We start from the raw sequence: 115,343 nt of genomic DNA on the forward strand, positions 1-115,343 counted from the left end.
GGTCAACCCGGAGATCATCAGCCGTTCTGGCCTGGCGGTGATGCGGGAAGGCTGCATGAGCGTGCCGGATTATACCGGCGATGTTGAGCGTGCCACGGAGATAACGGTCCGTTTTCTGGATAGCCGGAGCGGCCAGCAGCGGGAGGTGGCTGCCTCCGGGTTTGAGGCGGTGGCGATCCAGCATGAGATGGACCATCTGGATGGTCTGCTTTTTCTGGATCGGATCATCAGTGTTTCCACCGGTCTTTTCCGGCGGAAACAGTACCGCTAGGGGGAGAGATGAAAAAGACAGAACAGAAGGTGTTGCTGCAGCTCGCCAGGGCGACCATCGTTGCGCAGGTTCATGGTCAGCCCCTGCCTGTGCTTGAAAAACCGTCGGAGACCCTGCTGTCCCATTCGGGCTGCTTTGTGACCATCAAACAGCAGGGACAGCTGCGGGGCTGTATCGGCAGTTTTGTGGCCCAGCAGCCGCTCTGGCAGACCGTGCGGGAGATGGCGGTCTCGGCTGCCACCCGTGATCCTCGTTTTTACCCGATGCGACCGGCTGACCTGGCTGAGTTTCAGCTGGAGATTTCGGTACTCTCGCCGTTACAGCTGGTTCAGTCCATTGAAGAGATTCAGGTCGGCAGACATGGCCTCTACCTGATCAAAGGACATGCCCATGGTGTGTTGCTGCCCCAGGTGGCCACCGAATATGGCTGGGATCGGGAGACCTTCCTGCGCCATACCTGCCTGAAGGCCGGCCTGCCGGAGACGGCCTGGAAGAAGGATTGTGAGATCTATATCTTCTCTGCCGAGGTGTTCGGCGAATAGCCTGGCGACACACTTGACATTTCTTGTTGCCCAGTCTATTGTTGACCGAACGTTCGTTCTTATTGAGAGAGAGCCCCCTGCGTGACTCCACGTAAACCGCCTAAGGCTGAACATGCCAGAGAACTGATTCTCACCACGGCACTGCATTTGTTTGTGGCTCATGGCTATTTTGCCACATCGGTCCACGACATCCGGCGTGCCGCTGACCTGAGCATCGGCTCGATATACCATCACTTTAGCAGCAAGGAAGCCATTGCACGGGCCCTGTACGATGAGCTGATGGCCCGTATGACCGAACTTGTCGCCTCTGCCAGTAGCGAGCACAAATCATCCCGCCTGCGTGGCTGGTCAGTGGCTGAACAGCTTTGTCAGGCCGCACAGCAAGAACCGGAAAAGGTTAAATTCATTCTCCACGCCCGTCATCACGAGTTTTTACCCGAAGCGCCCCCGATCTGTTCCTCCCGCCCATTCGAGCTGATGCAGGAGATCGTACGGGACGGCATCGCCAGCGGAGAAATCCGGCCTATGGATCCTATTGCGGCAAGCCTGGCGCTGTTCGGTGGTGTTATCCGCCTGATTCAGATGTGTCTTGATGACGTACTGCAGCAGCCGGCAACCAGTTATCTTGAAGAAGTCTGGGAGGCGAGCTGGAGGGGGATCAGCAGCTAAAAAAATTTCACCCAAAAGCGAACGAGCGTTCGTTTTTGGTAAAAAGGAGGGTATTGTCAATGCGTAAGTATCTAGCCATTCCGTTGTTACTGTTTCTGATTTCTGTAACGCTTCCTGCCCATGCCGCGCAACCGGTTCCGCAGGATAGCGCTGCCTTGAGCGGGTTAAAACGAGGTAAGGCGTTTTTTGACATCAGCCTGAACGATCCTCTCAAATTGCCGTTGTACCTGGGGGTAATCAAGGAGACCTTTGACAGCCTCAAGGCCCAGAAGGTTAAGCCGGACTTTGTGGTGGCCTTCCGCGGCACGGCAGTCATGCTGGTTTCAACTGAACGCGCCAACTTCACTGTTGAACAGAAGCAGGCCTTGCACACTGCCGATGCACTCATCAAAGAGCTTACAAAGAACGGTGTCAGGTTTGAGGCCTGCGCGGTGGCAACACGCCTGTTTGACGTTGACAACGCCCAGATCGAATCAGGCGTCAAGCTGGTGGGAAACACCTTTATTTCATCAATCGGCTATCAAGCAAAAGGGTATGCCCTGATCCCGATCCAGTAGCCGTAGAGGCACGCAAAGAGAGCAGCAGAAACGGCTGACGGACCTTTCTTTTATGGCGTGGTTCGGCCTGTCGCCTCTTCGATAATCCTGCTTGCTCTACTGTTGTTGTCAAGTTATACTCATTAAAAACTTGGCTGTTTGTATCGGCTTTTTAAGAAATGAGAAGACTGTAGAGGAGCTACAACATGCGATGTGCTCTTGTTTTTCTGCTTTTGATGCTCAACCTGCTAACACTTTCTGCAACTCCTTGTCAGGCCGTAAAACTCAACACCCCGGCTCCTGACTTTACCCTCAAAGACCTGCAGGGGGGCAGACAAGCCCTTTCAGGCTACCGGGGCAAGCTTGTACTGCTTAACTTCTGGTCCACCACCTGCCCCCCCTGCGTACAGGAACTGCCATCACTGAACGATCTGTACAAAGATCAGAGACAGGCGGGGTTGCAGGTGCTGGGCATTGCCCTTGATCCTGCTGAAAAGCCGGTTCGTGAACTGGCCGGCAAGCTCAGGCTGGAGTTTCCGGTCGTGCTTGACAGCAACAAGGATGTCTACTTTGACAGTTATGGCCTGTTTGGACAGCCGGTCAGTGTTATTATTGACCGTACCGGACTGGTGCGTGAAAAGATGCTCGGTGCCGTGGACTGGAGCTCACCCCAGATCAGGGCAAAAATAACCAGCTATCTGAAAGGACGGTGACCCGTATGCATTCCTGGCTGAAGTTTGGCGTAGTGGCAGTGGCAGCTTTTGGCCTGGCCGGTTGCAGCTCCGGTAACTTTTTGGTTTACAAGGACTCCAAGCACTTTTATGTGACCAGCACCGGGCCCGAACTGCGCAGGATCCTGTGCGATTCCGGTGATATGGCAAAAATAGCGAAAGACTCGCAACTGCCGGACGCGCTCCAGAAGGATCTGAAGGATGGCATCTGCAACAGCAACAAGGTGAAGGAGCGCCTGTTGGCAACCCTCGAAGGGATGACCAAGGAACAACGCACCGCATTGAAGACCGCGTTTCAGCAAAACGGCTACGATATCAATGTCGTGGCCAACTGTTGAGGCAGCGCCTACTAGCGTCCGGGTGACGCTGACAATAACAATGAATGAGTTCCGGAGCCTCTGCTCCGGGTGCCGCGTCAGGGGCAGGGTCAGGAAGCGTTCTGAAAGAAGGGCGTCGTGTTGATTTTTCTGCTGATGCGTATTGGATGGATGTCTGAAACAACAATGGCCGGGTATTTACCCGGCCATTGTTGTTTCAAAAGCAGATGGTTCAGGCTGTGCGGAGCTGATGTGTGCCGTTTCATTGACAGGCTTGGCTTTTACGGTAAGCTTCTCAGACGACAGACAAAGGGCTGGAGGTAGGGTATGTCCCTGTTTCGCATAGTTGTAGGTTTCTGCTGTCTCCTCGGCCTGCTGGCCGCCTGTACGTCCAAGGAACCGGTCAGGATCGGTTTTATTGGCGGCATGTCAGGCCGGGTCGCCGATCTGGGGGTGGCCGGCCGCAATGGTGCCATGCTGGCCATTGAGCAGAGAAACGCTGCCGGTGGCATTCATGGGCGGACAGTGGAGCTGGTGGTAAAGGATGACGGGCAAAATCCTGAAATTGCCCAAAAAGCCGTTGCCGAGCTGTTGAACAACAGGCTGGAGCTGATCATCGGCCCCATGACCAGCAGCATTGCCATGGCGGTGCTGGAGCAGATCAATGCCTCCAGGTGTGTCCTGCTTTCCCCCACCGTGACCACCACGGCCTTGACCGGTAAGGACGATAACTTTCTGCGGGTGATCGGCGATACCCGTTCCTACGCAAGCAAGGCAGCCGTCTACCAGGCCGTGAAGCTTGGCCGGCGCAACGTGGCGGTTATCTATGACCTGAATAACCGTTCCTACACCGAAAGCTGGTTGAATGATTTCAAGGCTGAGTTTGAGCGGCATGGCGGTTCAGTCATGACCGTACAAACCTACCAATCCTCTCCCGCAACCTCATTCAATCAGCTGGCAACCGTACTGCTGAAAAGCAAACCGCAACTGGTGATGATTATCGGTAATGCCATTGATGCCGCCCTGATCTGCCAGCAGATTCGCAAACTGGATCCGGTCGTTGCAATAGGATTAGCCGAGTGGGCCTCAACCGAGCGGTTTGTCGAGCTGGCAGGGGGCGCTGCCGAGGGGGTGGTTGTTTCCCAGTTTCTTGATCGCAATGATCGCTCAGAGCGTTATCAGGCCTTTCTGAAACAGTACCATGAACGCTTTGGCGGACAGGAACCGGGTTTTGCCGGGCTTGCCGGGTATGATGCCGCTCTGGCGGCCATGGAGGCTTATGGCGCACGTCGGGAGGGTGAAATGCTCAAGCAGACGCTGATCCGGCTGAACAGTTATCAGGGCGTACAGCAGAAGTACCAGATTGATCGTTTTGGTGATGCAAACCGGGCAACCTTGATGACGGTCATCCGTAACGGAAGCTACCAAACCCTGGAGTAGGCATTTACTATGGTTGCACGTCCGCTGCGTCATATGCTGGTCCGCTTCGCGGCACTGATCACCCTGCTGCCCCTGGGATTGACAGCGCTGCTGGGCAGTCTGTGGCTGCTGCCCGAGGCAGAGCAGGAGATCGCTTCCTACCATCGTCAACTGGCGTTAACAATCGCCGGCCAGGTTGATTCCTACTTCAAGGCGTCACGGGTTTCAGCTGTTTCCGTAGCAGCCGTCACCGGCCAGACCGATCTTGCCGTTGTCCAGAAGGCGATTGCAACCAACCTGCAGTTGCTCAAGCGGCTACGTGCCATGTACCTGGTTGATGCAACAGGCCGGGTACGGGCCGTTGGAGTCAGTAATATGTCCAAGGCCTTGCAGGGCGACCTGCTCGGGCTGGATCTTTCCCGTAACGAACTGTTCCAGAAGGCGCGCGCCAGCGGCACGGAACAGTGGTCCGACAGCTTTCTTTCCGTGGTGGGCGGCGGCCTGTCGGTTGCCGTGGCAATGCCTGCAGGCAGTAACGTGGTGATTGAGGAGTTTGATCTTGCCCATCTGAGTGAGTTTCTGCATCAGACAACCCCCGGCTCCGAGCAGCTGATCATGCTGATTGACCGGCACGGACAGGTCGTTGCCGACCAGGCAGGGACTTGGACCGCCCAGCAGTTGAATCTGAATAATATCCCGCTGATCCATGAACGTCTTACGTCAACCAAAGAGGTGCGTGGCAGTCTGGTGCTGAACGGGATCGAGATGGTGGGCAGCCTGCATAAAATCAACACGGTTGACTGGTGGATTCTGGTGGCCCGTCCCAGGCATGCTGCCTATCGTCAGCTCTGGACGTCGCTGGGGATCATGGCCGTAACACTTGCCGCCACCACCCTGGCCGCCTTTGGTGTGGCCATGGTCCTGACCCGCCGGATGTCGCAACGTTTTGAATCACTGGCTGAACATGCGCAGCTGGTCACCCGTGGCGGAGAGGCAACCGACTGGCCGCACTCGACCATTGTCGAATTCAATGCCCTGGCAGACAGCCTGCAGCAGATGTCTGAAAGCCTGCATGAACGGGCCCGTCTGCTTGAAGATGAGATCGCAGAGCGCCAGCATGCGCAGGAAGAGCTGCATGAAAAGGCGCTACTGCTGGAACAGGAGATCGGCGAACGGGTACTGGCAGAGCATAACCTGCAGGTCAAACAGACCCAGCTTGAGGCACTTAACCTGACACTGGAGGCACGGGTACTAGAAGAGCTGGCCAAGAACCGCGAGAAGGATGCCCTCATGATCCAGCAGGGGCGCCTTGCCGCCATGGGAGAGATGCTGTCGAACATTGCCCATCAGTGGCGGCAACCCCTGAATGAACTGGGTATCATGATTCAGACGCTCAGACTTGAATATGACGACAAGCTGCTGGACGGCAGTCGGATTGACGAGTTTAGCGATGACTGCATGCGGACCATCCTGCATATGTCAAAAACCATTGATACATTCCGTGATTTTTTTAAAAAGGACCGGTCGTTGCAGCAGTTTGACCCATCTGTCTGCATTGTCGCAACAGTGGAGCTGCTCAAGGCCTCTCTGCAGGCAGCCGGAATCAGTCTGAGGCTCGATCTTCAGCCGGAGTGCCTGCTGCAGGGGCAGCCAAACGACTTTTCCCAGGTCATTCTGAACATCCTGAATAATGCCCGGGATATACTGCTGGCACGGGCGGTGGCTACGCCGGTCATCACGGTGACGTCGCAGCAGGCTCAGGGGGTGCTTGTAATCGTCGTGGAAGATAATGGCGGCGGCATTGCAGCCGATATTGTCGACAAGGTCTTTGATCCGTATTTTACCACCAAGCACAAGGCACAGGGAACAGGGTTGGGGTTGTATATTTCCAAAAAGATCATCGAGGGTAATTTTAACGGTACGATTACGGTGGAACACTGTCCTGGCGGCACCCGTTTCAGGATTGCCGTGCCGGTGAGAATAGCGGAAACGGTTCATGGTGAATCAGATTAGCGCTGATCTTCCGCCGTATCAGTATGTATCCCCTCTCCCTGAGGGAGAGGGCCAGGGTGAGGGGGAAACTGATGGATAGTGTTTGACCTCATCCCCCTCATCCGGCCTTTGGTCCCCTTCTCCCTCAAGGGAGAAGGGTAAAGCGGAAGCTTTGACGCTAATCAGGATGGTGAATGACGTGTCAGCCCCTGTCTCCTGATGGTGATTAGTCCCCCCGCAACGTCCTTGGCAGATTGTCCAGACCTCCAAGCGGATCAGCCCGCTTGAAAAAAGCCGGCCCTGTTTTCAGGGCCGGTCTGGTTGCCGCAAGGAGTGTCAGCACTGTTTTGCTGCAATCAGTGTCTTAACACCGCCATAGAAGGTTCTATCGCCATGGAACCCCAGCAGGCGGTGGTTCCCTTTGGCCCGGTATACCGGTTTAAGCTCAATTGCATTTGCTCCTTGCCCGACTATCACCTCATGCTCCAGCACAACACCGTCAACCGGCAGCGCAAAGGTAACCTGATGGGGCCCTATCGGCAGCCGCAGGGTGGTTGCAAAACGGTAGCGCGTTCCGTTGCCGGCTTCAGGATCCATGCTGCCACGGTACTCGCCAACTTCCTGTTTCATGGCGCCGGTTACCCGTTGCGTTTGTCCATTGACGCCAATCAGCAGTTGATATTTTTCCGTACCGTAACCGGTCGTATCGATGAGGACACTACCGGGGTTTCTTGTCTTCAGGTTGAGGGTAACCTGTAGGTCACCGAACCCGGCTGGTGATTGCGAGCGACGCTGCTCAACGACGTGAAACACTCCCTGCCCATTTTGGGTTTCGAGGCGATTGATGGTTGCTGTTGAGGCACACCCGGAAAGCAGGGCGGCCGTGGCAAATAGCATATATATTTTTTTCATGAGTGTTCTCCCTTTTATACGCTTGAAGAATGTTAAATTGCGGCGATGCCTCTTTCGTTGGTTCGAATCTTCACAACGTCATCAATGGTCGATACGAATATCTTGCCGTCACCGGTATTGCCGGTGTGAGCATATTTCTGAATGATGGTGACGACACGCTCGACCATTGCGTCGTCCACCACAACTTCCAGTTGTATGCGCGGCATGAACTCCACCATTTCATAACTGACTTTGTCCTTGGCATTCTTTGCTCTGCCCTTGCCAAAGCCCTTGATTTCGAAGACTGTTACGCCGGGAAGTCCCTCGATTTGGTGGAGTTCCGTTGTGACGTCCAATAGTTTTGCCGGTCGAATAATAGCTTTTATCTCTTTCATGATATTTCCTTTGCTTCGCAGGGTTGTGAACCTACATCTCCTCGTCAGCTTTACGCTTCTCAAACCAGCTGTATACTGACGGAATGATCAGAAGTGTTAAGACCGTTGAGGTCACAAGCCCGCCGACGACAACGGTTGCCAAAGGTTTTTGGATCTCCGAACCGGTGCCGCTTGCCAGCAGCATCGGGATCAGGCTGAAGATCGCAATGGAGGCGGTCATCAGGACCGGCCGCAGACGGTCAGTGGCCCCTTGTCTGATCGCTTCCTCCAGCCCGAGCCCCTCATCACGCAGCTGAGCGATGCGCGATACCAGCACCAGGCCGTTCAAGACCGCCACCCCGAACAGGACCACAAAACCGACTGAGGCTGGCACTGAGAGATATTGCCCGGAGATGAAAAGCGAAAACACCCCGCCAATCAGGGCAAATGGCAGGTTGGAGATGACCAGTAGTGCCAGCCGAAGCGATCTGAAGGTTACATACAGCAGCAAGAGGATCATGCCGACCGCCACCGGTCCAATGATCATAAGCCGTTGCATGGCTCGCTGTTGATTTTCAAACTGGCCGCCCCAGGTCAGGTAGTAGCCGGGTGGCAGCTTGACCTTCTGCCTGATCTGCTGCTTGGCCTCGGCTACAAAACTGCCGATATCCCGGCCGGTGACGTTCATCTCAATACCGATCCTGCGGACGCCGTCCTGACGGCTGATCTGGACCGGTCCTTCACGCATCGCCACATCGGCCAACTGTTCCAGCGGCACGTTCACCCCGCTTTTGGTGGTGATCAGCAGGTTCTTGACGGCATCAAGGGAATTCCTTTTTTCTTCCGGCAAACGTACGGTGATCGGGAAACTGCGGTTCTCTTCGTACAGCTGTGACGCCGCCTTGCCGGCCACCGCGATTTCGATGACCTTCTGCACATCGTTGATATTCAGGCCGTAGCGTGCGATCTTCGCGCGGTCGATCGTAACGGTCAGATAGGGTTGGCCGGATACTTTCTCGGCGTTCAGGTCAGTCCCGCCCTTCACGCTTGCAAGCACCCTGGCGATCTCCTGCGATTTTTCACTGAGCACAGCGATATCTTCACCGAACAGCTTGACGATCAACTGTGCCCTGGTACCGGCCACCAGCTCGTCGATCCGGCACTGGATCGGCTGACTGAACCCCACTGTAATACCGGCGATCGATTCCAGCGCCTGACGCATCCGGTTGGTGAGTTCATCCTTGTTCAGATCACGCTTCCACTGATCCTTTGGTTTAAAGATTCCGACATAGCCGGTCTTGTCGGCACCGCGTGTGTCAAGGGCCACACCGGTCTGGCCGGTACGGGATATGACGGTATCCAGTTCAGGGAACTGTTTGAGTTTCTCTGCGACACGCTGGTTAACCTCCATGGCCTTGGTCAGCGAGACACCCGGCAGCATGGCTACATCCATGTCAAACGAGCCTTCATCCATAATCGGAATGAACTCGGTTCCCAGCCGCGTCACCAACACCAGCGAAATAACCAGCAGTGCCCCAGCCACCCCCAGTACCACCCGTTTCTGGTTCATGGCATAGTTGAGCAGCGGCAGGTAGAGCCGGTTGGCATGCCTCATGATGAAGCTTTCCTGTTCCGGCTGCGGCTTCAGAATCAGATTGCAGAGTACGGGGATGATGAAGATGGAAAGCAGCAGCGAGGCCAGGAGCGCTACGGTCACGGTGATGGCCAACGGACCGAACATCTTCCCCTCAATCCCTTCCAGCGCCAGGATCGGGATAAAGGTGATGGCAATGATCAGCTCACCAAAGATACTCGGTTTGCGCACTTCCATGACCGCTTTCAACACGGTTGTCAGCTTGGGGTGATGTTCTCCGGCTTCACTTAGATGCCGTTGCACGTTCTCCACCTGGATAATGGTGGTGTCAATGATCATGCCGATGGAGATGGCAAGGCCACCGAGTGACATCAGGTTGGCAGTAATACCGGTCAGCCTCATGATGATGAAGGTGGCCAACAGCGACAGCGGCAGGGCGATGAGCACGACAATGCTCCCGCGGATGCTGTTTAGGAGCAGATAGAGCACAATCAGAACCAGGATGGACCCTTCGATCAGCGCTTTGTTGACCGTACCGACACTGGCCTTGACGATATCGCTGCGGTCATAGTACGGCACGATCTTGATACCCTCGGGCAGGATGTTGTTTTTGTTGATCTCCTTAACCTTGTCTGCGACCCGGCGGACCACCTCGCGGCTGTTCTCGCCCCGCAGCATCATGACAATGCCGCCGACGCATTCATCCTTGCCGTTTTTCATGGCAGCCCCCATCCGGACCGCCTCACCGACTTTTACCTCGGCCACGTCGCGAATGTATGTCGGGGTACCGCCAACCGATTTCAGCACGATATTGCCAATGTCGCTTACATCCTTAATCAATCCGACTCCACGGACAATGTACTGGTCGCTGCCACGCTCCAGCAGATTGCCGCCTACATTTTCGTTGTTGTTGCCGATGGCGGTGTAGACGTCGTCAACGGTCAAGCCGTATTTCACCAGTTTTTCCGGCGACACCAGCACCTGATACTGCTTGAAGTAACCACCAAAAGAGTTGATCTCGTTAACCCCTGCCACGCTTTTTAACTGCGGGGTAACAATCCACTCCTGGATGGTGCGCAGATTGGTCAGGTAGGCGATCTTCTGCTGCGGGTCCGTGGGGATGGTGCCTTCCAGGGTGTACTGGTAGATCTCCCCCATGGCGGTGCCGATGGGACCCATGGCGACCTCGACCCCTTTCGGCAGCTTTTCTCGTGCCTCGGCCAGCCGTTCAAACACCAGCTGACGGGCAAAGTAGATGTCCACATTGTCCTTGAAAACGATGGTGACGATGGAGAGACCGAACTTGGTAACCGAGCGCATCTGCTCGATACCCGGCAAACCGCGCATGGCCATCTCAATCGGATACGTCACATTTCTTTCAATCTCGGCGGCTGAAAGGCCGTCGGCCTGGCTGACCACCTCTACTTGGATGTTGGTCACATCCGGAAAGGCGTCGATCGGCAGCCTGCTATAGGAGTACAAACCAAAAGTGATAATCAGCAGCGCCAGGAAGATAACCATGCCCTTCTGACGTAAGGTATACGCAATTAATTTTTCCAGCATCGGAACCTCGCTTCCATTGTCGAGTGTCTAGCCACGTTAGTGCTCATCCTTCATTTCAGCTTTTTTCAGTTCTGACTTCAGGATAAAGGCACCCTTGACCGCGTACAGCTCGCCTTCCTGCAAGCCGGACAATATCTCAATCTTGCCGTTTGCCATCCGGCCAGCCTGCACCGGCCTCGGGACAAAGGTGTCTTTACCTTCCACAACAAAGACCACTTTTTTGCCGTCCAGATCCTGCAGGGACTCTTCCGGTACCGCCAGTACCGGTGGTGCATCTGCGGCAAGTTTCAACTCAACGCTGGCGAACATCTCCGGTTTCAATTTACGCTGCAGGTTGGCCACCTCGATACGCGCCTTGACCGTGCGGGTGTTCTGATCCACCAGATCGGCAATATAGGTGATACGTCCCTGCAGCTTCAGGTCCGGGAAGGCACTCACGCTAACCGAGGCGATCTGGCCGCGATGGATCTTTGCCAGATCCTTTTCGTTGATATCCACCATGATCCAAACCGAGGAAAGATCTGCAATGGTGAAGAGGTTTTTGGAAGGATCAGCCAATTCTCCAACAATGGCGTGCTTCTCTGTAATGATGCCGCTGATTGGTGAACGTACCGGCAACAAGGGGCTTCTATGCCGGGTATTGGTCAGGTCAGCAAGAGAGACGCCGTAGAGGGCAAGCCGTTCCTCATCGGTATGGAGTTCTGTCTGGGCGGTTTTGAATTCGGTTTCAGCCAGAAGGATGTCCTTGCGTGCCGCAATCTTCTTGTCCACCAGGAGCTTGATCCGGTCCATGCTGGATTGCGCCAGAGCCAGTTTGGTCTTTGATTGATGGTAGCGGTTCAAGGCCTCACCAAGCTCCACACTGTCCAGGGTCACCAGGACCTGGCCAGCGGAGACCTGATCCCCGAGCGAGGATCTGACGGATACGATCTTGCCGGAGATCCGGGGGGATACATGGGCGATCCTGTCGCTATTGACATCAACCTTGCCGGTAGCGCTGATAACACCGGCAAGACGCTGTGTTGCGGCTGTTCCGACCGCGACGCCGTTCTGTTGCTGGAGCTCAGCGGTCATTTTGACCTTGCCGTCTTCCTCGTGCTTTTCAGCCTTTGTATCTTTGCTGCCGGCTTCTTTTGGTTCAGCCTTTTCTGCATCACCTTGGGTGGTGATGCGGTAATACAGTCCGCTGCCAATGGCTGCCAACAGCAACAAGCTGACGAGTAATGTCCTTTTCTTCACTTTTCACCTCCGGTGAGTTCTGTTGCAGTGGCTGACTCAAGCCTCACCAACGCTACCTGCCGGTCGCGCAGGGCCGTCAGGTGGCCTTCACTCACTTCAAAGAATTTTTTCTGTTCCTGGATAACTGCAATGATGCCGGTTTCGCCCAGACGGTAAGCTTCCTGGGTCAGCTTCAGGTTTTCCTCAAGTTGCGGGATTATGTCGATTCTGTAGAGAGAAAGCACCGATACGGCATGCTCAAACGTTGCATATGCGGTAGCAACTTCACGTTCCACAGCCATGAAAGTACCGTTTAAGCGGCTTTCAGTGCTGTTCTTCCTGGCAGTTGCCTCTTGAACGCCTGCCCGGTTTCTGTCAAAGAGCGGAATCGGTATCGAGAGCCGTATCCCAACGGTATAGGCGGTATCCTTGCCTTCTTGGCCTGCGATTTCCATGGAGGTCGTGTCACGCCGCAGCACCAGACCTGCTGTCAGGTTGGGAATCTTTTCGGCTTGGGCAAGCGTAATATCAGCCTCTCCCCGCTTTTTTTCCGCTTTAAGCGCCCTGAGGTCAGGACGGTTGGCATTGGCACGCTGTTGCAGGTCTGCCAGAGTCCCCGCCACCAGCGTGCCGATGTCCAGCGTGCCGGTGATTTCTGGCCGACTGCCGCTGGCAAGTCCCATCAGCGTCCAGAGTCGCGCCTGATTTTGGAGCATCGTTTTCGCACTTTCGATCCTGGCCCCTTCACTCCGCGCCAGTTCAACCTTGACGAGATTCATCTCCAGTTCCGGGATGTCTCCGGCGGACAGGCGTTCTTTGGTTACGTCAAGGAGTTGCCGGTTGAGCGCAATGGAACGGTCAGCCAGCGCAACGCGCTCTTTTGCCAGCAGGGCATCATAGAAGGCGGTCTTCACCTCTTCTCGTAACCGACGCTCCTTATCCAGCAACTGCCAGCGGTAGAGATCCCGTTCCTGTTCGGCAACTGAAAGGCGTTTTCCGCGCTTGCCGACAAGCGGGATCTCTTGTGACAGGCCAAGTGCCAGGCTGTTTTCATTTTTGCTGCCGGTCAGTGCGCCGGTGCCGGCTTCAAGGTCAAGGGTTGGATTCGGCAGCAGACCGGCTCTGGTCACACCGGCGTCGCGGACACCCAGCTCCTCGCGCAACGCCCGCAGCTCGGCATTGTGCTGCATCGAAAGTGCAATGACATGGGACAACGAGAGTGTTGACTCTACCGCCCAGGCCGTGCTGGACAGGGCCATGACGAAAATGACTGTCAACAGGGATAATGCTCCCTGTGCGCGTAGTGTTCTGCTCAAGAGATGTTCTCCTTTTATTCAGTTGTATGATCGGCTGAACAGCGGTTGTAGGCGTACTACGACGGGAAATGGACGCAGGTGTCCCTGTGGATCAGGGCGAACTGCTCCCTCCGTAGCGTGCTAGGCTTGGTTTTGCGGAGGAATAAACTTGGAGAGGAAAACTTCAGGAAGAAACTGATAGGGCTCGGAAAAGATCAAGTCACGTACAACAGGGCTGTAGTGTAATGCCAGCTGTTGCATGGGAAGAGGGGCGTGGCAGATGCAGTTGACACAGCTATCGCAGCCGTCAGAATCCTTGTGCTCGGACGACGGCGTGCTGCAGGGACAGTGATCGTTTGCACAGGGAGGATGGTGAATGTATGCCGAGGCGTTCGGTACGGCTGAACATCCCTGAAGGGCATGGGCACTTTCTGCCACGCCATGCAGGGTAATGGCCAGCATGACCAGAAGCATGAGCTGCGTTAAAAATTTTATGAAAGGTAGTTTGCGCATTTAGTCTTAAAAATATAAATTACTACGCTATCTGTCAAGAATTATAAAATTAATGTTTAAAGCTGGATGATTACAGTAGATGGAAAGACAATTAAAAACGTTAAAATGGTCTTACCCTTTTGTTGGCAATTTTGAGGCAGCGCTTGACCGGCACTTTAATCGCCGCTTGCATCATGAGATAAACTTTCTCAGTTAAACCCGTTAGTTAGGTAGTATTCCTGGATTCTGGTGCTTTTCGGCAGTATTGCCTCGGGATCGGTAAACTTGATGATACTGCGTGGTGAGTCATACTGCTCGGTAAAGAGTTTTTTGAAACGTTGTGGCGCATAGGTTGTCCGTGCGGTTCCGTATTCAAGCACTGGCCTGTCGTTGCTTAGAAGAGGGGCGTCTGTCGAGATATTTGCCAGAGTTTTCGGCCCCATCAGGAAGCTTGCAGCCAGCACTTCCGGCAGATTCAAAAAATGCTCCTCGGTGCCGGGGTAGCCGAAGAACAGTTCGGCACGTACCCTGCTGTTCTGCTTCAATACCCTGACCCCTTCCGCCCGAATCGCTAAATCTCTGTCGGGGGAACCGATCAGCAACAGTTCGGCATGTTGATTGTACCAGAGGGTGCTGTGGGGGAACACTGCCAGAAAGGTTCTGATCACCGACTTGAGCTGGTCTTGGTTGAAGAAGCCGACCGGCAGAAATTGGGCGATGATGCCGTCCTGAGCCAGTTTTTCCCTGGCGTTGCGATAAAATTCAAGGGTATAGAAGGCCGATGCCTGCGGCCTGAAGATCTGCCCCACCTCAACCGAGATCAGGTCATACCGCCGCTTGCCGTACCGTGCCACGGTGCGACCGTCTTCGGCAATGAATGAGACCCGTGGATCGTTGAGCCAGCTTCCCTGAAAATGCTTCTTGAGCACCTGCGGAAGGCTGCTTTCAATATCCACGCAATCCAGGCGGGTGATGTCGTAGTAGAGGAACCTGCTTGGCGCCTGTCCGGCGCCGATCCCAACCACCAGGATCTCCTGTGCAGCCGGGTGGAGCAGCATCGGAAGGTGGGCCGCCATGATCTGGTGCCCGGTGCCTTTCTTGCCCTGCCACAGACGATCCAACTCCATGGTCAGATCGCCGTTTTTTTGAACCACAGAGATAAAACTGTTCTTGCCCTCCACGTAATCGACCAGCTTTTTCCCCTTGGCCAGATAACTCTGCGGCAGATGTACGGTTGTTGTGCTGATCAGGCACAGCCACGCCGCCAGGCTGACGCACGCAATCAGCCCCCTGACCCGCCAGGGTCTGCCCCGCTCAAAAAAGAGCATGACTAGAATTCCCAACAGCAGACACAGGCCGGTGGTAACCAGCAGGGTGGCGTGCATGCCCAGCAACGGCAGCAGGATAAAGCCGGTCAACAGCGAACCGGCAACACAGCCCGCTGTGTTGACAGCAAGCAGCCTCCCCACACGTTTGCCGCTGCTGTAACGTGCCTGCCTGATCAGATCAAACAGCAAAGGAAAGGTGAGACCGGAGCAGAGCGCCGGAATAAACATCAGCGCCAGACAGATCAGCAGTACCATCACCGGTGATTCGCTTGATCCGGCCCAGTCCCAGGCCGCTGTCGGCAGTAGTAGCGATAGCAGAACAAACAGCGAGTTCAGGATGTAGGCCGCAGCCAATGCAGTCGGGTGGCGCAGGGCGGGCCGGTGCAGGCGGGCCAGTATGCTGCCTGCACTTATCCCCAGCAGGGTTACCAGCAGACTGATGGTATAGGTATAGACCGTGTTGTGGGTGATCAGCGACAGAAAGCGGGTCCAGATGATCTCGTAAGAAAGTGCACAGAAGCCGGTGCCGAAGATAACGGGATACAGCAGCGCCTGTCCGGTTGAATTAAAGCTCCGGTCAGGAAAGGCTGTAACTGCTGCAGGGATAGCTACGGAATGCGGATCATATTTCAGCAGGTACAGCAGAAGCAGCCCCGTCCCCTGGGCCATCAGGCCGATCAGCAGCAGCGTGCTGCTGATGCCGAGCATCGGCAGCAAGATAAAGCCGCAGAGCAGGCAACCGGCTGCTGCACCGAGGCTGTTCAGGGCATAGAGAAATCCCAGCTCCTTGCCTGCTGTATCGTAAAACTGGGTAAAGAGCGGTAGTGTTCCCCCCATTAGAAAGGTCGGCGGAATGATGATCAGACCGATCAGCAGCAGACGAGTCAGTGCCAGGGTGCTATCGTTCTGAAAACCGGCTTGGTAGAGCAGCTGGTACGGCTGTTCAAGCAGGGTCAGCAGGGGCAAGCTGAGCATGGCTCCGGTGCCGATGCCGATCTCAAGCAGTGCGTAGACCCGTAACGGTTGTTTCCACCGTTGCACACAGTTGCCGAAATAGTGCGCACCCAGCGCCATTCCGGCAAAGAACAGCGCAACCACGGAACTGACGGCAAAGGCTGTGGCTCCGAATATCCTGCCGGCTGCCCTGATCCAGCAGATTTCGTAGCAAAGTCCGGTGAACCCGGAGAGGAACAAGAGGCTCAGCAGGAGTAAGCGGAACTGTCGTGTCATGCAATGGTTCAATGGCTGTGACGGTGATGAATATCCGGCCAGTGCACGTGGGTGTGGGTCAGCGGTTCGTGGCAGTGGTGATGCTCATGGGGCCCGCTGATATCCCGCTCATCATGGGCATGCCGGTGATGCTTGTCATGGGTGTGTTGGTGGTTGTGCTCCAGAGGATTATGGGTGTGGGGATGACGGTGCCTTTCACCGTAGAGGAACAGGATCCCTGAAAGCATGATCAGCGCTGCCAACCAGTATGCTTCAGGGGGACGCTCGCCCAGCAGGAGAACCGAAAGCAGGGTGCCGATGAACGGTCCGGTGGCAAACCAGGTGCTGGTGCGGGCCGCTCCGATCTCGCGCAGCGCATGAATGAACAGCACCAGGCTTACGCCGTAGCTGAGGGCCCCGATACCCAAAGCCGCTGTCACCTGCAGTGCAGAGCCTGACTCACTGGAGAGCAGACGGGCAAGCAGGATGTTGAACAGCCCGGCGCTCAGACCTTTCAGGCAGGCAAGCAGTGTGGCTGGCAAGGACTCCAACTCGCGGGTCAGATTGTTGTCAATTCCCCACAGGCAGCAGGCTGCCAGCACCGCAAGGCCGGGGAGGGAAAGCGTTGTCCCGCCACTGCCGCTCAGTACAATCAGAACAGAGGCTCCGACGATCAGTAACTTGCCCGCCCAGACCCGCATGCCGACATATTCATGGAACACCAGCCAGGCCAACAGCGTTGTTGCCACCGCCTCGAAATTAAGCAGCAACGACACCTCTGTTGCTGAACCGAAACGAATGCCGTACGCCAGAAAGAGAGGAGCCAGCACTCCCCCGGAGACAATAGCGCCGCCAAGGTGCAGCCACTGGCGGCCGGACAGGGAGTGTAGTGCCGTGAAGACAGGTGTTCTTTGCCGGAGCACTACGCCGGCCAGTCCCAGGCCTGAACCCAGATAAAGCAGACCGGCCAGCAGCGCGGGCGGCATTTCCCCCGTCATTGCCTTGCAGGCCACCGGTGATATGCCGAATAGAATTGCCGAGAGCAATGCGGTATGGATGCCCTGTTTACCCATGCATGAGTTTTATCACGGCAGTTTGCAAGATAATAGTTTTCCCTGCCCACGGAACTACTTTTGTCCCGGCGTCACCAATCTTGAGCTCTACCTTAAAGGGATAGCGTTAGTCGGCGTAAGTTTAAGTGACGATGGTGAATCACAAAACGATTGCCGGGTAGAATTAAACTGGGGCTGCTATTATTTTTGATCGCAGCGTGGGGGGGGACAGCACGGTTTCGGATGATATTTGGGTTACTGCACTTGAGTGCATTCTGTAAAATCCTCCGGGAAAGGAAAACCCAAAGAACGTCCAATCATTGGCAGATCTTGTCAAGCCTGGAATACGCTGTTGCGGTCACACGGATGAGTGCCAATAGGGAAGCAGCGTTGCAGTTAATTAAATATCTCCAGACTGATGAAGCCCACAGGGCCTTGCAGGTTTGGGGTTGAGAATAGAGCCGTCTTCAATATAGGGCCTTGCTGACATTTACGTTTTTTTACCCAGACCTGTTTGTCAAGCTGTTTCCAATAGCTCATCGGTTTCCGGTTTGCGCAAAAGCAACGAGGCACCACTGCGATCGCCAGGGTCACCACAATCACTGCCGCCTCGGCAGATAAGGGCGGCTCCGCCCCCGGGGCAAGGCCGGGGATGGCGCAGATGCATGCAAACAGGCAGAACGCCGGCGCGTATCTGGCAATGCGCATGGACGTACTCCTCGTAATGTGATGAAACTACGGCTAGGATGCTGCTACGGAGTCAGGCGACGGATCGGGGCGGCTTGAACGGGATGCGGGAAAAATCCTTTGGCACCAGGTGGGGGACCACAGCGGTGAACTGTTTGGTCTGGGACGGAACCAGGACTGCAGGCAGCTGTGTGGTAACTGCCTGCAGCTGTGTATGGGTGTCGCAACAGTGGTCGCCATCCGGGTTGTGTGTGTCATCATGACAGGGGCTCGTGCTTGAGCCGCATCCTGACGATATCAGGCAACCGCCGGTCTCATGGGCATCTGCCACCGCCTGGTCGTGCCCGGCGTGCAGGCTGCCGGCCAGCAGGCAGATGATCATGCATATGACACCACAATAACGAAGCATGGCTGAGACCTTAGTATTTCTTGAAGTTGGATGTAGCGACAAAACAGGGCTGGCCGGTCAGAGCAGCAGCCCATCCTTCAGGCGGATGGTGCGCTGAGCGTAGCGGCCGTTATCCGGGTTGTGGGTCACCATCACGATGGTCTGGCCCGCCTGATGCAGCTCTGCAAAGAGCCCCATGACCTGGTCGCTGGTGGCACTGTCCAGATTGCCGGTCGGCTCATCGGCAAACAGGATCGACGGCCGGTTGACCACGGCCCGCGCGATTGCCACTCGTTCCTGTTCCCCACCGGACAGCCGGCCGGGCAGGCGCCCGGCGCAGCCGGCCAGCCCCATCCGTGCCAGCGCGTCATGTGCCAGACGCCGTTTTTCCGTAGCGGCCATGGCCAGCGGGGCCAACGACAGCATGACGTTTTCCAGTGCGGTCAGGTAGGGCACCAGATGAAAGGACTGGAAGACGAAACCGAAATGCCTAGCGCGGAAATCTGCCAGGCCGTTGTCATCAAGCCTGTAGATGGCCGTGCCGTCCACTTCGACGCTGCCGCTGCCGGGGTGGCACATCCCCCCCAGAATAGTCAGCAGGGTGCTCTTGCCGGAACCGGACTGCCCCATGATACAGACAAACTCGCCGGTCTCCACGGTCAGATCGATTCCCTTCAGGGCAGCGACGTTGCCCTCACCGGAGGGGTAGTTTTTTTTCAAATCAGTTGTAGATATCATGTGGTTCCTCGTTTTTCGGGAAATGTGGATTTTTTCGTCATGGCGTTGACGAGCAAGGAACGGCGCGGAGGCGTATAGATCGGTACGCCGCACAAGCCGTTCCGCAGCAAGGCTATGCCAGGGCGGAAAAAAATCATTTCCTAAAGACTCCTTAAGGCATCGGCCGGGTCCATCCTGCCTGCCCGCCGTGCCGGGTAGACAGCTGCCAGCAGGCTGACCAGCCCTACGGCACCAATGGCGGCAAGGGCCACCTGCCACTGCAACAGCAGGTGCGGGTGGCCGGATTGCGCCAGCAGAGGCAACGCCACGGCGGCGGCTCCGACCCCCAACAGGTAGCCTGTCAGGCCCGCCACCAGTCCCACCAGCCCGGCCTCAAGCAGGATGATCCCCATCACATGGCCGGTGCGGTAGCCGATGGCCCGGAAGATGCCGATTTCCACCTTGCGTTCGTTGACACTGCCCATCATGGTGATGAACACCACCAGCAGGCCGATCAGGGCGATCACACCCCCCATACCCAGCGAGAACCGTTTGAGCTGGGCAATGGTCTGCAGACGTCCCTCCACCACCTGCTTGATGGCACTGACCTTGGCATCCGGCAGCACCCCGGCAATCTGTTCCACCATCTCGCCGATCGGACAGCCGGAACAGAGTGCCGCCACCTCGATCAGGGTGATTTTGCCCTGTTTGGCGGTAATGGCCTGGGCTGCTGCCAGTGGTACAAACAGCAGGCCGTCATCCTGGGAGCCGGTCTCCTGCAGCAGGGCTGCCACGGTAAAGCTGCGGCCGGTGATGGTCAAGCGGTCACCGGGCTTGAGCCCCAGCACCAGTGCGGTACTGCTGCCCAGCAGGGCGTGATCCGGAGCAGACGGCTCCGTGCCGGTCAGGCGCCACCAGGGCTTCATCCGCAACTCAGCCGCAAAATCGACCCCCACCAGCAGCAGCTCCCTGCCCTGCAGCGTCACCGTCCCCAGGACCTTGGGGGCAACGGCGGCGATGTTCTGGCGGTTTTTGATGGTCCTGATCCGCTGCAGTACCGAGGGGTCAAGCTCACGCTGATCAAAGGAGACCCGCCCCAGGCTGATACCGCCGTAGGAAAGGGCCAGATCGTTGCTCTTGGGGGTGATCAGAATGTTGGCCCCGAACTGGTCCATGGTGTGCTCAATGTCGGCGGTCATGGAGTTTGAGAGGGTGACCAGCGCCACCACTGCCGCGAGCCCCACTGCCAGCGCCACCGTCAGGAAGAACATCCTGGCCGGTCGGCGCATCAGGTTTTTTAAGGCAATCTGGTAAGGTCTCATGGGAAGAACCGTGCCCCCTGTTTCAGCTCGGCAACCGGCAGCAGCAGCTGGTCGCCTGCCACCTGTGACGACAGGAAGTGGGGGTTGCAGCCCCCCACGGAAGACGGTCCGATCCGGTCAACCGGGAAGGTCAGGTTGCAGTTGCGGCAGAGCATCACATCGCCCTGCTGCTGATAGCCTTTGCGTTCCTTGTAGCAGACGTCGCAGGCGTCCAGTGCGGTCCTGATCCGGTCGTCACTGCCTTTGACCGCAAAGAAACGGATCTCCTTGCCGTCCAGTTCGATCCGGTAAAAAGAGGCCTGCATCGCTTGCAGCTCCGCCAGCGGGATCTTCACCACGCTGCCGTCTGCCTGTACCGTCTTGTGGGAAGCGCTGCTGCAGGCTGTCACAACAAGCATACACAGCACCATCAAAATGCGTTTCATGGCGAAACTCCTGATGTTTTATGTAGGTATGGCGTCGCAATACCGTTGTCGCCGGCAGCGTACGATGCCGATGACTCAGTATCGGGTCACTACCGCAGTATCTATTGCAGTATCTATTGGTGTTGAGAGGTACTTAGGGGTTCAGCAACGGTTTTGCGGGGGAACAAAGATGGATAGATAGACTTGTGGCGGTGCTTGCGGGATTGGGCTGTGAAAGCTGCTGGCAGTGGCCAGCGGCAAAGGAACGTCAATGGCTTTCAGGGTCAGTGGAGCGTGGCAGGCACAGGCGCAGGCAGAGGTGGTGCAGCAATCGTCCTGCTGGCTATCCGCCGCACCATGGTGACAGCCGTCGCAGTCGGCATCTGCAGCCGCAGAACTGACAACGTCGGTCATCCCCTGATGGCTCAGTGCAGCCACCGGAGCCATCAGGATACTGACCAGTGCCAGTATGCTCAGCAGCGTTGTGGCGACTATGCGGATACGTGTTTGTATCATACTGTTACAGTAGGGAATTGGCGTGTTGTTTGTCAAGCTGTTTCCGGCAGCTCAACGGTTTCAGGTTTCCGTAAAAGCAGTGAGGCAACCACTGCAAGCGCCAGGGTTACCACAATCACTGCCAGCGACAGGCTGATCGGAATGTGGAAACCCAGCATCATCAGGATCATCTTGGCCCCCACAAAGGCCAGGATCAGGGCGATGCCGAATTTCAGGTAGGCAAACATCCCCATCAGGTTTGAGAGCAGGAAGAAGAGCGATCTGAGTCCCATGATGGCAAATACGTTGGAGGTCAGTACGATAAACGGATCCAGGGTAATGGCAAAGATGGCCGGAATTGAGTCCATCGCAAAGACCAGGTCGCTGCTCTCCACCACCAGCAGCACCATGAAGAGCGGGCTGGCGATCCAGAGCTGCATGCGGCGGGTGATAAACCAGTCGCCCCGGATCCGCTTGGTCATCGGCAGAAAGCGGCGGGCCAGTTTGACCAGCGGGTTTTTGTCCGGCTCGATCTCGTCATCGCCGCTGAAGGCCATTTTCCAGGCGGTATAAACCAGCAGCGCGCCGAAGAAGTAGAACAGCCACTGGAACTCTTTCAGCAAGGCTGCGCCGATGAAGATGAAGGCCAGCCGCATCACGATCGCACCTAGGATGCCCCACTTCAGTACCTTGGCCTGCAGTTCTCCCCGCACCCCGAAGACCGTGAAGATCATGATGAAGACGAACAGGTTGTCCACCGAGAGCGACTGTTCAATCAGGTAGCCGGTCAGAAACTCCAGTGCCTTCTGTTGTCCCATGGTGAACCAGATCCCGCCGCCGAACAACAGTGCCAGGAGCATCCAGACCACAATCCAGGTGGCTGCCTTTTTGAAGCTGACATGACCGCTCTTGCGATTCTGACTCAGGTCGATCAGCAACATGAAGCTGATCAGTACGGCAAATACGAGCCACATGAGGGTGGTAGGTGACATGGTGATTCCTTTTCAGAGGGTGAACAGGCGCCAGCCCATGGCAACGCCGAATACCAGGAACATGAAACCGGCAGTCCGGTGAATCCAGCAGATCGGGATATATTTGACCAGCTGTTTGCCGGCAAAGATGCCGATCAACGAGACCAGCCAGAGTGCCAGGGTTGAGGCAACAAAAACGGTCGCGATGCCGCTCAGGCTGCCGGAATGCTGGGCAGCCTGACTGGCGGTCACCAGTTGGGTCTTGTCACCCAGCTCGGCCATGAAGATCATCAGAAAGGCGGTCCGAACCGCATCAGCCGCAGTGGGGGGCGGAGTGTCGTCATCTTCGGCGTCGCAGGCATGGCGCAGGGTACTGTAACCAAAGTAGAGAAACAGCAGTGCCGAAACCAGGGTGACCCAGAAGATCGGCAGCACCAGAAACAGGATCTTGCCCACCAGTACCGCTGCCAGATTCAGCACGGTAAAGGCGGCGGCAATACCGATGAAGATCCGTTTCCAGGGGTAGCGCAGTGCCAGGGCCATGGCAGTGAGCTGGGTCTTGTCACCCAGCTCCGCCAGAAAGATCAGACCAAAGCTGCTGATAAAGGTGGACAGTTCCACCTAGAACTTCACTTTCGGTGCCGCCTTGGCCCCTTCTTCGGCCTTGAACGGCTCCTTGCGCTGCAGGTGCAGCAGCATGGAGTTGGTCATTGAGTTGGGGAAGGTGCGGATGCTGGTATTGAAGGCCTGTACCTGCTTGTTATAACGCTCACGGGCCACATTGATCCGGTTTTCGGTCCCTTCCAGCTGTTTCTGCAGATCAAGGAAGTTCTGGTTGGCCTTCAGGTCCGGGTACTTCTCTGCCACCACCATCAGCCGGGACAGGGCGCCGGTCATCTGGCCCTGCATCTGTTGGAATTTGGCAAGGGCGGCCGGATCATTGATGATCTCCTTGCCCACCTTCATGCCGCCCACGCTGGCGCGGGCCTCGGTGACCGCCTTGAGGGTGTCGGCTTCATGCTTGGCGTACCCTTTAACCACCTCAACCAGATTGGGGATCAGATCGTTACGGCGCTGGTAGGCGGATTCCACATCGCCCCAGGCAGCAATCACCGCCTCTTCATTGGCCTGCATGGTGTTGTAGCCGCAGCCGGACAGCATGCCCATCAGCAGGGTGCCCATGATCAACAGCATGATTCGCTTCATTGTTTTTCCTCCGTTTTGGTGTTCTTTCTGGTTTTTGTTTCAATGTAGGTCCTGACCTTGTGCAACAAGTCCCTGGCCCAGACAAACTCCGTGGCCAGGATCCCGAGCCCCAGCGGTATCACCACAATTGCCGGACCGGGGGTGAAGATCATGATGATGCCGATCAGCACCACCGTGACTCCAACCACGCCAACCACCAGTTGACGGGCCTTGCGCAGGCTCCAGCGCAGCATCAGCGTTGGGCCATGGCCTGCAGACGGGCGATCCGCTCTTCCATGGGCGGATGGGTGGAGAACAGGCTCATCATACCGCCGCCGGTCAGCGGATTGACGATGAACATGTGAGCCGTGGCCGGTGTGGCATCATGCAGCGGAATCTGCTGTGATGCGTTCTGCAGACGTGCCAGGGCACTTGCCAGGGCGCGGGGCTTGCCGCAGATCTCGGCGCCGGTGGCATCGGCCAGGTACTCACGTGAGCGGGAGACCGCCATCTGGATCAGCATCGCCATGAAGGGAGCCAGAATGGCCATGGCCAGTGATCCCACCAGCCCGCCGAGGCCGCCACCCTCCTCGTCATCACGCCCGGCCCCCAGTATGGCACCCCACTGCAGCATGCTGCCGATCATGGAGATGGCGCCGGCAAAGGTGGCGGCAATGGTGGAGATCAGGATGTCGCGGTTCTTGACGTGGCCCAGCTCATGGGCCATTACCCCTTCCAGCTCCTCGGGGGAGAGAATCCGCAGGATCCCTTCCGTGGCTGCCACCGCAGCATGGCTGGGGTTGCGGCCGGTGGCAAAGGCATTGGGTGACTGGTCCGGGATGATGTAGACCTTGGGCATCGGCAGATTTGCCCGGCCGGCCAGCCGTTCCACCATGTCATAAAAGGCCGGGTTGTCGCTGCGCTCAATTTCCTGGGCGCCGTACATCCGCAGCACGATCTTGTCCGAGAACCAATAGCTGCCGAAGTTCATGACTGCCGCCATGACAAAGGCGATCAGCATGCCTCCCGATCCGCCAACTGCGCCGCCCATGGCTACCAGCAGCACGGTTAACAGTGACAGTAACAGGGTCGTCTTAAACTGGTTCAACATTTTGGGTTCCTCCGTCAGGGTGCTTTGATAAAGCCGGGGAGGCCAAATAAAAAAGACCTTTACCCACGGCAGATACAACGAAAAGCCTGGGTAAAGGTCTTGCTGGCGATCTCTCGTCCCACGTCCGAGTCCTTTTTACAGGACTGTCTTGACGAATCGTGGGCCGACCATGTCTCCGGTCGGTAGCTACTCCCCTTTACGTAGTGAAATCATAATCAGCCTTGCTATGCTTGTCAAGGGGATTCGATAGGTCTTGTTGTTACGTTATTTCAACAGCTTTACAGGGGATGAGGATGAGTTCATGCGCGATTGAGTCCACGGCAACTCTGTCTGTCTGTCTGGTTATTTGAAGCCGTTACTGATGTAGTGGTGCTGAATTTTGGTTATTTTCTGCAGGACGGCAGCTGAGTTGCCGGCAAATGCAATAATCTGCTGTGGTGATTCGTGCTGCTCTTCAAACAGCCTTTTGAAACGCTGCGGGTCATACGTCGTGCGTGCCGTGCCATACTCCAAAACTGGCTTGTCATCACTCAATATCGGGGCATGTGCAGCTATGTTGCCAAGCCCTTTCTCAGCCATCATGAAACTGGCTGCCAGCACCTCAGGATTATTCAAAAAATGCTCTTCGGTACCCGGCAGCCCGAAAAACAGTTCTGCAAATACCTTTGGATTGCCCCGCAAAACGGCAACGCCGTCCGTATCAATTGACAGATTTCTATCCGGCGATCCGATGAGCAGTAATTCGGCATAGTGATTGTACCAAAGCGTACTGTTCGGAAATTCGGAAATAAATGTTTTAATGACTGCCTTCAGCTGCTCCTCCGTGAAAAAACCGACCGGCAGGAATTGTGAGATAATCCCGTTCTTTGCCAGTCTCTGTCTGGCATGCCGATAGAATTCAACCGTGTAAAAAGCGGAGGCCTGCGGCCTGAACACCTGTCCTACTTCAACGGAGATCAGGTCGTATTTTTTATCGATATTCCTGAGATAGTTGTTTCCGTCTTCTGCAATAACATGTGTCCTTGGATCGCTTAGCCATGCGGCCTCAAAATGTTTTTTGAGTACGTCAGGGATGCTGCTTTCAAGATCAACGCAATCCAATCTGGTGATGTCATAATACAGAAACCTGCTCGGTGTCTGACCAGCGCCAATCCCAACCACCAAAACCTCTTTTGCTGATGGATGCAGCAGCATCGGCAGATGGGCTGCCATGATCTGATGCCCCGTATTTTTCTGCCCTTGCCACATGCGGTCCAGTTCCATTTTAGTGTCGCCGTTTCGCTTGATGACAGAGATAAAAGCACTCTTCCCCTCAACAAAGTCGATGAGATCCCGCTCCTTGGCAAGATAGTCTGCCGGCAGTCGTACCTTTGTTGTGGTCGCCAACAGCCCCCATATCAGCAGGCTGACAAGCGTTACTAGTGCTTTGGCCCGGTACGATACCCCCTTTGAAAGGAATGCGATTACCATAATCCCCAAAGCAAGACACACAAACGTAATGACCAGCAAGGTGGCATGCATGCCCAGCAGCGGCAACAGGATAAAGCCGGTTATCATGGAACCGGCAACACAGCCGACCGTGTTGGTCGCAAGCACCCGCCCGACATGTTTGCCGGCACTGAAATCAGTGTGCCTGATACAATCGACCAGCAGCGGAAATGAAAGTCCTGAAAACAGTGTGGGGATAAACATAAGCGCCAGACAGATCACGACGATAACACCAGCTGACTCGCTGGATGCAGCCCAGTGCCAGGCAGTAGTTGGCAAGAGCAGCGAAACCAGAACAAAAAAAGCACTCAGAATCTGCACCGCGCCCAGCAGAACAGTCGCATTGCCGGATGGCCTCCGGCAGTGCACCAGATAGCTGCCGACAGCGATGCCGGTCAGGGCGGTCAAAAGACTAATGGTGTAGGTATAGACGGTATTATGGGTGATCAGCGCCAGAAAGCGGGTCCAGAGTATTTCATACGAAAGCACGCAGAACCCTGTGCCGAAGATGGTGGCGTACAGGAGCCCCCGCTCTGCCGGATCGGTGAATTGCCTCTGATAGCCCTGTGCCGCACTGCCGGATCTCATTACAGCACCCGTGAAAAAAGCCCCTCGTGATATGAGCAGCAGGGTTAATACCCCGCCCCCTTGTGCCAACAGGCCAATCAGAAGCAGGGTTGTGCTGAGCCCCAGCTCTGGCAGCAGAACAAAACCGCAAATCAGGCATCCGGCTGCCGCTCCGATTGTGTTCAAGGCATAGAGAAAGGCAAGATCGCCTGATGATGCAGTAGCGGATTCATTATAAAACTGGGTAAAGAGTGGCAGCGTCCCCCCCATTAGAAATGTTGGAGGGATAATGACCAGCGCAATCAGGACTACTCGAATAACCGAGATGATGATGCTGTGCTGAAAACAGGAAGGGTACAGCAGTTGATAAGGGATCTCACATACGGTCAGAAGTTGCCGGCTGAACAGGGCAAAGGTGCCAACGCCGATTTCAAGAAAGGCATAGACCTTTAATGGTTGTGAGTACCGCGTGGATCTGCTGCCAAAATACTGTGCCCCCATTGCCATGCCGGTAAAAAACAGGGCCACCACGGAACTGACGGCAAAGGTTGTGGCGCCAAATATCAGGCCGGCTGACCTGATCCAGCAGATTTCATAACAGAGTCCAACAAAGCCGGACAGGAAGAAAAGCGCGCAAAGCACCGTATGGGAGCGTTGACGCACTCTCTTACTCGGTGACGGCGTCAATAAACGGACCAGAGGCAAACCACGTACCGGCGCGTGCCGTCCCTATTTTGCAAAGCGTATGAATGGACAGCGCAAGACGTTCCCCGTAGCTAAGGGCTCCAATGACAAGAGCCCCTGAAATCCATAGATTCTGGATACCGCTATTAAACAAGCAGGGTAAATTTGCCACTGGCCGGGTGGTAGCTGTACAGGTTGCCGGACTCGATGTCAAAGTACCAGCCATGCAGGTCCAGCTTCCCGGCATCAACGCGATCCTTGATCCAGGGGAAGGTCAGCAGATTTTCTAAAGATACCAGGATCGAGGCATGTTCGCAGGCCTTGGCCTGACGCTCCGGCGAGGCGCCGGAAAACGTTTCCAACACCTGCTGCTTGGCCCGTTCAGCAATACTGACCCACTTGCTGATATACTCCCCGTTCTTGTCAGACGGGATCCCTTCCATCAGGGACCGGATACCGCCACAGTTTGAGTGTCCCAGCACAATGACATGCTCCACCTCAAGGTGGCAGACCGCGTATTCAAGGGCGGCACTGACCCCGTGATAGGCCTGGTCATGTTCACAGGGGGGGACCAGATTGGCCACGTTGCGGACAATAAACAGATCACCCGGCTCGGAACGGACCATCATGGAGGGGTCAACCCGTGAATCACTGCAGCCGATCAGGACCACCTTGGGACGTTGCCCCTTTTTGAGACAATCAAACAGTTCACGGTCTTCGTGGAAATACTCCTCCTGGAAGTTGCGGAAGCCGTGGATAAATTTCTGGATCTCCTGCATTACAGCTTCTCCCTCAAGCCTGCTTCAGACGTGTTTGCAGCTCGCTGGACTTTGCTTGCAGTTCCTGTCGGGTGGCGGCACGGAACTGCTCCAGCCGGTCTGCCAGCTCAGGCCGTTTGATGGAAAGGATTGAGGCAGCCAGGTAGCCGGCATTCTTGCCGCCGTCAACGGCCACCGTGGCTACCGGAATGCCGGGAGGCATCTGGACTGTGGCATAGAGCGCGTCCACACCGGCCAGGGCCCCCGATTTCAGTGGTACGCCGATCACCGGCAGGGTGGTGTGGGAGGCCACAACACCAGCCAGATGGGCTGCCATGCCTGCCCCGCAGATCAGGACTTCAATGCCCCGTTCACGGGCGGTACGGGCGTAGGTGGCGGTCTTGTCCGGTAGACGGTGGGCCGAACTGATATCCATTTCCCAGGTAACTCCCAGTTGCGTCAGCACCTCGGCTGCCTTCTCCATTACCGGCAGGTCGCTGTCGCTGCCCATTAGTATGCCGACCAGAGGTTTGTTCATATGCTCTCAGCTCCTTGTCTGTTTTCAAACCCAGTGGGCAGACCTAGCTGAAACCGGTTGCTTCTGTCAATAGCTTTTCAGGTACCAGGGGAAATGATACACAGACTCCCAGCGCAAGACTTTGACAGAATATCGTGCAGTGGTATGCTTGCACAAAATGAAATTTACGGAACGAAAAGTATGCTGAATTCCCACAGGAGACTACTTGAGCTGCTGGCATCATTGCCTGCGCAGCGATGCAGCCGACGTGCGGCGCTGGGAATTCTGGCGGCTACCGGTCTGCTTCCGCTGCTGGGGGGATGCAGCAGCAGCCCTCTGAAGATCGCCGCCCACCCCTGGCCGGGTTACGAACTTTTGTTTCTGGCCCAGCGGGAGGGGTGGCTGACGGAAAAACTGGTGAAACTGCAGACCACCGCTTCTGCCTCCGAATCTTTACAGGCTCTGGCCAATGGCAGTGCTGACGCAGCAGCGTTGACTCTGGATGAAATGTTGAAGGCCAGGGGGAACGGCATCCCGCTAACCGCAGTGCTGGTCTTTGACCTGTCAGCCGGGGCTGATGTGGTCATGGTCAGACCAGGCATTACATCACTCAGGCAGCTGGCAGGCAAGCGGATCGGAGTAGAACAGTCTGCCTTGGGGGCACTGGTGCTGCAATTGACCCTTCAGGCCGCGGGGCTGGATCAAACCCGGATCAGTGTTGTCCCGGTCACTCCGGACCACCACCTTGAGGTCTGGCAGGCCCAGCAGCTGGATGCGGTGATTACCTATGAACCGGTTGCCTCCAGGCTGGGGAGTCTAGGGGCACGGATCATCCATGACAGCCGCAGCATGCCTGGTATGATCTTTGACCTGCTGGCCGTCAGGACCGATCTGCTCCACTCGCGGGCCGAGGGGCTGAGAGCTGCAGTTGCAGGCCATTTCAAGGCGCTTGAGCACCTGCAGCACAATCCGCAGGATGCCGCCTACAGGATGGCAGGCCGCTTGAAGCTTGACCCCCGGCAGGTGCTGGATACCTTCCGGGGCCTTGAGTTGCCTGCGCTGTATGCCAACCAGGGCTATCTTGGAGGTGCGGTCCCGGGTATGTTTGCGGCAGCCCGTATGCTGAATGATCTGATGGTTGCCAAAGGAATGTTGAAACGTCCTGATAATCTGGCCGAGCTGGTCAGCGCCGCCTTCCTGCCGAAGTTGGAGGGGCCATAGCATGAGCCTGAACATGGTTCGACTTTTGATCCTCCTTTTAGCGGTCTTTCTGGCGCTTCCCGGCGTATCCTCCGCTTCCAGCGCCGCTCGGACTCTCACCTTGGGGGTGCTGGCCGTCCGCCCCAAACCGGAGACACAGCAACGCTGGCAGCCGCTGGCCGACTATCTCTCCCGTTCCCTGAAAGGGTATCAGGTCAGGCTGCTGCCTCTGGATCAGCAGGAGCTGCAACAGGCGCTGGATAAACGGCAGATTGACCTGCTCTTCACCAATGCATCCGACTATATCTCGCTGCGCCAGACAAATGCCCTGACCGGGGCGCTTGCCACGTTGATCGACCTGCAGGGGGGGCAGCCGGTTTCAAGTCTGGGCGGTGTCATCTTTACCCGCAGTCATCATGCAGCGATCAAAACCCTGGCTGATCTGAAGGGGAAAACGCTGGCCTGTTTCAGTGTTACCGGCAGCCTGGGGTCGTATCCGGCCCCGGCCCATGAGCTGCTGAAGGCAGGGATCCGTTTGCCGCAGGATGCACGGGTGATGGTCACCGGCACCCCGCAGGACCGGGTGGTTGAGGCGGTGCTGGGCGGCACGGCCGATGCCGGTTTTGTCCGGACCGGGATTCTGGAACAGATGGTTGCAGAAGGCAGGCTTAACCTGCAGCAGCTGAGGATTATCAACCGTCAGGACCTTCCCCATTACCCCTTTGTCGTCTCGACCCGCCTTTATCCAGAGTGGCCGCTGGTTGCGCTTTCCCACCTGCCGGAGGAGGTGGGGCGCAGAGTCGCCGCTGCCTTGTTGCAGCTTGAGCCTGACGGTCTTGTCGCCCGGCAGACACACATCTATGGTTTCAGTGTCCCGGCGGATTACCAGCCGGTGGAAGACTTACTGCGGGAACTGAGACTCCCTCCGTTTGAGGCTGCCCCGGCCTTTACCCTGCGTGATGTCTGGCAGCGTTACTATTGGCAACTGCTCCTGCTGGTCGGTAGTGCCGGCGGCATTGTTTTCCTGGCCCTGCGTCTAAGTCTGGCCAACCGGAATCTCACAGCGGCCCGGCTTGAGGCCGAGCATGCTGCAGGTCAGTTACAGACCCTGGTGCACACCATCCCTGATCTGATCTGGCTGAAGGATCAGGAGGGGGTCTACCTTTCCTGTAATCCTCGTTTTGAACAGTTTTTCGGAGCATCTGAGGCAGAGATTGTCGGCAAGACCGATTACGATTTTATGGACAGGGAACTGGCTGATTTTTTCCGGGGGTATGACCGTAAGGCCATGGCCGCAGGCTGCCCCAGCGTGAACCTGGAATGGGTCACGTTTGCTGACGATGGTCACCGGGAGCATCTGGAGACGATCAAGTGTCCGATGTTCGACAAGACGGGCCGTCTGATCGGGGTGCTGGGGGTCGGCCGCAATATCACTGCCCTTACACAGGCCATGGAAGACCTGCGTGCCAGTGAGGCCCGCTGGCAATTTGCCCTGGACGGTGCCGGTGACGGGGTCTGGGACTGGAATATGCAGACCGATACGGTTTTCTTTTCCCGTCAGTGGAAGGCTATGCTGGGGTATGCCGAGCAGGAGATCGGTTCCAGCCTTGATGAGTGGGACAGCCGGCTGCACCCTGATGACCGGGAGCGGGTTTACGCTGATCTGCAGGCCTACCTTGAGGGGACGACTTCCAACTACCGTAACGAACACCGGGTGCGATGCAAGAACGGTAGATACCTCTGGGTTCTCGACCGGGGGATGGTGGTCGAGTGGTCCGATGATAACAAACCGCTGCGGATGATCGGCACCCACACCGACATGACCGAACGCAAACAACATGAGGAAGAGCTCGAACAGGCCCGTTACGCCGCCGATGCCGCCAACCGGGCCAAAAGCGAATTTCTTGCCAATATGAGTCACGAGATCCGTACACCGATGAACGGTGTAATCGGTATGGCGCAACTGCTGCGCTATACCCAGCCAACCGGCGAACAGCAAGAATATCTGGATAACCTTGAACTGTCCTGCAATAACCTGCTGGCGCTGATCAGTGATATTCTGGATCTGTCCAAGATTGAAGCCGGGAAGATAGAGCTTGAATATACCGATTTTTCACTGCGGCACAGTGTCCAGGAGGTGGTCACTACCCAGATTTCACGTATCCAGCAGAAGCAGCTCGAGCTGAAAACGCAGATTCAGCAAGAGGTGCCGGAGCTGCTGCGTGGTGATGCCCTGCGCTTCAAGCAGATCCTGCTGAACCTGCTGGGCAATGCGATCAAGTTTACCGAGTCCGGGCAGATTGAGATTTCGGTTGTGCTCTCCTCCTGCCAGGATGACTCCTGCCTGATCAGGCTTGCTGTCAGTGACAGCGGGATCGGGATGAGCGAAGAAACATTGCAGAAGATCTTTAACCCCTTTGAGCAGGCGGATAATTCAACTACGCGCAAATACGGCGGATCAGGTCTGGGGCTGTCCATTTGCCGCCGTCTTGCTGAGCTGATGGGGGGCCGGATCTGGGCTGAATCGGTTTTGGGGCAGGGCTCCACCTTTATTGTGGAGCTGCCGTTCCTGATGCATCGCCGGAGGGTCGACCAGCAGCCGAAACAGATTTTCGATCCGTTATCCCTGTTTAACGGCAGACGCCTGAAGGTCCTGGTTGCTGAGGACAACAGGCTGAATGCCGCCACCACCGCTGCCATGCTCGTCCAGATGGGCCATCAGGCAGAGATAACGGTTGATGGTCAGCAGGCCCTGGAGGCATGGCGAAGTGCTAGATTTGACTGTATCCTGATGGATATTCAAATGCCGGTCATGGATGGCAGGCTGGCTGTTGCAAGCATCCGTGAACAGGAGGTCAGGACCGGCAGACATACGCCGATCATAGCCCTGACGGCCCATGCCCTGCGGGGAGACCGGGAGCAGTTTCTGACGGAGGGCTTTGACGGCTATATCTCCAAGCCGGTAGATATCGAGGCCCTGGCCACAGAGCTGCGGCGTGTGGTGCCGTTGCCGTGACATTGTCCGGGGGCTGACGGTACGATGCGAGCTGGCAACGGTTTTGCGTCTGAATGTGTTCAGATTTTCAAACAGGAGGGATGCTATGTCATTATTAGCCCGCCTCAAGGTAACCCAACGGCTCTACCTGCTCTACACGGTGGTCATTATCTGCAGCCTGGGGATGTATGCCATGGTGCAGTACTTCGTGACCTTTTCCGACAAGCAAAAACTGCTTACGATCCTGAATATTGCCATGCCGATCTATCTGGTCTTTCTGACGCTGGTCATCCTGCTGATTGTCCGCTCCATTGCGCAGCCGTTGCGCAACCTGACCAACATGCTGGAAAACATCAGCCAGGGAGAGGGAGACCTGACCCGTCGGCTTGAGGTCTCCGGCACCTGTGAGTTAAGCCGGATTGCCGGAATGTTCAACACCTTCATGGATACCCTGCAAGGGTTGATCGGGGGCATCAGCCAGAAGACCGCTGATATGGTGGCGACCGCTACTGAGCTTGACGCAACATCAGATAAAATGCTGGCCCAGTCTGATCTGGCGGCTGGTCAGACTGTCGCGGTAGCTACCGCCAGCGAGGAGATGTCTGCCACTGCTGCAGATATCGCCCGGAGCTGTATGCATGCGGCAGAACGTGCTGATGAAGCAGGCAACACGGCTCAAAACGGTGCCGGTGTCGTGCAGGAAACCTTGCATTCCATGCAGGTTATCGCCAGTAATGTGCGTGAGACCGCCGAGACGATCAAGGGGCTGGGAGCCCGTTCTGATCAGATCGGGGCGATTGTGGGCACCATTGAGGATATTGCCGACCAGACCAACCTGCTGGCCTTGAATGCCGCCATTGAGGCTGCCCGGGCCGGTGAACAGGGGCGCGGTTTTGCCGTCGTGGCCGATGAGGTGCGGGCGCTGGCCGAGCGGACGACCCGTGCCACCCGCGAGATTGCCGAGATGATCCGTGCCATTCAGCAGGAGACCGCCATTGCTGTGCGTGTGATGGAAGAAGGGGTTGAGAGGGTGGAGAAGGGGACCGCTGAGGCTGCCCGTTCCGGAGACGCGCTGGATGAAATTCTGTCGAAGATTTCCGATGTAACTCAGGAAATCAACCAGATCGCCACGGCTGCGGAGGAGCTGACCGCCACCAACAATGAGGTTACCGGCAGCATCCACCAGATCAGCAGCCTGGTTCAGCAGAGTAATCTTCAGACAACGGATTCGGTGGGCCAGATCAGCAGTATGATTGCCATGTTTGAAGACCTGCAAGGTTCCCTGAACCGGTTCAAGTGTAATGACGGACTGAACACGGTCCTGCAGAAGGCCAAGTCGGCCCATCTGCTGTTTACCCGCCGGATCAGGCTGCATTTGAAAGGAGAATTGCGGCTTGAGGCCGGCAAGCTGCCGGATCATCATCATTGTGCCTTTGGTACGTGGTATGATACGCAGGGCCAGCAGATGTGCGGCAGCCATCCAAGCTTTAAAAGTATCGTAGAACCTCATCAGAACGTGCATGCGCTGGGCAAGTCGGCTGTGCAGGCTGCAGACAGCGGTGACCGGCAGCGTGCCCAGCAACTGTGTGATGAGATGGTGGCTGAGTCCGGCAAGCTGCTTGCCATACTGGATCAGATGAAATAATGACCACCCGTTCGTGACAGTGCATACCTCCGCTAAACCTCTGCAATGCCGGTCATTGCATTACGGCTGGGTCATCGTGGCGGTCGGTGTCCTGGTGCTGTTTTCCTGCCTGGGGCTGGCCCGTTACGCCTACACCATGCTGCTGCCTGCCATGCAGGCCGGATTGCAGTTGAGCTATGACCGGATGGGCCTGATCGGCACGGCCAACTTCAGCGGGTATCTGGTCGCCGTGGTGCTGTCTCCCTGGCTGATCCGCCGTTTTCGCCCCCGGGCGGTGATCAGTGCCGGGCTGCTGTTGATCGCACTCTGCATGGCCGGTATCAGTCAATCCCGCGGTTTTCTGACGGTTGCGCTGCTCTATGCGGTTACCGGCCTGGGTGGTGGTCTTGCAAACATTCCCCTCATGGCGCTGGTCCCCTGCTGGTTCCGCAGCCGGACCCGCGGCAGGGCTGCCGGTCTGATCATTGGCGGCAACGGTCTGGCGATTATCTGTGCCGGGTATCTGATTCCGCTGCTTAACCGCCAGTATGCCGCTGACGGCTGGCGTCTGGCCTGGCTGCTGCTGGCAGCCATCTCACTGCTGACCGCCCTGGTTGCTGCCCTGTGGCTGCGTAATGCCCCGGCGGAAAAGGGGCTGGAACCGCTGGGGCCGTTGCAGCCGGAACAGCACGGCAGCATGCCCATTCCCCACGAGCAGCAGGGGGACGGCGCACTGCTGCTCAGGCTGGGGCTTTTGTATCTGGCCTTTGGCGCAACCTTTATGGTCTTCGGCACCTTTATCGTCACCAGTATGGTGCGGGAGTCCGGTTTGAGTGAAGCGCAAGCCGGCCACTACTGGTCGTGGGTGGGCTTCTTCAGCGTCTTTTCCGGGGTCGGTTTTGGCAGCCTGTCTGACCGGATCGGCCGCAAGCAAGGGCTGGCGCTGGTCTTTCTGGTGCAGAGTGCAGCCTACCTGCTGGCCGGACTCAAACTGGGGGCCATTGGCCTGCTGCTTGCCATTGTCCTGTACGGCTCAGCCGTTTTTGCCATACCAGCCATCATGGCTGCTGCTGTGGGTGACTATCTGGGTACAGCCCGGGCTGCCGCTTCATTTGCCACCATTACCATCTTCTTTGCCGTGGGACAGACCATCGGTCCAGCCGTTGCCGGCTTGCTGGCACGTAGCTACGGCAGCTTTGCTCCGGCCTATCTCAGCGCTGCCGCCATCACCTGTTCTGCCGCCCTGTTTTCCCTCGTTTTGCCCGCGCCGCACAGGCGCGATCCCGCTTGACATTTCCTAGTTTAATGGCAGACTTTATATGCCTTAGACCGCTTGTTGACTGGTCTGTTTAAGGTAGTCCGGCAGCGTTTGGAGCTACCATGAAAAAGTATCGTACCATCTGGATGGCGTTGTTGCAGTGGGGGCTGCTCTGGAGCCTGATTGTCGGTTGTTCGCTGCTCTGGAATGAACGCCTGATCCGGCAGCAGGTCTATGATTACTCCCGCCATGAAGCAACCACCATTATCAATAAAGATCTTGCCTTCCGACGCTGGGCCACCATGCATGGCGGCGTCTATGTGCATCCCACCGCGCAGACCCCGCCCAACCCCTGGTTAACCGTGCCGAAGCGCGATGTTGTGACGACTGACGGCGACAAACTGACCCTGATGAATCCGGCCTATATGACCCGCCAGGTCATGGGGCTGTTTGGCGAACAGTTCGGCGTCAAGGGACATATCACCAGCCTGCACGCCAAAAACCCTGTCAATGCCCCTGATGCCTGGGAAAGGGAGGCCCTGCTCCGTTTTGAGAAAGGGAGCTCTTCAGTCAGTGAGCTGACCACCATCAATGGTGCCCCCTACTACCGTCTGATCCTGCCGATGAAGATGGAACAGGGCTGTCTGAAGTGCCATGCCGACACCAGGATTCCGGTGGGAGGGATCAGAGGCGGCATCAGTGCCGCCGTGCCGTTGGCACCGCATCTGCGGGCCGGCGAGAACGGGTTGCGGGGTGTCCGTCTGGCCCACGGCAGCATCTGGCTGGTGGGGATGATCGGTATCACGATTGCCAGCGCCATTTATCTGCGTCAACAACGCCTCAGTCAGCAGGCCGAAGACGAGCTGCGGGCCCAGGAGGCGTTGTATGCGTCATTGACCACTGCCTCTCCCACCGGTGTCTTCCAGACCGACCCGCACGGAGCCTGCTGTTATGTCAATGAACGCTGGTCAGCCATTGCCGGGTTACCGCTTGAACAGGCGCTGGGTGATGGCTGGGCGCAGGCGTTGCATCCTGAAGACCGGGCAAAGGTCTTTGAAGAATGGCAACGCTCGGTTGCCGGGCAGCGCCCCTTTAGCCTGGAATATCGCTTTATGCGGCCCGATGGCAGTGTTGCCTGGGTGTATGGCCAGTCAGCCGAGATCTTTGACAGCAAGGGGGGGATTGTCGGCTATGTCGGCACCATTACCGACATAACCAAACGCAAACAGACAGAGGCGGCCCTGGCGGATCAGGCCCTGTTCCTGCGGGAAAGCCAAACCATTGCCCAGCTTGGTGGCTGGAAGTTAAATGCCGATACCAGCATGCTCTACTGGACTGATGAGCTGTACCGGATGCTGGAACATCCCGTTGAAGAGGCAATCAGCCAGGAAGCCAGCTTGAACTATTTTGATGCCGAGGACCGGCCTCTGGTGCTGCAGTCCCTGCAGGAGGCATTTGCCCACGGCACACCTTTCAAGCTGACCTGCCGGATGATCAGTGCCAACGGCCGGCGTTTCTGGGGTGAACTGCGCAGTATCGGCCGGTTGGAAGGGGCGGACGGCGACTGTATTGCCGGCACCCTGCAGGATATTACTGAACACAAGCAGATTGAGGAACTGCTGACCAGTGCCAAGGAAACGGCCGAGGCCACCAGTCGCACCAAGACAGAGCTGCTGGCTACCCTGAGCCATGAACTGCGCACACCGCTGAACGGCGTGATGGGTGGTGTGCAGTTACTTGAACTGACCGAGCTTACTGCTGAACAGGGTGAGTTCCTGCAGATGATCAGGACATCGGCAGTCAATGAACTGGCACTGGTGAACGATCTGCTTGATCTGGCCGGACTTGAATCTTCAGGCCTGAAGGTCGAGTCAGGGCCGTTCAATCTGCTGGAAAGCATTAAACTGGCCATCACCCTGCACCGTAGCGCACTGGAGACGCGGGGGTTGCCGCTTACAACCAGTCTGCCGGAGAGTCTGGCGCAGCAGGTGATTGGCGATGGACGCCGTCTGACCCAGATCATCTCCAACCTGCTGGGCAACGCGATCAAGTTTACCGAGCAGGGCGGGGTCTCCCTTGCGGCGGATTGTATTGCGTGTGGTGAGCGTGAGCTGCGGCTGCAGCTGCGGGTCAGCGATACCGGCATCGGTATTGCTGAAAAAGATCTGCAGCGGATCTTTGAACCCTTTGTGCAGGCCGATATGTCCAGCACTCGCAGGTTTGGCGGCACCGGCCTCGGATTGGCGATCTGTCACCGCCTGGCAGAGCGGATGGGGGGCCGTATCCATGTTGACAGCATCCCCGGCGAGGGGAGCTGTTTTACCCTTGAGCTGCCGTTGTATACCGCCGTCGACCCGGCTGAGGCGGTCAGGGGTGAAGCCGTTCCGCCGGCGCTCTGGCAGGGTTCCTCCATGACCGCGGTGATTGCCGAAGATAATCCCGTCAACCTGATGGCCGCCGCAGGACTGGCAGGCAAACTGGGGCTCAAGGTGCTTCGCGCTGAAGACGGTAAACAGGCCCTGGCACACTGGATGTCAGGCCATGTTGATCTGATCCTGATGGATATCCAGATGCCGGTCATGGACGGCAGTGAAGCAACCCGTTTTATCCGCCAGCGTGAGCAGGGCAGCGCTGCCCACATCCCGATCATCGCCCTGACCGCCCATGCCATGGCCGGCGACCGTGAAAGGTTGCTGGCCGAGGGTTTTGACGGTTATATTGCCAAACCGTTCCAGCTCAATGAACTGGCAGCGGAACTGAAGCGGGTGACGTCGCGCTGATCGTGGTGGGCCTGCTTTGATGATGCTTGAGAGGGGGAGCCTATGCGAAACCGGATTGCAACCCATCTTCTGCTGTTTGTGTTGTCGGCCTGTTCAGTGTCAACCGCCAACGCTGCTGACAGGCAGTTGAGTTTTGGCGTCGTACCGCAGCGTAGTGTTATCCTGACCGCCCAGTACTGGAATCCTATTCTGAAGTATCTGGAAAAGAAGAGCGGTGTGCCGCTGGTTCTGAAGGTTGAAAAGACCGCGCCGGAACACTCCCGTCAGGTCGGCCTCGGCCGTTATGATCTGGTCTATACCAACCATTTTTTTACCAAGGCCAATGCCAGGGCAGGCTATCGGGTCGTGGCCCGTCCGGCAGGCCCGGCCATTACCGGTGAGATCGTTGTGCCGGAAGGGTCACCGATTGCCCGGCTTGAAGATCTGGCAGGCCGGGAAGTGGGCTTTCCGTCACCAGCCGCTTTTGTGGCATACGCGGTACCGCTTGATGTCCTGACCCGCAAGGGGATCAGGGTCAAGCCGGTTTTTGCCGGCAATCAGGAGGGGATTATGGCGCAGCTCAAGGCTGGCCGGGTGGCTGCAGCCGGTGTTAATTCACAGGTGATGCAGTCCTACGCCAACCGGGAGGGCTGGCGTTACCGGAGTGTCTGGCAATCGCCGGAGTACCTGAATCTGCCGATTGCAGTCCACCCCCGTGTAGCTGCCGGAACGGCGGCAGCGATCGTTGATGCCCTGGTTAACATGTCCCATGATCCGGAAGGTGTGCAGATACTGGAAAAGGCCGGTGCGTTGATCGGTCAGCAGCCCCCCTATGGTTTTGTCCCTGCAAGCAACAGAGAGTATCGTAATCAATGGGAGTTTTTTAAGCAGACCGTCGTACCGGAGTCACGGTAATGCTCAAAAAAATAATCCTGTTACGTTTAAGTCTCTTTAGCCGTCTGCTGCTGGTCAGCGGTTTTGTGATGCTGATCACCACCTCGTTGCTGATCTGGGGCCAGATGCTCCATGAGATAGATAGTCTGCGAACCAGGATCGATGAAGAGCTCCGTGATCAGCTGCGGGAACTTACCCAGATGGTCAGCGAGAACGCCATTCTGGGGGACTATGCCTCTATTCAGGCCTCCTTTCGTACCAATGTCAAACGTCAGCATATCTATCTGATCCGCTGGACTGATCCGGTGGGCAAGGTGGTTGAGGCCGTTGATGAACAGCCAAAGCCGGCCGTTCCGGACTGGTTTGTCGCGCTGGTCGGGATACGGGAGCACAAGGAGTCTGCCGCGCTGGAGGTTGGAGGGCATCCCTACGGCACCCTGACCCTGGCCCACTCACCGCAGACTGAAGTGGCCGTGTTGTGGCGTTCGCTGCAGGTGCAGATCCTGTGTCTGCTGGGCGGCCTGGCGGTCTTTATCGCCCTGATGGCACCGACCATCAGGCGGGCATTAAGGCCGTTACGCAGATTGGGCGCTGCTGCAGAACAGTTCGGCAGCGGTATCTATACGACACGTGTCCAGCTGTGCCAGATTCCGGAGATTGATACCTGCATCATGGCCTTCAACGAAATGGCCACCACCACGGAGGTGTTGATCCACCAGCGGGATGAGCGAGAGCGTGATTTAAGTGAACAGCGAAATTTCTTGCACACCCTGATGGATACGATACCGGATCTGATTTTTTACAAGGACAGAGCCGGTGTGTATTTGGGCTGTAATGAGCAGTATGCCAACAACTTTATCGCCCGTCCGCGGGAACAGATCATCGGGCATACTGACCGGGAGCTGCTTGCCAATCAGGAACTGGCGCAATTTGTGGCTCAGAGAGATCAAGAGGCCATGGCAGCGGAGCAGCCGATTTCCTATGAGATCCCGGTCGTGCTGCCGAACGGGGCCCATGTCCTGTTTGAAAGTACCAAGGTGGCATTCCGTAATGCTGAAGGTGCTGTCATCGGCATGATTGGTGTGTCTCGAGACATCACCTCGCGCAAACAGATTGAAAACGAGTTGCGCCGCAGCCGAGACGAGTGGGAGCGGACCTTTGATGCCATGCCGGACCTGATCTTCATCCTGGATCGCAACTATCAGATCACCCATGTCAATCAAGCCGCCCTGCAGCGGTTGGGTACGACCAGAGAGCAGACCGTGGGCAATGCATGCTATGCCTGTATGCATGGCAAGGATGAACCGCCGGAGTTTTGTCCTCAGAGGCAGACCCTGCAGGATTACGGGGAACATGTTGTGGAGGCGCTGGTGGAGCGGCTGGATAGCCAGTTTCAGATCACGACCACCCCCCTCTTTGATGAGGATGGCAGTTATGCTGCCACGGTGCATGTTGCCCATGACATTACCGAACGCAAACACCATGAGGAGGAGTTGGAGCTGGCCCGGGAGGCCGCTGATGGCGCCAACCGGGCCAAGAGTGAATTTCTTGCCAATATGAGCCATGAGATCCGCACCCCCATGAACGGGATCATCGGTATGGCCCAGCTGCTTAATTTTACCGAGCTGAGTCCTGAACAGCAGGAATATCTGTCCTATATCGAGAGCTCTGCCGACAACCTGCTCTCACTGATTAACGACATTCTGGACCTCTCTAAGATTGAGGCCGGCAAGATAGAGCTGGAATATGCCGATTTTTCACTTAAAAAGGCGATTGGTGATGTGCTTGCCACCCAGATCTCCACGATTCACCGCAAACACCTTCAGATTGACAGCTGCCTGGCTGATGAGCTGCCTGAGATCGTCTGCGGCGACCAGTTGCGTTTCAAACAGATTCTTCTGAACCTGCTGGGCAATGCCATCAAGTTCACTGAGCAGGGGAGCATTAGTATCAATGCTGCTGTTATCGAACTGCAAAGTTACCAGGTCACGTTTGCTATCAAGGTGGTCGACACCGGTATCGGCATGTCTCAAGAGGTGATGGAAAAGATTTTTTCACCCTTTGAGCAGGCAGACACCAGTACCACGAGACGCTTTGGCGGCACCGGCCTGGGGCTGACGATCTGCCGGAAATTGGCAGACCTGATGGGAGGGGCTATTACGGTTGAAAGCAGGTTGGGTGAGGGCAGCACCTTCTGTCTGGAGATCCCCTTTGGTCTCCCGGTGGCAAGCAAAAGCCACTCGCAACAGGGACAGGCCGGTCAGATTATGTGGGAGGGCCCGGTTCTGACGGTCCTGGTGGCAGAAGATAATGAGTTGAATATGGCGTTTACCGTAGGCGTTTTGAAAAAAATGGGACATAACGTCAAGACAGCCCGGGACGGACAGCAGGCTGTAGAGATCTGGCGGGCCGGTGGTATTGACCTGATACTGATGGATGTCCAGATGCCGGTTGTGGGGGGCCAGGAGGCGATGCTGCAGATCCGCCAGGAAGAGCCGCAGACAGGGCATACACCGATTGTTGCCCTGACCGCCCACGCCCTGCGGGGGGATCGGGAGCGGCTGCTGGCAGCCGGCTTTGATCATTACCTCTCCAAGCCGTTCCGGCTGCAACAGATTTTTGATGTTCTGATGAAAATTACGACAAGCCTCTAAAGGTTTAGCCGATGATCTATCTTGCACTGATACAAAATATCGCCCTGCTGGTGGCGCTGACCTTTGCCCATGGTCTGCTGATCCGGCATATCCGGCAACGGGGGCATGCCTATGCCTTGTTGTCCGGCCTGCTGTTCGGCAGTGTGGCCCTGGTGGGGATGATGACCCCGATGGTCTTGCAACCGGGGCTGATCTTTGACGGACGCAGTATTGTCATCGCTGTGGCAGGCCTGTTTGGCGGTCCGGTTACCGCAGCTGTTGCCGCTGCCATGGCTGCCGGCTACCGCTACTGGCTGGGCGGGGTTGGCGCACCGATGGGGGTGGCGGTCATTATCGGCTCCGGTGCCATTGGTGTGGCCGGCCACTATCTGCGGCGCAGTTGGCCCCGGACTGTCAGTCCGGTCGGTTTCTACCTGTTCGGTCTGCTGGTGCATCTCTGGATGATCGGTTGTATGTCCTTTTTGCCTGCAGCAGTTGCGCTGGTGGTGCTGGCCAACATCACGCTGCCGGTGCTGCTGGTCTACCCTGTTGCCACGCTGCTGGTTTGCCAGCTCTTTCTGCAGATGGAGCGCCATATTGCCATTGAGCAGGAACTGGAACAGGAACGTAACAGCCTGAGCAGTCTGATTCAGGCCGTGCCGGATCTGCTGTTTGAACTGGGGCTGGATGGACGCTACTACAGCTGTTATGCCCGCCACCAGGAACAACTGGCAGCACCAACTGATGCATTGCTGGGCCGGACCGTGCGTGAGGTGCTGCCGTCCCAGGCGGCAGAGGTCTGTCTTGAGGCGCTGCAGGAGGCAGAGAGAACCGGCCATTCCCATGGTCGCCAGTTTTTTCTGCAACTGCCAACCGGTGAACTCTGGTTTGAGCTGTCGGTTGCCCGTAAAACTGGACCGGTAACGGATCAGCCCCGCTTTGTGGTGTTGTCGCGGGATATCACCGACCGCAAGCTGCATGAGAAGGAACTGCTTGCGGCCCGCTATGCCGCCGAGTCTGCCAGCCGGGCCAAGTCTGAATTCCTGGCCAACATGAGCCATGAGATCCGCACCCCGATGAACGGGCTGCTGGGGATGGTGCAACTGATGCACTATACCCGGCTGAGCCAGGAGCAGAAGGAGTATCTGGAGAATATGGAGCTTTGCTCCAGTACCCTGCTGGCGCTGATCAATGACATCCTGGATCTCTCCAGAATTGAGGCCGGCCGGATTGATCTGGAGCATGAGGCCTTTCCGCTGGGGTTGACGATCCGGGAGGTGATGGCGCTGCAGAACGCACCGGCCCGGCAGAAGTCGTTGGAAATGGTGCTTGAACTGGCGGATGATTTGCCTGAGCAGATGCTGGGGGATCAGATCCGCTTCAGGCAGATCCTGCTGAACCTGGTCGGCAATGCGATCAAGTTTACCGAGCAGGGGAGTGTTACCGTGAAGGCGCTGCGCATGACAGGGCCGGACAATGTGCCGTGGTTGCATCTGGAAGTACAGGATACCGGCATCGGTATTCCTGCTGAACAGCTGGAACTGGTTTTTGCCCCCTTCACCCAGGCCGATGGCTCGATCACCCGCAGATTTGGCGGCTCCGGGCTGGGGCTTTCCATCTGTCAGCGTCTGACCGAGCTGATGGGGGGGCGGATCGGGGTCCGTTCCGAGCCGGGCAAAGGGAGCTGTTTTACGGTTGAACTGCCCTTGTCAAAGGATTGCCCATGACTGAAGGTTTTGTCCTGCTCTGCGGCTTCGCTGGTCTGGTGGTCCTGTTTTACGGGCGGAACGGGCACCTGCGCCGCAACGAGAGCAACAATGGGGCTGGCCGCAGTATCACGCAGGCTGTCATAAAGAACCTGGCCCGCAGCCTGACGGCACTGTTACTGGCAGGCTTGCTGGTGGAGTGCGCGCTTCTGCCGGTCTCCGCAGCGCAGAATCAGGCTGGTGCCGTTCCGGCAGGGATCGCCCTGAGTGATGCCGAGAAGGACTGGCTGGCCAGACACCCGATCATCCATGTCGGGGTAATGCAGGACTGGCCACCCATGAACTATCTTGATCGCAACGGCACGGTGCAGGGGATCGGTGCAGACTACCTCAAGGCGATCAACCGCATACTGGGGGGGATGCTGGTCCCGGTTCCCGGTCCGTTCAGGGAAAACTACGAATGGGTGCAGAACGGGCAGATTGATGCCCTGATGGATATAACCCGTTCCCCTGAACGGGATGCGCTGTTTGACTTTACCCGGCCCTATATCTCTATTCCCCATGTGCTGGTGGGGCGCAGGTCAGGGACTTTTTTCAGACAGGAAGCCGACCTGGCCGGCAAGAGCATCGCCCTTGAAAAGGGGTTTAACAATGTCACCTATTTCAGGAACAATTTCCCGTCGGTCACGGTCCGCGAGTACGGCAGTACCGCCGAGGCGCTCAAGGCGGTTGCCCGGGGAGAGGCCGACGCCTATGCCGGCAACCGTGCCGTGGTGCAGCATCTGCTTGACAAGCTGGAACTGAACGGACTTACCCCGATGGGCACCCTGATCGCACCCCGCTCCGTGCTGCAGTTCGGGGTGGCAAAGGGACAGACAGAGCTGCAGGGCATTCTGGATAAGGCACTGGCTGCAATTCCGGCTGCGGAGCGGGCGGCGATTGCCGATCGCTGGATTCCGAATCCCTACGAGACGCGGATTGATTATCGCAAGCTGCTGCTGGCTGCCTTGCTGGTGATTACGCTGCTGGCAGGCCTGGTGCTGGTCACCCGGCGCCTGAACAAACGACTGCAGCAGCAGGCAGAATTCTGGTATGCCTTTCGAGAACGAACTACTGCCGGTATCCTGATTGTGTCGTCAGAGCGGATAATTGTGGAGGTAAACCGCCGCCTGTGCGAGATGTTCGGCTACACCAGGGACGAGCTGGTGGGGCAAAGCGCGGAGGTTTTGCACCTTGACCGGGAACAGTATGAACGGTTTGGACAATGGTTTGCCAACGCTCGTTCAAATGAGCCGATGGTGCAGGTTGAATGGCAGTACCGCCGCAAGGATGGCAGTGCCTTCTGGGCGATGATTTCCGGTGGTGCCCTTACGTTGACCGATGGCGACAACGGAGTGGTCTGGAACCTGACCGATATCAGCGATCGTAAGCAGGCGGAAGATGCATTGGCGGCTGAGCGCAGCCACCTGCAGACCCTGTTTGAGGTGAACGGTTCCGGCATGCTGGTGGTCTCTTCCACCCGCCAGATACTGCAGGTCAATAGCCAGTTTTGCAGCCTGTTCGGGTATGACCGGCAAGAGTTAGTGGGGCAGAGCGCCCGTATCCTGCACCTTGACCAGCAGCATTATCAGGATTGGGCTCCCTGCTTCCAGGAGGCCAAGGCAGGTCACCCGCTGGCCAGTGCCGAGTATCCTTGGCGTCGTAAGGACGGTACAACATTCTGGTGTTTTTTTGCCGGAGTAAAGATGCAGCTTCCCAATGGTGAGCCGGGTGTGCTTTGGAACGTGATCGACATTACGGAGCGTAAACAGGCCGAGCAGACCATGACCCTGCTCAATTTTGCCCTGGATACGATCCATGAAGCAGCCTACCTGGTGGATAAGACCACCCGCTTTATTTACGTCAATCAGGAGGCCTGCCGCTCCACCGGCTACAGCCGTGAAGAGTTGCTGCAGATGAAGATCGGCGATGTTGATGCAGCATTTCCCGAGGATCAGTGGCCAGTCTTCTGGCAGGAGCTGATCCGTCAGCGGGCCATCACCTTTGAGGGAACTCACAGAAGCCGTTCCGGCCAGGTCTATCCGGTGGAGATTACCGCCAACTATTTTGAATTTGACGGCCAGGGCTACAACCTGGGGTTGGCCCGGGATATCAGCGAACGGAAAAAGACAGAGGCTGCGCTGCAGGAAGCCAAGGAGCGCGCAGAGGCCGCCAGCCGGGCCAAGACGGAATTTCTGGCCAACATGAGCCACGAGATCCGCACCCCGATGAACGGTATCATCAGTATGGCCCATCTGCTGCGAATGACGGACCTGACTCCCGAACAACAGGAGTTTCTGGCCAGCCTGCAGATCTCATCCCAAAACCTGTTGGCGCTGATCAGCGACATTCTGGATATCTCCAAGATCGAGGCCGGCAAACTTGAACTGGAATGTGCCGATTTTTCAGTACGGGCCACCATTGAGGAGGTCGTGGCCTCTCAGATGCCACGTATCACCCAGAAAAAGCTGGGTATCTGCACCGAGCTGTCTGACGAACTCCCTGAGATCCTGCTGGGGGACTCGCTGCGGTTCAAGCAGATCCTGCTGAACCTGCTGGGCAATGCCATCAAGTTTACGGAGCAGGGCCGCATCAGCATTGTGGCCGGGCCGTCTTCCCGCAATGACAACGGGCTGGTCATGCGTATCATGGTTGCCGATACCGGTATCGGCATGTCTCCAGAGGTGCTGGAGCGGGTCTTTGCACCCTTTGAACAGGCGGACAGCTCCACAACCCGTAAATATGGCGGCACCGGCCTGGGACTTTCCATCTGCCGCCGCCTGGTCGAGTTGATGGGGGGGCGGATCTGGGCTGTCAGTACACCCGGCAGCGGCAGTAGCTTCTTTGTTGAGCTGCCGTTTGTGGTGCGTGAGGCCTCTGGCGGTAGTGCTTTGCCTCTGGAAGACCGGCCGGAGCCGGTGCCGGAGGGCCGCCCGCTGACCGTGCTGCTGGCAGAGGATAATCAGATCAATGCACGCAGTATGAGTGCCATTCTGACGCACTTCGGGCATCGGGTGGTAACCGTGGAGGATGGGCAAAAGGCCTTTGAACAGTGGCACAGCAACCGCTGGGACTGTATCCTGATGGATGTCCAGATGCCGGTCATGGACGGTGTTGAGGCCACCCGCCTGATCCGCCAGGCAGAACAGGCTTCCGGTCGTCATACACCGATTGTTGCCCTGACGGCCCATGCCATGCAGGGGGACCGGGAGTGGCTGATGGCAGAGGGCTTTGACGGCTATGTGGCCAAGCCGGTGGATATCAAGCTGCTCTGCGCCGAGCTGGCGCAGGCCACCGCAAAGGATCGAGGATGACCGGCACCGGCTTCACTGACCATTTTGCACAGGTGGCTGCCCACTATGCCAGCCACCGTCCCAGCTACCCGCCCGCGCTGTTCAGCTGGCTGGCTGAAAAGGCCCCGGCACGCAGGCTGGCCTGGGATTGTGCCACCGGGACCGGCCAGGCAGCGTTGGGACTGGCAGAGCAGTTTGAGCAGGTCTGGGCCACCGACGCCAGCCGCTCCCAGATTGAGGCCGCTGCACCCTGCCCGAATGTTCAGTATCATACCACTCCGTCTGATTGCTCCGGGCTGCCTGAGCACTCTGCCGATCTGGTGACCGTGGCCCAGGCCCTGCACTGGTTTGATCTTGATCGCTTCTATGCCGAGGTGCGCCGGGTGTTGCGGCCGGGCGGTCTGTTGGCGGTCTGGACCTACGGTGTCTTTCGGGTTGAGGGGACGGACACCGCCGGAATACAGCGCCTGCTGGACCGGTTTTATTACGAGACCGTCGGAGACTGTTGGCCGCCTGAACGGCGTCATGTCGAGAACGGTTACGCCGACCTGGCCTTCCCCTTTCATGAATTGACTCCCCCCACATGCGCCATGGCCGTTGACTGGAGTCTGGATGACCTGGCCGGCTACCTGCGCAGCTGGTCAGCCACCAGCCGCTACCGTGAACGGCATGGCAGCGATCCTGTGCCGCTACTGACCGTGCCGCTTGCCCCGCTCTGGGGTGAAAACCGGCGCCGGGTAATCTGGCCGCTGTCAATCAAGGTGGGCCACCTGTAGGCGTCTGACAGTTGCGCATCAGCCGCCTGGTGATACACTGTCATAGAGTGACCATTCCCGATCAAGGACCTGTCCCATGACGCTGCGGACCCGGCTGACAATCAGTTATAGTGTGTTGGCGTTACTGCTGATTGCAGCCGAGCTGGTCTGCTCCTCCATGACTGCCCTGCCGTTGCTGCTGAAACTGTTGCTGATACTGGGATTGCTGGCGATCGGAACGGCCGTTGCCTACTACCTGACCGGGCGATTCAGCCGACAGCTTGAGTCCCTTGCCCATGCCGTCCAGCTGTTTGGTGACGGTCAGGCCGAAGCGTTGGCCCGCTTGCCGCTGCGCGGTGATGAACTTGCGCTGTTGCAGGGTACCCTGCTGCAGATGTCCTCCAAGCTGCAGGACAGCATGCAGCGCCTGAGCAGCAGCGAAGAACGATTTCATGCCCTGTTTGACGCCATGGTGGAAGGCGCTGCCCTGCATCGCATCCGGTACAACCATGACGGCACTCCGGTGGATTACGTGATTGAGGAGGCCAACCGGGTCTTTGAACAGCTGCTGGGCCTGAAGCGGGAACAGGTCGTCGGCCAGCCTGCCAGCGAGGTGTATCAGACGGATGCCCCGCCCTATCTGCAGGAGTATGCCACGGTGGTGGCAACCGGCCAGCCCAACCGTTTTGAGAGCTATTACGCCCCCCGTGACCGGCATTTTCGCATCTCTGCCTGCCGGATCGGGCCGGAACAGTTTGCAGCGCTCTTTGAGGATATCACCGACCAGAAATCCCATGTGGAAAGCCTGAACAGCGCCATGCAGCAACTGAAGTCTGCCAACGAGGCCAAGAGCCGCTTTCTGGCCGTGATGAGCCATGAGATCCGCACCCCGCTCAACGGCATTACCGGCATGGTGCAGCTGTTGCGGGATATGGAGATGCCGCCGTCCCAGCGCGAGTATCTCAATTTTATCGACAGCTCTGCCGACAGCCTGTTGAATGTGATCAACGATATCCTGGACTTCTCAAAGATCGAGGCAGAAAAACTGGAGCTGGAGCTGGTCCCGTTTCAGCCTTCCAGGCTGCTGCATGATACCCTGCGGGTGATGCGGCTGCGGACTCAGGCCAAGGGGTTGCTGCTCAGCCTGATCTGCCCTCCTGATCTGGCTGAGGTCCTGGTGGGAGATCCGTACCGGCTGACCCAGATCCTGAACAACCTGGTGGGGAACGCCATCAAGTTTACCGCCGGCGGCGAGATTGTGGTGCGGGCAGCCACCCGCTGCCATGATGACGGAACCGTGCTGTTTGCGGTTGAGGTACAGGACTCCGGGATCGGCATGGATCAGGCCACCCAGCAGACCATCTTTGAACCGTTCATCCAGGCTGACAGCTCCACCAGCCGCAAGTTTGGCGGGACCGGGCTGGGGCTGGCAATCTGCAAACAGCTGGTTGAGTTGATGCATGGCACCATCACGGTCTCCAGCAGTCCGGGAAACGGCAGCACCTTCAGCTTTGCCGTGCCGCTCAAACCGGGTGTGCTGCCGGCGGCAACGCCGGAACCGGTGGCGGTGACCGGCCTTGATCAGCCGCTGCGTATCCTGGTGGCAGAAGATCAACCGATTAACCAGCGCTTTGTTGCCGAGATCCTGCGCAAAAAGGGACATCAGCCGCTGCTGGCCAACAACGGCAAGGAGGCGGTGGATATCTGGAACAGCGACCCTGTTGATCTGGTACTGATGGATATCCAGATGCCGGTTCTGGATGGCCTGAAGGCGCTGGCTGCCATTCGTGCTGCAGAAGACGGGACCAAACGCCACACCCCGATTGTGGCCTTGACGGCCCATGCCATTGTCGGCGATCAGGAGCGGTTGCTGAATGCCGGTTTTGACGGCTATCTGGCCAAACCGTTGCAGGTCGCCAACCTGTTTGAGGAGATGGCCAGGGTCCTGGAGCAGATCAGCAAGGAGAGGCGCGTATGACAACAGCTGCGGATCAGCATGCCGTTGATGAACTGCTGCGTATCGGTCCCCTGCTGGAAGAGGTGCTTGAAGGTACCGCCACAACGGTTGGTGATGCCTTTCTGGCAGCCCTGGTTACCACGCTGGTCAGGGTGTTCAACGTCCGTTACGCCGTTGTTGGCCGTCTGCTGCCGCAGCGTGCCGCGGTGCAGACCCTGAAGGTCTGTGCTGATGGTGAGCTGGTGGAAAACATCGTGTATCCCCTGCCCGGAACCCCCTGCGAACATGTGGTAGGGCTGGTCCCACGCTACTTTGCCGTCGGCGCTGCCGATCTCTTCCCGAACGACGAACTGCTGCGTCAGCTGCAGGTCGAGTGTTATCTGGGGGTGCCGCTGTACTCATCCCGCCATGAGCCCTTGGGCAATCTGTTGCTGATGGACAGCAAGCCGTTAGCGGAAGAGCTGGTGCCGCTGGCCCTGAAACTGATGGAGCTGTTCGCATTGCGCACCGCCGGAGAGATCGAGCGGGCAGAACGGGAACACCAGCTGGCGCTTCAGGATATCCACCTCGGCATCATCCTGGACAACAGCCGCGACGGCCTGCTGACCACCGCGGCTGATACCCGCATTCTGTCGGTCAACCGGGCGTACTGTGCGCTGCTGGGCTATGAGGAACAGGAGCTGCTCGGCAGATACATCCATGAGATTGAGGCAAATGAGACAACGACAGAGGTAGATGCCCACACCCGCAAAATCGTTGAGCAGGGGTTTGACCGCTTTGTCAGCCGTCATCGCTGCAAGGACGGCACAACACGGGATCTGGAACTTTCCATCAGTTATATCGCCGAAACCGACCAGTTTCTGACCATTGCCCGGGATGTCACGGAACGCCTGGCGCTTGAGCGGCAGCTGCTCGATTCTGAGCAGCGCTATCAGGCCTTTACCGAGTTAAGTTCTGATTTCTGCCATGTCTGTATCCGTACAGTCGGTGGGCCCTACCGGGTACAGTGGATTGGCGGACAGTTTGAGCGGATCACCGGTTATTACAGCGATGAACTGCTGGCCCTGGGGTGTTGGCTGCCGTTGGTACACCCCGATGATCGTGAACGGGTAGCGGCAGGCCTGTCACGGCTGGCTGCCGGTGATGAAGTCCGCTCCGAATTCCGGCTGGTGCGCAAGGATCAGGCCGTCCGCTGGATCCGTGAGCATAGCCGCTGTGTGCGGGATCCGGTCAACCCGGATCTGTTGCGTCTGTACGGCTCAGCCCGTGATATTACCACCGAACACGACAACACGCTTGCCCTGCAGACGGCGGAGAATGCCTACCGGACCATCTTCAACGCCACCAATGACGTGATCTTCATCATGGATACCCAACAGGGGATGATCATCGATTGCAACAAACAGGCAGTACAGCTTTTCGGGCGTCCACGGGTGGAACTGATCGGTTCCAACCCGGTGCAGCTCTCGCCGCCGGATCAGCACGATTTTGGTCTTGAACAGGCCGTCTCGTACATCCAGGCTGCCATCGGTGGGGTGCCGCAGCTGTTTGAGTGGCCCTGTGCACGTCCGGACGGCAGCACCTTCTGGGCAGAGGTCAGCCTGCGGGCCGCTGAGATCAATGGCCGCCAGCGGCTGCTGGCGGTGGTACGGGACATCTCGGAACGGAAACAGAGTATGCGGGAACTGCAGCAGGCCCGGGATGCGGCGCTGCAGGCCACCATCGCAAAGAATGAATTTCTGGCCAACATGAGCCATGAGGTGCGTACCCCCCTGAATGGCATCATGGGGTTGAGCCAGCTGCTGCGTACCACCAGCCTGACTGAAGAACAGGCCGGCTATATGGATATGCTGGACAGCTCAGCCCGTAATCTGCTGGTGTTGATGAACGATATCCTTGATATCTCGCGGATTGAGGCCGGCAGCCTTGCCATCCGGCAAACCGCCTTCAGTCCGGCCAAGCTGCTGCGGGAAGTGGGGGATATGTACGAAAAAGCGGCCGCCGAGAAGGGGATCGGGCTGGATATCCAGCCGTGCGATGAGCTGCCTGCTGCCCTGGTCGGTGATCCGTTGCGGCTGAAGCAGGTGCTGATCAACCTGGTGGGGAATGCGGTCAAATTCACCGGCCACGGCGGTGTCACCCTGAAGGTGGATTGTCTGGAGGAGTCTGCCACGGGGATCAGGCTTGGCTTTGAGGTGTCTGACAGCGGCATCGGCATGTCTGTGGAAACCCTGCAGAAGATCTTCCATCCCTTTACCCAGGCCGATGCCTCCACCTCCCGGGTGCATGGCGGCAGCGGTCTGGGGCTGGCTATCTGTCGTCGCCTGTCGGAGCTGATGGGAGGGGATATCCGTGCTGAAAGCAGTCTGGGGCAGGGCAGCCGGTTTGTTGTCGAGTTGCCCTTTGGCCGCTACCTGGGGGCTCAGGATCCTGAAGAGTCCGAGGCTGCCGCCGCCTCGTTGCAGCTTGCACCGTTGCAGATTCTCTTGGTTGAGGATCAGGAGGTGAACCGTACCTTTGTACAGCGCCTGCTGGAGCGGCAGGGGCATCGGATTGCCGCTGCAGCAGATGGCCTGATGGCACTGGACCTGCTGGAACGGGAACCGTATGATCTGATGCTGCTGGATATCCAGATGCCCGGCATGGGGGGTGAAGAGGTGCTGCTTCAGCTGCGCCGGAAAGAACAGGCAACCGGTAGCCACCTGCCGGTGGTTGCCCTGACGGCCCATGCCCTGGCAGGCGACCGGGAGACGTTGCTGGCAAGCGGCTTTGACGGCTATGTCGGCAAGCCGGTCCAGATGGGTCAGTTGCTGGCTGAAATGGGACGTGTACTTGCCATGAAAGGATAATCTCAGGAATGAGTGAACAGGATACCTCACTGCTGCCGGACGAAGAACTGACGGAGTCCGCAGCTGAAGATACGAACAACACCGATTGGCAGCCGATTACCGATCTGCTGCACCGCGGGCTGGGGGTTGACTTCGGCAGTTACCGGGTCGCTACCGTGGGGCGCAGGATCTCGCGCCGGATGGAGTTGCTGCAGCTTGCTGATGTTGCTGACTACGCTACCCTGCTGGCTGCCAGTCAGGAAGAACTGGAGGCACTGGGCCGGGATCTGCTGATTGGGGTGACGGAGTTCTTTCGCGATCCTGAGGTGTTTCGCCGGCTGGCCGATCTGCTGCGTGAACTGTTGCGGGGCCGTTCGGCCACCGAAGGATTCCGGATCTGGTCCGCCGGTTGCGCCAGTGGGGAAGAGGCCTATTCCCTGGCGCTGCTGCTTTATGATGTGGCACAGGAGGTCGGGTTTAGCGGCGATCTGAAGGTCTTTGCCACGGATCTGCATAAAGGCGCCCTTGAGATTGCATCACGGGGGACCTACTGTGAAGCGGCCCTTGCAGGGCTGCCCAGTCATTATCTTGAACACTATTTTCGTCGCGAGGGCGATGACTGCTTCCGGATTGACCCGGTCATCCGCCGTCTGCTGGTTTTTGCCCATCATAACCTGCTTTCTGATCCGCCCTTTACCCGGATTGACCTTGCCGTCTGCCGCAACCTGCTGATCTACCTGCAGCCGGAGGCGCAACAGCGGGTGCTGTCTGCCCTGAAGTTTGCGCTGGTGCCGGGCGGGCATCTGCTGTTGGGGCCCAGTGAAGGGGTCAGCCATCTGGCCAACGCCTTTGGCGTGCTGGATTCAGGCTGCAAGCTGTTTCAGAAAAAGAGCAGCCCCCGCGATAGCATCACGGTTCCCGGTATCCCCTGGATTGCCCGCAATCCGCTGGTGGCCTCACTCCATCAGCCCTCCCGGAACGCGGTTGCTCTGGATCGTCATCTGTTGCAGGACTATGACAGGATTCTGGACCGCTATGCCCCGCCAGGTATGTTGCTGAATAGCCAGCGCCAGGTGCTGCATATTTTCGGAGATCTGTCTGACTATCTGCAGCCGTTGACCGGACGGCTGACCGGTGATCTTTTGGGAAATCTGCGGGAAGAACTGCGTCCGGCCCTTTCCACTGCCCTGTTACGGGCTGAACAGAGCCGGGAAGCCATGGTGATGGACCGGGTGCCGCTGATGCAGGACGAAACAACCCGCTACATCGATATTTCAGTGGCCTGTATGGCCGACGATCGCAGTGATGATCTGCACTTTCATGTCACCTTGCGACCTTCTGACTGGCAGCCGGTGCAACAGGATGAGCCGGGCAGCCCCCACCATGATATCGATTCGTCGTTGCATCGGCGCATATCCGATCTTGAGCAGGAGCTGCATTCAACCCGCCACTCGTTACAGTTAACCATTGAAGAGTTGCAGACCAGTAACGAGAAGCTTGATCTGGCCAATGAAGAGCTGATCTCTTCCAACGAGGAGTTGCAAAGCACCAACGAAGAACTGAAATCGGTCAATGAAGACCTGTATGCCGTCAATAGCGAGCTTGAAAGCCGTAACCAGGAACTGCTGCGGTTGAACCGTGATCATGATAATCTGCTGAGCAGCACCGAGGTAGGCACGATCTTTCTGGATAACCAGCTGCGGATTCGCAGATTTTCCAGCGCGATCAGTGCCTTCATGAAGCTGATGCCCCAGGATCTGGGACGGCCGATTGATCATATTGCCTATGAGCTGGGTTCACCGCAGGAGTTTCGCGAACGGTTGCTGCAGGTGCTGAAAGAGGGGGTCCGCCACGAGCAGGAGTTGCAGTTGGGGGCGGAACACTGGGTGTTACAGCGTATTCTGCCCTTTCGAGGGGGGAACGACAGCACCGATGGGGTGGTGCTGACCTTTACCGACATCAGTGTGGTCAAACAGGCGCAGGCAGCTGTGGCCGAGATGAACATCCAGCTGGAGCAGAAGGTGATCGAGCGGACCTGTGAGCTGTCTGCCAGTGAGGCCAGGATTCGTGCCTTCATTGAAAACTCGGGCCAGGGGTTCTGGCAGCTGGGGCCGAACCGGTTGACCATTGATCTGAATCCTGCCCTCTGCTCGATGCTGGGCTACCGCCGGGAAGAGATGCTGGGCCGTTCTCCGCTTGAGTTTGTGGATGCCGAAAACCGGGCGATCTTCCTGTACCAGATGGGGCGTATCGATGGGACCGAACATCGCAACTATGAAATAACGCTGCTGCATAAGAGCGGTCATCCGGTGCCGGTCATGTTTTCTGCCACGACCCATCGTACGGTCGAGGGTAAGGTGGATAGCGCCTTTGCCTTTATTACCGACCTGAGTGAACAGAAACGGGTTGAACAGGAGATGCGGAGCGCCAAGGAGGTTGCCGAATCGGCCAACCGTGCCAAGACCCAGTTCCTGGCCAACATCAGCCATGAAGTACGCACCCCGTTGAACGGGATCATGGGGATGAGCCATCTGTTGCACATGACCCCGCTGGCTGATGAACAGCAGGACTACCTGCGTCATCTGGATGACTCGGCCCAAAGCCTGCTGGCCGTGATTAACGACCTGCTGGACCTGACCAGGATTGAATCCGGCGGTTTTGGGACAGAACAGGCCGATTTTCAGCTGGACCAGCTGGCGCGGGATATCCTGCGGATTCATCAGCCGGTGGCCCAGCGCAAGGGGGTGCTGCTGCAGCTAGAACTGGCGGACGGCATGCCCGGCCTGCTGCGCGGGGTGCCGTTACGTCTGAAGCAGGTGCTACATAACCTGGTGGGCAATGCGGTCAAGTTTACCGACCAGGGACGGGTCGTCCTGTCGATCTCCCCCATCATTGTGCCGGGGCAGTCGCTGCGGGTCCGTTTTGCGGTCTGTGACAGCGGTATCGGTATGGATCCGGAGACCATCAAACGGATCTTTGATCCCTTCAGCCAGGCAGATGAGTCCATCAGCCGGCGCTATGGCGGCACCGGTCTGGGGCTGACCATCTGCCGGCGCCTGACGGAGCTGATGGGCGGTACGATTGAGGTGGAAAGCACGCCGGGGTTGGGGAGCTGTTTTACGGTGATTCTGCCGATGAAGACGCCGTTGGGGGCCGTGGTCCCTGCGGCTACGCCGCTCAGGCAGGATAGCTTTGAAAGAAATGCCTTGCAGATCCTGCTGGCCGAGGATCAACCGGTCGGGCGGCTTTATGCCACCCGTCTGCTTGAACGGCTGGGACACCGGGTAACGGCGGTGGAGGACGGCAGACAGGCAATTGAGGCCTGGGAGCAGAACTGCTTTGACCTGATCCTGATGGATGTGCAGATGCCCGGTATTGACGGGACGGTGGCCACGGCAACCATCCGGCGACGTGAACAGGAAGGGGGCGTACGCACACCGATTATTGCGCTGACAGCCCATGCCTTAACCGGTGACCGTGGCAAGCTGCTGGAGTGCGGCTTTGATGGTTATGTGCCGAAACCGATTGATGTTGAAGGACTGCTGGCAGAGGTGAACCGGCTGATAACACCGGATACCGTGCACTGCAGCCAGAGAGGAGAACTGCCATGAGACTGTTCGCGGGATTAGCGCTGCTGCTGGTGTTGGCAGGTATTGTGCCGGCCCAGGGCGCAGAACAGAAACAGTATGTCTTTGCCGTGCTGCCCCAGCGGCCGCCGGTGACCATGCATACCAACTGGCGTCCGTTTCTGGATCAGCTTGAGCGTGAGACCGGACTTACGTTTAAATTGAAACTGTATGAGACCATGAACCAGTTTGAGGCGGAACTGAAACAGGGTGTGCCTGATTTTACCTTTGCCACCCCGTTCCAGCTGATGGTGATACACAAGACACAAAACTACCGGCCGTTGGTACGGGGCAGCCATCAGCTTGCGGGCATGCTGATCGTCAGGAATGATTCTCCGTACAAGGAGTTAAGGGATCTGAATAATCACGAAATTGCCTATGTCGGCAGTCGCAACGTCTGTAGCCTGGCATTGCGTAACCAGTTGTATCAACAGCACATCAAGCTGAACCTGAATGAAATCTTTGTCGGTTCCAGCAGTAATGTCTACAAAACAGTGCTACTCGGCAAGACAGCCGCCGGTACTGTCTTAAACGTGGATTTTGACGCCCAACCGGTGGATGTCAAGGCCAAGCTGCGGATCTTGATGAAGACCCCGTACCTTGCGCCGCACTCCATTGCCGCCCATCCGCGTATTCCCGCCAACGCTCAACAGGCAGTAGCCGAGGCGGTGTTACGCATGGCAGAAAAGCCGGAAACTACGGCACTACTCAAGCCGGTGCAATTGGGGAAACCGGTCGTATCCAACTATGAGCGGGATTACCAGTCACTTGAGAACATGGACTATGAAGCCTTAGTTAAAGGGATGTGACCGAATGTCATTCCTGCCGCACCATCTCCATAACCGCATGCTGGTGGCCATTACCCTGGCAATGCTATTGGGTACGCTGGGGCTGTCGTTCTGGACCGCTGCCAGTCAGTCCGGCCAGTTGCATGTTGCGCGACTCCAGCAGGCCAAGCTTCTGTCGAACAACCTGGCTGAAGGCTGTGCGCATGCCTTGAGCATTGAAGATTATGCCGCGCTGGACCAGTTCTTGCGTAATGCCAGCGGTGTACCCGGCTTGCGCAAGGTGGTGGCACTCGATGCCTCGGGCATTATTCTTACGGCTTTCAAGCGCGCCTCCGATACTGACCTCGCCGAATTAATCGATGAGCATGAGGTATTAAAAGCCCCTGCCACTATTCAGCAGACCGAGCAAACAAACGGAGCAGAACTGGTAATCTGGCAGCCAGTACAGGCCGGAGGTTTGCTGGGCTGGCTGCAGCTCACCTTCAGCCATGACGATATAGCCCAAATGCAGAGCCAAATCTGGCGTAATGGCATTATAGCTGCCTTTAGCGGGGTCGTACTCGGCATTGGCTTGGTTGGCCTGATGCTGCGCAGACCGCTCCACTCCATCAGCCGTCTTTCCAGCTTTGCCCGTGAATTGCCGCTGCATAAAGGCGCAACGGTCCCGGTCGAGCGTTATGTGAGCGAGGTGCAGGATCTGGGAGAATCACTCAATTATGCCTCCACTGAGCTCTGCCGGATTGAACAGGAACTGCTTGAACTGAACCGCACCCTGGAGGGGCGTATTGAGGAAGAGGTTGCCAAAAGTCGGGAGAAGGATACCCTGCTGCTGCAGCAAGCCCGCTATCAGACCCTGGGTGAGTTACTGGTCAATATTGCCCATCACTGGCGCCAGCCGCTCAATAACATCGGGGCACGGGTTCAGGAAAACGCCTGGCAGCTGACAACCGGTGAGCTGCTTCCTGAAAATGCCATGGCTGCTGCCGACCTGATCATGCAGGATTTGAAACAGCTTTCCCGTTCCATCGAGGCGTTTAACCTGTTGTGCCGCCCGGCACTTCCTGATCAGATCCTGCTGCCGTCGGACGCGGTACAAAGGGCGATCCAGATGGTGCAGGACAGCTATCAGCAGTCAGGAATCAGCTTTGAGCTGAAGCTGATTGCGGAACAGGCACTCCAGGGCTCACTGCAGGATCTGGTACAATGCGTGCTCAATATTTTCAGTAATGCCAGGGATGCCATCATGGCCGGCCATGAAGATGGCGGGCTGATCAGGGTGGAAATTGATGTTCAGGAACAGAAGTTCGTGACGATTGCGATCGCCGATACGGGTGGCGGTATTCCGCAACAGTTGCTGCATTCGCTCTTTGACCCCTATGTTACCAGCAAGTTTCGTACACAGGGGGTGGGACTGGGGCTGTTTGTGGTGCGGCAGATTATTGAACAACGCTTTAACGGTACTGTCACGGCTGCTAATCAGGGCAGTGGTGCCGTGTTGACGATTGCTATTCCGCTGAGACAGGAGAATGTCTGATGGCACCTACGACTGATGAAGAATTGAGACAACTCTGTTTGCTCTATGTGGAGGATGAGGATATTGCCCGTTTGTCCATCGGCAGTTTTCTGCGTCGTCAGGTGGGAGAACTGCTGCTGGCGTCGCAAGGTGAAGAAGGGTTTCGGCTGTATCAGGAAAAACGTCCGGCCGTGGTGATTACCGATCTTGAGATGCCGGTCATGAACGGCATGGAGATGATCCGCAGGATACGGGCCCTGGATCACGATATCCCGATCATCATTACCACTGCCTATGATGACGATGCCCATTACTGCCCGGAAGCGGATATGACCATCCTGAAGCCGATCAGTTTCATGGAGCTGTTGCAGGCGGTCAAAGATTGCCTGACGGCCAGGGAGAAAGGGTGATTGGGTAGCAGTAACAGCTGAAAGCAACCCCCCCTCAGTCCCCCCTTGTCAGGGGGGACGTCTTTAAAACTGCCACGTTGCGCCCCTCCCCTGATAAGGGGAGGCTGGGAGGGGTTCGGTGTAAAATAAATTGGTTTCTGCCTTGTGTTACCGCAATACCGCCTCGGCCATCACCTCGGCAATATCCTTCACCTGCACCTTTTCAGCCTTCAGATCCTTGATGCCGTCATCCAGCATGGTCAGGCAGTAGGGGCAGGCGGTACAGATCGTATCCGGTTGCTGCTCGAGGGCCTCGGCTGCCCGTACCAGGTTGATCCGGTCGCCGGTAAACTCTTCCATCCACATCCGGCCGCCGCCGGCGCCGCAGCAGAAACCGTCTTCGCGGTTGCGGGGCATCTCCAGCGGCTCTGCACCGGTGGCAAGGGCCAGTGCCTCGCGGGGTTCGTCGTAGATGGCGTTGTGACGTCCCAGGTAGCAGGAGTCATGGTAGACCAGCTTGCCCAGGTCGGCCTGCTTGGGCAGCTTCAAGCGGCCATCCTGCACCAGATACAGCAGCAGCTGGCTGTGGTGGATTACCTCCAGTTCGATCCCGTACTGCCGGTAGTCGTTTTTCAGGGTAGTCAGGCAGTGCGGGCACTGCACCACCACCTTCTTGATCCCCCGCTCTTTAAACAGGGCAACGTTTTCTTTGGCCAGTTTGTCAAAAACGAACTCATTGCCCAGTCTGCGCAGTGAGTCGCCGCAGCATTTCTCGTCCTTGCCCAGCATACCCCAGGATACGCCGGCCTTGTCCAGCAGCAGGGCGGTGGCCACGGTAATCTGCTTGGCCCGGGCATCAAAGGAACCGGCACAGCCGACATAGAAGAGGTACTCGGTCTTGCCCGGCTCATAGGGACGTTCGCCCAGCTGGGTGGCCCATTTGCCCCGCTCGGTGGGGGCGATGCCCCAGGGGTTGCTGCGCCCTTCCATGTTTTCGAACAGGTTCAACAGTTCTTCCGGGAATCTGGATTCCATTTCCACCAGATGCCGCCGCAGCGGGATCAGTTTGGGCATCTGCTCGATAAAGACCGGACAGGCCTGCAGGCAGGCGCCGCAGGTGGTGCAGGACCAGATTGCCTCTTCAGAGATGGAGGCATCGCCTTCACCGATCAGTGCCGTGGTGGCGGCCTTGCCCTGCTTCAGCTGCGGACCGTTGGCCATCAGATTGTGCTTGAGCTGGGCAATCACCCCGCGCGGATTCAGCGGTTTGCCGGTCTGGTCTGCCGGACAGGCCATCTGGCAGCGGCCGCACTCGGTGCAAGAGAAGGCGTCCAGCAGTTCTTTCCAGGTGTAGCCGTCAACCCGGTTAATCCCGAAGCTGTTGCCGGCGCTGAACTCTTCCCGTTCCGGCAGGGGCGGATGTTCGCGCCGCCGCAGAAACACGTTGGGGATGGCGGTGATGATATGGAAATGTTTGCTGAGCGGCAGCAGGTTCATGAACAGCAGCAGCACCAGGGCGTGGGTCCACCAGGAGAGGTCATGCACCAGCTTGCCGGCCCCGGAAGGCACATAGGGGGCAAACCAGCTGGAGATCGGCATGATGCTCTCTGCCAGCACCAGGGTGCTGCCCTGCATGCGGGAGATCTTGGCGGCGTTCACGCCGAAGTTTGCCAGCATCAGGGTGGCGATCAGAAACAGGATGAAGAACGCCTCAAAGGTCCGGGCCTCGGGATAGGGAGGGGCCACCAGCCGTCTGATGGCAGCAGCTGTCACAGCCAGCAGGGTAATCAGTGAGACCACGTCAATCATCTGCATCAGCGGCATGAAGATGCCGTCCGGCAGCCTGGTGAAGTTGACGGCAGGAAACAGACCGTGCAGCAGGAATTCGGTGTTGGCAATCATCAGGACCAGGAAACACCAGAAGATGGCCACATGGATCAGGCCGGACGGCTTGGCCAGCACCCGCTTCTGGGCAAAGGCGTAACTCAGGGTGTCGCCGATCCGCTGGCCGATGTTGTCCAGCCGTTCTTCAGGGCGTCCCAGGGCGGTCAGTGAGAGTCGTTTCCAGCAGCTCCAGACAAACAGGGCCGTGGCGGCAATAAAGAGTGGTGCGAAAATGGTCGGGGTTGGTGTCATGGTTTTTTGCCTCGTGTTTTCAGCTCACGAATTTTACGCGTCAGGACGGGTACAATCTGGAACAGATCGCCGACAATGCCGTAATGGGCCACTTCAAAAATCGGTGCATCCTTGTCCCGGTTGATGGCGATGATCAGGTCGGCATCCTGCATCCCCACCAGGTGCTGAATAGCACCTGAAATGCCGCAGGCAATATAGATCTTGGGGCGCACGGTCTTGCCGGTCTGGCCGACTTGCCGGTCGTGGGGCATCCAGCCCGCATCCACTGCAGAACGGGAGGCCCCCACCACACCGTTCAGCTCTTTGGCCAGCTCTTCCAGCATGGCGAAGTTTTCCGGTCCCATCATGCCCCGCCCGCCGGAGATGATGAATTCGGCGCCGCCGATATCCACCTTGTGCTTGCTGTCGCCGTCGCGGATAATTTCAAGCACCTTTGCCAGTACCTGATCTTCCGGGGTGGTAAAGGCATCCCGGATAATCTGGCCGGTGGCCGCCGGCAGCGGTTCGGGCATCTGCATCACATGGGGCCGGACCGTGGACATCTGGGGCCGGTATTTGTCGCACATGATGGTGGCCATGATATTGCCGCCAAAGGCGGGACGGGTCTGCATCAGGTTGCGTTTGTCGTCAATATCCAGGCCGGTACAGTCAGCGGTCAGGCCGGTGCCGACCCTGGTGGCCACTGCCCCGGCCAGGTCGCGTCCCATGCCGGTGGCCCCCATCAGGATCACCTCGGGTTTGTGCTGCTCAATCAGGTGGCACATCGCTTCAAGGTAAGACTGGGTGCGGTAATCGCCATAGAGCGGTGCATCCAGCAGATAGGCCTTTTCTGCACCGTATGTGAAAGCTTCGTGGCAGAGCGGCTCAACCTTGTGGCCGATTACCACGGCACACAGCTCAACTCCCAGCTTGGCAGCCAGCTCCTTACCCTTGCCCAACAGCTCCCAGGATACCTTGGCCGCCTCGCCATCGGTCTGTTCGATAAAGACCCAGACCCCGCGGTATTGGGCCTGCATCCGGGCAATGGCAGCCGCCTCCGGATCCTCTTCTTCCGCTATGGGCGCGCTACCTGCTGCTGCCAGCTGTTCGAGGATCTTCTGCTCTTCAGGGGTGAAGAACATTTCAAGTGCCTGGGCCGGACAGACCTTGACGCACTTGAGGCAGCCGATACACTTTTCTGTATCAACTACCGGTTCACCGGCTTCATTCATACTGATGCAGTTGACCGGGCAGGAACTTTCACAGCGGGCGCCGCAGGCAATACACTTGCCGTCCAGCAGGCGGGCGCGTCCGCGGGGTTTTTTGATCTTTGGTGTGTTTTCACTCATAGTGGTAGCAGATCCTTTTCCATCAGTTTACCCAGCAATAAATCAACCGTTCCCTCCGGATCGGCATAGCCGTCCCCTACAATTTCACCCTTGTCGCGTTCCGGTGAGAAGATCTTGGATACCCAGGTGGGGGAGCCCTTCAGACCAATGGTCTGGGGATCGAGTTGCAATACTTCGTTATTCCAGACCTCAACCTCTGCGGTTGCAGCAGCCAGGCGCATCGGTACGGTGGGGTAGCGGGGACGGTTCAGTTCCCGCACGACGGTCAGCATGGCCGGCAGGGGCGCCTGCACCCGCTCATGCCGGCCTTCCAGCTTGCGGCTGACCACCAGCTTCTTATTGGTCAGGTCCAGTTCTTCCACCTTGTCCACCAGGGTCAGTTGTTGGTAGCCCAGGCGGACGGCAATGCCCGGGCCGACCTGTGCGGTGTCGCCGTCAATGGTCTGCTTGCCGCAGATGACCAGCCCCACCGGTTCAACCTCCGCATTCAGCTTGGCTATGGCTGCTGCCAGCACCTTGCTGGTGGCCAGGGTGTCGGCCCCGCCAAAGACGCGGTCGGACAGCAGGATGGCACGATCAACGCCGGCAGACAGCGCCTTGCGCAGGGTTGCCTCTGCGTTGGGGGGTCCCATGGAAAGCACTGCAACCCGGCAGCCGAACTGGTCTTTCAGTTGCAGCGCGGCTTCCATGGCGTGGGTATCGTAGGGGTTCATGATGAAGGGGATCCCTTCACGTATCAGGGTGTTGGTAACCGGGTCTATCTTGACCTGGGTCGTATCAGGGACTTGTTTGATACAGGCTACTATCAACATGTGATTCCTCTTTGTGCCAAAAAACAAGGCATTTTGTGGTATGTGGCAAAATTTTAAACAATAGCAGATCTACATACTGCATCAAAAAAAATCATGCAAGTGCTAATAGCCTGAATTTACTGAGGCTGTAGCGCATGTAGTGAGAGCAAATGTGTTGATATTGCACCTTGTCATGTGTTGTAACGACACACACAGGCTCGGTACAGGGGTGTGATTTATGTCGTCTTGAACTGCTGTTTTGGCTAATGTGTCTGCTTTTTGTGCAATGATTGCTGCTGTATTGTATATTTAATATGCATATGACTTAATATTGGGCATGCGTGTTGCAACTCTGTGTGGGTTTATACAACCAGGAACCTCGGTTCTGTACACAAAGGAGACATCATGGCCAAGCTGGATGAAAAAATCGAAAGCATCTACAACGACGTACTCAAGCGCAACCCGGGTGAAATTGAATTCCATCAGGCCGTACTGGAGGTTCTCGAATCCCTTGGGCCTGTTGTTGTCAAACATCCTGAATATCTTGAGCGCAAGATCATTGAACGGATCTGTGAGCCGGAGCGTCAGATCATCTTCCGGGTACCCTGGCAGGATGACAAAGGCCAGGTGCATATCAACCGTGGTTTCAGGGTTGAGTTTAACAGCTCTCTGGGACCTTACAAGGGCGGTCTGCGTTTTCACCCTTCGGTCTACCTGGGAATCATCAAGTTCCTCGGTTTTGAGCAGATCTTTAAAAACTCGCTGACCGGCCTGCCGATTGGTGGCGGCAAGGGCGGTTCGGACTTTGATCCCAAGGGTAAGTCCGATGACGAGGTGATGCGTTTCTGCCAGAGCTTCATGACCGAGCTGTACCGCCACCTGGGTGAGCATACCGACGTGCCGGCTGGTGATATCGGTGTGGGCGGCCGCGAAATCGGCTATATGTTCGGCCAGTACAAGCGGATCACCAACCGTTATGAGCCGGGCGTCCTGACCGGCAAGGGGCTGACCTGGGGCGGTTCGCTGGTGCGGACCGAGGCCACCGGGTATGGTGCCACCTACTTCATCAACGAGGCCCTGAAAGTACGCAAAGATACCTTTGAAGGCAAGACCTGTCTGGTATCCGGCTCCGGTAACGTGGCCATCTATACCATTGAAAAGATCCATCAGCTGGGCGGTAAGTGCGTTGCCTGCTCAGACTCCAACGGCGTGATTTACCATGAAAAAGGCCTTGACCTCGACCTGATCAAGCAGCTGAAAGAGGTGGAGCGTCGCCGTATCTCCGACTATGCCCTCGCCCATAAAGATGCAAAGTATATTCCAAACGGCAACATCTGGGACATCCCTTGTCAGGTGGCTATGCCGTCTGCAACCCAGAACGAGATAAATGGTAAGGATGCCGCCAAGTTGGTTAAAAACGGCTGTATCGCTGTCGGTGAAGGTGCCAATATGCCCACCACGCCGGAAGGGGTCAAGGTGTTCCTGGATGCCAAGATTGCCTACGGACCGGGCAAGGCTGCCAACGCAGGAGGCGTTGCCACCTCGGCGCTGGAGATGCAGCAGAACGCCCAGCGTGATTCCTGGACCTTTGAGGATACCGAGGCCAAGCTGGAAAACATCATGAAAAACATCCATGCCAACTGCTACGAGACCGCTGAAGAGTATGGCGCACCGGGTAACTATGTACTGGGTGCGAACATTTGTGGATTTATCAAGGTCGCCAATGCTATGGTAGCCCACGGACTGGTCTAGAGTTCTCCTTGCAGATTCTGTTCTCCCTCTAGCCCAGCCCACAGCTGGGCTAGAGCTGTATTGGCAGGAATGACAAAAACATGCACCACGAGGTTGGTATGGCATCTGTTGTTCAAAAATATGGCGGCTCCGCAGTTACCTCTCCGGAGCAGATCAGGAAGATCGCCGAGCGGATCATTCAGTCCTACAACGACCGGAATGATGTGGTGGTGGTCATCTCGGCACGGGCAGGTGAAACCAACCGCCTGATTGAGATGGCCCAGGAGATGTGCCCGCGCCAGACCGGCAGTGAATATGATCTGCTGATCTCCGCCGGGGAGCAGGTCTCGATCGGTCTGCTGGCGCTCTGTATCAGCTCCCTGGGCTACAAGGTCAGAACCTATCTGGGCTGGCAGGTGCCGATCATCACCGATTCGCTGCATACCAGGGCCTCCATAGAATATATTGATCCGGCAAAAATAAGGGCAGACCTCAACCATGGTGCCATTGTGCTGGTTGCCGGATTCCAGGGGATTGATCGCAGCGGCACCATTACCACCCTGGGGCGGGGCGGTGGTGACACCTCTGCCGTTGCCCTGGCCCACGCACTGGGAGCAGAGGTGTGTGAACTGTACTCTGATGTTGACGGCATCTTTACTGCAGACCCGGCCATCTGCGATGATGCCCGCAAGATTGAGAAGATTTCCTACGATGAGATGCTGGAACTGGCCAGCCAGGGGGCGCGGGGCGTCCAGATCCGTGCCATTGAGTACGCAAAGAAGCATTCAGTGACCATTCATGTCCGCTCGGCCTTTACTGCCGAACGGGGCACCCTGGTCGTAAAGGAGCATATGCCTATGGAAGGTGTGGTTGTTACCGGGATTGTGGCAGACAAGAATGAGGCAAAGATCGCGGTGCTCGGCGTGCCCGACAAGCCGGGCAGTGCCGCTAAGATCCTGACCGGTCTGGCTGATAAGGATATTTCAGTTGATATGATTGTCCAGAACGTGGGGCAGGATGGTCTGGCTGATATCACCTTCTCGATCTCAAAGACCGATCTTGAAAAGGCGCACCAGATTACCACCCAGATTGCCAAAGAGGTCAATGCGCGGGAGGTGCTTGCCGACCGGAACATCAGCAAGGTCTCGATTGTCGGCCTGGGTATGAAAAATCACGCCGGTGTGGCAGCCCGGATGTTTACCGCACTGGCCTACAACAACATTAATATCCAGATGATCTCCACCTCGGAAATCAAGGTCTCGGTGGCCATTGAAGAGAAGTACACCGAACTTGCCGTGCGGGTCCTGCATGAGGCCTTCAAGGTGGATCAGTGCAGCGGGTGATGGCACGTAGCTCAACAGGCTGATGGGATTGTAGGCTACTGCAGGTCGTGGTCTCAGTATATTAGCCAGTCTTTCTTAAATTCAATCATGCAGGTACTGGGCCTAATTTTCTGTAGGGAAGGCTTGCCGAATGAGTTTTCCACGCAGGAGCAGGTGTGCCTCGACCATCCATGGTTTGGCTGTGCAGGCACAGGCTGCAACTATGATCCTCCCTGTCTTGAATCGCCGGTTTGGGCATGACCAGTGAAAAGGAAGCATCTCGTAGGCTGACTAGGTTGATGTCTACCCGACGTGTGCTGATAGGACAAGCGTGCAGGTAAAGGGTAAGGCACTGAATAGCTTTCTTACAAACAAAATGAAGAGTGGCTTGCCTCTCTTGAAGAGCAGGTGCTAGGTGAGTTTTCTCGCCTACTGGTTACTTTGCAACAATTTGCCATGATTTTTCTCCATCTAATAATATTTCCAGTTTCTCGTTCATAGATTGACATCTCCCTTTACTATTAAATGCAGCATGGATTGAGTGCTGGACAAGCATTCCTTTGTTCTGTTAAATTTTATCGGTTTGAAAAAGGACCGGCCCATGGTATTCCGCAAACTTCAACATAGCCTACGGGTTGTGCTGTCAGCGATCTTTCTAATCGCCTGGCTTGCGCCTGCCCTGCTGCAGGCTGCTGAGACGCCGGATGAGGATACCTTAGATCTGTTCACGGCCTGGCGAGAAGAGACTGCCAGCGCCACTCGTTCCCCCAAACCGCTCTCCCAGACTGCTGAAAATGTCAGTGTTGTTACGGCCCGTGAGATCAAGGCGCTCAACGCCCATACTCTGGCTGATGTGCTGGATCTGGTGCCGGGCCTGCAACTTTCCCACAACGGTGGCCCCGGTATCGTCGCCTATCCGATGATTCAGGGCGCCAGTTTCGAACATGTGCTGTTGCTTTTGGATGGCATCCCCCTTACTAATGTTGGTTCCAATTTTTCAGATGTAAGCACTATTCCAGCCCGGATCATCGAGCGGGTGGAGATCGTCAAGGGACCGGCCTCCACCGCCTGGGGGTCAGCCCTGGGCGGAGTGATTAACGTCATTACCAAGTCACCGGAGCGGGAACGTGCTGTCAGCGGCACTGCCACAGCCTCCATCGGTGACCGCAGCACCAGTGACTCTTCTCTGGAGCTGAGCGGCAGCAGCAACCGTCTTGGTTACTATCTGTCTGCCGGTTTTCTGGGCAGTGACGGTCTGGTTCCCTTCACTAGCATCAACAGCAGCACCTACCATGGCCGCCTGACCTGGGACCTGCCCAACCAGGGCCAGCTTTATACCCAGTTTAACGGTACCTTCAGCCGCCAGGGCGACCTGTACGTCCCCAGCTATGACCTGACCCAGCAGGATGATAAGCGCCTACTCAACGTGCTGGTCGGTCTGCGCCAACCCCTGACCGAGCGCCTGGAGCTGGCAATCAGCGGCTATCACACCTTTCTTCGTCAGGAATCAGCCTATTACAACATCAGTGACGGCGTGGTCTGGTGGGGGCAATCGCCGGACCTGCCCAAAGCCTTTGCGACAGAAAGCTCGCTGGGGGGCACTGCCAGTCTAACTTGGCGGGGTGAGCAGCAGTTGTTGGTGCTTGGCGCTGACTACCGTCACCTGGAGATCACGAGCAACTCGGTTGATACCTATACCTACAGTCCCTATAGCCGCCAGGCCAACCGCTGGGGGCTGTTCCTGAACGACACCATCACCCTGGGTAGTGTCAGTATCACCCCTGGTGTGCGGCTGGATCACCCCCAGACCGCCCCGCATCAGTTCAGTGCCTCCCTGGGCGCCACCTGGCAGGTAACTGACAACACCTTGCTGCGGGCCTACCTGGCCCGGGGCTACGGCATGCCGGTGCTGACCCCGCAATACGACCCTCGGCCCACCAAGATCTTGAGCGCCCAGATCGGGGCTGAGAACACCAGTATCCCCTACCTCTGGCTCAAGGCCTCCCTGTTCCGCAATATGACTTGGGGGGCTGACACCGAGCAACAGTTGGCGCAGGGAACCGAACTTGAAGTAAAGACCAAACCGGTGTTCCATACAGCTCTGGGAGCCGGTTGGACCTATGCCGATACCCACCGCACCAGCGACGGCGCGACGGTGCATGGTGACAAACCAACCCAAACCCTGAAACTCTCCCTGTCCTATGACGACTCTATCTTCCGGGGCATGCTTACCGGCCGCCACATCTTCTGGAACAATGCACCAGACGATCATGGCAAGAACGGCCTGATCTGGGATCTGCATCTGGGAGCCACCCTGTTCCAGCATGAGAATACCGCCTTAGAACTGTTCTTCTCCGGCCGCAACCTGTTCAATAGCCGCTATTACAGCCGGGATGTCTTTCCCAACGTTGGCCGCTGGTTTGAAGGCGGACTGCGGGTGAAGTTCTGATGCGGCGCCTGGTCCTGTGCATAGTCGCCCTGGCGTTGTTGGTTCCCTCATTGGCCCAGGCCTATGACCTGCTGGTGCTGCAGAGCAAGCGCAGCCCGGCTTACGATGAGGTGCTGAAAGGGTTTAGCGAGAGGCGGAACGTTTCCCGGCGGGTGATTGTGCTGTCCGACTATGCCGAGGTGGATGTGGTCCGGATTGCACGGGAGGACCGTCCGACGCTGATCCTGGCAGTGGGAGACACGGCCCTGGCAGCGGCCCGCAAGGTACGCACCATCCCGGTGGTGGCCCTGATGTCACTTGATCTGCGCCGGACGCAGGCGGCCCAGCCGAACCTGACCGGCATCGATATGTTTGTGGCACCGGAAAACTATTGCAATCTGCTGCATCAGATGAAGGTGCGCCGTGTGGGGATAGTCTATAATCCCGCCAGAAGCGGCTGGTATCTCCGTCAGGCGCGGCAGGCTGCCGAAAGGGCAGGCATCGTGCTGGTGGCGCGCGAGGTGACGGACCCCCGCGATACCCTGGCCAGGCTTGCGTCGCTGGCCGGCAAGGTGGATGCGCTCTGGATGCTGCCGGATGTCACGGCGGTAACCAGGGAAACGGCAGAGGCCTACTTCCATTTCAGTCAGCAACAGGCGGTGCCGGTGGTGTCGTTTGCCGCCAACTACCTGGGGCTGGGGGCAGCTGCCGTGTTTGAGATCGATCGTGCGGCCCTGGGACGTCAGGCCAGTGAGATGGTGACATCACTGCTTGATGGAGAGGGCATTGAGAGTACCTCGCTAAGCTTTCCCCATGGCGTCATACTCAAGACCAATGCCGGCATCCTGAAGCGCCTGGGGGCATCCCTTGATGAATGATGCAGCAGGAAACCGAATAGTGCCGTTGCCGATATCCGGACCGTATGGAGGATATTCCGGCGGTGTCATGATTACCTTTCTAAGGAGTTGACCATGTTACGATGCGTCAGGTGGTCAAACATCCGTACCAGGTTTCAATGCAAGCTCTTCCTGATCTTTACCCTGCTGACCTTTCTGATCGTCTCCACACTCAGTGTCCTCTTTATTATCCATGAGATTCAAAAATCAAAAACAGCTGCGGCTGCACTTCTCCGGCTGCAGGTAGAGTATCTGGCTGAAGCGATCCGGCTGCCGCTGTTTGCAGAAAACACCGAGCTGCTGCGTCAGATGGCTGAACAGGCCGCCCGGTTGCCGGAAGTCCGCGCGGTGGTGATCAGCGCACCGGACGGCAGGGTCTTGGCGGCGGTCTACCCTGCCTCATCGTCCGGCGGCTCTGAGGAGGTACTCAGGCAAAGGATCGAGGTCTGCAGCAATCCCCAGACCGGCTCGCCGATCGAGTCCCTGGTTGATGGACATGATACGCCGTCACTACTGGGCAGCGTGCGGATCGAACGTGGTACGGCCGATATGGATCGGGCCGTCCGTAAGCTGATTGCCTGGTCAGTGGCCCTGGCCCTGCTCTTCTGGCTGGCAGTCTCTCTGCTCAGCCATCTGGTGCTGCGGCAGCTGACCCGTTCATTCAATAATCTGATGAGCGGTATTGCCGCCCTGCAGGATGGCGAGTACGGTACCCTGATCGAGGTTGATTCCGATGATGAGCCGGGCCGTGCTGCGGCAGCAGTCAACGGCCTGGCGCGTTCGCTGCAACAGCGTTCCGAGGAGAACAGACAGGCCAAGGAGGAGCTGCTGCAGGCCAAGTCCGAAGCTGAGGCTGCCAATTCCGCCAAGTCTGAATTTCTGGCCAACATGAGCCATGAAATCCGTACCCCCATGAGCGGGCTGATCGGCAATGCCCAACTGCTGCGCTTGACCCAGCTGAACGCTGAGCAGACGGGGTACCTGGCCAACATTGAGACTGATGCGAAAAACCTGATGTCGTTAATCAACGACGTGCTGGATATCTCCAAGATCGAGGCCGGAAAACTCGAACTTGAGAGTGCGCCGTTCAGCCTGCGTAGTTGCGTTGCTCAACTGCTCAAGTCGCAAGAGTCGCGGATAGCCGCCAAGGCGATTGTGCTTACGCAGGAAATCGCTGCCGATCTCCCTGATAGCCTGTTCGGCGATCAGTTGCGTCTCAAGCAGATCCTGTACAATCTGGTGGGGAACGCCATCAAATTTACCACTAAGGGTGAGATCCGGGTCGTGGTTGAGCTGCTGGAGCGCCATGATGATAAGGCCCGCTTCTGCTTCAGCGTCAGTGACACCGGTATCGGTATCAAGCCGGAGGCACGTGAGAAGATCTTTGCACCGTTTATTCAGGCTGATGCCACCGTCAGCCGTCGCTTCGGCGGCACCGGTCTGGGGTTGTCGATCTGCAGCCGGCTGGTCCAGCAGATGGGCGGGGAGATAACCGTTGAGAGCCAGGAAGGGAAAGGCAGCACCTTCTCCGTCACCCTGCCGTTCCTGATCAACTCCCAGCCGCTGCCGCAGCAGGAAGCGCTGCCACAGGACAAAAAACCGACGTGGGAGGGGGCTCCATTACGAATTCTGCTGGCGGATGACAGTGAAACCAACTGCATGATGTTGAGTATTCTGCTCTCCCGCTTCGGCCACAGCGTCACACCGGCAGGTGATGGGGCTGAGGTGCTGCAGCAGTGGCAAAAGGGTGGTTTTGATGTTGTCCTGATGGATATTCAGATGCCGGTGATGGATGGTATGGAGACGACCCGGATTATCAGGGAACATGAAAGCAAAAACGGTGGACACCTCCCCATTATTGCCCTGACGGCCCATGCGATGAAAGAGACGAGAGAACATATGCTGGGTTCCGGTTTTGACGGCTATGTCGCAAAGCCGATCGACCTTGGTGTCCTGCATGCTGAAATGAAGCGGGTGGTGCTGCAGGATGGGGGGCAGGCTGGATAACGAATGCAGCGTAACAGCTAAAACCAACCCCCCTCAATCCCCCCTTATCAGGGGGGAAGCCTTTAAGCTCCCCTGACAAGGGGAGGTTTGGAGGGGGTCGGTGCGAAACAACAGGATGTTCTAAAATATTAGGTCTTAATCAATCGCGCCAGTTCCTGACTGATGCCTGCCACGGTGGCAAGTTCCTCAACCGCGGCATTTTTAATCCCTTCCAGAGAACCAAATCGTGTCAGGAGCAGCCGCTCAAGTTTCGGCCCGATACCGGGAATCTCCCGCAGGGTTGAACGCAGCGTTTCTCTGTCCCGCAGGCTGCGGTGGTACCCGATGGCAAAGCGGTGTGCCTCGTCCCGGATGGCTGCCAGCAGCTTCAGTGGGGCAGAGTCCTGCCGCAGTCTGACCGGGTTGCGGCGGCCCGGCAGAAAGACCCGTTCTTCAGTGCGCTCCAGGTGGATATCCTTGCCGTCCCCTTTGACCCTGCTTTTGGCCAGCGACACAACTGCCAGCCGCTCTGAAAGTCCCAGCTCAGCCAGCACCGACAGGGTGCTGTTCAGCTGTCCGATACCGCCATCCACCACCACCAGCTCCGGCAGCCCCCACTGCTCGATCCGTTCCGCTGCAAAGCGCCTTGCAAAGACCTCCTGCAACATCCCGAAATCGTCCTGTCCCTGACTGTTCCTGATCCGATAGCGCCGGTAGCGCTCCTTGTCCGGCAGGCCATCCAGGAAGGCTACGCCACTCCCGACGGAATGACGCCCCTGCAGGGTGGAGATGTCATAACACTCAATCCGGCGGGGCAGCTGGGGCAAGGCAAGTTTCTGCTGCAGCTCTGCAAGGGTTCGTGCAATGCCCTGGCTGGCTGCTGATTTTTCAGTCAGCGCGGCCTGGGCATTGCGGGCCGCCAGGTTGACCAGATCGAGCTTGGTGCCACGCCGGGGCTGGTGCAGATGTACCTTCCTGCCCTTCAGTTCGCTTAACCACTCCTCCAGGGTGCTGCCGGTATCAAGCGTCAGCGGCAGCAACAGCTCGTCGGGAATAAAACGTTCAGCGCTGTAGTAGTGTTGGATGAAGGCGGCCAGGGTGTCGGCAGTATCCAGCCCCCCCGAGCCATGCAGGATCATGCTGCCGGACAGGCTGCCGCCCCGCACGAACAGCACGGCAATCGCCAGCTGTTCTTCGCTGCTGGCCAGTCCGAGGATGTCGCTGTCGCCGCCCTGGCTGACCATCTTCTGGCGCTCAAGGGTGGTGTCAATCGCCTTGAGCAGGTCACGCCAGCGGGCTGCCTCTTCGTAGCGCAGCCCCTCGGCAGCCTCCTTCATCCGCTGTTTGAAGCCATTCACCAGATCTCTGCTTTTCCCTTCCAGGAACAGGATCGCCCCCTCCACCAGCAGGCTGTACTCCGCGGCTGTAATCAGGTTATGGCAGGGGGCGCTGCATTGGCCGATCTGGTGATACAGACAGGGGCGTGAGCGGTTCAGGCAGGTCTTTAACGGGTAGTGGCGCAGCGGAAACATCCGCTGCAGCTGACGCAGGACCTCCCGGGCTGCGCTGGCAGAGGCGTAGGGGCCAAAATAACGTGCGCCGTCGCGGCTGACCTTGCGCACCACCGTGAAGCGGGGAAAACGCTCAGTGAGGTCGATACGGAGCGAAAAGAAGGTCTTGTCGTCCTTCAGGTTGAGATTGTAGCGCGGCTGATGCTGCTTGATCAGGGTGTTTTCCAGCAGCAGGGCCTCTTTTTCGGTGTCGGTGATGGTGAATTCAATCGAGTTGACCCGTGCCATCAGGAAACGGACCTGGGGGCGTCCATCGGTCGCACCGAAGTAGTTGCTGACCCGTTGTCGCAGATTACGGGCCTTGCCAACATAAAGGATCGTGCCGTTGGTATCCCGCATCAGGTAGACGCCGGGGGCGGTGGGAAAGCTGCGGATGCTGTCGCGAAGTTCCATGGGGTGATTGTAGCATTGCCGTTGAAAAAGGAAAGCGCACAGTGCTGATTAAATTTGGTGCATATGTGCGCTAAAATTGTGCAGCAGTGACTGCCTCAAATTTATGCTAAAGCTCCATTTTTCAGGCAGTTGAATTGCAAGTTGCTGATTGGCCACGTTTTTGCTTGCATAATAGCTGCCATCAATTGATGCAGTGCAGTCTACATTATGCCCAGGAGGCAGCAGCAATGGAGTTGTCACCCCTTACCCCCCTGAAACAAAGCGGAGATGTCCTGTTTTTGATGCTCGGTGCCGTGATGGTCTTTGCCATGCACGCCGGATTCGCCTTTCTCGAGGTGGGATCGGTCCGCAAGAAGAGCCAGGTCAACGCCTTTGTAAAGATTCTGACTGACTGGTCCGTTTCAACCGTTGTCTATTTTTTGATCGGCTTTCCGCTGGCCTACGGTATCTCGTTTCTCAAGCCGGCTGACCAGCTGATGCAGGGCGCCATGGGCTATGACCTGGTCCATTACTTCTTTCTGCTCTGCTTCGCTGCCTGTATCCCGGCCATTATTTCCGGTGGTATTGCAGAACGGGCCAAGTTCTGGCCCCAAGTGGTGGCAGGGGCGGTCTTTGCCGGTCTGTGCTATCCGCTGTTCGAGTCATTGATCTGGGGCAAGAACGCCGCGCTGCTGCAGGGGGTCTTTAAGTCAATCGGTGGGCTTGAGTTTCACGATTATGCCGGTTCGGTGGTGGTGCACTCCATTGGCGGCTGGATCGCACTGCCGGCGGTGATCCTGCTGGGGGCACGGAAAGGGCGCTATCAGCATGGCAAATCCCACCCGCTGCCGATCAGTAATATCCCGTTTCTCGCGCTTGGTTCCTGGATTCTGGCCGTGGGCTGGTTTGGCTTCAATGTGATGAGCGCCGGCAACCTTGAAAAGATCTCGGGCCTGGTGGCAGTCAACTCCCTGATGGCCATGGTGGGTGGCGTACTGGCTGCTCTGGTGGCAGGACGGAACGACCCGGGTTTTGTGCATAACGGCGCACTGGCGGGTCTGATTGCGGTCTGTGCCGGCAGTGATCTGATGCACCCCCTGGGAGCGCTGGTAACCGGAGCTATTGCGGCGGTTATCTTTGTCTATGGTTTTACCTTTGAACAGGAAAGGCTGAAGATTGACGATGTGCTGGGTGTCTGGCCGCTGCATGGGGTGATCGGTACCTGGGGAGGGATTGCCGCCGGTATCTTTGGTCAGAAATTTCTGGGCGGGATGGGTAACATCAGTTTTGTCTCCCAGTTGGCCGGTTCCCTGACTGCGGTGCTGTTTGCCGTTGCCAGCGGCCTGATTGTCTACGGTGCGCTCTCAAAAACGGTCGGTATCCGGATGCATGAAGAGGATGAGTATAACGGTCCTGACCTGGCAATCCATAAGATCGGGGCCTATCCGGAGGATCATATCCGCTAAGCGGTCTTTTTCGTTTCAGGCCTCGTCATACAGCAGAAGGGCTTGTGCGACGTACTTTTCTGTACGTCTCCGCGCCCTTCTTTGTCTGCCAAGCCCTGAAACAAAAAATCCTCGCTTAGTCAATGCTGGTGATTGTTTAAAACCCTCTGCTGCTCGCTTTCCGCGGTTGACAAGGGACGGTGAAGATGCTAAGGAATACCCATTTTACCCAAGTATTTCTTGGCAGTTACCACCGCCGTCCCGGTCAGCCGGGGAAAGGGTGTCCCCCGTGAAGATGCTTAGATACTGCCGAAGGCTAACGGCATTTCTTACTTGCCTGCTCATCGCCACCCTGCTGTGCGCAGCAACGGTCGTTGCTCAAGAGACTGAAGACTCCCAGCTGTTTCTCTCCGGATTCAATGCCTACCAGCAGAAAGAGTATCCTGCCGCAGTGTCCCGCCTTGGCGAGGTGCTGAAGAAATATCCTGACACCCCCCTGCGTGACATGACGCTGTTCTGGCTGGCCCGTGCCCATTACAAGGTTGGCAACCGTTCTGATGCAGCCCGCTATATGGCCCAGTTTACCCGGGAGTATCCTGATAACCCTTTGAAAAATACGGTTGAAGATGATCTGCTGGCGTTGGCAGCCCAGTATGAAAAAGGGCCGGGCAGTGCCGTTCAGGTTGCTGCAGCAACGCAGCTTGAGGCTGAAAAACAGCGTGCTGCAGAGGCCGCAGCCTTGGTTGCCAAAGAGAAGGCCGAGGCTGACCGTCTGGCAGCAGCCAAGCTGGAGGCAGAACGTGTAGCCCAGGAAAAGGCCGCCCAGGAGGCTGCTGAGAAGGCCCGCATCCTGAAGGCCAAGGCTGAAGCCGACCGGATCGCCCGTGAAAAGGCCGAGGCAGAGCGATTGGCAGCCATCAAACTGGAACAGGAAAAACAGCAGGCCGCGGCTGAAGCAGAGCGGATTGCCCGCGAGAAGGCCGAGGCGGATCGGCTGGCAGCAGCCAAGCTGGAGGCAGAACGTGCAGCCCAGGAAAAAGCCGCCCAGGAGGCTGCTGAGAAGGCCCGTATCCTGAAGGCCAAGGCTGAAGCTGACCGGATTGCCCGTGAGAAGGCCGAGGCGGATCGCCTGGCAGCAGCCAAGCTTGAGGCAGAGCGTGTAGCCCAGGAAAAGGCCTCCCAGGAGGCTGCTGAGAAGGCCCGTATCCTGAAGGCCAAGGCTGAAGCTGACCGGATCGCCCGTGAAAAGGCAGAAGCGGAGCGCCTGGCAGCAGTGAAGGCAGAAGAAGAACGACGCGCCAAAGAACAGGCCGCTGCAGAACAGCTTGCTGCCCAAAAGGCCGCTGAAGAACGTCGTGCTGCAGAGAAGGCTGCAATGGCTGCCGCTGAACAGAACGAGCGCGAACTCGCTGCCGCCCGTAAGGCTGAGGAGGCAAAGCTTGCTGCTGACCGGCTGCGTCAGGAACGGCTCGGTCTCAAAGAGAAGGCGATTGCCGGGTATAAAGGGATTCTGGAGCGCTTTCCCAATACCCCGGCAGCCCGTACTGCAGCCACACGCCTGAAGGAGCTGGGGGTGGCTGTGGTCGTGCCTCCTGCGGCGGCGCCTGCTCAGCCGGTTGAAAGCACCGCCACAGCTCAGGTGCTGACCCTTGAGGTGGCACAGTATGCCGCCTTTGAATTTGAGGTGCAGTCACCGCTGACGCCGGTTGAGGTGGCCCGTAAAAACACGATCCCGTTTGAGATCCAGAACCGCGGCAACGGTCAGGACAGCTTCTATCTTGCCTCCAGCTTTCCCGCAGAATTCGGGGCGCGCTTTGCTGCTGCAGCAACACCGGAGCAGTCGATCAATCAGACCCCACAGCTGGCCCCCGGTGAGAAATTCAAGGGTCTGTTGCTGCTGAGCGTGCCTGCAGCCTCAATTGATGGCCTCAGGATTGCCCATCCAGTAAAGGCAGCCTCCCAGTTCATGCCGGAGGCCTCCCAGAGCCGGACCGTGTCGCTTACTGCTGCCGCACCGCTGCTGCGTGCCGTGGTCAAGACCGACAAACCCCAGCTGCTGCCCGGTGAGACGGTGCAGTACCGGGTTACGGTGCTGAACGTCGGATCAACACCGGCAGAGGATGTTACCCTGCGTCTGAGCTTCCCGCCCCAGTATCAGGCGGTTGATTTTGCAGCAGCAGGATTCCGGCAGGAGATGGGAGCCGCGCTGGTGCTGGACGGGCTTGCACTCAAGTCCGGCGAGAGCCGTGAACTGGTGGCCACTTTCCAGCTTAAGGGCGAGGCCCTGGCAAAGGAAGAGCTGATTGTCCGGGCTGATCTGCTGAATAACCCGCTACAGACCAGGGGGACCTTCCTCTCCAACGCCACCTTTGTACTGCCGGTCAGTGAGCTGGGACTGAAGATGGCCACTGAGCGGGTCAAGGCGGTGCCGGGCCAGGTCGTGACGATCCCTGCCCGACTGGTCAATAAAGGCAACCAGCGCGAACGTTTCAGCCTGGTGGCCGGGTCAGGGGCGTTCCAGAAGGTGGTTGTGTACCATGACCTGAATCGTGATGGTCTGCGTCAGCCGGGTGAGTCCGAGGTGACAGCAATCGGGCCGCTGGGGCCAAAGGAAGAGGCGGCACTGCTGCTTGAGGTGACGACATCAAAGACGGCCCAGGATGGCACTCGCGAAAAGGTGTCCCTGAGCGCAGCCCCTGAGTCGCTTCAGGGTAAGCCGGTCATGGTGGAGGCAGAGATCGGCTATTCACGGCCGGTGCTGCAGCTGACCATGAAAGGGCGTGAAGGACGGATGGTCCCGGGAGACCTGCTGACGATCGACCTGGATGTGCTGAACCGTGGTTCCAATCTGGCCAAGCAGGTTGAACTGGAAGTAACCTGGCCTGAACAGATTGAGCTGGTGGCAGCCGATCAGGCTGCCGGCAAGACCGGAAGCGGCGCGTCACTCTGGCGCTTCAGTGAGCTTGGTGCCGGTGAAAAGCGGGTTGTCAAGGCATCGTTCAGAATCAAGTCCGGTACCGGAGTCGGCACTGGCGTCCAGCTGAAAAGCATCTTGACCTACCAGGATCAAGTGGGGAACAGGTACTGATATGCATCTACCAGGTGTTAAGATTCCACTGTTGGCACTACTGCTGTGCGGAGCGACAGCAAGCTGGGGCGGCGACTATCTCTACGCTCCCCGGCCGGTTGACGGTGCTGAGCCGGGTGAGGGGGTGCTGGTGCGGGAGGTCACGGTAAAAAAAGGTGATACCCTTTCCCACCTTTCAAAACGGTATGCGGGGCACGGCTACTACTATCCGCAGATCCTGCTTTTTAACGAGATCAGGAACCCGCACCGGATTCAGGTCGGGCAGGTAGTGCGGGTGCCGCTTTCACGCAAGGCCGGGCGGAAGCTGCAGAGCAATCTGGTGCTGCAGCACGATCAGGGACAGGCACCGGCGGCTGAGCCGTCAAAACACCAGATGGCTGAAAGACCGAAAACAGCACAGCAGCCGCCTCTGCGGCAGGGCGAGAAGAACGCCTACAGCCATGCCCTGGAGAGCTTTAAAAAGGGGGATTGCGAGACGGCAATCAAACAGTTCGACAGCTTTATCAGCCGCTACCCCGCTTCAGTCCTGCTGCCTGAAGCAACCTTGAACCGGGCGGAGTGCTACCTGAAGCTTTCAACAAAATAGCAGCGACACGACTGCTGCCTGCCTTACTAAAAGAACGGGCGTCCTGATTGGACGCCCGTTTCTGTGTTAAATCTCACCTGACATATGCTGACCATAGTCCGATTCCAGTTCAATGATTATCTCCAGGCGGCGAGGACAAGCCAACGACGAGAGGGCCTTGAAATGGAAATCGGAGTTACGGCCAGGTAATCACAAAGCCCCGCATCCTGCCCCCCTGGGCATCCCGGTATTGTACCAGCTGCAGACCGGCCAGATCACCCCGGCGGATCTCATAGCCTTCCTTTATCTCTGAAGAGGTTGGCCGCATTGCCGTAGCACCGGCTAATTCTTTCAGGGTGCTGGTATAGAAAGATTCCTGGATGCCTGCCCCGCTGCGGTCAATGATCTGAATGGCCTTGATTGCGCCCCCTTTTTCGCGAAAGACGCGGTATTCATTGGTTTGGCCGCGATAGTTCTCCCAGCCGGGATTGTCCTTGCCGTAGGCAGGGTCCAGCCCTTCTTTGGGGATAAAGGAGGGCAGGCTGCGGGGACGCCCGCTACCGTGGGAGGAGAGCGCCGGTTTCGTTTCCGGCTGGGGAACCGCAGCCGTCGAAACTGCCGGAGCTGGTGCCTTTTGATCTGAAACGGCCTTGGGAGCCGGTGCGGTGGTACGGCTTGAACGGTGCTGGAACAGGCTTACCGCCACAACAACCAGCAGGGTGACGCTGACCAGCAGGAAGGCGGTGCCGCGGTACCAGGGCTGTGTCGGTTCAGGGTCGCTGATCAGATGCGGTTCCCGATGCAGATCACGAATACGCAGTTCATGCTCATGCCGGCTGAACGGTGCCGGTTCGGGCTGCAGGGTGTCGGATCGGGTGTCAAGCTGCTTGCTGAAATCGGAAATGATTGAGATGCCGGGCCGCCGTGGCAGCTCGTAGGTCAGCGGCGCTGCCGGTTCCTGGTCGGCTTCAACCGGAACCGGCGGGTCCGGCATCAGCGGCAGCTGCTGCTGCACCGTCTGCAAGGGGGCGGCGGGTGGGGGTGACGGCGCTATGGGCTGCTCCTGCCCCGGGGAGTCGTACTGTGGTGCCGCAGCCCGGTCTTGTGTTGAGACCTGCGGTTTTGCCGGCTGATCCTGCTGTTGCAGGAGGTTCAGGACGGTCTGCTCCAACTGCTCATCACTCAGGGCAGGATCAAGTATGACTTCAAATGCTGCGGCACTGTCGCTATCAATGGCGCTGGGTGCGCTGATCAGTCCGAAACGTGCCTTCCGTTGTCCCAGGCGCGATTTCAGGTGTTTATGCAGAATGTCAGCCGACAGGCCTGCCAGGTGATTCTGGATGAAGACCAGCCCGGGCTTACGGCTCTCAAGTTCATCAATGCCGCGGTGGATCTCGCTGACTACGGTCAGGCCGGGGATCAGCCGGGCAAGCCGTTCAAACAGCGCAGTCATGCGCGGTATGTCAGTTATGGCAAGTATATCCATGGGGCTCCCACCGTGTAGGCTCTGAAAACTGCAGGCTGCTAGTCTGCCAGGAACGCTTTGGCCCGTTCAACACGTGCGATCGTCTCGTTGACCCCCAGGGCCGTGATGATCTCGCCGATGCCGGGTGCCTGGGTGCTGCCGGACAGGGCGATCCGCAGCGGCTGCCCGACCTGGGGCATCTTCCAGCCGCCTTCCGTGCAAATCTCCTTTAACAACGCATCAAACTCCGGCGCGGCAACAGCGCTTGCTGTAGAGAGCCTGGCCGCAACAGTGCTAAAGACTGCTGCCAGATGCGGTTTGTCAAACTTGGCCAATGCCGCCTCGTCATAGGAGTGTGGCGCCTGATAGTAGAACAAGGCCCGCTCGGCCATCTCTTCCAGGGTCTGGGCCCGTTCCTGCAGGGTCGCCACCACACCGGCCAGGTCAGGGGTTGAACAGTCCGCCACGCCACGGCTTGCCAAGTGCGGCTTCAGCAGATCAGCCAGGCGGGCCGGGTCTCCGGTCTTGATGTAGTGGGCATTCAGCCAGTTCAGTTTGTCAGGATTGAAGACCGACGGGGAGCGGCCCACATTGGCGATATCAAACTTCTGAACCATCTCTTCACGGCTGAAGATCTCATCGTCGCCGTTACTCCAGCCCAGCCGCACCAGATAGTTGTTCAGCGCCTCGGGCAGGTAGCCCATCTCACGGTAGGCGATCACGCTGGTGGCACCATGGCGTTTGGACAGGCGGGCCTTGTCGCTGCCCAGGATCATTGGCACATGGGCAAAGATCGGTACCGGGTAGCCCAGTGCCTCGTAGAGCTGAATCTGGCGCGGGGTGTTGTTGACATGGTCATCACCGCGGATGACATGGGAAATCCGCATCAGGGCATCGTCGATCACCACGCAGAAGTTGTAGGTGGGGGTACCGTCGGTGCGACTGATGATCAGGTCATCCAGCTCGGCATTGGGGAAGGCGATCCTGCCTTTGATCAGGTCGTCAAAGGCCGTCTCCCCTTCTTCCGGGGCCTTGAAGCGGATCACGTGGGGCTGATCCAGCGGCTGATCCTGGCGGTGGCGACAGGTACCGTCGTACTTGGGCTTGCGCCCCTCTGCCATGGCCGCCTCGCGCTTGGCCTCCAGCTCCTCCGGCCGGCACCAGCAGCGGTAGGCCTTGCCCTCTTCCAGCAGCTTCTGGACATGCTGTTTGTAGAGCGGGAAGTTGTCGGTCTGGTAGAACGGCCCTTCATCCCAGTCCAGCCCCAGCCACTCCATCCCCTGCAGGATGGCATCCACCGACTGCTGGGTGGAACGCTCGGTGTCGGTATCCTCGATCCGCAGGATAAAGGTGCCGCCGAAATGACGGGCGTACAGCCAGTTGAACAGGGCGGTGCGGGCACCACCAACATGCAGATAGCCGGTGGGCGAAGGGGCAAAGCGAACTCGCAGATCAGACATCGGTAAAGCTCCTGTAGAATAATTCCTAAGTCATGCCGTGTAATGAAATAAGCCTTATCAGGCATCTACTTGTCAAGCATTGTTAAGGTCGGGGCCGGGGCAAAATAATGCGGCGCCTGGATGAGATACTCCGTTTTTTTGACCAAGGTCATGCATTCTGAAAAAAGACTGATATACTCTTCATACCACACAGACGAGTAAAACTCACCCATGAGTTAACCACACCAACGAGGAGGATTCACCATGAGCATGTTCTGTAACCAGTGTGAGCAAGCTGCCAACGGTACCGGCTGCAATATTTCCGGAGTCTGCGGCAAGAAGCCTGATGTGGCCGCCCTGCAGGATCATCTCCTGTACGGCCTGAAGTCCCTGGCCCTGTATGCCGACAAGCTTGGCCGTGATGCCGAGATTGACCGCTTCACCATTGAGGCGCTCTTTGCCACCGTCACCAACGTGGACTTTGATCCAGAAGATATCGCCAAACTGATTCAAAAGTGTTACCAGCTGAAAGAAAAGGCCAAGGCCGCTTCAGGTGCCGCCATCAGCGGACCGGTGGCCGACTGGAAACCTGCCGCCGACCTGGCCACCATGGTTGCCCAGGGGGAGCAGCACGGTATCAACACCCAGCATGTCAACGAGGATATCCGTTCCACGATTGAGATCCTGATGTATGGCCTGAAGGGGATGTCCGCCTATATGGATCATGCCATGATCCTGGGCAAAAGTGACGATGACGTGATGGCCTTTACCCAGAAGGCGCTGGCTGCGACTACCGATGCCAACCTTGGACTGATGGACTTTGTCAGCCTCTGCATGGAATGCGGTAAGCAGAACCTCACCACCATGGGACTTTTGGATACCCTCCACAACGAGACGTACGGTGCTCCCACGCCGACACCGGTCAACCTGGGCACCAAGGCCGGCAAAGGGATTCTGGTGACCGGCCACGACCTGAAGATGCTGGAAGAGCTGCTCAAGCAGACCGAAGGCAAGGGGATCAACATCTACACCCATGGCGAGATGTTGCCGGCCCACGGCTATCCCGGCCTCAAGAAGTACCCTCACCTGGTGGCCAACTTTGGCGGCGCCTGGCAGGATCAGGCCAGGGAGTTCCCCAATTTCCCCGGTGCCATCATCTTCAATACCAACTGCATCCAGCGCCCGGCTGATTCCTACAAGGATCGCCTCTACACCTGGGGACTGGTGCAGTGGCCGGATGTCAAGCATATCGAGGGCTGGGATTTCTCCGAGGTGATCAACAAGGCGCTGGAGTGCCCCAGCCTGCCGGAGAACCCGGGCCAGGAGATCCTGACCGGTTTTGGTCACAAGGCCGTGCTGGGCGTGGCCGATAAGGTGATTGCTGCGGTCAAGGCCGGCCAGATCAAGCATTTCTTCCTGGTGGGTGGTTGTGACGGCGCCAAATCAGGCCGTAACTACTACACCGAGTTTGCCGAGAAGGCACCCCAGGATACCGTCATCATGACCCTGGCCTGCGGCAAGTACCGCTTCAACAAGCTGGAGTTCGGCGATATCGGCGGTATTCCCCGTCTGCTGGATATCGGCCAGTGCAATGACGCCTACTCCGCCATCCAGATCGCGGTGGCCCTGGCCGGCGCCTTTGAGTGCGGCGTGAATGACCTGCCGCTCTCCCTGATCCTCTCCTGGTACGAGCAGAAGGCGGTGGTGATCCTGCTGACCCTGCTGTCGCTGGGGATCAAGAATATCCGCCTGGGACCCTCACTGCCGGCCTTTATTACGCCGAACGTACTGAACTTCCTGGTGGAGAACTTCAACATTATGCCGATTACCACGGCTGAGGAAGACCTCAAGGCCATCCTGGGGTAGGAACGCGCCTTTTGCGCCCTGGCTTCGTTTTCCAACGGGAATGGCTGCTCAACGTACAGGTTGTACGCCAGCGCGCCATTCCCTCGGAAAGCCTGGCCAGGACACAAAATGCATCGTTTCTTGTGGCTATGGGGCAACGATCTTTTTTCGCCCTGATGCAGGTCAAGCAGCGGGGTGAGTTGTGCGGCGTACTGCTTAGTACGCCTCCGCCTCACCCCTTGCTTACCCCACACAGGACAAAAAATCTTCGTTGCGGATAGCTACGGTATCCGTGAAACATTTTGCATGCGGGCAGTCCCGGAAGGGGCTGCCCGTTTTTTTGTCATCAAAGCCCTGAATCCGGTTGTCTGTTGCTGAAAGCGTGCTACCATGACAGGGTGTTGGCAGTCTCTTTACGTCGTTCCTTCCACCCGGTTACCCTATCTCCAGGGAGTGGTATGCACAACGCCTCCTCATTCAGAAAGGCCCTTGACCTGTGCCCCAAAAGCATCCTGCTGACGGACGCGGCGGGACGGATCGTCTTTGTCAATCAGCAGATGTGCCGGATGAGCGGCTATCAGGCCGATGAGTTGATCGGGAGGAACCCGCGTCTGTTTCAATCGGGACAAACCCCGGCAGAGTTTTACCGCGGTCTCTGGAACACCATAACGGCCGGTGACGTCTGGAGCGGCGAGCTGAGAAATCGTAGCAAGTCAGGTGTGCTGTATTGGGAGGAACTTTCCATTGCACCGATCCGGTCGACTTCCGGCAGCATCAGCCACTATCTGGCCATCAAAGATGATATCAGTGTGCGCAAAGGATTGGAGTTTGAGCTGCGTCAGATGGCCTCGGTGGTGCAGAACAGTCATGATTTTATCGGGCTCTGCACGCCGGAGATGGTGCCGTTTTTCCTGAACGATGCCGGCTATCGTATGATCGGCCTGGAGCCGGGGGAGCCGTTCCCAGCGACAATCCTCGACGTCTTTTGGCCTGATGATCTGCCGCTGGTTCTGGAGACCGCCATCCCCACCCTGCAGTGGGAGGGACGCTGGTCAGGCGAGGTGCGTTTCCGGCACGTCAAGAGCGGCGAGCCGATCTACACCCGCTGGGATTCCTTCGTGATCCGTAACGAACAGGGCGAGCCGGTGGCCTGGGCCACCAACAGCCCTGACCTGACCTCGTTGAAAAAAGCCGAGCAGGCTCTGCGTCAGGCAAATGATTCGTTACAACAGACTGTTGTGGCGCAGGCCGATCAGCTTCGCTTTTCTGAGCAGATGCTGAACACCGCCTTTGGGCTTGCCCCGGATGCCGTGATCGTCACCCGCTTGAAGGATGGTACCTGTATTGAGGTAAATGATGGTTTTTGCAAGCTTACTGGATTTGAACCGTCTGAGGTGATTGGAAGGACGGCCCTGGATCTAAAACTCTGGGCTCATCCGGCTGACAGGGAGCGATTGCTGTATGCAATGCTGCAATCGGATCAGGTGACCGATTTCGAGGCGCAGTTCCGGCGTAAGGATGGCTCAATCCTGACCGGACTCTTGTATGCCCGCAGGATCGAGGTGGACGGCGAACCCTGCGTGATGAGCTTTACCCGCGATATCTCGGAGCTGAAACGCAACGAAGAGGCCCTGGTGCGCAGCAACCGTCTGTATGGAACGCTCTATGCCGCCAACCAGGCGATTATCCGCGCCGCCAGCCAGGAAGAACTCTTTGCTGAACTCTGCCGGATCATTGTGGAACAGGGCGGTTTTCTGTTTGCCTGGATCGGGCTTGAGCAGCGGGAAACCGGCCTGATTCAGCCGGCGGCTTCGTTTGGCGACCGGTATGGCTACCTTGACGGGATCCAGGTCAGCTCCAGGTTGTGTGAGATCGGCAGGGGGCCGACCGGTACGGCGGTCCGCGAGGGGGTGACGGTTGTCTGCAACGACTTTATGCAGCATCAGGGCACCAGCGGTTGGCAAGCCAGGGCTCAGCGCAGCAACATCAGGTCATCGGCCGCCTTTCCTTTGACGGTCTTTGGCAAGCCGATCGGTTCGCTCTCAGTCTACTCGCAGCTCAGCAACTATTTCTGCAGCGATTACCTGGCGCTTTTCGAACAGCTGGCCGCAGACCTTTCCTACGCCCTGGAACATATGGAACGCGAGCAACAGCGTCTGCAGACAGAGCAACGTCTGGCGGTCGTCAAGGAGAAACAGGCCGAAATGGCCACCGAGCTTTCCCTGCTTGATCAACAGGTCCGGCTGCGGATCTCAACGGAACTGCACGATCATATCGGCCAGTCACTGGTGCTGGGGCGCATCAAGCTGGGGACACTCGAGCACTCCCTGCAGGCTCTGTCGGCCAGGGAAGCGGTCTCGGATGTCAGGCGGCTTCTTGAACAGGTGATCAGCGATGTTCGCTCGTTGACGCTGCAGTTGACGCCGCCCGTGCTGGCCAGCGCCGGTCTGGAGGCCGCCCTGTCCTGGCTGTGCAGGCAGATCAGCGATGACTATGGCCTGCTGGTTGAGTTTGAGGACGACGCCACCAGCAAGCCGCTCACGGAAGTGCTGCGTTCTGTTGTCTATCAGGCCGCCAGGGAGCTGTTGATTAATGCTGCCAAGCATGCTGCTGCTTCATCGGCAAGGTTCAGCATGTACCGCAAGGATACCTGGCTGATACTGCTGGTTGAGGATGACGGCCGTGGATTTGATCCCGCCCTGGCCTTCAGTGCCCCTAAAGAGGGCTGTTTTGGACTGTTTAATATCGTGCGTCAGATCCGTCATCTGGGTGGGCAGATAACGATCACCAGTGCACCGGACAGCGGCAGCAGGATTAGTTTGCAGGTCCCTTTGCTCGGGGCCGCTGATGCGTGTCAGAAAGGGGAGTCGTGTCCATGAAGATCAGAGTGCTACTTGTTGATGACCATAAAATCATGCGTGAAGGGCTTAAATCACTGCTTGAACAGGCCGAGGACATTGCCGTTGTTGCCCAGGCCTCCAATGGGCAGGAGGCGGTCCAGTGCTATTCGGAGTGTCTGCCTGATGTGGTGGTCATGGACCTGACCATGCCGGTCATGGGGGGGATTGAGGCCACCAGGGAAATTCTTGCGGTCAGTCCTCAGGCCTCTGTTCTGGCGCTTTCAATGGTGCTTGACCGCAGCTGCGTTGCTGAAAGTCTGAAGGCCGGCGCCAAGGGGTATCTTTTGAAGGACTGTGCCGCAGATGAACTGATGGTGGCGATCCGGGCCCTGCATGCAGGAAAATCCTACCTCTGTTCATCGGTTACCGACCTGGTTATCAATGAGTTCCAGAAAAAGGAGGGGGCCGGTGCCAAGGCGCTCCTTTCGCCACGGGAGCGCGAGGTGCTGCAGTATCTTGCCGATGGCGCCAGTACCAAGGAGATCGCCTTCCAACTCCAGGTCAGCAGCAAGACCGTCGAGACCGTCAGGGCCAATATTATGAAAAAGGTCGGTGCGACCAGTATTGCTGAACTGATTAAATATGCCATTCGTGAAGGTATTACCTCCATCTGACCTCTCCCCGCCGCATGCTGTTTCGCTTTTCCTGATACCGTACTAGGAAATTAAGAAGTCTCCCGCGCTATTTCCTGTCTTCAATTTCACTGTCCAAAAGATGCATAGTTCAAACAAGACAATTGTTGTCCTGTCTACCCTGCCGGGGTGGACACACTACGCCGTGTACTGACCAGAACAGCGCAGGAGGCCGATACCATGAAGATCGAATGGCACCCCCGATTGTCAACCGGGCACGCAGAGATTGATGCGCACCATAGGGAAATGTTTGAGAAGATTAACGAGCTGATCGACGCCTGCAAGCAGGGGCGGGAAAAGCCGGTGGTACTTGAACTGCTGACCTTTCTGCAGCGTTATGTGCAGTGCCACTTTGCCGCTGAAGAGGAGTATCTGACGCAGCATGGCGTTCCCAATCGGCGAGAGCACCTCCGGCAGCATGAGGAACTGAAAAAGCAGCTTGAAAAAGTACGTACAGATTGCGCGCAGGAAGGGACATCGCTTGCTGTGGTGACCAACTCACTCAAACTTACCTATGTCTGGCTGAAGGACCATATTCAGGTGATGGACAGGTCAATGGTTACAACCAATGCTGCAGTCGGGCCGGATGGTGTGTGAAACCGATACGAGAAGGGGACGGTATGAAAGCCTACGATGAGACGCTGCGGCAGCTGCTTGAACAACTGGGGCTGACCTTGCACGACATTCAGACGGCTGCCGTGAAGGCACATTTGCTGGCTCTGTGTAACGGCAATGAACCGTGCAGCAGGCAGACCTTCGATGCCCTGGCAGACGAATTCTGTCTGCTGACCATTCAACTTGATGTCGGCATCCGTGAATTACATAACATTATCGGGTCGTTAGAAGTGGAAAAAGAAGCTCTGTGAGGAGGAAGAAGATGCATTGGATAAAAGATATTTCCGTGGGTGCCAAACTGCTTGGCGGTTTTCTCGGGGTCTCCCTGATTGCCTTGATCATAGGTCTGTTCGGCTATTCAGAATTGCGAAAACTGAGCGATAATGACCTGCTGCTCTACCAGAAGGGCACTGTTTCCCTGCGTGAACTGGGTGGCTTGGGGATGAGCTTTCACCGTATGCGGGTCAATCTGCGTGATCTGGCTGCTGCGGCGAATCAGGACGATGTACAGCGCTTTAGCAAGCGGATTAGCGAGTTGCGGGCCGATCTGGATGAGTCTTCCAGGTCACTTGCAACCCACCTGCCCGATGCTGAAGCGCAGAAACTGTACGAGCGCTTTATGGCGACCCGGGCAGCCTATCGTCCGCACCTTGAAAAGATGCTGGAACTGGCTGCTGCCGGTAAGCGTGAAGAGGCCTACGCGAGTATGATCAGTCCTGCCGCCAGCAGTGCCGTCAGAGATGAGATTACGGCAATTGACACCCTGACAAAGTATCTTGAAAAAAAGGCAGGCGAACTGTCGGCCGAGAACGGCCGGGCAGCCAAGCGGGCCGGTATGATCATGCTGGCTGCCGCAATCGGCGGTGCGCTGGTGGCCTTGCTGCTGGGAATGCTGATTACCCATGCCATCACAACGCCGGTGAATGAGCTGGTGATCCAGGCTCAAAAGGTTGCAGAGGGTGATCTGCGGGTGACTATTCCCCATTATTCCAATGATGAAGTCGGCAAATTGAGTAAGGCCTTTCAGGCCATGGCACACAAACTGCGGGATACGATCACCAAGGTTTCCGAGAACGCCGTGCAGGTGGCGGCGGCATCGGCCGAACTGCATGCCACGGCGGAACAGACCGCCACAGGTGCTGAAGAAGTGGCCTGCCAGGCCAATACCGTGGCAACCGCAGGGGAGGAGATGGCTGCCACCAGCAGTGACATTGCCCGTAATTGCCACGCTGCGGCAGAGAGCGCCGACGTGGCCACAAAAACCACCCAGGATGGCTTCAGTGTCGTGCAGAGCACCGTTGCCGGCATTAATGAGCGTGGTGAGCGTACCAGGGAAAATGCCAGGATTGTTGCATCACTGGGCACCCGTTCCGAACAGATCGGTAACATTGTCGGTACGATCGAGGATATTGCCGATCAGACCAATCTGCTGGCATTGAATGCTGCCATTGAGGCGGCCCGGGCCGGCGAGATGGGACGGGGGTTTGCCGTGGTTGCCGACGAGGTGCGGGCCCTGGCTGAACGGACCACCACGGCCACCAAGGAGATTGGCGAGATGATCCGTGCCATTCAACAGGAGACCAGGGCTGCGGTCAGCTCCATGGAGGAAGGTGTCCGTGCGACGGAACAGGGGGCCCAGGAGGCGGGCCAGCTGGAGACGGCCTTGGGAGCTATTTTGCAGCGCGTGAGCGATGTTACCATGCAGATCAGTCTGATTGCCACTGCTGCTGAACAGCAGACCGCAACCACTGCCGAGATATCGAACAACATGCTGCAGATCACTGACGTTGTGCAGCAGACCGCACGTGGTTCTGAAGAGTCTGCCCAGGCTGCCGGACAGCTGGCACGTCTTTCAGACAGTTTGCAGCAGCTGGTGCAGCGCTTTCAGGTCTGATCAATACGGCGTGAGAACTTCAACCAAGGAGTGCTGATTCGAAGGGTCTGTGGGGGCTCGTCAGCTTGGTTGCAAGGGTACAATGCGGTGGAAATAATGTAACAACAATGGGCATCCCGCCTTAAGGCCGGGTGCCCATTGTTGTTATCTTGGAAAATGTTTTTTTGCCTGGCTTCCTGCATTGCGCAAATCTGCTGCTTACTCTAGAATGCGGTTGTTTGTCAGTTCCAGCCTACATCTTAGGGGAGACTAGCTATGGCCGTGATCCTGCATACGGACGACTCTTCATTTTCGCGTTTACAGATCGGCAAGGTCCTTAAAAAAGCAGGCCATGAGCTGTTGCATGCCGATTCAGGCAAGGCCGCCCTGGCCCTTTTGGCGGAAAAGACGCCTGACCTGATCATTACCGACATCCTGATGCCGGAAATGGATGGCATTGGCCTGCTTGAAGCTTTGAAGGCCCAGGGAAACAGCATCCCGGTCTTGGTTGTCACCGCTGATGTGCAGGATGATACCCGGGCAACCTGCCTTGCGTTGGGGGCCTTTGAGCTGATCAATAAACCGCCGAAGGATGAGGAACTGCTGGCAACAGTGGCACAAGGCCTGGGGAGGGGGAAGGTATGACGCGGTTTGACGATGCCTTGATCGATGCCTTACGGGAAATCATCAATATCGGTGTCGGCCGGGCTGCCGGTACTCTCAATGAACTACTGGGGCAGCACATCGCTCTGGAGGTGCCCCAGATACGTATCGTTGATCAGCATGAGCTGGATGGGGTTGCGCCCGGCAGCAGTGATAAAACCGTTTCAATGGTGATGCTGCAGTTCTCCGGGGAGTTCAGCGGTTTTTCCACCCTGCTTTTTACGGCTGACTGCGCCTCGAAGCTGGTTGATCTGCTGGTTGACGATGAGACCCCCAGCAGCGAACTGGATGCCATCAAGACCGGTACCCTGACCGAAGTCGGCAATATCCTGCTGAATGCCGTGATGGGTTCCATTGCCAACCTGCTCAAGTCCCATCTGAACTACACGATCCCACGCTATCAGGAAGGCAGCCTGCGGGTGCTGCTCGACAGTATCTGGGCCAATGACAGTGAGTCTGCCCTGGAGATCACGACCCGTTTTACCGTGCAAAGCAGCCAGATTACCGGAGAGTTCCTGGTGCTGTTTGAAGTGGGCTCCTTCAACACCTTTATTTCCGGGCTGCAGGCCGCCTTTGATGAGTGAGTATGCAGCCGCCTGATCTGAATAACCTGATGCTCGACGCCCTGCCGATCGGGACGGTCCTGCTTAACGCTGATATGACTATCTGCGCCTGGAATCGTACCATGGAGGACTGGACGGGCGTCAGTCGTGAAGGGCTGCTTGGCCGTCCGTTGACGGAGGCGTTTCCGCATCTGGCAGGTGTCCGTTATGCCGGCCGGATCCAGTCGCTGTATGAGGGCGGCGCACCGGTTATTTTTTCCGCCCAGCTCCATCCCCATATCTTTTCCTGCCCCTTACCTGCCGGATGCCTCAGAATCCTGCAGACAACCGTCACCAGGGTGTTTGTGGACGAGAGCCCCTTTGCGCTCGTGTCGGTGCAGGACTTTACCGATCTCGTGCTGGCGGCCCGCGAGAGCCGCAGGCTGCATCAGCACTCGCTGGATGAGATCGAATACCGCAAGCAGATTGAACTGGCCTTAAAGGAGAGTGCGGAGCGGATCAGGGCGATTGTGGATAACGCGGTCGAAGGGATTATCGTGATCAACGGTGCCTGTCTGATTGAGGAGTTCAACCCCGCTGCCGAGAAGATCTTCGGCTATCAGGCTTCCGAGGTGATCGGAAAGGATGTCAGCATGCTCATGCCTGATCCGTACCGTAGCGAGCATGCTGGGTATGTCAACCACTATCTGGAGACGAACAGTTCGCGGCTGATCGGCAAGGACAGGGATTTTACCGGTAGGCGCAGGGACGGCAGCGTGTTTCCGCTGCATATCTCGGTTAGCGAGACCAGCGTGCAGGGGCACACGCTGTTTGTCGGGATTGTGCAGGATATTTCCGTGCGTAAACAGCTGGAAGAACACCTGCGGACCCTCTCCTTCAAGGATGGTCTGACCGGTTGCAACAATCGCAGGGCCTTTGATGAAAACCTGGCCAAGGAATGGCGCAGGGCACGGCGTAATGATATGCCGTTGGCGCTTGTGATGCTGGATATTGACTGCTTCAAGGCCTTTAACGATACCTATGGCCACCAGGAAGGAGACAGCTGCCTGAGGGAGGTGGTCCGGGTGATTATGGCAAACCTGAAACGGCCAGCTGACTTTGCAGCGCGCTATGGCGGCGAAGAGTTTGTGCTGCTGCTGCCGGAGACGTCTCTGGAGAATGCCGTGGCTGTGGCTGAAACAATCCGTCTGGCGGTGGCAGCACTGGAGATTCCGCATCAACAATCGGATGTTGCCGGGTATGTTACCCTAAGCGCCGGGATGGCCTGTTTGGTGCCGGGTGAAGAGCAGTCCGCTGACGACCTGATGAAATTGGCGGACCAGGCATTGTATGCAGCAAAAAAGGCCGGACGCAACCGGGTTTGCCTTGGCTGACCGCGGGCGTTGATCCTGTGTGGGCAGGGTAGCAGGTCGCAGCGGCAGGATTGTGTCGACCGCTGCCTGTTGTTTGCTGCAATCCAACCGAAGTCGCTTCCCGCTGCCGGATTAGTACAGGCACCCTGCTGCACTATCACGGCTCCCTGCCGGCCCAGCGCCATGTAAAGGTCGTCTGTAACACAACTGAAACTTTACATCTCTGTCACATACCTGTAACATGCCCTCGCTTGTCATGATCTGTCAGTTGTCTGATATACAAAGGAGAGCAGCATGTTCGGATTAATCCCGAAAGAAGAGAAGTTTTTCAAGATGTTCCAGGATATGGGTGTCATCATTACCGAGGGTGCCCAGCAGCTCAAGGTAATGCTGGATGATTACGCCGACCCGTTGGCCAGCCAGCGCCAGATCAAGGATACGGAACACAAGGGCGACAACCAGACCCACCTGATTATCAAGACCCTCAACAAGACCTTCATTACTCCGCTGGACCGCGAAGATATCTATTCCCTGGCCTCAAAACTGGATGACATCCTTGACCTGATCGATGCCTCGGCCCAGCGCTTCGTGATGTACAATGTTGAAAAGCCGACCCCTGAGGCGCAACAACTGGCCTTCATTATCCTGAAATGCTGCCAGACGGTTGAGCGCGCCCTGAAACACCTGGGGGGCAAGTTTGAGGATATCAACAACTGCTGTGTCGAGATCAATGCACTTGAGAACGAGGCGGACCGGGTCTGCCGTGAGGCGATCAGCCGCCTGTTTGATGAAGAAAAGGATCCGATCAACCTGATCAAGTGGAAAGAGATTTACGAGACACTGGAAAAGGCCACCGACAAGTGTGAAGACGCTGCCAATATCCTTGAAAGCGTGGTAGTGAAAAATGCCTGATATGGCCTTGATCATGCTGGTGCTGGTAGTTTTTGCCGCACTGGCCTTCGATTATATCAACGGATTTCACGACACCGCCAATGCTATTGCCACCTGTGTCTCTACCCGAGCCCTGTCGGTCAAAGCTGCCATCTTCATGGCCGCCTTTCTGAACTTTGCCGGTGCCATGGTCTCCACCAAGGTGGCCTCAACCATCGGCAAAGGCATTGTGGATGCAAATCATGTTACGCAACTGGTGGTGCTGGCCGGTATCCTGGGTGCGATTATCTGGAACCTGATTACCTGGTATTACGGCATGCCCTCTTCCTCCTCCCATGCCATCATCGGTGGCATCATGGGGGCGGTCATTGCCCATTCAGGCGCTGCTACACTGCACTGGAAGGGGCTGCAGAAGATCGTGATGGCACTGATCCTTTCACCGATTATCGGTGTTGCCATCGGGTTCATCTTCATGGTGATCGTCATGCGGCTGTTTCACAACAGCAACCCCGGTCCGCTCAACAAGAACTTCCGTAAACTGCAGGTGGCCTCGGCTGCCTTTATGGCCTTTTCGCATGGTACCGCCGATGCCCAGAAGTCAATGGGTGTCATCACCATGGCCCTGCTTTCCTATGGCCTGATCCCCACCTTTGACGTGCCGACCTGGGTCAAGATCTCCTGCGCCGTTGCCATGGGTCTGGGGACTGCCGCCGGTGGCTGGCGGATCATCAAGACCATCGGCAAGGACTTTGTCAAGCTGCAACCGGTGCATGGCTTTTGTGTCGAAACCGCTGCAGCCGGCGTTATTCTCGGCGCTTCCTCCATCGGCATGCCGGTCAGTACCACCCATGTGATCACCTCAACCATTCTGGGGGTCGGGGTCTCCAAGCGGCTGACTGCGGTCAACTGGAATGTTGCCAAACGGATTGTCTGGGCCTGGGTTCTGACCATTCCGGCAGCTGCGCTGGTTGCCTTCATGACCTATCAGGTTTTATTGCCGCTGCTTGGCTAGGACCGCCAGGATATGCTGTACATATCTAGTTGTCTCAAAGGCTGCTTCTGTTCGGAAGCGGCCTTTTTGTTGCCTGCCACACAATATTTGCGGTGGTGTAACAAGGCTGTAACGTTGCTTTGGTACTGTTACAATCCAAAACAAGGCTGTTTGCGGGTAGGTTGCACAGGAGATGACAATTATGAAGAAGGTGCTGATCGTTGAGGATGAGCGGGATCTGGCGGAACTGCTGGCCTATAACCTTGAAAAAGAGGGCTATCAGGCCCTGGTGACCGGCACCGGGGTGGAGGGGCTGGAAACGGCCCGCCGCGAGTTGCCGGACCTGATCCTGCTGGATCTGATGCTGCCCGGCATGATGGGAACCGAGGTCTGCTCTGCCCTGCGGCACAGTGACAAGACCCGCGGCATACCGGTGCTGATGCTGACGGCCCGTGGTGACGAGATTGACCGGGTGGTGGGGTTTGAGATGGGGGCGGACGACTACATTGTCAAGCCGTTTTCCATGCGGGAGCTGATGTTGCGGATTCGTGCCATTCTGCGGCGCAGCAGCCAGGAACCTGATACGACTGAACGTCAGATCACCATGGGGACGATTGTGATTGACTGTGCCAGTCACCGGGTCACCGTGGCCGGCAGCGAGATTGAGCTGACCAGCACGGAATACAAGCTGCTGCTCTATCTGGCCGAACATAGCGGCCGGGTCATGAAGCGGGAGCTGCTGCTACAGGATGTCTGGGGCTACAATTTTGTGGGTGACACCCGTACGGTGGATACCCATGTGACCCGTTTGCGTAACAAGCTGGGGGATGCCGGCGAGATGATCAAGACCGTGCGTGGCTTTGGCTACAAGCTGGAGGAATAACCATGTCATTCCGCTGGAAGCTGTTTCTGTCCTATATTGCCTTTTCTCTGCTGATTGCCGGCGGCGGTTTCGGCTATGTCAACCATCTGCTTGAACAGCGGCTGGTGGAAGAGAGCCGCTCCAACCTGCAGCAGCAGGCCCAGCTGGCCAGATTGCTGGCGGAACAGCAGCATGCCGTGCCACCGCAGGCCCTGGCCCACAAGCTGGGAGCAGCCATTAAGGCCCGCGTGACCCTGATCGCCGCAGACGGCAGGGTGGTGGGTGACTCCGATGTGCGGGATGATCAGGTGGCCGGTCTGGAAAACCATCAGGGCAGACCTGAGGTGCAGCAGGCCCAGAAGACCGGTTCAGGCTGGTCCATCCGCTACTCGGATACCCTGCGTACCACCATGCTGTATGTGGCGTTGCCGCTACCTGCCGGTGATGCCTCGGTCATCCGCCTGGCCCTGCCGCTGGAATACTTTGATGCCGCCAAACGGGCCCTGCACAACCTGCTGGGAGGGGCCGTCACGCTGCTGCTGTTTTCTTCGCTGCTGCTCAGTATTTTCCTCTCCCGGATCACCGCCAAGCCGTTGCGTGAGATTGCCGATGCAGCCGCCCGGATCGGGGTTGGTGAACGTGGGGTCCGGATAGCGATGGGCAAGGGAGAGGAGATTGACTACCTGGCCCGTGTCCTGAATGAGATGGCGGCCCGGATTGAAGAGCAGATGCACAAGCTGACCTCGGAGCAACAGCGCCTGGCAGCCATCCTGCGTGGTATGGGTGAAGGGGTGATGGTGACCGATACCAAGGGGAACATCATCCTGGTCAACCCTGCCTTCCGCAAACAGTTCGGCCTGCCGGGAGAGGTGGAGGGGCGTCCGCTGGTTGAGGTCTGCCGGCACCCCGACCTGCTGCAGGCCTTTGAAGAACAACGTGAATCAGGCGATGAGGTGAGCTGTGAGATCACCATTCCGATCACCAACCTGGTGCTGATGGCCCACTGGGTGCCGTTGACCCGTGACAGCGGCAACCGTGGCACCGTGGCGGTCTTCCACGATATCAGCGACCTGAAGCGGGTGGAAACCATGCGGCGTGATTTCGTGGCCAATGTCTCCCATGAGTTGCGCACCCCGGTCGCTGTGATCAAGGGCTATGGCGAGACCCTGCTGGATGGCGCCCTGGAGGAGTCTCCGGAACGTTCGCGCCGTTTTGTCGAGATTATCGTCAGCCATGCTGAGCGTCTGACCAACCTGATCAATGATATCCTGACCCTCTCCAAGCTTGAGGCGCGGGATGCGGCCCTGACCCTGCATCCTCTGGATCTGTGCGGTACCATCCGCAAGGCCCAGATGCTGATGGAGGACCATGCCCGCAGCAAGGGGATCCGGATTGCTGCGGAATGCCCTGAGGGGATGCCAAAGGTGCTGGCAGATCAGGGACAGCTGGAACAGGTGCTGCTGAACCTGCTGGATAACGCCATCAAGTACACCCCGGACGGTGGTGATGTGACGGTCGCTGCCCGTCTGGAACAGGAACGGGTGGTGGTGGCGGTCAGTGACACCGGCATCGGTATTCCCTCCAGGGATCTGCCCCGGATCTTTGAACGGTTTTACCGTGTTGATGAAGGACGCAGCCGTGAACAGGGCGGTACCGGCCTGGGGCTGGCGATCGTCAAGCATATCGTGCAGCTGCATGGCGGCGAGGTGCAGGTTACCAGCGAGGCCGGCAAGGGCAGTACCTTTACGGTGACCCTGCCAACCGCCTGATCGGTGGTTGTACTATTATCAAAATGCGCTAAACTTTTTTAAGGAGACCCTGTCCATGGTGATCTATCTGGTACGGCATGCAGAGGCGGTGGAACGGTCCGAAGGGCTGGATGACGGGGTACGCTGGCTGACCCGGAAAGGGCGCAAGGCGCTGCTGAAGACCGGCTCCCGTTTGCAGAGGAAGCGGGTGCGCCCTGATCTGATCATCACCAGCCCCCTGACCCGAGCGGTGCAGACGGCCGAGCTGCTGCTGGCTGCGCTTGGCGGTCGTACCGAACTGATTGCCGACAGCGGACTGGCACCCGATGCGCCCCTGGAACAGCTGATCGCGCTGATCACGAGCCACCGGAAGCCCGGCAGCATCATGCTGGTGGGCCATGAACCGCTGCTTGGCCGGGCAGCCGCCCTGTTGCTGGGCAGGGAAGAGGTGGCCTGGCTTGCCAAGGGGAGCTGTCTCTGTCTTGAGCTGCGTGACAAGCCGGAAAAACCGGCCCGCTTTCTCTGGTATGCCCCGCTGAGCGGCAAACTGATCAGTTCGGCCAAGAAAGCCCTTGTCCCCAAACAGTGACCGGCATAGCGGGGAGTCCTGCCCGCTGCCCGGCAGCCGCCAGCTGCTGGAGGCATATGCCGGCTGCCTGATGTCGCGCTGGGACGGGCTGTTGCAGCTGCGCTACCGGACACTGAACTGTTTTGATGTTGAGCATACCCATGATCTGCGGGTCGCCAGCCGCCGTCTGCGTGGCGCCATTGAACAACTGGGGCCGTTTACCGGCACAGAGCGGATGGATCGTCTGCGGCGGCCGATCAGGCGTCTGACCCGTGAACTGGGGCTGGTCCGTAATCTGGATGAGGCCCTGCTCTACCTGACAAAAACCGGTGCCGACGGTCTGGAGCCGTTGCTGGCATCCCTTGAACAGCAGCGGAAACAGGAAGTGGCGCAGGCCCGGCGGTCGCTGGAACTGCTGGACTGCATCAAGCTGGAGCGTCAGATCCGTGCTGCGGCAGCAGCGCTGGTGACGCCGGATAACATCGCTTCACAGGGGCTGCTGGCGTTGCTGTCCGAACGCAACCTGAACCTCTACCGTCCGATTCACGCCCTGCTGCCGCTGGTGGCGCCGCCGGAGATGGTGGAGGAACGGCATGCCCTGCGGATTGCAGTCAAGAAATGGCGCTATTTCAACGAGCTGTTGCATGACCTGCTGAAAAGGCCGCAGTCTGATCTGCTGGAGCTGCTGCGTCAGTATCAGACCCTGCTGGGTGATATGAATGACCGGGTGGTAATTGCGGGCCTGTTGCGTGAGGCGGCGGATCTGCCTGAAACGGTGCGGAAAACGGTCTTGGACGGTATCGCCCGTGAGCAGCGCAAGCTGCTGAAAAAATTATCTGCCCTGCTGGATAAGAAGCCGATCCTGTATCACTTTGAGCTGTAACCGGTAAACAGGACAGTGGAAAACCGGTATCCGGCCTTCCCCGGTATGTTTTTCAATGTCCTGTAAAAGGAGCCTGCCTGATGACCAAAGAACGTCTCGCCGCCATTGACATCGGTACCAACTCCATTCGCTGCATTGTGGTTGAATGCAACAAGGACGGCAGTTTCCGTATCCTTGATGATGAAAAGGATACGGTACGGCTGGGGGAAGGGATTGCCGAGACCGGCGAGATCTCTGCGGCTGCCGTGGCCCGGGCCGAGGCTGCCCTGATCCGGATGCACAAGCTGGTGACCGGTCTCAGGGTCAAGGCGATCGATGCGGTCGCCACCAGCGCCATGCGTAAGTCTGCCAACGGTCCCCGGCTGGTCAAACGCTTTTCAGAGCTGCTGGGCAGTGAGATCCGGGTCATCTCCGGTGATGAAGAGGCTGCCCTGGCTGCCCAGTCGGCCCTGCGCAACTTTGATACCCACGGTAAACGCTTTGGCGTGATTGATGTGGGGGGCGGCAGTGTGGAGCTGATCACGGCCCAGGGGGTGCATGTGGAGGAGTTTTATTCCTTCGAGCTGGGTGCCGTGGTGATGACCGAACAGTTTTTCCGGGTTGATCCGGCCCGTGACAGCGATTACCGCAGGTTCCAGAAGCATGTCCGGGAGGTCATCAAAAAGCAGCTGGACGGCGACAAGCTGGTGCTGCCCACCCTGATCGGTTCCGGCGGCACCATCAACGCCATCGCCCAGATGGCGCTGCAGCTGCGCCGTAATCCGGTGGAGAGCGTGCATGGCCTTGAGGTGCTGCGCTCCGAGGTGGTGCATCTGCTGGCCATGCTGCAGCGGCGCGATATCAAGGGGCGCCGGGAGGTGGCGGGGCTCTCCCCGGACCGGGCCGATATCATCGTGGCCGGCGTGGGGCTGGTGGATACGATGATGGATCTGTTCAGCGCCAACACCCTGCTGGTGAATGCCCACGGTATCCGTGAAGGGATGATACTGGAGGCGATCAAGCGGCGCGGTATGGCGCCGGAAGCCGCCTCGCCACGCTCATGGCGCGAATCGGTGATCAGTTTCGGCCAATCCTGCCAGATGGATGACATGCATTCCCAACAGGTGGCAACACTCTCGCTGGCCCTGTTTGACCAGCTGGCGGATCATTTCGGCCTGAAAAAGCGCGAGCGGGTGCTGCTTGAAGCGGCCGCCCTGCTGCACGACATCGGTTACTACATCAGCTATCACAGCCATCATAAACACTCCTGCCACCTGATCCGCCATGCCGAACTGTTCGGCATCACCCCCCGTGAACGGGAACTGGTGGCGGTGATCGCCCGTTACCACCGTAAATCGCTGCCCAAAAAGAAACATGATGAATTTCAGCGTCTGACGGCCAAGGAACAGGTAACGGTCGGTCGTCTGGCCGGGATCCTGCGTATGGCGGACGGTCTTGACCGGCGGCGCTGTTCCGCAGTCAGCGGGCTGCAGTGCAGGGTTGAGGGCACTCTGGTACAGCTGGTGCTGAGCGGTGAGGAAGACCTGGCCGTGGAGCTGTTTGGCGCTAGCGCAAAGAGGGACCTCTTTGAAAAGAGTTTTGGCGTGCAGGTGTTATTTGTGACCCAGGCGGCCGGTGGCGGCGCAGAAAAGGAGCCGTAGTCGTGGCAACCAGAGAACAACGTTACGCTGCAATTGCGGCAAACATGAGGTGTCAACGGATTCCCGATCTGCCGCTTAAACATGAATGGCTTGAACTGCTGACCAGGCTTTCCCATCAGGACGATGACCAGCTGCGGGAATACGGCATCACTGAACTGAGAATCTGCGCCGACCAGGCAACCCGTAACCGCCATGACTGAACCGCTGACCAGCCTGTACAGCTTTACCGCCTTTGCCATTGGCGGTGATCTTGACCTGAACCGCCTGGCGGTACGGCTGGGGATTGACCGCAAGTACCGCTGGGAAGAACCGATGCGGCTCAATCCGGTCACCTTCACCCCCTCTGCCGCCAGCGACGCCGTCTGGGTCTACCTGTTCTACTTCGGCGGCATCGTCTTTCTGAACTGCGGTGATGACATTATTGCCCGCTGTATCGAAGGGCTGAAACAGCATCTGGAGCAGCTGAAGGAACAGCCGCAACTCCGCTTCCGGGAAGATTACCGGCTGGAGATCACGCCGGACGGTGAACCGTCCATCACCAACGACTGCGCGGTGATGCCGGTCTTTAAACAGGAACTGCTGGAGATTATCTGCTTTGTGATTGCAAAGTCGGTGGCCCTGGAACGGATTGAAGAGCATGTCGATGCCGTCTTTGATGAAGTCGGTGTCATGATCAACCGCCTGGGGCAGGGGGTGCTGGAGCTGCCGGACAAGCGGCTGGCCAAACTGGCCTCGGTGGTGCTCGGCTTCAAATACACCTCCATCGCCCATATCATGGTGCTGGATAAACCGGAGAGCACCTGGGACAACGACGAGGCTGACCGTTTTTACCTGACCATCTCCAACCTTTTTGAACTGCGCCCCCGCTATCAGGAGATCAAGCACAAGGCCGAGACCCTGCTGGATGTCACCGATGTCTTCTCCTCCCTCTCCCACGCCCGCCGCTCCGCCCGCCTGGAGTGGATCATCATCATCCTGATCGCCTTTGAGATCATCATGGCGCTCTGGCAAAAGTTCTGGGGCGGTTGACTTCTGGCCATGCTTGACTACAATTGCTGGCGAACCGGGGAGGTTCGCCATGTTTTTCAATGCTCCACCACAGGTGCGATTGGCCGCGCTGCGGATTGTCGGCATTTATGCCTTCTTCGCCGCAAGCTGGATACTTGTCTCCGACACAATTGTCGGCTGGCTGGTGAGCGACCATGATACCCTGACCAGGGTGGCGCTCTTCAAAGGCTGGCTGTTTGTCCTGCTGACCTCGCTGATCCTCTACAAACTCATCTATTCCGACAACCTGAAGCTGGCAAGGGCAACCGCCCTGTTGCAGGGCAGTGAAGAACGATTTCATACCATCTATGATTCGCTCAACGACGCCATCTTTATTCATGACGCAGAAACGGGCCGTGTCCTGGATGTGAATGAGACCGCCTGCCGGCTCTACGGCTATGGCCGCGAAGAGCTGCTGAACAAAGGGTTGCAGCAGGTGGGGACGGGTGAGGCGCCCTACACCGAGGCAGAGGCCCTGGCCTGGATTCACCGTTGTGCAGAGGGCGTTCCCCAGACCTTTGAATGGGTCACCACCACAAAATACACCAGCCGCCTGTGGGTTGAGGTCAGCATGCGTCGTGCAACCATTGACGGTGAAAACCGGATTGTGGTGATGGTACGGGATATCTCGGGGCGCAAGCAGGCTGAAGAACAGCTCGGTCTGCAGCAGGCGCAACTGGAGGAGCTGAACCGGACCCTGGAGAGAAGGGTCGACGAGGCGATTGCCGAGCTGCGCCAGAAGGATGAACTGTTGCTGCAGCAGAGCCGCCATGCCGCCATGGGGGAGATGCTGAACAACATCGCGCACCAGTGGCGGCAGCCGCTCAACAACATTGCGATCTATGTCCAAAGCATGCAGCTGCTGAAGGCTGCGGAAGAGCTGACCGACGAACAGATTCAGGATGATGTCCGGCATATTATGGAGATCATTAATTACATGTCGAAGACCATTGATGATTTCCGCACCTTCTTCCGGAACGAAAAACAGAAGCATCCGTTCTCCGTTGCCGAGGCGGCCGGCAAGGCGATCAGCTTTGTCTCGGCGCAGATGGAGCATTACGGCATAACCTGTCAGCTGGCCGTCCAGAACGAACGTATGGTCAACGGCTATCAGGCCGAGTATATCCAGGTGGTGCTGAATATCCTTAACAACGCCATTGATGTGCTGAACCATACCAACAGGCCGGACAGGCGGATCCAGGTGACCGCCAGCGCAGAAAACGACTGGGTGGTCCTGTCGATACAGGATACCGGTGGCGGAATCGCCCCTGAAGCGCTGCCGCATATCTTTGAGCCGTACTACACCACCAAGGGGCCGGGGGAGGGAACCGGCATCGGTCTCTATATGTCAAAGACGATCATTGAGAAACATATGGCAGGCAGGCTGTCCGCACGGAACGGGTCCGAGGGAGCCGAATTCCGCATCTGCCTGCCGTCAACACTCATCCCCTGAATAGCTGCCGTCACCCCCCACCGCTTTCCTGCAAGATTTCGCAAAGATGTAACCTCTTGGCCGCAGAACGGTAAAAACCTTCCCGTATGGTGACCTGACTCAACACCATAACGCGGGGGGGTAGCACATGTTTTTCGAACGTAGGCATCTGAGGACGGTGGCGGCGGTTCTTGCGCTTACCATGGCAAGCAGCCTGACCGGCTGCGGTACGACACAGACAGCAAGCAGTCCGGGCCAGCAGGCCAAGAATGTGATTCTGATCATTGCAGACGGGATGCAGCTTGAGCATGAACGGGCCTACAACAACTACCTGAACGGTTCGTTCGACAGCGGGCTTGAACACTGGAAGTTTGATTACAAGGGGGCAGCATCCACGTGGGATGTCACCACCTACAACCGCTACGCCTACAGCTCGGACTCTACCGGTGCAAAGAACATTACCGATGACAAGTTTGATCCGCAGAACAGTTCAACCTACAGTGTCCTGCTTGGCTATGACACGAGCAAAGGCGGCAAACAGCCCTATCCCCGCGACACCACCGCGGCTCTGAATTCAAGTGCTTCTCTGAACTATTTCGGTACCAAGCTGAAGCTCAGTTCCACTGACGGCGGGGCTATTCCTGCCACCGACTCCGCTTCGGCAGCTACGGCCCTTTCGACCGGTTTCAAGACCGACGACGGCAACCTGGCCTGGCGGACCGGCGACAAGGAAGACGGCCGCCTGACCACCATCGCCGAGATGTACCGTAATCAGAAGAAGGCCGCCATCGGCGTGGTGAGTACCGTGCCTTTTTCCCACGCCACTCCGGCCGGTTTTGTCAGTCACAACAAGTCCCGTAACAACTACAAGGCAATTGCCCAGGAGATCATAACTGCTGTCCGTCCGGAAGTGGTAATCGGCGGTGGTCATCCGGATTTCAACTCGGCAACGGTCAAGCCTGACTACAGCTATATTGACGGCCCTGAACTGACAAACCTCAGAAATTCGACTGAGTATGCCTTTGTGGAACGCACGACAGGTATTGATGGGGGTGTTGCCCTGCTTGCCAAGGCCAATCAGGCAGTAACAGCCGGTAAAAAGCTGTTCGGTCTGTTCGGTGGCGTGGGTGGCAACTTTGAATATCACAACCCGTCAAACGACAGGACCTCTGCCGTTACCCGGGGCTCCATTGAAAACCCGACCCTGGCCGATGCCTCAACTGCGGCACTGAAGGTGCTCAGCCAGAACAAGAACGGTTTCTTTCTGATGGTTGAACAGGGGGACATTGACTGGTCCAACCACGCCAACGATTACAAGAGCATGATCGGGGGGATGTGGGACCTGGACCAGGCCGTCAAGGCTGTTGAGGCCTTTGTTGACCAGCCAGGCGATGACATCGACTGGAGCAATACCCTGGTCATTGTGACCTCCGACCATTCCAACAGCTACCTGCGTAATACCGTGGCCAAGCAACTGGGTAAAGGTTTGCTGCCCAGCCAGCAGACCGGCGGCGTGGCCCTGGGATACAACAGCGACTACTACTATCCCAATGGTGAGGTAACCTACGGTGTGGACGGCAAAGGAATCAACAGCCACTTCAACGATCCGGTTACCCTTTATGCCAAAGGTGCCGGTGTTGGCCGCTTCAAGAGCTATGAAGGAAGCTGGTATCCGGGAACCACGCTGATAGATAATACCCAGATCTACCGCGTCATGCTGGAGGACCTGGGGCTGACCGATGAAAACCGCAGTTATGCCGCCAAGCTGGATGCCACGGTCTACGCCCTGCCCGACACCTCCATGAAGGTCTTGAACCCGTTGTTGACGGACCAGAACCTGACAGATGCCCTGACCTACGGCGCCTTGACCATGACCAAGCCGGGCATTGGCTCAGGTCTGACCCCTGACCCCAGAAATCCTGGCTATTACTATATGACCACTGACCGTGGCATGAATGGCGAAACCACAGCCAAGTTCTTCCCGCTGCCGGCTTCGACCCCCACCATTGCCAAGGTGCATTTCGACGCTGCCGGCAAGATAGTGGTTGACAAGTATATCCCGATCCTGGACAAGGACGGCAACTACGTGACCGGCATGCCGAACCTGGCTGCCTACGACGACGTCCCGTACCTGAACTCGTCCCTGACCCTGCAGGGCTCGTACAATGAAAACGGCCTCGATATCGAGGATATCCAGGTGTTGCCCAATGGCGATTTCATGCTGGTTGACGAATACTCTCCCAGCATTGTCGTGGTGGACGGTACCACCGGCAGGGTCAAGGTACGCTACACCCCGGTTAACAAACCGATGGCCGGTGCCAACTATACGGTCAAGAATATCCTCCCCTCAATCCTCGGTGAACAGCGCCGTTCCAACCGCGGTTTTGAAAACCTGGCGCTCTCATCCGACGGCGCAACCGCCTATGCCGTCATGCAAAGCCCGATTGGTGACAAGTCCAACAGCATGTACAAGTACACCCGTGTGGTACGGATCGTCCGACTGAATGTCACTGATCCCTTGAATGCGACGGTAAGCGGAGAGTTTGTGGTGCTGCAGAGCGCGGCAGGCGATTATGCCAAGAACATTGCCGGCTATACCGTCAGTAACAAACAGACCGACATGAAATACTCGGCTGCCCAATGGCTGGCAACCGACCGGATCCTGCTGCTGGAACGGGCCAACGGCAAGGCCAAGTTGATGGAGGTAGACATGGCCAAGGCCACCAATCTGCTGAGCAACAGCTGTGAAGGAACCTTGACGCCTGAAGAGACGGTCACCAGCTCACCTTATCAGCAGGTGGGGTTGATGAACTGCAACATCGTGCCGGCCTCAGCCCGTGAGGTGTTCTCCACCGATGAGCTGAAGAGCCTGGTACAGCAGAGCGCTGATCAGGTCGGCACCTCCCCCAGCTATGAAATCAAGCTGGAGGGGATGGCCCTGATTGATAACCAAACCCTGTACCTGTCAAACGACAATGACTTCGGCATATTTGATGCGAATCTGCCGACCAGGGTCTGGAAGATCAGCCTGAAGCGTGCCCTGAGCCGCTTCTGATCCCTTCAGAACCCTGTTCAAGCCGCTGTTTGTAACCAACCTGGCACCGGACCGCAACCGTCCGGTGCCTTTTTTATGCGATACTGCCGCTGTCGTGATCTTGTATAGGAGGGGTATGACCATGAAGAAAGACAAGGTACTGTTCGTCTGTGTTCACAACAGCGCCCGCAGCCAGATGGCGGAGGCGTTGCTGAACCACCTGGCCGGCGAGCGTTTTGAGGCGCGAAGTGCCGGGCTTGAGCCGGGTACATTGAACCCGCTGGTGGTTGAGGTGATGCAGGAGCTGGGGATTGATATCTCCGCTAACCAGACCAAGGATGTCTTTGAGATGTTCAAGCGGGGTGAGATCTACAGCTATGTGATCACGGTCTGTGACGGGGCCAATGCCGAGCGCTGTCCGGTCTTTCCCGGCATTGTCAGCCGTTTGCACTGGAGTTTCAGTGATCCGGCCGCCCTGCAGGGGACAAGCGAAGAAGTGCGTGCCGCAGTGCGGAATATCCGGGACGAGATCAGGGCTGCCGTAGAGGGTTTTATTGCCGAATATGCGTAAAAAACCGCATCTTCCTTCAACAGGGAGGTGCGGTTGACAGGAGACGGGTGTCGTCGCAGCTGTCAGATCGGTGACACCTGGTCTTCAAGCTGACTGCAGCCGGACAGGCAGAGCCTGCCGGTATTGCCGTTGCTGGAGTAGATGCTTTTCAGTTCGGCGCCACAGGCGTAATTGATGATCTCCATTTTGAATTTGGGCAGGACATTGTCAACGGTTTTAGAAATTGCCCTGCTGCCGCACTCCAGGCAGAATCCCTTCAGATTTTTCATTGCCGGTCACCTCTATCGTTGTTGAACAGATGAGGTGAGCCTAGCATGCTGATGTGTCAGGATGGTTGTGGCCAGCCAAATATTAGGTGACGACTGGTGCGGTCAACCGTTCCAGTTCCCGTGCCAGATGCTGCATGTCGACCGGTTTGGCGACATAACCGTCAAAACCGTCCTGCAGAAGCTGTTCACGATCTCCCCGCAGGGCATGGGCGGTGACGGCAATGATCGGGATGTGCTGCCCGGTCTGTTGTTCCTCTTCGCGAATCAGGCGGGTTGCCTCGTTACCCCCCATGACCGGCATGGCGACATCCAACAACAGGGCGTCGTAGTGACCGCAACGCCACTTGTCCAGCGCCTGTTTGCCATCGCTGACCACCTCCAGCTGATGCCCCATCCGTTTCAATATGGCGGTGATCGTGGTGGCGTTGGGGGCGTTGTCCTCTGCCAGCAGCAACTGCAGGCTGCGGGTGCTGCCGGCACTGCCGTGCAGCACAGGAGGTGCTGCTGACGGTGCGGCATGGGTGCGGATCATAAACGGCAGCTCCACAAAGAAACTGCTGCCGTGCCCGTCCGATGATTCGGCCCAGATCCGTCCCCCCATCAGCTCGGCCAGACGGCGGCAGATGGTCAGCCCCAGACCGGTGCCGCCGAATCTGCGGGTGGTGGAGTTGTCAGCCTGTTCAAAGGGGGCAAAGATCCGTTGCAACGCCTCCGGCGTCATGCCGATGCCGGTGTCGCTGACACTTAAGAGGACGGTCAGCGTCCCGTTCTGCCGGCCTGTGATCCTGGCCATGATGGTGATGCTGCCGGCCGTGGTAAATTTGATGGCGTTGCCCAACAGGTTGAGCAGGATCTGTTTAAGCCGGAGCGGATCGCCGTACAGGATTTCGGGGATATCATCCGACAGGTTGGTCACCAGCTGCAACCGCTTCTTGTGGACCTGGGAGATCTGGGTGGTCACCACCTCCTGGATACTGTGGCGCAGGGAGAAGTCGGCGTATTCAAGCGTGGTCTTGCCGGCCTCGATCTTGGACAGGTCCAGGATGTCGTTCAGCAGCGACAACAGGCCCTGGGCGGAGCTTTCAAGGCATTGCAGGTACTCCTGCTGTTCGTTGTTCAACGTGGTAAACTGCAGCAGTTGCACCATCCCGATCACCCCGTTCATGGGGGTGCGGATCTCGTGGCTCATGTTGGCCAGAAACTCGCTCTTGGCACGGTTGGCAGCCTCGGCAGCCTGGCGGGCCTGCTTCAGCTCCTCCTCGTATTTTTTACGTTCACTGATATCACGGGTAATGTTGAGCAGGCACTGCTCGCCGTTGACGGTAATGACCCGGGCCGACATCTGGCCGGTTATGAATGAGCCGTCTTTACGTCGGAATTCGGCTTCCAGGTTTCTGATAAAACCGTGCTCCTGAAGTTCATGAACCAGACGCTGACGATCATCGGGATTCACCCAGATTTTCAGATCAAGGGATGATTTACCCAGCACCTCTTCAGGTTGATAACCGATCATGCTGGTGAACCCCTCATTCACCTCCAGATAGGTGCCGTCAGTCAGGCGGTTGAGGTTGACTGAGTCTGGCGATGCCTTGAAGGCACTGGCAAATTTCTCTTCAGAAAGGCGCAGCAGCTCATAGGCCCTGGTCCGTTCCGAGATGTCGCGGGCAACCCCCAGCACCCCCAGCAGCGTGCCGTCGGTGTCGAACATCGGGGTCTTGATGGTCTCAAACCGGCCTTGGTAGCCGCTTGCCGCAAAGGTCAGCCACTCTTCATTGACGGTCGGTTTGCCGGCTGCTGTCGCCTTGCGGTCGTTGTTCCTGAAGAAATCGGCCAACTCCCGCTCAACAAAATCATAATCGGTCTTGCCGATGATGTCCGACTGCTTTGCCCCGTAGAGCTCTTCAAAACGCGGGTTGCAGCCCAGGTAGACCCCGTCAGGGTCCTTCATCCAGACCAGATCGGGCAGGGTCTCAATCAGGGTTTTTTGGAACTGTTCATTCTTTTTGAGCAGCCGGACAGCCTGGTTATGTTCGCTGATCTCGGTTTCCAGGCGCCGGTTTGCCTCCAGCAGCTGCAGGTTCAGTCTGCGGATGCCGAAAAAACGCCATAATAGCGACACGGTCAGCAGCAGGATGGCACTGCCTCCTATTGCCATGACGGCACGTTGTACGGTCCACCACGGTTTGGGCTTGCCCATCCAGCGTTGATAGATCTCCTGGTACTCTCTGGAACCATGGAAGGTCTTGATAGCGTTGTTCAGCTGCTGCGCAAGAACGGCATCCGCGGGGTGCAGGGCTATCCCCCGTCGCGACTCAAGCGCCGGCGGTTCAATGACCCGAATCTGGTTTTCCAGGCCGGCCTTTTCTGCCAGTTGCACAATGGTGTTTTTGAAGGTCATGACCAAGTCCAGCTGGCCGGTGACCAGATCCATCAGCAGCTGTTGCAGATTTTCGTAGGTTTTGAGGGTGATGTCGCTGCGGCCTTTCAGCAGGCTGTAGGCCGTACTGTTCTGCATCACGCCGACCCGTTGACCGGCTGCAACCCCTTTGGTCCGTGCGTCGCTTGCCCTGACCAGATAGCTGATCGGGGCAACATCAAGGACCTCGCTGAACAGGAACTGATCTTTGGTGGTTTGATTGATCACCCGCAGCGGAATCAGGTCGGCCTGCCGGTTTAAGACCAGCTCGTCAACCTCTTCCCAGGCCTTGGCAAAACGGTACTCAATCTGCAGTCCGGTCCGGCGGGCCAGGGCATCGGTGATATCAACGGCCAGTCCGGCCGGTTTGCCGGTGGTCTGGTCCCGGAAGTAATAAGGGGCAAGGTCAGTGGGAATAACGGCAATCAGCGGCCTGTTTGCAGGGGATGGTGGAACGGCGGCAACCGGAAGGGCAGCCAGCAGGCAGAGCAGGAACAGCAGGAAACCTGTGGTACAGGTGCTACGTTTCATGAGTCATCCTCGATGTGTTGTAGCTGTACTGGCTTCATCTGTAGCACAGATTCCTGATAATGCAACCGCTTCTATGATTTCTACCCGGTTTCGCCCCTTGTGTTTGGCCTGGTACAGTGCTGCATCAGCCCGCTCGATGAATGTTTCAGCAGAGTCGCTGCCGTGATGGCGGGTCACCCCGAAACTGCAGGTAAGCTGCATGCCGTTGCCAAAGTCATAGTGTTCAATCATATCACGCAGGATCTCGGCCAGCACAGCGGCCTGGGTCGTGTCGTTTTTGGGGGTCAGGATCACAAACTCCTCGCCGCCCCAGCGGCTGAAGATGTCGTGGCTCCTGATCCTGCCGGAAATCAGTTCGGCAACCTTCTGCAGCACATGGTCGCCGGCGGCATGCCCCAGGGTGTCGTTGATCAGCTTGAAGTGATCAAGGTCCAGCATGATCAGCGATAATGGTGAGTTATAGCGGCAGGCACGGGCGATCTCGGCAACCAGCAGGCCGTCAAACATCCGGCGGTTGTAGATGCCGGTCAGAAAATCGATCCGGGCCTCGTTTGCCAGCAGCTCGTTGGCAAGTTTCAACTCCTGCTGGGCCCGGCGGCCATCAATGATCTCCCAGGTTACGTCGGCCAGATAGGCGACCTCTTCGGCATCTCTGGCAGTGTAGTCAATCCCCTTGTTACCCACCCCCAGCACCGCCACAATCCGTTCATCCCGGATTACCGGCACCACCAGCTCCCGGATGACCTGTGCATGGCCGGGCGGCAGCCCCTTTTTGTTGGGCAGGCCGGCATAGTCGTTGTGAATTGCCGGAGCGCGGGTCTGGACACACTCGGCCCAGACACCGGCCTGGTCGACGCCGTAGTGCATACCGTGCCCCTCAGCCTTGCAGAACTCCTGCAGGGTGCGGGTGGACCAGGCCTGCAGGGTCAGGGCCTGCTGGTCCGGGTCGACAAAGTGATAGAATCCCACCGGGCTGTCACTGATCCGGCAGACTTCGTCAAGGGCGTACTGCAGCAGTTCGTCAGCCGTATGCAGGGTGGCGTATTCCAACAGCTCGTAGCGGATCTGCACCATCGCCTCTACCCGTTGCGCCTTCTGCTCAAACAACGCCTGACGCCGGTGCAGCAGGAACAGACCGGCTGAGCTGCCGATGCAGGTCATCAGAAACAGCAGCCCCTGGAAGATCGCCTCATTCCTCCAGTTTTTCAGGATTTTGTCCGGGCAGCGGCTGATGATCACCACCAGCGGTTTGTCCATCTGCAGCGCCTTCGGCTGCAGGGTCAGCAGGGCCACCATACGGTACTCGCCGGTGGCATAGGCGTTGTCGGTGAAGATGTTTTCCTGTCTGCCGCTCTCTTTGTGACGGGTAAACAGGGAACCGGGCACTGCCAGGTTTTTGCCGGCCTGTCCCGGGCGGTACGGCATGGACATGAAACGGATACCGTCACCGTGGTTGATGGTATTCCACATATCCGGGGCATAGAGGGTTGACTGCAGGATTACCTCAAAATAGTCCGGATCGACCCCGGCGGTAACAACACCGCGAAAGCGGCCATCCGGTCCCTGGATCAGCTTGGTGATATTAAAGACATAGCCGTTCAGCACCGACCTGAAGGGGGGCGATATGTAGAGCGTATCCGGGTTGGGGTGCTGCTGCGGTTCGTTGAAATACTGCCTGTTCGCAATGTTCCGGCCGATCAGTTCCGGCCGGTTGGCTGCCAGGATCGTGCCGGCAGCGTCGGTAAAAAAGATGGTGCGCACACCGGGCATGGCATCGGCCAGCACGCTCAGGCGTTTGTTGGCCTGGCTGAGGTTTTGGGGACCCCGCAGCCGGGGCAGGTCGGCGACCACCCCTTGCAGTGCCAGATTGGTTGCCTCAAGCTGACGTTCGATGTTTTGGCCGATCATCCTGGCCTGGGTCTTCAGGCGCTGGTTTTCCAAGCTGATGGTCCGGTGACGCATGGTGACCAGATTGTAGGCGATGATGCTGCCGATCAGGGCCAGGGCGACAATCAGCGCAAACCAGTGCTGGCCGGTACGGTGGCTGAGCTGTCTATCCGCGTTGCTGCCCCGCGTCATGCAAAACCGATGCACTGGTTAACGGCCTGCTGTGACTGACTGTTCTGCAACAGCCCTTCACATTCGATTACCAGCTGTTCCATGGCCTGGTGCCGTTCGGTCAGTGCTGCAGCGCCGACGCTGACCGTGCAGGCCAGGGGCCCTTCAGCCGTCGTGATCCTGATCTGTGAGGCCTTTTCCCGTATCCGTTCGGCAACCAGCCGGGCATCGGTGAGGGTGGATTCAGTCAGCAGGATACCGAAGGAGTCCTTGCCGGTCCGGCCGATCAGGTCGGTGGTCCGCACCGAGGCGCGGCAGAGTGCCGCCAGTTGCTGCATGAACTGGTTGCCGGCCGGGTAGCCGAACTGGTCGTTAATCTCCTTGAAGTGGTCGATATCCACGATCAGCAGGGTCATGGCGCGGCCATAGCGCTGTGCCGCCGTGATGTCGCGATTCCCCAGCTCAAGCAGTATCTTGCGGTTGTACAGGCCGGTGACCCGGTCACTGACGGCATAGGCGTAGATCTCCTCCTCCAGCAGTTTCTGGCGGGAGATATCCTCGATCACCCCGACGTAGCGGGAGATGCCGTTGTGATGGTTGCGGATCGGGGCAATATGGAGGTGCTGCCAGTAGTACTCGCCGTTCTTTTTACGGTTGTACAGCTCGCCGCTCCAGGCGTAGCCACGGCTGATGGTGCTCCAGAGGTTCTGATAGAGCTCGGGCGGGGTCTGGCCGGACTTGAGGACGCGGGGGTTGGTGCCGATCAGTTCCTCGGCGGTATAGCCGGTCAGCTCCTCCACCCGTTCGCTGACATATTCAATCGTGCCCCGGGTGTCGGTAACCAGAATCAGGTTGGGTGACTGGTTCATGGCGGCAAAGAAGCGGGCGACCTGGATCTCCTTGTGCATGCGGGGCGAGAGATCCTGTGCCAGAAAGACCAGATAGACGGCCTTTTCCTGCTTTACCAGGGTCATGTGGGCCTGGATCCAGCGCTCCCGCTTGTTGATGGTCAGCGTAATGTCGCGGCAGACCTCCCGACCTGTCTCAATCGCCTCATCGGCCATGGCAAGCAGCCCTGAATCCTGCCACCAGTCCAGCTGCCGGAAGTTGCCGTTGCAGCAGTTCCAGCTTGCGCAGCCCATCAGGCGGGTCATGGCCGTGTTTTTGTGGATACATTCGCCGTTAGTGCGGAAAGTGGCAATGGCAACGCCGCTCATCTGGTTGATCGGATGCAGGCTGAACGCCTCGTCGCCGCCGCCTGATTTGAGCTGGTTCAGTCTGAAATTGTTCAGGAACCGGTAGCTCCTGTCGGTCTTGTCAAAGTAGATCGGGTAGCCGGCGGCCTGGAGATGGTTCAGGTAGCGGTAGATGGTACGCACCCCAACATTAAAATCCCCTGCCAGCAGCTCCGGCGTCAGCTTTTCCCCGGTATCCAGTCTTTTCAATATGGCGGTCAGTGCATCGATCTTGTTGCTGTATTTGTACATAAAAAAGCAGGAGATCCTTTGTGTGAGGGCATTTGACAGGTTCTTAACAAATAAGATCTACTGGGTATCATTGATCTTTTTGTTTACCTGTAGTCTAGCGTGGAATATAGCAGGAGTGAGTGACAGCTGTCTGTCACTTTAAAGGAGGCGGTTTGAAATAATCTTTTTTTGCACGCGTATACAGTGAAGAATTTACCTGATTGTCACCTGTCCAGCGCAGTTTCGACATACTGAAGGCGTAGGATTGCCCCATGACATTCTTCAGGCCTTATGAGGTCCCGATGCCGGAACTGCCAAGCCCTTGCCCTACACCATCCGTCAGTGCACACATGCAGGAACCGGACAGGGTCCGTCAGGCCCTGAGATTGGCCGGTGTCTGTCTGGAACGGCCGGAGGCCGTGCTCACCTCACTCCCCTTTACTGCGGGGGATGTCACCGCCGGTTCCGAAAGCGAGCTGCAGGCGGTGGTGGCCGGAGACCGGCAGCAGGTTGATCTGCCGCTGATCATTGAGCAGTCAAACTACTTTGCCAACATGATGAAACGGGCTGCGTCCGGCGAGACCTCGCCCAAGGCCGTGGCTGATCTGGAACGGTTTCTGGCGGACAACAGCAGCAACGTCTGGGAAAACAGCTGGGTCCGTTTCCCGCTCAAGCGGCTTTCGGCCTATGCCCGTCAGGTGCTGGAGCAGGACCTGCAGGCTGACAAGAACAACCCTGCAGCAGGGCAGCGGGCCGATGCGGCACGCTTCTTTTTCCATGCCGCGGACGGCACGGTCATGCTGCGTCTGCCGATCAGTTATCTGATCAAACTGGCCCTGGCCGACCTGATCGGTTCCCAGCAGATCCTGCCGGACCTGATCCGGCAGACCGGTATCCGCCTGTTGGGGCATTACCTGAACGACAATACCTCGCCGGAGACCTTTTCCTTCAATGTGGTCTCCCTGACCCCCCGGAACGGCATGGGGGCGGCCATTGCACGGGAGACCGCCATCCGCTTTCTGGTGACCCAGCTGCTGATCCACTACGCCAACCAGGCCTTTGGCATCGGCGAGTACGGCCAGCAGGCCATGGCCTATTTTGCCCCCCATCCGCCGGTACGGCAGAAGGAGCTGAACGAGCATGTCTCGGACAGCTTCTACCGTGAGCTGTTCATGAGTCCCTGCCTTTCCGGCTGGGACAGGGGTGAAGACAAGTTCCGCTACATGCAGCTCTGTCATCAGGTCCTCTCCCGCAGCCAGCTCAACGCCGTGGCCAAGCTGCGGGATGCCGGGATCATCCTCAACAACCTGGTGGTGCTGCCCAATCTCTCCAATGTCAGCCTGGCCAACAACGGCACCCATATCAGCATCGGCAGCCGGCGTCTGAGCGCGGCCCTGGCCGACAGCGGCTCCGGTTTCAAGGCGGCTCACGAAAAGCTGCTGGGCGATCTGACCATCAAGATCTGCGAGCATTTTCTGCCGCTGTTTGTCGGTTCCTACAGCGCTGCCCCGTTCCGGCTGGCCTTTCATGATTTCCACCCAGAAAAGGCGCTGGGATTCCTGCCCCATGAACTGGACTACACCCACCTGCGGATGTTGTGGCGGCGCTGGCGCAAGAAGGCCGATATCTCCATCTTCGGCCAGTCAATCACCCCCTTCGGTCCGGATGCCCTGGACTCCTTTATCAGCCGGGCCTTTGGCCTCAAGGGCGATTTTGTGCCGGACTACCGTCTGGTGGATTACCTAGTCTGCCTGCTCTCCACCGATCGCAGCCCGGCCCTGAACGGCCAGCCGGGCAACACCGACCTGCTGCGGAGCGACCTGGCCGACATGGGGGTCTTTGATGAACAGATGTCGGTCTACCTGCTCTACAAGCAGCGTGAATTTGCCAAGATGGGGTTCTCCGGTTTCGAGGGCCGCCACTACAGCCTGTTTCAAAGCTTCCAGGGGGACATGGGACGGGCCGCCGACCTGCAGACCCTGATCACGGCCCTGGCCTACAAGTATATGACACAGGGGGTTGATCACCGGCTCATACCGGATGCCCCTTCGCTGGAGAGCGAGCGGCGGCAGATCTTCTTTGGGGCTGCCATCGGCCTGCCCACCTTCTTTGTCCACAAAGACACGGCCAACCGTTTTCTGGGCAGCATGATCGCCCGGACCCGTGGGGTGCGTCCCAGCAAACGCTATCCCGGCTATCTGCGGGTCCAGATCCATGAATATCGGCTGGCGCTGCTGCAGACCCTGCGGGAGGATGCGGCCGACCTGATCGAGTTGATGGGACTGCAGGATACCGTTGCCGATCTTGAGCAGCGGCTGAAGGCGCCGGAACAGTACGCCGCCAGTGGACGCCTGACCAGCGGCATCCTGGCCCATCTGGGCAGCCGCTCCGCCCTGAAAACCGAGGCCCGTGACTTCAACAGCGGGGCTGAAGAGTACTACCGCACCACCCTGCGCAGACAGCAGATGGCCGAGGCCTTTGACCTGCTGCAGGAGGACTGCCGCAGCCTGGAACAGCAGGCCGGCGAACTGGATGAACCGCTGCGCAAGGCGTTGCTGCTGACCCTGCAGGGGCAGGGGGCCGATCAGTTTCTGGCCGTCGTCAGGCCGGAGATCCTGCAGGAACAGGCCGAGATCCCGACCCTGCAACGTCTGATGAACCTGCTGCTGGTGAAGCTGCACCACGATCATCAGCAGGCCACCACCCAAAGGAGTGTCCCGGATGCTGCAGCACCAGTATATCGAGCGGGATAGCGGCGCCGTGGTGACCGAGCAGCTGCTGGGGGACCGGATGGTCAGGCTGCTCTACCACCAGGTCCGGGAGAACAGCAGCGCCCTGTTCCGTCTGTTGACCAGCAGCTGGTCATCACTGATCCTGGGGGCAGTC

Annotated in this window: 86 protein-coding genes (2 of these 86 cut by a window edge); 55 read left to right on the forward strand and 31 right to left on the reverse strand. The window is 57.6% G+C overall.

Going from position 1 to position 115,343, the window contains the following annotated elements:
• From def to FY034_RS01980, 8 genes are all read left to right on the forward strand, one after another.
• Positions 1-271, forward strand: the 3' portion of a protein-coding gene (gene def, locus FY034_RS01945; protein ID WP_265553349.1) for a peptide deformylase. The gene continues 239 nt to the left of window position 1, outside the view; the window shows 271 of its 510 coding nt (coding positions 240-510); its start codon lies off the left edge, out of view; it ends in the stop codon at positions 269-271.
• A gap of 8 nt (positions 272-279) precedes the next feature.
• Entirely contained in the window at positions 280-813 is a 534-nt protein-coding gene (gene amrA, locus FY034_RS01950; protein ID WP_265553351.1) for an AmmeMemoRadiSam system protein A, read from the forward strand.
• Positions 814-894: 81 nt separating this feature from the next.
• On the forward strand, positions 895-1,482 hold the full coding sequence (locus FY034_RS01955; protein WP_265553353.1) for a TetR/AcrR family transcriptional regulator: 588 nt from the start codon (positions 895-897) through the stop codon (positions 1,480-1,482).
• Between the two features lie 59 nt (positions 1,483-1,541).
• Complete coding sequence (locus FY034_RS01960; RefSeq protein ID WP_265553355.1) at positions 1,542-2,039, forward strand: DsrE family protein; 498 nt, start codon at positions 1,542-1,544, stop codon at positions 2,037-2,039.
• Between the two features lie 185 nt (positions 2,040-2,224).
• Complete coding sequence (locus tag FY034_RS01965; RefSeq protein ID WP_265553356.1) at positions 2,225-2,731, forward strand: peroxiredoxin family protein; 507 nt, start codon at positions 2,225-2,227, stop codon at positions 2,729-2,731.
• Between the two features lie 5 nt (positions 2,732-2,736).
• Complete coding sequence (locus FY034_RS01970; protein ID WP_265553358.1) at positions 2,737-3,087, forward strand: hypothetical protein; 351 nt, start codon at positions 2,737-2,739, stop codon at positions 3,085-3,087.
• A gap of 306 nt (positions 3,088-3,393) precedes the next feature.
• Complete coding sequence (locus FY034_RS01975) at positions 3,394-4,506, forward strand: ABC transporter substrate-binding protein (protein WP_265553360.1); 1,113 nt, start codon at positions 3,394-3,396, stop codon at positions 4,504-4,506.
• A gap of 9 nt (positions 4,507-4,515) precedes the next feature.
• A complete protein-coding gene (locus FY034_RS01980; protein WP_012468617.1) occupies positions 4,516-6,498 on the forward strand; it encodes a sensor histidine kinase in 1,983 nt (660 codons plus the stop codon).
• Positions 6,499-6,813: 315 nt separating this feature from the next.
• On the opposite strand, the gene FY034_RS01985 is transcribed toward FY034_RS01980, so the two are convergent.
• From FY034_RS01985 to purE, 21 genes are all read right to left on the reverse strand, one after another.
• Positions 6,814-7,389 carry a hypothetical protein gene (locus FY034_RS01985; protein ID WP_012468618.1) on the reverse strand — a complete coding sequence of 192 codons (576 nt, stop codon included), beginning with the start codon at positions 7,387-7,389 and terminating at the stop codon, positions 6,814-6,816.
• A 32-nt stretch (positions 7,390-7,421) separates the two neighbouring features.
• The gene (locus FY034_RS01990) at positions 7,422-7,763 is read right to left on the reverse strand and encodes a P-II family nitrogen regulator (RefSeq protein WP_012468619.1); all 342 of its coding nucleotides are present in this window, start codon (positions 7,761-7,763) and stop codon (positions 7,422-7,424) included.
• 31 nt (positions 7,764-7,794) lie between these two features.
• Complete coding sequence (locus FY034_RS01995; RefSeq protein ID WP_012468620.1) at positions 7,795-10,899, reverse strand: efflux RND transporter permease subunit; 3,105 nt, start codon at positions 10,897-10,899, stop codon at positions 7,795-7,797.
• A gap of 36 nt (positions 10,900-10,935) precedes the next feature.
• The gene (locus FY034_RS02000) at positions 10,936-12,138 is read right to left on the reverse strand and encodes an efflux RND transporter periplasmic adaptor subunit (protein WP_012468621.1); all 1,203 of its coding nucleotides are present in this window, start codon (positions 12,136-12,138) and stop codon (positions 10,936-10,938) included.
• Positions 12,135-13,394: a TolC family protein gene (locus FY034_RS02005; RefSeq protein ID WP_265553364.1), complete on the reverse strand. Its 1,260-nt coding sequence runs from the start codon at positions 13,392-13,394 to the stop codon at positions 12,135-12,137. The genes FY034_RS02000 and FY034_RS02005 overlap by 4 nt, the downstream gene beginning before the upstream one ends.
• Positions 13,395-14,113: 719 nt before the next feature.
• Complete coding sequence (locus FY034_RS02010; RefSeq protein ID WP_012468624.1) at positions 14,114-16,462, reverse strand: fused MFS/spermidine synthase; 2,349 nt, start codon at positions 16,460-16,462, stop codon at positions 14,114-14,116.
• Between the two features lie 8 nt (positions 16,463-16,470).
• A complete protein-coding gene (locus tag FY034_RS02015) occupies positions 16,471-17,514 on the reverse strand; it encodes a DMT family transporter (protein ID WP_012468625.1) in 1,044 nt (347 codons plus the stop codon).
• Positions 17,515-17,889: 375 nt separating this feature from the next.
• On the reverse strand, positions 17,890-18,201 hold the full coding sequence (locus tag FY034_RS02020) for a hypothetical protein (protein ID WP_265553366.1): 312 nt from the start codon (positions 18,199-18,201) through the stop codon (positions 17,890-17,892).
• Between the two features lie 52 nt (positions 18,202-18,253).
• The gene (locus FY034_RS02025) at positions 18,254-18,562 is read right to left on the reverse strand and encodes a hypothetical protein (protein WP_265553367.1); all 309 of its coding nucleotides are present in this window, start codon (positions 18,560-18,562) and stop codon (positions 18,254-18,256) included.
• Between the two features lie 84 nt (positions 18,563-18,646).
• Positions 18,647-19,306, reverse strand: a complete 660-nt coding sequence (locus FY034_RS02030; protein WP_265553368.1) for an ABC transporter ATP-binding protein — start codon at positions 19,304-19,306, stop codon at positions 18,647-18,649.
• A 140-nt stretch (positions 19,307-19,446) separates the two neighbouring features.
• Positions 19,447-20,607 (reverse strand): ABC transporter permease, encoded by a 1,161-nt coding sequence (locus tag FY034_RS02035; RefSeq protein ID WP_265553370.1) that lies wholly within the window; start codon positions 20,605-20,607, stop codon positions 19,447-19,449.
• The gene (locus tag FY034_RS02040; protein ID WP_265553372.1) at positions 20,604-21,032 is read right to left on the reverse strand and encodes a DUF2318 domain-containing protein; all 429 of its coding nucleotides are present in this window, start codon (positions 21,030-21,032) and stop codon (positions 20,604-20,606) included. The genes FY034_RS02035 and FY034_RS02040 overlap by 4 nt, the downstream gene beginning before the upstream one ends.
• 141 nt (positions 21,033-21,173) lie before the next feature.
• On the reverse strand, positions 21,174-21,527 hold the full coding sequence (locus FY034_RS02045) for a hypothetical protein (protein WP_265553373.1): 354 nt from the start codon (positions 21,525-21,527) through the stop codon (positions 21,174-21,176).
• A 32-nt stretch (positions 21,528-21,559) separates the two neighbouring features.
• Positions 21,560-22,498, reverse strand: coding sequence for a TerC family protein (locus FY034_RS02050; protein ID WP_265553374.1), 939 nt, complete (start codon positions 22,496-22,498; stop codon positions 21,560-21,562).
• Between the two features lie 12 nt (positions 22,499-22,510).
• Entirely contained in the window at positions 22,511-23,098 is a 588-nt protein-coding gene (locus tag FY034_RS02055) for a TMEM165/GDT1 family protein (protein WP_265553375.1), read from the reverse strand.
• Positions 23,099-23,683 (reverse strand): LemA family protein, encoded by a 585-nt coding sequence (locus FY034_RS02060; RefSeq protein ID WP_265553377.1) that lies wholly within the window; start codon positions 23,681-23,683, stop codon positions 23,099-23,101.
• On the reverse strand, positions 23,680-23,916 hold the full coding sequence (locus FY034_RS02065) for a PGPGW domain-containing protein (RefSeq protein ID WP_265553379.1): 237 nt from the start codon (positions 23,914-23,916) through the stop codon (positions 23,680-23,682). Before FY034_RS02065 ends, FY034_RS02060 begins: the two co-directional genes overlap by 4 nt.
• Entirely contained in the window at positions 23,916-24,773 is an 858-nt protein-coding gene (htpX, locus tag FY034_RS02070; protein WP_265553381.1) for a zinc metalloprotease HtpX, read from the reverse strand. Before htpX ends, FY034_RS02065 begins: the two co-directional genes overlap by 1 nt.
• A 342-nt stretch (positions 24,774-25,115) precedes the next feature.
• Positions 25,116-27,491: a fused MFS/spermidine synthase gene (locus FY034_RS02075; protein WP_265553383.1), complete on the reverse strand. Its 2,376-nt coding sequence runs from the start codon at positions 27,489-27,491 to the stop codon at positions 25,116-25,118.
• 167 nt (positions 27,492-27,658) lie between these two features.
• The gene (locus FY034_RS02080; protein WP_265553385.1) at positions 27,659-28,291 is read right to left on the reverse strand and encodes a carbonic anhydrase; all 633 of its coding nucleotides are present in this window, start codon (positions 28,289-28,291) and stop codon (positions 27,659-27,661) included.
• A gap of 13 nt (positions 28,292-28,304) precedes the next feature.
• Complete coding sequence (gene purE, locus FY034_RS02085; protein ID WP_265553386.1) at positions 28,305-28,808, reverse strand: 5-(carboxyamino)imidazole ribonucleotide mutase; 504 nt, start codon at positions 28,806-28,808, stop codon at positions 28,305-28,307.
• 180 nt (positions 28,809-28,988) lie between these two features.
• Here purE and FY034_RS02090 point away from each other — a divergent pair, with 180 nt between their 5' ends.
• From FY034_RS02090 to FY034_RS02165, 16 genes are all read left to right on the forward strand, one after another.
• On the forward strand, positions 28,989-30,008 hold the full coding sequence (locus tag FY034_RS02090; protein ID WP_265553388.1) for an ABC transporter substrate-binding protein: 1,020 nt from the start codon (positions 28,989-28,991) through the stop codon (positions 30,006-30,008).
• Position 30,009: 1 nt separating this feature from the next.
• Positions 30,010-33,003 (forward strand): PhnD/SsuA/transferrin family substrate-binding protein, encoded by a 2,994-nt coding sequence (locus FY034_RS02095; RefSeq protein ID WP_265553390.1) that lies wholly within the window; start codon positions 30,010-30,012, stop codon positions 33,001-33,003.
• Between the two features lie 85 nt (positions 33,004-33,088).
• Positions 33,089-34,627, forward strand: a complete 1,539-nt coding sequence (locus FY034_RS02100; protein ID WP_265553392.1) for a methyl-accepting chemotaxis protein — start codon at positions 33,089-33,091, stop codon at positions 34,625-34,627.
• 76 nt (positions 34,628-34,703) lie between these two features.
• On the forward strand, positions 34,704-35,897 hold the full coding sequence (locus tag FY034_RS02105) for a YbfB/YjiJ family MFS transporter (RefSeq protein ID WP_322573232.1): 1,194 nt from the start codon (positions 34,704-34,706) through the stop codon (positions 35,895-35,897).
• An 89-nt stretch (positions 35,898-35,986) separates the two neighbouring features.
• Positions 35,987-38,644, forward strand: a complete 2,658-nt coding sequence (locus tag FY034_RS02110; RefSeq protein WP_265553394.1) for an ATP-binding protein — start codon at positions 35,987-35,989, stop codon at positions 38,642-38,644.
• 42 nt (positions 38,645-38,686) lie between these two features.
• Positions 38,687-39,538, forward strand: coding sequence for a phosphate/phosphite/phosphonate ABC transporter substrate-binding protein (locus tag FY034_RS02115; RefSeq protein WP_265553395.1), 852 nt, complete (start codon positions 38,687-38,689; stop codon positions 39,536-39,538).
• Positions 39,538-42,171, forward strand: a complete 2,634-nt coding sequence (locus FY034_RS02120) for a PAS domain-containing protein (protein ID WP_265553397.1) — start codon at positions 39,538-39,540, stop codon at positions 42,169-42,171. The genes FY034_RS02115 and FY034_RS02120 overlap by 1 nt, the downstream gene beginning before the upstream one ends.
• Before the next feature lie 11 nt (positions 42,172-42,182).
• Positions 42,183-43,877, forward strand: coding sequence for an ATP-binding protein (locus tag FY034_RS02125; protein ID WP_265553398.1), 1,695 nt, complete (start codon positions 42,183-42,185; stop codon positions 43,875-43,877).
• Positions 43,874-47,209, forward strand: a complete 3,336-nt coding sequence (locus tag FY034_RS02130; RefSeq protein ID WP_265553399.1) for a PAS domain S-box protein — start codon at positions 43,874-43,876, stop codon at positions 47,207-47,209. The genes FY034_RS02125 and FY034_RS02130 overlap by 4 nt, the downstream gene beginning before the upstream one ends.
• A complete protein-coding gene (locus FY034_RS02135; protein ID WP_265553400.1) occupies positions 47,206-47,964 on the forward strand; it encodes a class I SAM-dependent methyltransferase in 759 nt (252 codons plus the stop codon). Before FY034_RS02130 ends, FY034_RS02135 begins: the two co-directional genes overlap by 4 nt.
• Positions 47,965-48,040: 76 nt before the next feature.
• Positions 48,041-49,921, forward strand: a complete 1,881-nt coding sequence (locus tag FY034_RS02140) for an ATP-binding protein (RefSeq protein ID WP_265553401.1) — start codon at positions 48,041-48,043, stop codon at positions 49,919-49,921.
• Positions 49,918-52,749 carry a PAS domain S-box protein gene (locus FY034_RS02145; RefSeq protein ID WP_265553402.1) on the forward strand — a complete coding sequence of 944 codons (2,832 nt, stop codon included), beginning with the start codon at positions 49,918-49,920 and terminating at the stop codon, positions 52,747-52,749. Before FY034_RS02140 ends, FY034_RS02145 begins: the two co-directional genes overlap by 4 nt.
• 8 nt (positions 52,750-52,757) lie before the next feature.
• Entirely contained in the window at positions 52,758-56,339 is a 3,582-nt protein-coding gene (locus tag FY034_RS02150; protein WP_265553403.1) for a CheR family methyltransferase, read from the forward strand.
• Positions 56,336-57,163 (forward strand): phosphate/phosphite/phosphonate ABC transporter substrate-binding protein, encoded by an 828-nt coding sequence (locus tag FY034_RS02155; protein WP_265553404.1) that lies wholly within the window; start codon positions 56,336-56,338, stop codon positions 57,161-57,163. The genes FY034_RS02150 and FY034_RS02155 overlap by 4 nt, the downstream gene beginning before the upstream one ends.
• Before the next feature lie 4 nt (positions 57,164-57,167).
• Entirely contained in the window at positions 57,168-58,676 is a 1,509-nt protein-coding gene (locus FY034_RS02160) for a sensor histidine kinase (RefSeq protein WP_265553405.1), read from the forward strand.
• The gene (locus FY034_RS02165; protein ID WP_265553406.1) at positions 58,676-59,065 is read left to right on the forward strand and encodes a response regulator; all 390 of its coding nucleotides are present in this window, start codon (positions 58,676-58,678) and stop codon (positions 59,063-59,065) included. Before FY034_RS02160 ends, FY034_RS02165 begins: the two co-directional genes overlap by 1 nt.
• A gap of 147 nt (positions 59,066-59,212) precedes the next feature.
• On the opposite strand, the gene FY034_RS02170 is transcribed toward FY034_RS02165, so the two are convergent.
• The 3 genes from FY034_RS02170 to FY034_RS02180 are packed head-to-tail and all read right to left on the reverse strand — an operon-like array spanning position 59,213 to position 63,320.
• On the reverse strand, positions 59,213-61,180 hold the full coding sequence (locus FY034_RS02170) for a (Fe-S)-binding protein (protein ID WP_265553407.1): 1,968 nt from the start codon (positions 61,178-61,180) through the stop codon (positions 59,213-59,215).
• Positions 61,177-62,508, reverse strand: coding sequence for an electron transfer flavoprotein subunit alpha (locus FY034_RS02175; protein WP_265553408.1), 1,332 nt, complete (start codon positions 62,506-62,508; stop codon positions 61,177-61,179). The genes FY034_RS02170 and FY034_RS02175 overlap by 4 nt, the downstream gene beginning before the upstream one ends.
• Positions 62,505-63,320: an electron transfer flavoprotein subunit beta/FixA family protein gene (locus tag FY034_RS02180; protein WP_012468655.1), complete on the reverse strand. Its 816-nt coding sequence runs from the start codon at positions 63,318-63,320 to the stop codon at positions 62,505-62,507. Before FY034_RS02180 ends, FY034_RS02175 begins: the two co-directional genes overlap by 4 nt.
• 384 nt (positions 63,321-63,704) lie before the next feature.
• Here FY034_RS02180 and gdhA point away from each other — a divergent pair, with 384 nt between their 5' ends.
• From gdhA to FY034_RS02205, 5 genes are all read left to right on the forward strand, one after another.
• The gene (gene gdhA, locus FY034_RS02185; protein ID WP_012468656.1) at positions 63,705-65,051 is read left to right on the forward strand and encodes an NADP-specific glutamate dehydrogenase; all 1,347 of its coding nucleotides are present in this window, start codon (positions 63,705-63,707) and stop codon (positions 65,049-65,051) included.
• Positions 65,052-65,149: 98 nt separating this feature from the next.
• Positions 65,150-66,373, forward strand: coding sequence for an aspartate kinase (locus tag FY034_RS02190; RefSeq protein ID WP_265553409.1), 1,224 nt, complete (start codon positions 65,150-65,152; stop codon positions 66,371-66,373).
• Between the two features lie 580 nt (positions 66,374-66,953).
• Positions 66,954-68,801 (forward strand): TonB-dependent receptor plug domain-containing protein, encoded by a 1,848-nt coding sequence (locus FY034_RS02195; RefSeq protein ID WP_265553410.1) that lies wholly within the window; start codon positions 66,954-66,956, stop codon positions 68,799-68,801.
• The gene (locus tag FY034_RS02200; protein WP_265553411.1) at positions 68,801-69,658 is read left to right on the forward strand and encodes an ABC transporter substrate-binding protein; all 858 of its coding nucleotides are present in this window, start codon (positions 68,801-68,803) and stop codon (positions 69,656-69,658) included. Before FY034_RS02195 ends, FY034_RS02200 begins: the two co-directional genes overlap by 1 nt.
• A 93-nt stretch (positions 69,659-69,751) precedes the next feature.
• Positions 69,752-71,683 (forward strand): hybrid sensor histidine kinase/response regulator, encoded by a 1,932-nt coding sequence (locus FY034_RS02205; protein ID WP_265553412.1) that lies wholly within the window; start codon positions 69,752-69,754, stop codon positions 71,681-71,683.
• 128 nt (positions 71,684-71,811) lie between these two features.
• Here FY034_RS02205 and uvrC read toward each other — a convergent pair whose 3' ends face one another.
• Positions 71,812-73,626 carry an excinuclease ABC subunit UvrC gene (gene uvrC / locus FY034_RS02210; protein WP_265553414.1) on the reverse strand — a complete coding sequence of 605 codons (1,815 nt, stop codon included), beginning with the start codon at positions 73,624-73,626 and terminating at the stop codon, positions 71,812-71,814.
• Between the two features lie 227 nt (positions 73,627-73,853).
• On the opposite strand from uvrC, the gene FY034_RS02215 reads away from it, so the two are divergent.
• The 3 genes from FY034_RS02215 (at position 73,854) to FY034_RS02225 (ending at position 78,724) form a co-directional block, all read left to right on the forward strand.
• Complete coding sequence (locus FY034_RS02215) at positions 73,854-75,071, forward strand: ammonium transporter (protein ID WP_265553416.1); 1,218 nt, start codon at positions 73,854-73,856, stop codon at positions 75,069-75,071.
• 274 nt (positions 75,072-75,345) lie between these two features.
• Positions 75,346-78,138, forward strand: a complete 2,793-nt coding sequence (locus tag FY034_RS02220) for a tetratricopeptide repeat protein (protein ID WP_265555199.1) — start codon at positions 75,346-75,348, stop codon at positions 78,136-78,138.
• Between the two features lies 1 nt (position 78,139).
• Complete coding sequence (locus FY034_RS02225; RefSeq protein ID WP_265553418.1) at positions 78,140-78,724, forward strand: LysM peptidoglycan-binding domain-containing protein; 585 nt, start codon at positions 78,140-78,142, stop codon at positions 78,722-78,724.
• Between the two features lie 175 nt (positions 78,725-78,899).
• On the opposite strand, the gene FY034_RS02230 is transcribed toward FY034_RS02225, so the two are convergent.
• Both FY034_RS02230 and gltX read right to left on the reverse strand, forming a co-directional pair.
• The gene (locus tag FY034_RS02230) at positions 78,900-80,189 is read right to left on the reverse strand and encodes a hypothetical protein (RefSeq protein ID WP_265553420.1); all 1,290 of its coding nucleotides are present in this window, start codon (positions 80,187-80,189) and stop codon (positions 78,900-78,902) included.
• A 38-nt stretch (positions 80,190-80,227) separates the two neighbouring features.
• Entirely contained in the window at positions 80,228-81,628 is a 1,401-nt protein-coding gene (gene gltX, locus FY034_RS02235; protein ID WP_265553421.1) for a glutamate--tRNA ligase, read from the reverse strand.
• Between the two features lie 243 nt (positions 81,629-81,871).
• On the opposite strand from gltX, the gene hcp reads away from it, so the two are divergent.
• The 21 genes from hcp (at position 81,872) to FY034_RS02340 (ending at position 105,717) form a co-directional block, all read left to right on the forward strand.
• Complete coding sequence (hcp, locus tag FY034_RS02240; protein ID WP_322573233.1) at positions 81,872-83,473, forward strand: hydroxylamine reductase; 1,602 nt, start codon at positions 81,872-81,874, stop codon at positions 83,471-83,473.
• A 437-nt stretch (positions 83,474-83,910) separates the two neighbouring features.
• Positions 83,911-86,331: a PAS domain S-box protein gene (locus tag FY034_RS02245; protein WP_265553422.1), complete on the forward strand. Its 2,421-nt coding sequence runs from the start codon at positions 83,911-83,913 to the stop codon at positions 86,329-86,331.
• Positions 86,328-86,966 (forward strand): response regulator transcription factor, encoded by a 639-nt coding sequence (locus tag FY034_RS02250; RefSeq protein WP_265553424.1) that lies wholly within the window; start codon positions 86,328-86,330, stop codon positions 86,964-86,966. The genes FY034_RS02245 and FY034_RS02250 overlap by 4 nt, the downstream gene beginning before the upstream one ends.
• Before the next feature lie 198 nt (positions 86,967-87,164).
• On the forward strand, positions 87,165-87,581 hold the full coding sequence (locus FY034_RS02255; protein ID WP_265553426.1) for a bacteriohemerythrin: 417 nt from the start codon (positions 87,165-87,167) through the stop codon (positions 87,579-87,581).
• Positions 87,582-87,604: 23 nt separating this feature from the next.
• Positions 87,605-87,850, forward strand: a complete 246-nt coding sequence (locus FY034_RS02260) for a hypothetical protein (RefSeq protein WP_265553427.1) — start codon at positions 87,605-87,607, stop codon at positions 87,848-87,850.
• Positions 87,851-87,861: 11 nt separating this feature from the next.
• A complete protein-coding gene (locus FY034_RS02265; protein ID WP_265553429.1) occupies positions 87,862-89,493 on the forward strand; it encodes a methyl-accepting chemotaxis protein in 1,632 nt (543 codons plus the stop codon).
• Positions 89,494-89,748: 255 nt separating this feature from the next.
• Positions 89,749-90,117: a response regulator gene (locus FY034_RS02270; protein ID WP_265553430.1), complete on the forward strand. Its 369-nt coding sequence runs from the start codon at positions 89,749-89,751 to the stop codon at positions 90,115-90,117.
• On the forward strand, positions 90,114-90,719 hold the full coding sequence (locus tag FY034_RS02275; protein WP_265553431.1) for a chemotaxis protein CheC: 606 nt from the start codon (positions 90,114-90,116) through the stop codon (positions 90,717-90,719). The genes FY034_RS02270 and FY034_RS02275 overlap by 4 nt, the downstream gene beginning before the upstream one ends.
• 2 nt (positions 90,720-90,721) lie before the next feature.
• Complete coding sequence (locus tag FY034_RS02280; protein WP_265553433.1) at positions 90,722-92,071, forward strand: diguanylate cyclase domain-containing protein; 1,350 nt, start codon at positions 90,722-90,724, stop codon at positions 92,069-92,071.
• Between the two features lie 273 nt (positions 92,072-92,344).
• The gene (locus FY034_RS02285; protein ID WP_265553434.1) at positions 92,345-92,962 is read left to right on the forward strand and encodes a DUF47 domain-containing protein; all 618 of its coding nucleotides are present in this window, start codon (positions 92,345-92,347) and stop codon (positions 92,960-92,962) included.
• A complete protein-coding gene (locus FY034_RS02290) occupies positions 92,955-93,953 on the forward strand; it encodes an inorganic phosphate transporter (RefSeq protein ID WP_265553436.1) in 999 nt (332 codons plus the stop codon). The genes FY034_RS02285 and FY034_RS02290 overlap by 8 nt, the downstream gene beginning before the upstream one ends.
• Before the next feature lie 181 nt (positions 93,954-94,134).
• Positions 94,135-94,815, forward strand: coding sequence for a winged helix-turn-helix domain-containing protein (locus tag FY034_RS02295; RefSeq protein ID WP_265553437.1), 681 nt, complete (start codon positions 94,135-94,137; stop codon positions 94,813-94,815).
• Between the two features lie 2 nt (positions 94,816-94,817).
• On the forward strand, positions 94,818-96,563 hold the full coding sequence (pnpS, locus tag FY034_RS02300; RefSeq protein WP_265553439.1) for a two-component system histidine kinase PnpS: 1,746 nt from the start codon (positions 94,818-94,820) through the stop codon (positions 96,561-96,563).
• Positions 96,564-96,618: 55 nt separating this feature from the next.
• Complete coding sequence (gene sixA / locus FY034_RS02305) at positions 96,619-97,131, forward strand: phosphohistidine phosphatase SixA (RefSeq protein WP_265553441.1); 513 nt, start codon at positions 96,619-96,621, stop codon at positions 97,129-97,131.
• Positions 97,115-97,993, forward strand: coding sequence for a CHAD domain-containing protein (locus tag FY034_RS02310; protein ID WP_265553443.1), 879 nt, complete (start codon positions 97,115-97,117; stop codon positions 97,991-97,993). Before sixA ends, FY034_RS02310 begins: the two co-directional genes overlap by 17 nt.
• Positions 97,994-98,073: 80 nt before the next feature.
• Positions 98,074-99,633 (forward strand): Ppx/GppA phosphatase family protein, encoded by a 1,560-nt coding sequence (locus tag FY034_RS02315; RefSeq protein ID WP_265553444.1) that lies wholly within the window; start codon positions 98,074-98,076, stop codon positions 99,631-99,633.
• A 2-nt stretch (positions 99,634-99,635) separates the two neighbouring features.
• The gene (locus FY034_RS02320) at positions 99,636-99,833 is read left to right on the forward strand and encodes a hypothetical protein (RefSeq protein WP_265553445.1); all 198 of its coding nucleotides are present in this window, start codon (positions 99,636-99,638) and stop codon (positions 99,831-99,833) included.
• A complete protein-coding gene (locus FY034_RS02325) occupies positions 99,826-100,662 on the forward strand; it encodes an RMD1 family protein (RefSeq protein WP_265553446.1) in 837 nt (278 codons plus the stop codon). The genes FY034_RS02320 and FY034_RS02325 overlap by 8 nt, the downstream gene beginning before the upstream one ends.
• A 49-nt stretch (positions 100,663-100,711) precedes the next feature.
• On the forward strand, positions 100,712-102,133 hold the full coding sequence (locus FY034_RS02330; RefSeq protein WP_265553447.1) for a PAS domain-containing sensor histidine kinase: 1,422 nt from the start codon (positions 100,712-100,714) through the stop codon (positions 102,131-102,133).
• A gap of 127 nt (positions 102,134-102,260) precedes the next feature.
• Positions 102,261-105,167 (forward strand): alkaline phosphatase, encoded by a 2,907-nt coding sequence (locus tag FY034_RS02335; RefSeq protein ID WP_265553448.1) that lies wholly within the window; start codon positions 102,261-102,263, stop codon positions 105,165-105,167.
• A gap of 115 nt (positions 105,168-105,282) precedes the next feature.
• Positions 105,283-105,717: an arsenate reductase ArsC gene (locus FY034_RS02340; protein WP_265553449.1), complete on the forward strand. Its 435-nt coding sequence runs from the start codon at positions 105,283-105,285 to the stop codon at positions 105,715-105,717.
• Between the two features lie 62 nt (positions 105,718-105,779).
• Here FY034_RS02340 and FY034_RS02345 read toward each other — a convergent pair whose 3' ends face one another.
• The 4 genes from FY034_RS02345 to FY034_RS02360 all read right to left on the reverse strand — a co-directional run bounded on the left by FY034_RS02345 (position 105,780) and on the right by FY034_RS02360 (position 112,478).
• Positions 105,780-105,986, reverse strand: coding sequence for a hypothetical protein (locus FY034_RS02345; protein ID WP_265553451.1), 207 nt, complete (start codon positions 105,984-105,986; stop codon positions 105,780-105,782).
• Positions 105,987-106,068: 82 nt separating this feature from the next.
• The gene (locus FY034_RS02350) at positions 106,069-108,933 is read right to left on the reverse strand and encodes a PAS domain S-box protein (protein ID WP_265553453.1); all 2,865 of its coding nucleotides are present in this window, start codon (positions 108,931-108,933) and stop codon (positions 106,069-106,071) included.
• A gap of 3 nt (positions 108,934-108,936) precedes the next feature.
• Entirely contained in the window at positions 108,937-111,012 is a 2,076-nt protein-coding gene (locus tag FY034_RS02355) for a diguanylate cyclase (RefSeq protein ID WP_265553455.1), read from the reverse strand.
• Positions 111,009-112,478 carry a GGDEF domain-containing protein gene (locus FY034_RS02360; RefSeq protein ID WP_265553457.1) on the reverse strand — a complete coding sequence of 490 codons (1,470 nt, stop codon included), beginning with the start codon at positions 112,476-112,478 and terminating at the stop codon, positions 111,009-111,011. The genes FY034_RS02355 and FY034_RS02360 overlap by 4 nt, the downstream gene beginning before the upstream one ends.
• Positions 112,479-112,729: 251 nt before the next feature.
• On the opposite strand from FY034_RS02360, the gene FY034_RS02365 reads away from it, so the two are divergent.
• Together FY034_RS02365 and FY034_RS02370 are read left to right on the forward strand one after the other, a co-directional pair.
• Entirely contained in the window at positions 112,730-115,210 is a 2,481-nt protein-coding gene (locus FY034_RS02365) for a hypothetical protein (RefSeq protein WP_265553458.1), read from the forward strand.
• A protein-coding gene (locus FY034_RS02370) for a phosphatidylserine decarboxylase (protein ID WP_265553459.1) crosses the window boundary here: on the forward strand, positions 115,179-115,343 show its start. It continues 882 nt past the right edge of the window; only the first 165 of its 1,047 coding nucleotides appear in the window; the start codon lies at positions 115,179-115,181; its stop codon lies off the right edge, out of view. Before FY034_RS02365 ends, FY034_RS02370 begins: the two co-directional genes overlap by 32 nt.

The sequence above is a fragment of the Trichlorobacter lovleyi genome (assembly GCF_015239775.1).
In the GTDB taxonomy this organism is placed as follows: domain Bacteria; phylum Desulfobacterota; class Desulfuromonadia; order Geobacterales; family Pseudopelobacteraceae; genus Trichlorobacter; species Trichlorobacter lovleyi_B.

Excerpts from the sequence above, each read along its gene's own strand:
- FY034_RS02015 (WP_012468625.1), bottom strand. The coding sequence starts at position 17,514 with ATGGGTAAACAGGGCATCCATACCGCATTGCTCTCGGCAATTCTATTC.
- hcp (WP_322573233.1), top strand. The coding sequence starts at position 81,872 with ATGAGCATGTTCTGTAACCAGTGTGAGCAAGCTGCCAACGGTACCGGC.
- FY034_RS02215 (WP_265553416.1), top strand. The coding sequence starts at position 73,854 with ATGGAGTTGTCACCCCTTACCCCCCTGAAACAAAGCGGAGATGTCCTG.
- FY034_RS02275 (WP_265553431.1), top strand. The coding sequence starts at position 90,114 with ATGACGCGGTTTGACGATGCCTTGATCGATGCCTTACGGGAAATCATC.
- FY034_RS02145 (WP_265553402.1), top strand. The coding sequence starts at position 49,918 with ATGACAACAGCTGCGGATCAGCATGCCGTTGATGAACTGCTGCGTATC.
- FY034_RS02190 (WP_265553409.1), top strand. The coding sequence starts at position 65,150 with ATGGCATCTGTTGTTCAAAAATATGGCGGCTCCGCAGTTACCTCTCCG.
- FY034_RS02220 (WP_265555199.1), top strand. The coding sequence starts at position 75,346 with ATGCTTAGATACTGCCGAAGGCTAACGGCATTTCTTACTTGCCTGCTC.
- FY034_RS02030 (WP_265553368.1), bottom strand. The coding sequence starts at position 19,306 with ATGATATCTACAACTGATTTGAAAAAAAACTACCCCTCCGGTGAGGGC.
- FY034_RS02090 (WP_265553388.1), top strand. The coding sequence starts at position 28,989 with ATGCTGAATTCCCACAGGAGACTACTTGAGCTGCTGGCATCATTGCCT.
- FY034_RS02360 (WP_265553457.1), bottom strand. The coding sequence starts at position 112,478 with ATGTACAAATACAGCAACAAGATCGATGCACTGACCGCCATATTGAAA.
- FY034_RS02230 (WP_265553420.1), bottom strand. The coding sequence starts at position 80,189 with ATGGATATACTTGCCATAACTGACATACCGCGCATGACTGCGCTGTTT.
- FY034_RS02045 (WP_265553373.1), bottom strand. The coding sequence starts at position 21,527 with ATGATACAAACACGTATCCGCATAGTCGCCACAACGCTGCTGAGCATA.
- FY034_RS02200 (WP_265553411.1), top strand. The coding sequence starts at position 68,801 with ATGCGGCGCCTGGTCCTGTGCATAGTCGCCCTGGCGTTGTTGGTTCCC.
- FY034_RS02350 (WP_265553453.1), bottom strand. The coding sequence starts at position 108,933 with ATGAAACGTAGCACCTGTACCACAGGTTTCCTGCTGTTCCTGCTCTGC.
- FY034_RS01995 (WP_012468620.1), bottom strand. The coding sequence starts at position 10,899 with ATGCTGGAAAAATTAATTGCGTATACCTTACGTCAGAAGGGCATGGTT.
- FY034_RS02115 (WP_265553395.1), top strand. The coding sequence starts at position 38,687 with ATGCGAAACCGGATTGCAACCCATCTTCTGCTGTTTGTGTTGTCGGCC.
- FY034_RS02010 (WP_012468624.1), bottom strand. The coding sequence starts at position 16,462 with ATGACACGACAGTTCCGCTTACTCCTGCTGAGCCTCTTGTTCCTCTCC.
- FY034_RS02025 (WP_265553367.1), bottom strand. The coding sequence starts at position 18,562 with ATGATCATCTGCCTGCTGGCCGGCAGCCTGCACGCCGGGCACGACCAG.
- FY034_RS02325 (WP_265553446.1), top strand. The coding sequence starts at position 99,826 with ATGACTGAACCGCTGACCAGCCTGTACAGCTTTACCGCCTTTGCCATT.
- FY034_RS02330 (WP_265553447.1), top strand. The coding sequence starts at position 100,712 with ATGTTTTTCAATGCTCCACCACAGGTGCGATTGGCCGCGCTGCGGATT.
- gltX (WP_265553421.1), bottom strand. The coding sequence starts at position 81,628 with ATGTCTGATCTGCGAGTTCGCTTTGCCCCTTCGCCCACCGGCTATCTG.
- htpX (WP_265553381.1), bottom strand. The coding sequence starts at position 24,773 with ATGTTGAACCAGTTTAAGACGACCCTGTTACTGTCACTGTTAACCGTG.
- FY034_RS02260 (WP_265553427.1), top strand. The coding sequence starts at position 87,605 with ATGAAAGCCTACGATGAGACGCTGCGGCAGCTGCTTGAACAACTGGGG.
- FY034_RS02335 (WP_265553448.1), top strand. The coding sequence starts at position 102,261 with ATGTTTTTCGAACGTAGGCATCTGAGGACGGTGGCGGCGGTTCTTGCG.
- FY034_RS01985 (WP_012468618.1), bottom strand. The coding sequence starts at position 7,389 with ATGAAAAAAATATATATGCTATTTGCCACGGCCGCCCTGCTTTCCGGG.
- FY034_RS01975 (WP_265553360.1), top strand. The coding sequence starts at position 3,394 with ATGTCCCTGTTTCGCATAGTTGTAGGTTTCTGCTGTCTCCTCGGCCTG.
- FY034_RS02245 (WP_265553422.1), top strand. The coding sequence starts at position 83,911 with ATGCACAACGCCTCCTCATTCAGAAAGGCCCTTGACCTGTGCCCCAAA.
- FY034_RS02225 (WP_265553418.1), top strand. The coding sequence starts at position 78,140 with ATGCATCTACCAGGTGTTAAGATTCCACTGTTGGCACTACTGCTGTGC.
- gdhA (WP_012468656.1), top strand. The coding sequence starts at position 63,705 with ATGGCCAAGCTGGATGAAAAAATCGAAAGCATCTACAACGACGTACTC.
- FY034_RS01980 (WP_012468617.1), top strand. The coding sequence starts at position 4,516 with ATGGTTGCACGTCCGCTGCGTCATATGCTGGTCCGCTTCGCGGCACTG.
- FY034_RS02250 (WP_265553424.1), top strand. The coding sequence starts at position 86,328 with ATGAAGATCAGAGTGCTACTTGTTGATGACCATAAAATCATGCGTGAA.
- FY034_RS02205 (WP_265553412.1), top strand. The coding sequence starts at position 69,752 with ATGTTACGATGCGTCAGGTGGTCAAACATCCGTACCAGGTTTCAATGC.
- sixA (WP_265553441.1), top strand. The coding sequence starts at position 96,619 with ATGGTGATCTATCTGGTACGGCATGCAGAGGCGGTGGAACGGTCCGAA.
- FY034_RS02165 (WP_265553406.1), top strand. The coding sequence starts at position 58,676 with ATGGCACCTACGACTGATGAAGAATTGAGACAACTCTGTTTGCTCTAT.
- FY034_RS02175 (WP_265553408.1), bottom strand. The coding sequence starts at position 62,508 with ATGAGTGAAAACACACCAAAGATCAAAAAACCCCGCGGACGCGCCCGC.
- FY034_RS02150 (WP_265553403.1), top strand. The coding sequence starts at position 52,758 with ATGAGTGAACAGGATACCTCACTGCTGCCGGACGAAGAACTGACGGAG.
- FY034_RS02365 (WP_265553458.1), top strand. The coding sequence starts at position 112,730 with ATGACATTCTTCAGGCCTTATGAGGTCCCGATGCCGGAACTGCCAAGC.
- FY034_RS02295 (WP_265553437.1), top strand. The coding sequence starts at position 94,135 with ATGAAGAAGGTGCTGATCGTTGAGGATGAGCGGGATCTGGCGGAACTG.
- FY034_RS02110 (WP_265553394.1), top strand. The coding sequence starts at position 35,987 with ATGAAAAAGTATCGTACCATCTGGATGGCGTTGTTGCAGTGGGGGCTG.
- uvrC (WP_265553414.1), bottom strand. The coding sequence starts at position 73,626 with ATGGAACTTCGCGACAGCATCCGCAGCTTTCCCACCGCCCCCGGCGTC.
- FY034_RS02080 (WP_265553385.1), bottom strand. The coding sequence starts at position 28,291 with ATGCAGGAGATCCAGAAATTTATCCACGGCTTCCGCAACTTCCAGGAG.
- FY034_RS02060 (WP_265553377.1), bottom strand. The coding sequence starts at position 23,683 with ATGAAGCGAATCATGCTGTTGATCATGGGCACCCTGCTGATGGGCATG.
- FY034_RS02130 (WP_265553399.1), top strand. The coding sequence starts at position 43,874 with ATGACTGAAGGTTTTGTCCTGCTCTGCGGCTTCGCTGGTCTGGTGGTC.
- FY034_RS02140 (WP_265553401.1), top strand. The coding sequence starts at position 48,041 with ATGACGCTGCGGACCCGGCTGACAATCAGTTATAGTGTGTTGGCGTTA.
- FY034_RS02290 (WP_265553436.1), top strand. The coding sequence starts at position 92,955 with ATGCCTGATATGGCCTTGATCATGCTGGTGCTGGTAGTTTTTGCCGCA.
- FY034_RS02285 (WP_265553434.1), top strand. The coding sequence starts at position 92,345 with ATGTTCGGATTAATCCCGAAAGAAGAGAAGTTTTTCAAGATGTTCCAG.
- FY034_RS02280 (WP_265553433.1), top strand. The coding sequence starts at position 90,722 with ATGCAGCCGCCTGATCTGAATAACCTGATGCTCGACGCCCTGCCGATC.
- FY034_RS01960 (WP_265553355.1), top strand. The coding sequence starts at position 1,542 with ATGCGTAAGTATCTAGCCATTCCGTTGTTACTGTTTCTGATTTCTGTA.
- FY034_RS02180 (WP_012468655.1), bottom strand. The coding sequence starts at position 63,320 with ATGTTGATAGTAGCCTGTATCAAACAAGTCCCTGATACGACCCAGGTC.
- FY034_RS02170 (WP_265553407.1), bottom strand. The coding sequence starts at position 61,180 with ATGACACCAACCCCGACCATTTTCGCACCACTCTTTATTGCCGCCACG.
- FY034_RS02120 (WP_265553397.1), top strand. The coding sequence starts at position 39,538 with ATGCTCAAAAAAATAATCCTGTTACGTTTAAGTCTCTTTAGCCGTCTG.
- FY034_RS02125 (WP_265553398.1), top strand. The coding sequence starts at position 42,183 with ATGATCTATCTTGCACTGATACAAAATATCGCCCTGCTGGTGGCGCTG.
- FY034_RS02135 (WP_265553400.1), top strand. The coding sequence starts at position 47,206 with ATGACCGGCACCGGCTTCACTGACCATTTTGCACAGGTGGCTGCCCAC.
- amrA (WP_265553351.1), top strand. The coding sequence starts at position 280 with ATGAAAAAGACAGAACAGAAGGTGTTGCTGCAGCTCGCCAGGGCGACC.
- FY034_RS02095 (WP_265553390.1), top strand. The coding sequence starts at position 30,010 with ATGAGCCTGAACATGGTTCGACTTTTGATCCTCCTTTTAGCGGTCTTT.
- FY034_RS02040 (WP_265553372.1), bottom strand. The coding sequence starts at position 21,032 with ATGAAACGCATTTTGATGGTGCTGTGTATGCTTGTTGTGACAGCCTGC.
- FY034_RS02355 (WP_265553455.1), bottom strand. The coding sequence starts at position 111,012 with ATGACGCGGGGCAGCAACGCGGATAGACAGCTCAGCCACCGTACCGGC.
- FY034_RS02155 (WP_265553404.1), top strand. The coding sequence starts at position 56,336 with ATGAGACTGTTCGCGGGATTAGCGCTGCTGCTGGTGTTGGCAGGTATT.
- FY034_RS01990 (WP_012468619.1), bottom strand. The coding sequence starts at position 7,763 with ATGAAAGAGATAAAAGCTATTATTCGACCGGCAAAACTATTGGACGTC.
- FY034_RS02035 (WP_265553370.1), bottom strand. The coding sequence starts at position 20,607 with ATGAGACCTTACCAGATTGCCTTAAAAAACCTGATGCGCCGACCGGCC.
- FY034_RS02345 (WP_265553451.1), bottom strand. The coding sequence starts at position 105,986 with ATGAAAAATCTGAAGGGATTCTGCCTGGAGTGCGGCAGCAGGGCAATT.
- FY034_RS02265 (WP_265553429.1), top strand. The coding sequence starts at position 87,862 with ATGCATTGGATAAAAGATATTTCCGTGGGTGCCAAACTGCTTGGCGGT.
- FY034_RS01970 (WP_265553358.1), top strand. The coding sequence starts at position 2,737 with ATGCATTCCTGGCTGAAGTTTGGCGTAGTGGCAGTGGCAGCTTTTGGC.
- FY034_RS02065 (WP_265553379.1), bottom strand. The coding sequence starts at position 23,916 with ATGCTGCGCTGGAGCCTGCGCAAGGCCCGTCAACTGGTGGTTGGCGTG.
- FY034_RS02340 (WP_265553449.1), top strand. The coding sequence starts at position 105,283 with ATGACCATGAAGAAAGACAAGGTACTGTTCGTCTGTGTTCACAACAGC.
- pnpS (WP_265553439.1), top strand. The coding sequence starts at position 94,818 with ATGTCATTCCGCTGGAAGCTGTTTCTGTCCTATATTGCCTTTTCTCTG.
- FY034_RS02050 (WP_265553374.1), bottom strand. The coding sequence starts at position 22,498 with ATGTCACCTACCACCCTCATGTGGCTCGTATTTGCCGTACTGATCAGC.
- FY034_RS02020 (WP_265553366.1), bottom strand. The coding sequence starts at position 18,201 with ATGCGCATTGCCAGATACGCGCCGGCGTTCTGCCTGTTTGCATGCATC.
- FY034_RS02255 (WP_265553426.1), top strand. The coding sequence starts at position 87,165 with ATGAAGATCGAATGGCACCCCCGATTGTCAACCGGGCACGCAGAGATT.
- FY034_RS02195 (WP_265553410.1), top strand. The coding sequence starts at position 66,954 with ATGGTATTCCGCAAACTTCAACATAGCCTACGGGTTGTGCTGTCAGCG.
- purE (WP_265553386.1), bottom strand. The coding sequence starts at position 28,808 with ATGAACAAACCTCTGGTCGGCATACTAATGGGCAGCGACAGCGACCTG.
- FY034_RS01965 (WP_265553356.1), top strand. The coding sequence starts at position 2,225 with ATGCGATGTGCTCTTGTTTTTCTGCTTTTGATGCTCAACCTGCTAACA.
- FY034_RS02100 (WP_265553392.1), top strand. The coding sequence starts at position 33,089 with ATGTCATTATTAGCCCGCCTCAAGGTAACCCAACGGCTCTACCTGCTC.
- FY034_RS02315 (WP_265553444.1), top strand. The coding sequence starts at position 98,074 with ATGACCAAAGAACGTCTCGCCGCCATTGACATCGGTACCAACTCCATT.
- FY034_RS02270 (WP_265553430.1), top strand. The coding sequence starts at position 89,749 with ATGGCCGTGATCCTGCATACGGACGACTCTTCATTTTCGCGTTTACAG.
- FY034_RS02160 (WP_265553405.1), top strand. The coding sequence starts at position 57,168 with ATGTCATTCCTGCCGCACCATCTCCATAACCGCATGCTGGTGGCCATT.